This is a genomic window from Aquibacillus sediminis, from assembly GCF_005870085.1.
In the GTDB taxonomy this organism is placed as follows: Bacteria; Bacillota; Bacilli; order Bacillales; family Amphibacillaceae; genus Aquibacillus_E; species Aquibacillus_E sediminis.
This window is the reverse complement of sequence record NZ_SZNM01000008.1, coordinates 1-115,343: the sequence shown is the minus strand read 5'-3', so window position 1 is coordinate 115,343 and position 115,343 is coordinate 1. Positions and strand designations below refer to the sequence as shown.

The following is a 115,343-nucleotide window of genomic DNA, read 5'->3' as shown; positions in this document are numbered from 1 at the left end:
AACGCGCCCTTCCATATGTTCGTGGATAGGGTGCTTTTTCCAATTATTAATACAGGAAATTCGTGCACACTACTGACTAATAGCATTTATAGGAGGTGAGCTAACGATTGCTCCAACTCATACGCATCCTAATGATTTGTTTTTTGTCGTGTTTACTTTTTAGTTCACCAATTCTTGCTAATGAAGAAGAAAACGCTGACGAAAAACGATTAGATTTATACAAAAAGACAGAAGCCATCACACAAATTCCTTGGTATTATTTTGCAGCAATTGACCAATATGAAAGTAATACCCAAGAAGAAACGGCATCAGATGGGGTAATTTCCATTACCATTCCAGAAAATAAATGGTATGGATTAGCGAATCCAAGCAAACAAAATAAGCCGTTCTGGATTGCAATGTTTGACGGTTTTGGTCAAGATGGGAATGGGGATGGTTTAGCAGAACGTACGAATGATGAAGACATCCTTCACAGTTTTGCCCATTATATTGAAAAGCATGGAAAAACAAAGCAAGATATTAAGATAGCACTATGGAGCTACTACCAACGAGAATTAACCGTACAAACCATCATGAATATTGCTAAAATCTTTAAAGAATATGGAACGATTACACTTAACGAAACGGACTTTCCAATACCTAAAGGATATAACTACAGTTACAAAAATACATGGGGAGATGCAAGAGGATTTGGTGGTCGCCGGATCCATGAAGGGACAGATATTTTTGCAAATTACGGGGTTCCGGTCAAAGCAACTACGTATGGTGTAGTTGAATTGAAAGGATGGAACCGTTACGGTGGCTGGCGTATTGGTATACGTGACATTTATAGCCGCTACCATTATTTTGCACACTTAAATGGTTATCAAGACGGACTGGAAATTGGTGATATTGTAGAACCAGGTGACGTCATTGGCTCTGTCGGCGCCACAGGTTATGGACCACCAGGTACTTCTGGTAAATTCCCACCACACTTGCATTATGGAATTTATCAAGATAATGGTTCTACCGAGTGGTCATTTGACCCTTATCCACATCTTAGAAAATGGGAGAAAAAAGCACGTAGTAATTAAAAAAGGATCAGGCTATAGCCTGATCCTTTACATTATTTAGATTTTGATACCTTGACTGCGTACGTAATACTAGCAGCAAGTCCTCCCCATATTATGACGGCTCCCAAAATCGCCATTGTCATAGCACCTGCAGTCATTATTGAGCCACCTCCTTATCTGCCTCATCATCATCCACATCTGATTGTACTTCTTTCTTAGGCCATTTTTTAATGGTTATGAGTGCACCAATAAACATGGCTCCAATTGCAACAAGCCAACCATAATTAAATAAGAAGTCTGTTGGATAACCCTCATAGTTCCTCGATACTTCTGTTCTAAGATTTTGAAGCATCATATAACCAAGTACAATTGGTGTAATCAGACCGATACATACTCTCCACCATGCACCAAGTTTAATATCTGAGACACTATTAGCATGGTTCTGTAGATCTTTTAATGACTTCGCAAACCATGCAATTGCAACAACTTCAAATAAACCAGCTAATGCAACACCATATTGGTTAATAAAGTAGTCAACCGTATCTAATAGGTTTAAACCACCTTGATTTGCATAAGCTAAAGATACAAGTGCAGCAAGTCCTCCACCTAATGTCACTGCTTTTCCACGAGAAATACTAAACTTCTCTTGGACAGCTGCAATATACGTTTCCGAGATTGATATTAAGGATGACAATCCCGCAAGCACAAGAGATGCAAAGAATAAGAAACCAAATAATCCCGCCATTGGCATTTGACTGATGATTTCAGGAAATACCATGAAGGCTAACCCGACACCACCGCCTGAATAAACTTCGCTTACTACTTGACCAGTTTGAGACGCCATGAAACCAATCGTTGCGAAGACTCCAATACCTGCCAACAATTCGAAAGAAGAATTGGCAAAACCAGTAATAAAGGCGTTATTCGTAATATCAGATTTTTTCGGTAAATAAGAAGAATAAGTAATCATAATTGCAAAAGCGATTGATAAACTAAAGAAAATTTGCCCATAGGCAGCAACCCATACATCACCATTCATAATCGTTTCCCAATTTGGTTCAAAGAAAGCATTTAACCCCTCAAGCGCACCATCTAATGTAACAGCACGAATGACGATAATTAAAAATACAACGGCTAATGTTGGAATAAAGATTTTGTTAGCAACCTCAATCCCTTTTTTAACTCCACGACCTAAGAAAAATAATGCAATTGCCCAAACGGCTATAAGCGGAATTAATACATTTGGTACCATTGAACCAAATGTCCCTGCATCGGCTAAATTTAAGAAATCTCCAGTGAAAAATGCTGTGGCATTTTCTGATCCTTCCCAGCTTTGTCCGAGTGAAAAATAAGCATACATGATTGCCCAAGCAATAATAATCGGATAATAAGTGGAAATAACGAAGGAAATAAGGACTTGCCACCAGCCCATCCATTCCATTCCTTTACTCATTTTACTAAAGGCTCTTGGTGAAGAGCTTCGATATTTATGTCCAATTGTATATTCCATAATTAATAATGGAATACCTGCTGTTAGAAGCGCGAATAAATATGGTAAGAAGAATGCGCCCCCACCATTTTCATATGCTGTTGCCGGGAATCGCCAAATATTTCCTAGACCAATTGCAGAACCCATTGCTGCAAGTAGAAACCCAAGACGTGTTCCCCATTGTGAACGTGTTTCCATGTTGTCCTCCCCTTTCAATTTAATTACATTCTTAGGTTAGACGTATGCACGTCCTTTAACTAGAATGTTTTAAATTTTTACTTTTTTCAGATAATTAATAATGATTATTATAACTAGTCCTTTTCATTATGTAAAGAAAAAAGTTTAATTTTTATATAAATTGTTGAAATTTGACGAATCGGAGAATTTTTAGATCAGTTTTCCTTTAATTGTTGTTTTGTCATGGTAACGTGTACTTTATCGTTTCTTCTTTCATTATCCTTCGCTTTTTTTCTAAATCCTGCGTATTTACGCCTTTTCACGCATTATCCAGTACTTTTTATTTCATGCATTGAAGCTGGAGTCTTACTTATGATTGCATAAAAAAACCTCCCAGAAACGGGAGGTTTTTCCTTTAATTTGTTGGATTAATTTTACGTAATGCAAATACTATAATTACAACAATTCCTAATGTTACAATTAATGCTAACAGTGCTTGTCCAGTAAAACCGACAATTAAATACCCTATGATTGAAGCAATAGCTGCAATCATTGCATATGGTAATTGTGTTATGACATGGTCGATGTGATTAGAACCAGCACCAGTTGATGATAGAATCGATGTATCTGATATTGGTGAGCAATGATCACCAAATACAGAACCAGCTAATACTGCTGATAGTGCTGGTAGGATTAAACTAACATCCGTAACCGCAGCAATTTCACCTGCTATTGGTAGCATGATACCAAAGGTTCCCCATGACGTACCTGTTGCTAACGCCATAAAACTTGCAACAATAAACAATAGAACTGGTAAGAATGCTGGATTAATCGATGCATTCGCTACTTGCATAGCCAAATATTCGCCAGTTTCCAAGTTTTCGATTACAGCCCCGATCATCCAGGCTAGGATTAGAATATAAATTGCCGGAAGCATTGCTCTTGTACCTTCCCAAAACACTTTCAGAGAATTGGCCTTAGGTTGTGCCTGTGCCAAATAAAGAACAAATGCAACAATTACTGCAATCAAACTACCAGTAAATAATGATAAATTAACATCCGTATTTTCAAAAATTGGAAGAATACCAACTTGTCCTTCCGTATTTTGTGCTCCAGTTACGATCATCGCACCAATAGTTGCCACAATTAGAGTTGCTAGTGGTGCAACCAAATGGTAAATTTTGCCATTTTGATGTGATGCAAACGAATCCTTTAAATCACCAGGGATTTCCCCTTTATTGCGATCATATAATTCCCCTGTTTCAAGAGCCCTTTGTTCATGTCGCTTCATTGCTCCAAGATTAATGTTTGTAAATGCTATGACAAACACTAAAAAGATTGCAGCAAATGCATACATGTTAAATGGAATCATTTTGACAAAGGCTTCTAACGGTTGATACTGGCTCATGCCTTCATCAGCTAAAATAACCCCTAATGTACCAATGATAAATGCTCCCCAACTTGAAATGGGTGAAATAACGGTAATAGGTGCTGAGGTAGAGTCAATAAAATAAGCAAGCTTCGTTCTAGAAACTTTAAAACGGTCTGTAACAGGACGAGAAACTTGTCCCACTGCTAAACTATTGAAATAATCATCAATAAAAATAATAAGACCTGAGATTGCTGGTAATAATAAGGCACCTTTTCTAGTTTTAATTTTATGAATGGCCCAATCCCCAAATGCTTTACTACCACCTGAAGCAGCCATAAATGCAGTTGTAATTCCTAATAAAATTAAAAATCCAAATAAGTACAAGTTGCCAATACTTACTCCATCTTCTGTAATAAACACATCACGAAATACAACCCATATTTCTTGCAATGATCCAACAATATTAAAATCATGCAGTAATAATGCACCAATAATTACCCCTGCTCCTAAAGATGGCAACACTTTTCTAGTAACAAGTACTAGCACAAGCATGATTAAAGCAGGAATCAGTGAATAAATTGTTCCTTCCATTAGTATTACCTCCGAATAATATTTGGAAATGAAACAGTCAAGCTTATCTATAAGTGAGAATTTTTCATTCAATGATTTACATATGATGGAAAATGGTCACTAAAATCAAACTAACTCTATAATTCAAGGTAAGACTCTTTTGGTAACTGCTGTTGCTTTCTCAAATGTCATAGTTTATCAAAACACGGACGTAACTTTTAAATGAAATTGACTTCTTCCATTTCCTTTTGAAAGAGAGTGCTATCCGATCGCTCCGATTGAATACTACGCTGTTTGTTGTGTCCTAATTGAAGATAGTTGTAAACTAGATGTAAAATTCACATTCACTACTCTCCCAAAAATCATATGCAAAATATCAGCGGAGGAAATACACGGAGACTCCCGAGGCCCGGCAAGGGTTATGCAGGCGTTGTCCGACAAGGACGGTTTTAGCCTGTAATCCTTAAGAACCATCGGTGAGACCCCACAGCGAGGAGGCTCACCAGCCCCCCCATGGAAAGCGTAGTGTATTTCCGCAGCGATTATTTAGCACTCTTTTTAAAGGATGGCGGGAGCTACATGTTTATTGTGACGAAACAACAATCTTTGAGAAAACTGTTTTTAGGCAAAATAAAAAGCAGTGATAGAAAATAACTATCACTGCTTAAATTAAGCAAATTACGTTATCCTCCAATGCGATCAGTAGTTCATCATATAAATCTATATATGACAGTACATTCCTTATTCAGAAATATACCAGCGCAAGGAGCTTGACAGTCTCGTTACACTTCGGCAAATAATCCTTTCACAAATGGCTATGTTGTCATCCTTCCATTTGCTACTCTTATTATTCGCGCCTCTACCTCACCGATCAGATAAGGTCGATCTATTCAATTCCTATGACAGTATACCAATAGAAAGAAGAGAATGCAATAGTTTTATGGCTCTTCTATTGGTATGGAGAAATCTGGCATTTCATCACTATTACCATTATTATAATACATTGGCACATCCCCTTGATAACCAGCACCACCTAATGGAATCGTCTGCTTTATTTCTGCTGGTTCAGAGGCAAACGGAATAATTGTTTGGATTTCAACTTCAATATGCACTAATGGTCGAATATAAATATTATTAATAGATCGTTCAATAACTTCCGTTTCAATTTCGGTACTTACAATCCCAACAACTTCTAAATTAACAGGAATTTTTGGACCTAAATTAGCGAGTAACGGTATATCAAAAATTTGTCCCAAAGGTACTTCGACTAAATTTTCCTTTTCCCTTACCTCGTCAATCCCTCTATCTTGTTCTTGTTCATCAATCTCTACATCTAAAGGCGTTGTAGAATCTGGCACAACACCTTTTTCTAATTGTTTCAAGTAATTTTCTACCCGGTTGTGAATATTGTGCTGAACACGATTTTCTACTGTTCCATTTATCTTGAAACTTTCAACCTCACCATTATCGTTATACTCAAATATAATGAGGTCCTCCACCTGTAATTCTTCATTTAGACGTTTGTTAATCGCAATCCCAATCGCTTGGTTGGCATACTGCTCATTACGAGCTGTAGCAACCTCTAAGAGGACAGGCTTAATTCCTGCATTTACAATTAAGATACTAATAATTGAAAAAATAATGAAAAATACACAAGAAATGAGAAAAACTTGTTTTGCTGGAGGTGGACTAATTGGTTTGTAAGTTCGTCGTTTTCGCATAAAAAAACCCCCTCAACAAACATTATGCGCATTGCGAGGGGGATAGACATTCAATTTTAAGTTTTCTTAAAGCAAATCTTAAAGATCCGTATTGCAGCTTGTTATCACAATATCAAACTGTTCTGATAAATCAAGTTCATAAGGTTCACGTACCGGTTGATTGTTTTCTTTTAAAATTCGAATGATTGGCCGTTCATATAAGTGCGGATTTTGCTTGATTACCACACCACTTCTACCATCACTAAGTTGTAGTGTTAACCCTTGTGGATAAATGGCTATTGTTTTCTTAAATGCTTCAACAAGATTCTTATCAAAAAGTTCACCAGCACCTGCATACAATATTTCTAACCCTTCATGTGGGAGCATGGCATCACGATATACACGATCACTTGTGACAGCATCAAAAACATCGGCAACACCTAATATTTTAGCATAAGGATGCATATCTTTTTCTGTGATCCCTCTCGGATAGCCTGTACCATTCAATCGTTCATGATGTTGATAAGCACAATGAGCAGCCAAGAGTGGAATATTATTCGCTTTCCTTAGATAATTAAATCCCTCATCCGTATGTTTCTGAATAATCTTAAATTCTTCATCCGTTAGTTTCCCTGTCTTCTGTAACACTTCATCAGGTATAAACATTTTTCCAACATCATGGAGCATGGCACCTAAACCGATTTCTTCCATTCGTTTAGAAGGCATTCCCATTTCATTGGCCAGTGCTAACGAATAAATCGTGACATTAACAGAGTGGGAAAATACATAATCATCACTGATTAACACATCTGACAGAATCGAGATTACCTCTTTTCGACCTTTCATTTCACTCATAATATGACTAACCATATCTGCCATCTTTTCTCCAGCTTGTTCAACAAGGAATGAACGTTTCATATAGTCATTATTTTGAATGTCAGTAAAAGAATTTTTCACTGTTTTAACTGCTTCCATCCGTAATTCATCAGAAATTGGGGGTTCAACCATCACATCTTCTGTATGAACATCTTTTATATAAAGGTATGTAATGCCTAATTCCATTAAACGGTTTAACATCCGTTGTGTGAGCTGGATATCCCGTTGAATAAGAACTTGTCCATTATCACTATAAATGGTCTTTGCAAGTTCAGTTCCGGGTTTGATAGATTTCGTGGCTACTAGTCTCATAACTTTCTCCTAACACTTATTCTCCATACTAGTATAAATGATAACAAATAATTCGTCACATCACCACAAAAATCCCCAAATTTCTCCATAGCTCCAGTTACATATAAGATAAAAAGAAAATTTCACCCAGTTGTATTTTGCACTTCCACACTAAGTGTTAGCCTGAACCAATTGTGTAGAAGCGAAAATATACTCCCACTTAAACAAATCCGTTTCATTTCATGTTTTGAAGTGGGAGTTTTACGAACGAACGGTTGTACCGGGATTAAATGGTGGATCACCTCCATTGAAGAATGATCCACTTTATTATTACTTTTCAGCAATTGCGAGCAACGCATCTTTCGTGTTCATACCTTCGTACCATCCATATGTCTCGGCTGCTTCTTTGGTTACCTTATTTAGCGGTGCATCCAACAATTGATCGATTGTTTTCACACCAGTCGCTCGACCTGCTACAATTTTCCGATCTGCTAATTTGTCATTTAGTAGATCTACATCCAAAGCCCCGCACATCACATAACCAACTTCATTCGATATGACCATCAAATTCGTATTAGGTAATTTTACTTGTGTGGCAACAAAGGCTTCCCCATCAATAAATAAAGGTTTGCAAGTAATCATCTATAGATGCACTCCTTTCTCCATTACCAATATATGGAGAAAGAAAATATGTGTGCAGACTTGTTAAAATTTTTGATTTTCAAACATAGAAACGAGTAAATCTCTTAGAAATTCTGGCATATAAAATTGTTTATCCGTTGCTCGAGAGATTTCCGGTAATAATTTTCCAAATGTAAACATATCTGCTGTCGCAACTGAATAAGTTTTATCTGGTTGGATTGGTTCATCATTTATCCTTACCTCTCGCACCTGTTCTTCTAGCCCATTACTAGTGAGGTCAATGTCAATGCCATCATAAACCATTCTTCCAATCACTTCGCCTCTAAAACCAAACCCTTTTAATTTATATTCTTGAAATGTTTTCGTATAACTCGCTCTGATCACTTCCAACAACTCACTCCCACTTAATTGTACAACACAAGGGTTGATGGGATGTGGACAAATTCGATGAATATCCCCATAGCTCACTTTTCCAGCCGGTAAACCATCTAGTATCAATCCTGCATTTAACATCGCTACATCTGCAGTGGTCCAAGCCTTCAAAGTGGCAACGAGACGCTTCATCATTTTTGTTTCCGCAAACCAATTTGCCTTTATTGGTTGATCTATATAGGTAACGGGTTGATTTAGTTGGGATAACGATTGTTGGTAATACTCTTGCAACTGGTGCTCTGTTTGTTCATCTGTTGGTGTCACATCGACTTCGGTCGTGTATGCTTCACTATTTACTAACCGACGCTGTGCGTGGTCCCAAGTTAAAATGACTTCACCTGCGAACTTACCATGTTTACCTGCAGCGGTTAACAATGTATTTCTAATTCGCTCACCATCTCTGATTAAATGATGGGTGTGTCCTCCGATAATCACATCAATTTCTGGATAATATTGTGCAATTTGTTCATCTTCAAATATCCCTAAATGAGATAATAAGATAACAATATCTGTTTCTTCTTTTAATTCATAGATATATTGATTAAGGGATTCTAAAGGAGGGTGGACCGTCCAGCCCAATAAGTGATAAAAAGCATTAAAAGGTGCTGTTAAACCAATCACCCCTATTTTAATCCCACTTTTTGAAGTGAACTGATGGGTTGGCTTTAACCAAGTAGGATTTGCTTCTATCATACTGTCTAGGTTTGCGCAAACAACTTGAAAGTCAGCTTGATCATACAATTGGTATAGGTCAGGATAATCAAGTGTAATGCCCTCGTTATTACCTATTGTGGCAATATCGTAACCTGCAGCATTTAATAATTGCACATTCGTTTTACCCATAGAAGCTTCTGTAATCGGATGAAACCGATCAACATGATCACCATTATCTAACAACCAATAAGATTGTTTTTCTTGTTCCCTTCGTTTTATTTTCTCCTTGAAAAAGCCAACAATGTTTGGCCAATTTTCAAAGTGACTATGTAAATCATTTGTGTAGTAAAAGAATAACTTTTCTTCCATTTTTATACTCCCTTTATCCAATCCCTTGCCAGATTAATCGGATTCCAACCACTATTAATAATACACGTAAGATCCATTCGACCGTCTTACTACCTAAACGTTGATTGAGCTTTGCTCCAATCGTGCCGCCTATCCATGCGCCTGGAATAAACAAAGCTACATATTCCCACGGAACATGACCAAGACTGATGTGTGTAATAGAGCTAATTAAACTAACAAATAAAATCATAAACATGGATGTCGCTGTTGCAATGTGAATAGGAAACTGAAATAACAATACCATAGCAGGAACCATTAATGAGCCTCCTCCTATACCAAACAAACCAGAAAGTATACCAACTAGGCATGCAACAACAAATCCATACAAAATGGAGAATTTGTTCTTTTGTCGTTCACCAACTATACTTTGTTTTCGAACATCTTCTGTACTTGTTGTTACACGTTTTTTAAAGAAAAACACAAAAAACAACAGAAACATAAGCACACCAAAATAAATCGAAAACACTTCAGTATCAACAAATTGATTCAACCATGACCCTAACACACCACCTGGAATACTTGCCGTCATAAATAAAAAAGCACTTCGATAATCAATCCGTTTTTCCTTCATATAGGATAGACTTGCTGATAATGCTGTAAACACCATCACAACCAACGAAACACCTACTACTTGTTGCGGGGTTGCCCATGCAAATAGTTCATGATATTGATTCAAGATTAATAAACTTGGAACGAGGATAAGTCCCCCACCCAAGCCAACAACACTTCCAACCGTTGCCGCTAGAGTTCCAATTAATAAACACCATACAAACACCATGGCAATCCCTACCGTCTTATTATAGAATATACTTTATTTTAGCAGATATTCTACCACTATAGAAAAGAAAAAGAGCCCGACTAACAAGTTCGGACCCTTTTTTATTAATTTAATTAGTCATTATCCAATTGAACCTTCCATCTCGAACTTGATTAGACGGTTCATTTCCACAGCATATTCCATTGGTAACTCTTTTGTAAATGGCTCAATGAAGCCCATTACAATCATTTCTGTTGCTTCTTCTTCAGAGATACCACGACTCATTAGATAGAAAAGCTGTTCCTCTGATACTTTGGATACTTTTGCCTCATGCTCTAATGAAATATTATTATTATAGATCTCATTATAAGGAATTGTATCAGATGTTGATTTGTTATCCATAATTAGTGTGTCACATTCAATATTCGCTCGAGCACCATCTGCTTTACGACCAAAGTTCACAAGGCCACGATAGCTAACTTTCCCACCATGCTTCGCAATCGATTTTGAGACGATCGTTGAAGACGTATTTGGTGCTAAGTGATGCATTTTTGCCCCAGCGTCCTGCAATTGGCCTTTACCAGCTAATGCAATGGAAAGCGTGTTACCTCGGGCACCTTCACCTTTTAAGATAATGGCAGGGTATTTCATGGTTAACTTAGAACCGATATTACCATCGATCCATTCCATTGTTGCGTTTGCATCACATGTTGCACGTTTTGTAACAAGGTTATACACGTTGTTCGCCCAGTTTTGGATCGTTGTATAACGGCAATATGCATCCTTTTTAACAAAGATCTCAACAACTGCACTATGCAAGGAGTTTGTTGTGTAAGTTGGTGCTGTACAACCTTCCACATAATGGACAGAAGCACCTTCATCAACGATAATAAGCGTACGTTCGAATTGGCCCATATTTTCTGAATTAATTCGGAAATATGCTTGTAAAGGTGTTTCTGTTTTCACACCTTTTGGTACATAGATAAAGGAACCACCAGACCAAACTGCTGTATTAAGTGCAGCAAACTTATTGTCAGAAGCCGGTATTACTTTACCGAAATACTCCTTAAATATTTCTTCATTTTCTTTTAGTGCTGTATCTGTATCCTTGAAGACGATCCCTAGTTCTTGCAGATCTTCTTTCAAGTTATGATAAACAACCTCTGATTCGTACTGCGCAGAAACACCTGCTAAATACTTTTGTTCTGCTTCAGGGATACCAAGTTTATCAAACGTATTTTTGATTTCTTCTGGTACCTCATCCCAAGAACGTTCTGATCTTTCTGATGGTTTTACGTAGTACGTAATTTCATCAAAATCTAATTCTGAAAGATCTCCACCCCATTGTGGCATTGGTTTTTTATAAAATTGTTCCAATGCTTTAAGGCGGAAGTCTAGCATCCACTCAGGTTCTTCCTTCATTCTTGAAATCTCTTCCACGACTTTTTTCGTTAAACCTTTTTCAGTACGGAATATCGAAATATCTTTATCATGGAAGCCATATTTATATTCACCAACTTCAGGTGCCTTTTTCGCCATCGTTCATACCTCCTATAAGAGTGATTAACAAACACAGGTGCGCTTACTTCTCTTCATTAATCCCTTTTTCCATTGCCTTCCAGGCAAGGGTCGCACATTTTATTCTAGCAGGAAACTTAGAAACACCTTGTAATGCTTCTGCATCTCCTAACTCTAAGTCATCGCTATCCACATCTTCCCCAAGCATCATTTGGGAGAATGCCCCTGACATTTTTAATGCATCGTCAATAGGTTTCCCTTTTATTGCTTGGGTCATCATTGAAGCGGAGGACATACTAATCGAACAGCCTTCCCCTTCAAACATAGCATCTTCCACTTTACCGTCAGTTACTTGTAAATGCAACTGGATTCTATCTCCACATGTTGGGTTATTCATATCGATCATTAAGGAATCATCTTCTAATTCTCCACGGTTACGCGGATTTTTATAATGATCCATTATAACTTGTCGGTATAACGTATCGAGGTTATCAAAAGACATCTCCGAAATACTCCTTCGTTTTATTTAATCCATCAACTAGGCGATCAATATCTTCTTCCGTATTGTATAAATAAAAACTAGCACGAGCTGTTGCAGTTACATCTAACCAACGCATTAACGGTTGGGCACAGTGATGTCCAGCACGAACAGCAATACCGTCTGCATCTAATACAGTTGCTGTATCATGTGGGTGCACATCATCTAAATTAAAGGTAACCAGTCCCGCTCTTTCTTCCGGTCCAAAAATGGTTATACCATCCATCGTATGCAATTTTTCCATGGCATATGCAGCTAATCTTTCTTCATGTGCTTCTATGTTTTCTAAACCTACTTCGTTTAGAAAATCTATTGCAGCACCAAGTCCGACTGCTCCGGCTATAATTGGTGTTCCACCTTCAAATTTCCATGGAAGTTCTTTCCAAGTAGAATCATATAAGTGAACAAAATCAATCATTTCTCCACCAAATTCAACTGGCTCCATTTCCTCTAGTAAGTGTTTTTTTCCGTAAAGAACACCGATCCCTGTCGGACCACACATCTTATGCCCACTAAACGCATAGAAATCACAATCCAAATCCTTTACATCGACACGAAGATGTGGAATACCTTGCGCTCCATCGACAAGCATCACTGCTCCATGCTGGTGGGCAATGGCCGCAACCTCTTTAATTGGATTAATCGTACCTAACACATTTGATACATGCATCATTGCCACAATCTTGGTTCGATCTGTAATCGTTGCTCTTACATCATCCAAACTGATCGTACCATCTGATTGAAGTGGAATGTATTTTAATGTAGCTCCAGTTGCTTTTGCTGCCTGTTGCCATGGAATAATATTACTATGATGTTCCATATGGGTGATGACAATTTCATCCCCTTCAGTAAGATTACTGCGGCCATAGCTATATGCCACTGTATTAATCGCAGTCGTTGTACCTCTTGTAAAGATGACTTGAGAAGTGCTTTCTGCGTTAATAAAGTGTTTCACTTTTTCTCTTGCACCTTCATATTTATCAGTTGCTCGTGTACCTAATGTATGCACACCACGGTGAACATTGGAATTATCAAATTTATAATAATCTTCTAACGCCTGAATAACTGTTAATGGTTTTTGTGAAGTTGCAGCAGAATCTAAATAGACTAATGGATTACCATTTATTTGTTGATCAAGAACAGGAAATTGTTCTTTGATGGCTTTTACATCCATTAATTTACTTTCCCTTCAATAACTTGGGTTAATTGATTCTTAACAGTTTCAATCGGCATTTCGTTTACAACTGGTGCAAGGAAACCATGAATAATTAATCGTTCTGCTTCTTTCTCAGAAATTCCGCGACTCATTAGGTAATAAAGTTGAATTGGGTCGACACGTCCAACAGATGCAGCATGCCCTGCCTCTACGTCGTCTTCATCAATTAATAGGATTGGGTTCGCATCCCCACGAGCATCCTTGCTTAACATTAGCACGCGTGATTCTTGCTCTGCATTTGATTTTGATGCACCGTGTTCAATTTTACCGATCCCGTTAAATACAGATGATGCACGTTCCTTCATCACACCATGTTGTAAGATATACGCTTCAGAGTTTTTACCAAAGTGTCGGATTTGTGTTGTAAAGTTTTGTGATTGCTTTCCACGACCAACTGTTACAGTTTTCGCATTTGAATTGGAATTATCACCCATTAAGTGTGTGATATTCTCTGCTACTGAATTCCCATCATTCATTCCACCTAATGCCCAATCAATCGTTGCATCACGATATGCTACGCCACGTCGATTGGAATAGACAGTCGTTCCAGCTGCAAAATTATCAACTGCACCATAGGATACTTTCGCATTATCATGGGCAATTACTTCTGTGATGATATTAGCAACTGTTTCCTCTTCCTGATTAGCAGAAATATAATTCTCTACGTAAGTAAGTGAACTATTTTCTTCAGCTACTACAATCACATGGTTAAAGGATGCTAGTGTCGCATCTTCTTGCCAATAGATCGTTTGGATTGGATCTTCAATTACAACATTTTTAGGGACATAGACAAATGCTCCACCATTTACTAATGCCGTATGCAATGCTGTTAGACGATGCTCATCAATCGAAACCGCGTCTTTCATAAAGTATCGCTGAACTAGATCACCATGTTTTTCCAAAGCTGTTTGTAAATCAGTGAAGATTACACCTTTTTCTTCAAGCTCTGATGTCGTTGAGCGATACGCAATCGTTTGGTTCTTTTGAATGAGTAAGTTTTGCTTTGTATTTTCTAAATCAACAAAAACTTTAATTTCCTCAGGCAATTCATCCAATGATTGAATTTGCTCTACTTGTGGTAACTCATGTTTAAATTCACTAAAGTTCCACTTTGTTATATTCGTTTTATCCGGCTTTGGCATTTCAAGCGTTTCCGCTAACTCTAATCCACGTAGGCGCAATGATTTCATCCAATCCGGTTCATTTCGATTATTTGAAAATTCATTAACATAGTCTTTTTCGTATGGTAGCTTCGTATCCACAGTCATACAACCCCTCCTAACTTACGCTTTTTGCTCAACAGTTTCGTCTTCAATGCCTAGTTCGTCTTTTACCCACTCATAACCTTCTGCTTCTAGACGTTGTGCTAGTTCAGGTCCACCAGATTTCACAACTTTACCTTGCATCATAATATGAACATGGTCAGGGGTTACATAATTTAATAGGCGTTGATAGTGTGTAATAATTAAGCAACCGAAATTTTCACTACGTAGTTTGTTAATTCCTTTTGCAACAACTTTCAATGCGTCGATATCAAGACCAGAGTCAATTTCATCTAGGATACCAATTTCTGGTTTGATCATCATAAGTTGAAGAATTTCATTACGTTTTTTCTCACCGCCAGAGAAACCTTCATTTAAGTAACGTTGTGCCATGTTTTTATCCATTTCTAGATAGTCCATTGCTGCGTCCATTTCTTTAATGAATTTCATTAGCGGAATTTCATCGCCTTCTTCACGATGCGCATTGATGGAAGAACGAAGGAAATCAGATGTTGTCACACCACTAATTTCACTAGGGTATTGCATTGCCAAAAACAGACCTGCTTTTGCACGTTCATCTACTTCCATTTCTAATACGTCTTCCCCATCCATTAAAATACTGCCTTCAGTAATTTCATATTTAGGGTGACCCATGATTGCAGAAGCTAGTGTTGATTTACCAGTTCCGTTCGGTCCCATGATTGCGTGGAACTCTCCACCTTTAATTGTTAAGTTCACACCTTTTAATATCTCTTCACCTTCGATTTCAACATGAAGATTCTTAATTTCTAACGTTGATCCAGCCATATAGATACCTCCAAATACTTATTCATAATATTTTTAATGGATTGTCGTCCATTCTCAATCTATTCTCATTACAATCTTATATCATTTCGAATCTATTATCAACAATTTGACCATTGATGTAAGCGCTTTTTAAACAGATTTGTTTAAAAAGTTTATATGAACCATCCTCCCCCTCTTCTATTTTTTAATACTAGAAGTTTGTGTATTGCTATTTCGTAACAATTTAGACATTAGACTTTTTACTAATAGAATGGTGTTACATGCATATAAGTTGTATTATATGAAAAATTGCACATGACTTCCGTCCGTTCTTAATAAGGTTAGTGCTGAACGGCGCTGCGGCAATACACTACGCTTTCCTGTGGGGGGCTGGTGAGCCTCCTCGTTCGTACCTCACTGCGGGGTCTCACCGATGCCACTAGTCCCACGGGAGTCTCCGTGTATTGCCTCCGCTTATTTCCAGTACCCTGAAGTTTTATAGTGCTTTACTTAATAAAAAATATATAATATACCTTTTATGTTAATTAGCAGATGTAACAAAACCTTGCAGTAATTCTTTATTTATTAATTTATAAAGTATTACTTCTATCACTAATTAGAAAACTTAGCAGTGAAGGCAGAATACGGAGACTCCTCGAAAATAAAGACCAATTTCCTTCGTGCGATGTATCGCTGCCGAAGCCTTCCCTGTCCTATGGGAACAGCACGAGGTGAAGATCCCGCAGTGAATATAGGAACACAGGCTAAGGTCGCCACATCCTGTGGCAACGCCTGCGTGACCAACATCCTGTTGGCCCGAGGCCGTGCCCATGGAAAGCGGAGTATTCTGCCGTAGCGAAAGTATTACACTTATTTCAATCAGAATGAAAGAAGGCAAAGTTAATGCATATAATACAACTTATATGCAAATAAAAACACTAATGGGTATGGTGGAATTAAGTGTTTAGCCATCATTAAATACAAAACCCCTTACCACCGTATGGTAAAGGGTTTTATATTGAAATTCAATTATTAACGATGCGCTAAGCGTTTCATTTCATGTCCAACTTGTCGACTTTCAAAATAATTCTTTTCCCGTTCTTGCTCAACTTGTAAACGGTTGGTAAGTTTTCGACTATATTCAGCGAATGCCATTCCATGAGACTGATACATCGCTTTTTCCATTTCCGCAGTATAGTTAACATTTGAACTGATAATAAATCCATCCTTTCTATATTTACATTGAAAATTATAGCAAAGGATGGATCTTTCGACAAAAGCAATTTATTGTACTGAGAAAGGATAATTTCCAGTATGTTCTCTTCTAACAAACATACCATTGCCTTTTGGTAGAATTATTCAAATTTTCCTTCAAATTGTTAGGTTTTCTAACAACATCACTCTTATTTTATTCGACTCCACCGACAGGAACTACTGCTCCGTTGTATGTTTCACTAATGAAAGTTTGAATCTCTTCAGATTGAAGTACTTCCACTAACGTATTTAGTGCTTCATTATCTTTATCTTCCGCACGAGCTGCAACAATATTAAAGTAAACAGAGTCGTCTCCTTCATAGAACAACGCATCATTAACAGGAGTTAGGTCAGCTTCAAGTGCATAGTTTGTGTTAATCGCTACTAATGCGTCCTCTTCCTTTTCATATCCTTCAATAATAAATGCAGGATCAAAATCTGGGTGGAATGTTAGGTTTAATGGATTTTCTACAATATCATCAGTTGTCGCTGTTTGCTTGTCTACCTCTTCATCCAATTTGATTAAACCTTGTGATTCAAATAATGCAAGGATCCTACCATGGTCAGGAACATTACGACTAATTAGTACTTCTGTTCCCTCAGGAATGTCATCAATATTTTCAATATTTTGAGAGTATACTCCCATCGGTTCAATATGAATGTCACCTAAATTGACAAGATCGTATCCTTTCTCTTCCACTTCAGATTCGAAAAATGGAATATGTTGGAAATAGTTTGCATCAATTCTTTCATCCTCTAAATCTTGGTTTGGCAGGACGAACTCTTGATATGGTTCAATTGTTAAGGAAATACCTTCCTCTTCTAATAAAGGTTTTGCTTCTTCTAATACTTCAGCATGCGGTGTACTCGTTGCTCCAACTAAAATCTCAGTTAATTCCTCACCTTCTGAACTACCCTCAGTGTTTTCATCTGCTGGCGCTTCAGACTCTGAGGTGTTGTTGTTTTCGTCTGTTTCTGTCTCCTCGTTGGCAGTTCCACAAGCTGCTAGTACAACAATAAATAATGCTGCGATTAATACTAACCATTTTTTCATTTTGATTGCTCCCCTTTTTTTTATTTTTTTATATTCATTTGCCCATTTATGGTTTGTTTTATGCTGTCATAAATAAAGGCAAATTACTATCCTATTAAAAACTATCTTTTATCAAGTTTGTTAGATATCGTATCGCCAATGAATTGAAATAAAAATACAATGAGTACAATTAAAACGGTACAAACAAATACAACATCAAAATCACGACGAGTAAAACCATAAAAGTAGGCAAAGTCTCCAAGTCCTCCAGCACCGATTACACCAGCTACAGCGGTATAACCAATTAACGCAATTGCTGTGACCGTAATTCCCGAGATGAGTGCCGGCATCGATTCAGGCAATAACACTTTAAAGATAATGGTACTTGTTTTTGCCCCCATTGATTTAGCTGCCTCAATCACACCTTTGTCCACTTCCCTTAATGCAATTTCAACTAATCTACCATAAAATGGTGCTGAACCAATAATTAACGCTGGCAACGCAGCATTTGGTCCTCTAATCGTTCCGACAATGAAGTCTGTAAAAGGAAATAGTAATAATATTAAAATGATAAACGGAATTGCCCGGAATACGTTAACTATTGTAGCAACAATGAAATTAAACGTTTTGTTTTGCCAAATTCCACCACGAGCTGTTAGGTATAAAAGCAACCCTAATAAAATTCCTAATATAAAAGTACCTACTAATGAAAGTAATGTCATATAAAATGTTTCACCCGTTGCGATCCATAAGTCTTCCAGGTCAACATTAGGAAACCATTGATTTACAATTGTTTGCATGTTATCTAGCACTATCCAACACCTCCACTCTTACAGACGTTGAGGTAATATAGTCAATAGCACGTTCCATTTCTTCTGGAGTCCCATCTATATGAACAACTAATGAACCATAGGCGCCTTTTTGAGTCTGCGTGACTTTTCCTTGTAAAATACTAATTTCCATATTTAACTGTCTTGCTACTTGACTTATTAATGCTTGATTTGTCAATTCACCAACGAAATGAAGTCGTAAAATTTTCCCTGACGTATAAGTGCTTGTGATGACCTCTAACGAATCATCCTGAGTTTGATCGCCCATTACTTGTTCCACAAATTTCTTCGTCACAGCTTTTTTAGGATGTAAGAAGACATCTAACACATCGCCTTGTTCTACAACTTTTCCTTCCTCCATGACAGCTACACGGTGACAAATTTTGCGGATTACATGCATTTCATGAGTAATTAAAATAATAGTTAATCCTAATTTTTCATTAATATCGACCAACAAATCAAGAATCGAGTCCGTTGTTTCAGGGTCTAAAGCAGACGTCGCTTCATCACAAAGCAATACTTTAGGATCATTCGCAAGTGCTCGCGCAATCCCAACTCGTTGCTTTTGTCCACCACTTAACTCCGATGGATAAGCATTTTCTCTACCAGCTAAGCCAACCAATTCAATCAGCTCGTCCACTTTTTCTAACCGCTCCGCTTTTGGAATACCAGCTATTTCAAGTGGAAAAGCAATATTTTCTCTAATTGTTCGTGACCAAAGCAAGTTAAAGTGCTGGAAAATCATTCCTATTTCTTGTCGTGAGATACGGAGTTTGTTTTTATCTAACTTCGTAATGTCTTCTCCATTAATTTCAACTTGGCCAGATGTTGGGTCTTCTAATCTATTAATCAAACGGATAAAGGTACTTTTCCCAGCACCACTATAACCAATCACACCAAATATTTCGCCACTATTTATTTCAAGATCTAAGTTTTTTACCGCATGGATATCCGAAGTCTTCGTCGAAAAAACCTTTGATAGGTTTTTAATCGAAATCATTGTTGTCACTCCTTTAGTTCAAATAAAAAGCGTCTTTCTGTTCATGAGAACAGAAAGACGCTTAGGGTTATTCTTTCTTGTTCTCTCATCCATCAAAGCCATCTGTGCTTCGCAGGAATTGGCACCTTTTCAAACGTATTGTTTGACGGTTGCCGGGTTTCATCGGGCCAGTCCCTCCACCACTCTTGATAAGAGATTCAATCACGTTATTCATTTAATAATAAGAGAATTCTAGCATGGCAATAATAAGTTGTCAACTATAATCTTCGCATTTATAGTCTCATGCGTAATATGTTATGATAACTCGAGAATCATATCGAAATGGAGTGATCCGATGAAAGCACCAATGTTTTCTTTACCCTACATAAACAATAATGGTATATACCATTTACAAGATGATATTGGCAAAGTTATTGTTCTTACCTTTTGGGCGTCTTGGTGTCCAGATTGTGGCCACGACTTACCCAAAAAGGAACAATTATTTCAGTCAATGGACACAACGAAAGTTAGAATGATCACCATTAATGTCACAGGAAGAGAAAGAGATCAATCAGCAGGACCTGCTTATACAGAGAAATACTTATCTCAACCCACTCTTGCTGATCGTGGTACCGAGATTTATGAAAACTATCAATGCAAAGGGGTACCAACGACCGTTATCATTAATCAAAACGGGGATATTCATGACCAATTTGGCGATAATGCTAAATTCTTGGAAATTGTTACATCTGTAGGAACATTAGTAGGAGATTCTTAACGGTTAGGTTGAACCCCCAATTAGATCTGACAATTTACCATGTAAAAATGGAACAGATTGAAATGCATACACCATCTCAACCACTTTCCCTTGTTTTGCGATCATTAAACAAGGAACACTTGTCACTTTATAGGTTTGCATAAATTGTGGAAAATAAGGTGCGCTCAATTCGTGCACGATTTCTTTTCCACACATCACTTCTATTGTATGTAGCATTTTTCGAGCCAAATGGCATGTCCCACAAAAAGGACTATGGATGAAGATACACACTTCATCCTTATTTATTTTTTCACTTAATTCTTCATTTGTTTGGATTTCTTTCATTGTTCACCCTTACCCTCCCCAATCTGTTATCAAATTTTTCATGCCAAGAAGATTGGGTTGACATCAATATGTCTACTGATCAACGCAATAGCTAATTCAGATTCTGGGGTAGCTGCTACCTCTCTAAACGTCTTATCAATATAAATATGCTCAGCATGTGGTAATTCCATCGAAAGTTGTTTTCGTAATTTTTGGCCTGCGCTATCTTCATCCACTAAAATAAATACGTCCTTATTATCTAAATCATAATCAATCAGTAATTGATCAAGTTTCTCAATTCCTAAGGTCCCATTCGTACAAACAATTTCAATTTGTTCATTAAGCACTTTCTCGATTTGTTTCTTGTCTGTACGCCCCTCAACAATAATTACTTTTTCAAGTTCCGTCATACCGACCACCTGCTTTTAACTATAAAGTGAAACTCCAATTCAGTGGTGATTTTTATCTTTTCCTCACTGATTGTAGCTAAACCACAGTGTTAGCGTCCGTTTACTCCCTTTTAAACATTATTAGTTTTCTTTTAAAGGGAGAGGTAACAGACGGATGCACCGGGCATAAATATAATTAGCCAAGATGATTAGACAAAATGAATATAATAAGAAACCCTTGTCACTACTTTTGGTAACAAGGGATTAAATTGTACTTCTATTATATTCTATTTAATTGTTTATGTTTCATGCACAACTACTCTCAGTAATATGCTTTTCCCCTATAATTAGTCTTCTTCAAGCATAGCTTGATAGTTAGCGGCTGTCATTAATTTATCGATTTGAGAAGAATCACTTGGTTCTACCACAACCATCCAAGCTTTTTCATATGGAGATTCATTAACATATTCTGGGCTATCATCCAATTCTTCATTCACTTCGACAACTTTGCCACTGATTGGGGCATATAGTTCAGATACTGTCTTAACTGATTCTACACTACCAAATGGATCGTCTACTGCAAGTTCATCCCCTACTTCAGGAAGTTCAACAAAGACAATGTCACCTAATTCATCCTGTGCGTGATCGGTAATACCAATACGTACCTTATCACCTTCTACTTTTACCCATTCGTGTTCCTCTGAATAACGCAAGTCCTCTGGTAAATTCATTTTATGTACCTCCAATATGTATAATTATTTCACATTGCTTGTATTACTATAAAAGCATGTCGCTTTTATTTTGCCGAATTCACTTCCATGTTTGTTCAAATTCTTCTTCTTTAAATCCTACTGTAACGTGATCTCCATCTGTTACAATTGGTCTTTTTAAAAGCATTCCATCTGACGCTAACCAATCAATCTTTTGCTCATCAGTTGCTTCATTTAGTTTGTCCTTCAAGCCTAATTCTCTGTACTTTTTACCACTAGTGTTGAAGAATTTTTTAATTGGCAAACCACTTTTTTCTATAAATGTTTGTAATTGTTCTATTGTTGGTGGATTGTCGACTATATGTATTGTTTCATAAGAAATTTCTTGCTCATCCAACCATTTCTTCGCCTTTTTACATGTTCCACATTTAGGATACCAATAAAAAGCTAATGTCACAACAGACAACCTCCTTTTTACCGAATTTTATCATACTCTTATCTGTTTGTTTAATTTGACGCTCAATAAAAATAGTTCCTCATTACCTAAATGAATAAAATGATTTTCAAATGAGAATCTCTGAACATAAGCTGTATTATGTGCATTAAATGATGACCTTTTGCCATTCTTAATATTGGCAGCTGTTGAACAGCGCTACGGAAATACACCTACGCTTTCCGTGGGTGGCTGATGAGCCTCCTCGTTCGTCCCTCACTGCGGGGTCTCATCTAGGCCATTCCTCCCACAGGAGTCTCCGGTGTATTTCCTCCGCTTTTTCCAGTACTCTGAAGTTTTATAGTGTATTGCTTAATAAAAATAATATAGTGTATCTTTTTATGTTAATTGCCATGTAATAAAACTTTACAGGAAACTCATTATTTTGAATTTATAGAGTATTGCATCTAGTACTCTAATCAGAATACTTAATTTAGTGGAGGTAGAATACGGAGACTCCTCGAAAATAAAGACCAATTTTCTTCGTGCGATGTATCGCTGCCGCAGCCTTCCTTGTCCTATGGGAGCAGCACGAGCTGAAGATCCACCCGTGGACTAAGGAACGTAGGCTAAGATCGCCACGTCCTGTGGCAACGCCTGCATGACCAACATCCTGTTGGCCCGAGGCCGTGCCCATGGAAAGCGTAGTATTCTGCCGGAACGATATATTCGAACTTATTTCAATCAGAATGCTATAAAGTAAATTTAGTATAGTTACTGCACATAATACAGCTTATGTGCAGTAAAATTAATACATCTTGTTTAAAAACCTTACCGCCATTGGCCGGTAAGGTTTTGGCATTTACACTGTATACTTTTCTTCTTGGAGAATTGTCTTAGCAATTTCACGTTTTTTCGCTATCACATTAGTTGGGTCATGTCTTGTTAATTTACGCATAGCAGATAAGGTAATTCGTAGTGTGTCACCGGATTCACTAGCTATGATCGTTTCCTTTGCATCTGCTTCAATACGATTAAACGCTTCTTCTACATACACTTCTGTATATAAGATTTTCTGTTGATTTTTAGCTTCTCCTGTTTTAGCGATTGCTTTTTCCGTCCGTAAAATTGCTGATTCGATATTATATATTTCGGATACAATATCAGCAATATTTGCCAGTAACTCTTGCTCTTGTTTAAGCTTTTCCCCATATTTCTGAGCGGCTAATCCTGCTGCCAACAAACCAATCTTTTTAGCATTTTTCAATAAATATTTTTCTTGCTCTAATGTTTTCGTCCCAACTTCTTCTGGCATTAACATCATTAACTCTTCCTGTAGATTCTGTGCCTTTTGTAAAAGTGGCAATTCTCCTTTCATTGCCTTTTTCATCAATGAGCCAGGGATTAGCAAACGATTAATTTCATTTGTCCCTTCAAAAATCCGCTGAACCCTAGAATCACGGTACATGCGTTCCACTTCATATTCTTGCATAAAGCCATATCCACCATGAATTTGTACAGCTTCATCTACTACATAATCCATTAATTCGGAACCGAATACTTTCGTAATCGAGCATTCGATTTGATATTCTGCAATCGCCTTGGCCACTTCACTTCCATCGTTTAATTGTTCTTGTGTTAATTTGCCCATCCGTTGTTCAAATAAGCCAACAGTACGGTAAACGGCACTCTCATTTGCATAAGTATGTGTCGCCATCGTAGCTAATTTTTCTTGGATTAATGAAAAATTGGCAATTGGAGTGTTAAATTGTTTTCGTTCATTCGCATAGGAAGCAGATAGTTCTATGCCACGTTTTGAAGCGCCGACCCCTCCAATTGCTAATTTATACCGACCGACATTTAAAATATTGAATGCAATGATATGCCCGCGACCAACTTCACCCAGTACATTTTCAACAGGAACTTCGGTATCTTCCAAAATCAAGGTGCGTGTGGAGGAACTCTTTAATCCCATTTTCTTCTCTTCTGGTCCTGTCGAAACTCCTGGAAAATCTCGTTCTACAATAAAAGCTGTGAATTTATCCCCATCAATTTGTGCATAAACGATAAACACATCAGCAAAAGCAGAGTTAGTAATCCATTGTTTTTCTCCGTTTAAAATGTAATGAGTTCCCGCTTCATTAAGTTTTGCAGAAGTTTTCGCTCCAAGTGCATCGGAACCAGATCCCGGCTCTGTTAACGCATAGGCAGCCAGCTTCTCCCCTGTTGCTAAAGGTGGTAGATACTTTTGCTTTTGCTGTTGATTACCGAAAAAGACGATTGGTAAAGAGCCAATCCCTACATGGCCCCCATATGAAACAGAAAAACCACCCGCCAGAGCAAATTTTTCAGCTATTAGCGCAGAACTAATCTTATCTAAACCTAGTCCACCGTATTCTTCGGGGACATCAACACCAAGTAACCCTAATTCGCCTGCTTGCTTTAATAAGTCTACAGCATAGTCGAATTGTTGATTTTCCAACTGATCCATTTTTGGTAAAACTTCCCCTTCAACAAAGTCTTCTGTTGTCTTTGCGATCATTTCATGTTCATCGGTTAAATCTTCTGGTGTTATGATATCCTCAGGAAGTACGTCCTCCGTAATAAAAGAGCCACCTTTAAACACTTTTTCTTGAATATCACTCATTTTCTTCATCCTCCCCTTATAGTAGTTCAAACACACCAGCAGCACCCATGCCGCCACCGATACACATCGTTACCACACCAAATTGTTGATTCTGTCGTTTCATTTCATGGATGAGACTTAATGTTAATTTCGTTCCAGTACAACCTAACGGATGGCCTAATGCAATAGCGCCACCATTGACATTTACTTTGTCTTCATCTAATTCTAGTGCTTGAATTACTCGAATGGCTTGCGCTGCGAATGCTTCATTTAACTCGAATAAATCGATATCCCCTATTTCTAATCCCGCAAGATCTAATGCTTTTGGAATAGCTTCAACTGGGCCAACACCCATAATTTCTGGCTCAACACCTGCAACAGCGAAGGAACGGAATTTTACTAACGGGGTTAAACCTTCTGCTTTTGCTTTTTCATGTTCCATCACAAGGACAGATGCAGCTCCATCACTCATCTGTGAGGAGTTACCAGCAGTCACGGTACCTCCATTTGTAAATGCAGGTTTTAATTGGCTCAAAACCTCTTCTGTCGTCTCTGGTCTTACACCCTCATCTTTTGCGAACAGTTTTGTTGTTTCTTCCAATTTATTATCTTTTCCCACTTGTCGATCTGTCACCTTAATCGATACAATCTCATCTGAAAACTTCCCTGCTCCCAATGCTTTAGCTGCCCTTTGATGACTTCTAGCAGCAAATGCATCTTGCTCTTGTCTTGAGATGTCAAAACGAGCTGCTACTTCTTCAGCTGTATGTCCCATTGACATATAATAACCCGGAGCATGTTGAACCAACTCCAAATTCGGTTTAATCACATGGCCTCCCATTGGAATTAAACTCATTGATTCCGCGCCACCTGCAATGATCGCATCCCCTTGACCCAACATAATGCGCTCAGCTGCATAGGCAATGCTTTGTAAACCTGAGGAACAATAACGATTGATGGTAATCCCAGGAACATTGATTGGCAATCCTGCCAAACCGGCAATATTTCTCGCCATATTCATACCTTGCTCTGCTTCAGGCATCGCACAACCAATAATCACATCATCAATATTGCCTTGATAATCCCCTGCTCGCTTCAATGTTGCCTCGATCGTGCGAGCAGCTAAATCATCCGGACGAACATGTGCAAGCGACCCCTTTTTTGCTTTACCTACTGGTGTACGTGCACCAGCAACGATCACAGCTTCCTTCACATTGCTTCCCCCTCATTATCCCTGAACTTAATTACGTAAGGCTTTCCCTTTTACCAACATGTGTTGCATCCGTTCTTGTGTTTTTCGTTCCCCTATTAAACTTAGAAATGCTTCTCTTTCTAAATCTAATAAGTACTGCTCATCAACCAAAGCCCCTTCTTTCACACGACCACCTGCTAATACAAAAGCTAACTTTTCCGCTATTTTCAAATCATGTTCCGATGCATAACGGCCAATAGCTAATGACTTAGCACCAAGTAACATTGCTGCATATCCTGCTTCACCAACAACTGGAACTTTTTCGCGTTGTGGTGCTTGATAGCCAGCAGTGCTTAAGGCAATTGCTTTTTGTTTGGCATCAAACAGGAGATGATCTTGATTCACGCTTATTCCATCCTGCTTATTTAAGTAGCCATTTTCAACTGCTTCCTGCGCAGAGGTAGATACTTTCGCCATTGCAATTGTTTCAAATACAGTGTTAGTAATTTTATGGAGGTCAAGGTCTACCCCATTAGGAAGATTACGAATTTGTTTTAAGTACAACTCTTTATTGCCACCACCACCTGGGATAAGTCCAACCCCAAACTCAACTAAACCTAGATACGTTTCTTGTGCTGCTTGAATTGAACTAGCTGGTAAACTAACTTCCGCTCCTCCACCAAGGGTCATACCAAATGGTGCGACAACAACTGGCTTTTCTGAATACTTAATATTCATCATGGCTTTTTGGAATTGTTGTACGACAAGATCTATTTCAAAAAAATCACCTTCTTGTGCAGACATCAACATCATGGCAAGATTGGCACCAACACAAAAGTTTTTACCTTGGTTCCCAATGACAAGTCCACGATAGTTTTGATTTACCTCCTCTATCGATTGGTTGATCATTTGAATAATATCCATGCCGATCGCATTGCTTTTGGATTGAAATTCAAGACAGGCAATCCCATCTCCTAAATCAATTAAACTCGCACCAGTATTCTTTTTAATCACATGATTTTGTTGCTTGCGTAAAGCTAACTTGATTTCCTTTTTATTGACTTTTAGTGTTTGATAGTCACCATCATTATAAAAAGATACTACCCCATTCTCTTGTTTATAAAAGCTATCATAATCATTGGCTACCATTGATTTTATCCATGATGGAATGTTTTCTTCGTCCTTTTCCATTCGGTAAACTGCATCCTTCAATCCGATTGCATCCCACATTTCAAATGGACCTAATTCCCAGCCGAACCCCCAACGCATTGCTTGATCAATCGCTACAATATCGTCAGCAATTTCGCCAACTAATTCAGCTGAATATAGTAATACAGGTTTGATGACAGACCAAACAAAATCACTAGCCTTATCCCCTTCAACCGATAAAAGCGTTTTCATTTTTCTTTTTGACCCTTTTTCTTCCTTTGCTAGTTCAGTTGCTTTCGTTTTGAGCGATTTTCGTTCTTGGTATTCAAGTGTGACTGGATTTAATTCAGAGATGACGCTTCCTTTATTAGTCTTTTTCTTATAGTAGAAACCTTGACCTGACTTTGCGCCTAACCATTTAAGATTAAGCATTTTTTCCATAAACTTTGGTATCTCAAATACGTCTTGTTCGTTACCTTCTACTTGGTGATAGACATTATGTGCAACATGAATAAACGTATCTAATCCAACGACATCCAATGTACGAAATGTTGCACTCTTAGGTCTTCCTATTAATGGACCTGTAACAGAATCAACTTCCCCCACACTAAATCCTTGCTCAAGCATTTCTTTAACGGTCACTAATAAACCATAAGTACCAATCCGATTGGCAATAAAGTTAGGTGTATCCTTCGCTTCGACAACACCTTTACCAAGTACATCTTCGCCAATTTGTTTCATTTCTTCTACAACCTGTTGATCCGTCCATTTCGTTGGAATTATTTCTAATAATTTAAGGTATCTTGGCGGATTAAAAAAGTGTGTACCTAAAAAATGTTTACGGAAATCCTCTGAACGATGCTTTGCCATTTGTTCAATTGAAATACCCGATGTATTCGAACTAACAACACTAGCATCCTTACGATAATGATCAACGGTCGACAATACTTTCTGTTTAATTTCTAGATTTTCTACAACCACTTCGATAATCCAATCTACTGACCTTAACTCATCCACATCGTCTTCTAAGTTACCAACTTCTATTAAATCTAAACTGTTTTTACTTGTTATTGGTGATGGTTTTTGCTTTGTTAGTTGCTTTTTACTTCTTGCACTTAACCGGTTACGCACAACTTTATCTTGTAATGTTAATCCTTTTCTTTTTTCTTGATCTGTCGGCTCATCTGGCACAATATCAAGCATGATCGTCGATATGCCAACATTAGCGAGGTGAGCTGCTATTCCAGCTCCCATTACACCTGAACCAATAATCGCGGCCCGCTTTATTTGTCGCGTCATCCCATTTCCCCCAATCAGTGTTGAATGAATAATCATTCATTTTATCGACTAAAAAAAGAAAGATGTCTGATCTCACTAATTTAACTATAAAATAATTTCTGATTTTTCGCAATATTTATTATGTATTTCACTATAATTTTTCCTCCCGCCTGTTTGACTCCCTTTATGCTAGCATATGATTTATTAATTAGGGAAATGTATAAACGAATTTGAAAAAAAGGAGGAAGCTAACATGCAACAACAAAACCAACCTATGGGGCAGAATCAAGCACAGCCGATGCCACAACCACCCAATCAAGTAAGTTCCAAAGATTTATTGTATCTAACAGACATGCTTTCTTGGAATTTAAATGCAACGAAAAAAGCGCACTTCTTCGCCCAACAATGCACAATACCAGAAGTAAAAAATGCTTTGGAACAAGCTTGCCAAATGCATCAAAAACATTACAATATGATTTTGCAACATCTCAATAACAATCAACAATCACAAATGATGCAATAAGAAAGGAGTATTAGCATGCCACAACAACAAAATAATAAAATTCAGAACCCTGAAACTCAAGTTCCTAAAACGCCACAAATGAATGATCGTGATTTTGCCAATGATATGCTTACGACAGAAAAGTATATGACAGACTCCTATTCTACAGCTTTAAATGAAGCAAGTAACCAAGCAATTTACCAAGATTTAAATACCATTTTTAATGAAACACAAGAGTGTCAACGTAATCTGTATAACTTAATGTTTAAGAATGGTTGGTACTCTTTAGAAGCTGCTGATCAACAGAAATTGCAGCAAGCACATCAACAATTCAGTGGCTATACTAATCAATTTCCTTTACATTAAGATACTGAACCAGAAGTTGGTTCTTCCAATTAAACTCCGAACTAGGCTGCAAAATTCTAAAATTAGAACTTGGCTTAGTTTGGAGTTTTTACAAAAAAACAGCCATCGGAAAACCTTTACAACACAAGTTCCTCTTGTTCCATATCTCTTTAACCCTTACGTCACTATAATTGTATAAAAAGTAACCATAGCAACTTTCTTCATTACTATGCTGAAATCTCCTGCAATTTAACTCCTAGATCGTCGTGAAGTTAAATACCTATCATATATGCATTTCTAATTTCATATCATAAAACGAAATCATTCCTATTTACAAATCAGAATCATTACGATACAATGATTTTTGTTATTAAGAATGGAGTTGAAAAAAATGATAAATAGAAAATCTATTTTTCTAGCACTTTTATTGTCTAGTTTTCTTATAATCATAACTGCTTGTGGGGAAACAACAGATACCACTACTTCACAGGAGGAAGAGTCACAACTTCCGGAGACGACAGAAGATGTAACCACGATTTATACAACGATCTATCCGATTGAGTATATGGTAGAACGTATCGGTGGCGAAGAGGTACAAGTAACATCTGTCTATCCCCCTGGTGTTGATGCGCATTCCTATGAACCTACCTCTAAAATGATGACGAACATTGCAGAAGCAAATGCGTTTATTTATCTTGGTGGAAATTTGGAGGCAATAGCCGAAACAGCCGCAGATGCGTTAAATGGGGAAGAGGTTAAATTAATTGAACTAGGTACAAACGAACATTTATTTAGTGAAATAGAAATCGATCATGAAGATGTTGAGGAAGAACATAATGATCAGAGCCATGAGGAAGAGCATGACCATGAAACTGATGTGCATGATCACGAAACCGATGAGCACGGTAATGAAATTGATGAGCATGATGGACATGACCATGGAGATCATGATCCACACATTTGGTTAGATCCAATTCGTGCAATCGACATGGCACACATTATCAAAGACGAATTAATTGAATTGGTTCCCGATCAAGCAGAAATTTTTGAAGAAAACTATGCTACATTAGAATCAGATCTTCTCAAGCTTGATGAGCAATTCACTAAAACATTACGTGACAAACAACAAAATAAAATTCTTGTATCACATGCTGCTTATGGCTATTGGGAACAGCGTTATGGTATCGAACAAATTTCTGTCAATGGATTGTCTTCAAACAGTGTACCATCACAAAAAGATTTAATCAACATCATTGAACAAGCAGAACAGTATGATTTGCAATATATGATTTTTGAACAAAACGTATCCGAAACCGTATCAAAACGAATTCAAGAAGAAATCGGTGCAACAACATTGATACTCCATAATTTAGCAGTACGAACGGAAGATGACATTGAAAACAATGAAGATTTTCTTACATTAATGGAGCACAATATAGAAACAATTGATCAAGCAACAAAATAAGGGACAGGTTTGTTGTTCTTCCAAAATGGGACAACAAACCTGTCCCTCTGTCCCAATGCAGGAGGTGTTACGATGGCAGAGTCATTAGTAAAAATGGAAAATGTTAGTTATGCATATGAAAATAAACAAGTTTTAAGCCATGTTGATTTTGAGATTCAACGTGGTGCTTTTATTGGTCTAGTTGGACCCAATGGTGGTGGTAAAACAACATTAATTAAGTTGTTACTTGGTATTTTAAAACCTCAACAAGGAACGATTCAATTATTTGGGAGTCCATTGAACAAATTTAACCAATGGAACAAGATTGGTTTTGTATCCCAAAAAGCAAATACATTTAACCGAGGGTTTCCAGCAACAGTATATGAAGTTGTTTCGATGGGTCTAACTTCGAAGATTGGTTATATGAAGTTCTTTAAACATAAACATAAACAAAAGATTATGGATGCGATTAAACAAGTTGGGATGCAAGATTATATTTATGAAAATATTGGGGATTTGTCTGGTGGACAACAACAGCGTATTTTTATTGCTCGCTCGTTAGTTAGTGATCCAGAATTACTCATATTGGATGAACCAACAGTAGGCGTCGATACAGAAAACGTACAGAAGTTTTATGAGTTACTCCATCACTTAAACGAAAACCAAAACATTACATTATTATTAGTAACTCATGATACAGGAACGATGACCCACCATGCGACAGACATAGTCTGTTTAAACAAAACATTACACTTTCATGGAGATCCATCTGTTTTCACAAATTTATCGGAACACGATTTGTCACACTTTTATGGACACCCCGTAAATTTGGTGACACATAATCATTGATTGGGGAGGCGCATCATGTTTGCCAATTTTTTTGAATACGAGTTTTTACGAAACACATTTTACACAGGACTACTAATTGGCTTAATTGCTCCCTTGCTTGGTACATTCATTGTGGTTAGACGCCTATCGATCATTGCGGATGCATTATCACACGTAACACTTGCAGGAATTGCTTTCGGTTTATTAGTCGAAAAGAAATTTGGATTAGCATTTATTACTCCTTTTTATAGTGGGATGTTTTTTTCTGTAATCGGATCTGTTTTTGTCGAAAAACTCCGCTCTGTTTATAAAGCGTATCAAGAGCTAGCCATTCCGATTATATTATCGGGTGGGGTTGGTTTAAGTGTTATTTTTATTTCATTAGCAGATGGCTTTAATACAGACTTATATAATTATTTATTTGGCTCGGTTTCTGCTGTTAGTCGTGATGACTTATGGATGATCTTAATCATTGCAATCGTTGTTGTTACAATTATAATGCTTTTCTACAAAGAGTTGTTTATGCTTTCGTTTGATGAAGAACATGCGGTTGTTTCTGGTATACATGCCAAAAGAATTCACTTTCTGTTTATGATCATGACTGCTTTAGTAATTGCAGCATCGATTCGAATTGTCGGTGTATTACTTGTATCAGCATTGATGACATTACCAGTTGCTGCCAGTATTCGCATCGCGAAAGGATTTAAGCAGACTATTGTTTTTTCCATTATTTTTGGCGAAATTTCTGTTATCATAGGGTTAATAACAGGTTATTATTTTGAAATTCCACCAGGTGGAACAATTGTTGTGACATCAATCATTATTTTATTATTAGCGATTGCTTATAAGAGAATAGCATTCAATCTATCTAGAAAGAAGGCGATGGAATGAACGTTCAAGAAGCATTGAAGACCTTAAAGAAAAATGGCTACAAATATACTGATAAGCGCGAAGATATCCTTGCCTTTTTCTCTTCTGAAGATCGCTATCGAACCGCTAAAGATTTATTACAATTTATGGAACCGAACTATGATGGCATCAGTTTTGACACAATTTATCGAAACCTACATTTATTTCACGAGATTGGTATACTGGAATCAACTGAATTAAACGGAGAAAAACATTTTCGAATGAAATGTGATCACCACCATCATCATCACTTTATTTGTAAAGATTGTGGATTAACAAAGGAGATTCTTACTTGTCCAATGGATTCGATTCAATCAGAACTTCATCAATTTGAGGTTGAAGATCATAAATTTGAAATATACGGACTATGTCCACAATGTCAATAAAGAGAGTTACTATTCGTCCAATACAATGCATAGGTAATTTTTAAATGAGGTGATGCTAAGTCACTACTCCTTCATCAAAAGGATGTGGCTTGCTCCCTCATTTTTTTGATTCCGAAAACACACAACAAACAATTTGAATATGTATAGTTTAATATGTATCCTTAATTTAAATTAGTTTAAACTAACTTATACAGTTTTTTAGTTTTAAAAGTTAAAAATTACCAACAACAGTGTAAAAAGGAGCAAGCATGGCAAAAAAAGTTAAAGTACAAGTATTACAATTTGGCTTTATTGGTGTCACGAATGCCATCGTCGACATTGTATCTTTAAATATCTTGTTATTCATCTGGCCAACAACTCAATCAAATTTATTGTTTGTTTTTAATACGATTGCCTATACTTTAGCAATTGTAAATAGTTACATATGGAATAAAAAATATACCTTTAGCCATCGAGCAAATTCAGGAGCAAAAGAAATGATTTTGTTCATTATACAAGCTATCATTGCATTAGTAATCAGTAATCTTGTTTTTATTGGAATGGTACAGTTACTGACGAAACAAAGCCTCATGCAAATACCAATGTTTATTAACCAGAACATTGCCAAAGGAACTGCCATGTTTCTGTCATCATCAGCAAGTTTCTTTTTAATGAAATTTTTCGTATTTCGTAAAAGTCATCAACGAAAAAAGGAGTTTGAATAACTGGTAAGATTAACTAAATGTGCCACTTATTTGAACACAAATATCATAATGAGTTTCTCCTCCCCTGGAAATAGTAAAGATAGGATGCTTCAAGGGGGTGAATTTATGACTGTTGGTACACAAATGCAACAAGCTATTGCTAGTTGTGAAAGTACCTTAGCGAGTCTTCACAGCTTTGCTCTTGAAACACAAGATCAAGCTGCAAAACAAATGTTTCAAAACTTAGGAAACCAACAACAACAAATCCTTGATAATTTAAGAGCTCGTTTACAATATATTGAGACGCAAGAACCACAATATAAAAATCAATAAAGAAATAAGCTAAAAAGCAACGACATAGTAAAAAAGGCTGTCCCAATGTGACACTCCAATATTTGGAGAGCACTAATGGGACAGCCCTTATTACTATTTTACAATCATCACTGGACAATTTGCTCTTTTTGCTACCTTATGACTCACACTGCCTAAAACCATCTCTTGTAACGAATTTAATCCCCTACTACCGATCACACAAATGTCTACTTCATTTTCATTAATGTAATTAACAATAGTAGGCCCTGGTTCTCCATGTAATATTTCCATTTCATATTTTATATGTGCGTGTTTGATTTTTTGTTCTGTTAAGGCTAATTCTTCTCTTCGACTTCGATCGAGATCTGCTGAATTCCAGCTATGTAAAACATCGTTTTTGGATTTGTTCATATTTACAACATAAAGAATTGTAATGATTGCGTTCAAATTCTTATCGGCTAATGTAATCGCTTTTTCCGTTGCTCGCATTGCATGTTCTGATCCATCCGAAGCTAACAAGATTTTGTTAAACATATACTTGTCTCCTAACAATAGCTATTTGCTCAATTATAACAAATATTAAAGCGATTCCATAGAGGGCATTTCAATCTTCACAATCTCGCCAATTTTTTCAATCACTTCTCCTGCTAGAAGATTTTTTTCCGTCACATAAGTTGTATTATGCGCAACAAATTAAACTAGTGAAGTACAGTGATTTTCCAAACCGGAATCAAAGGAAAAAGCGCATCACGCAGGATCTTTGGAAAAAGCGCTAGATGATGTATGAAAAAGCCGTTATCACGCAGGATCTTTGGAAAAAGCGCTGGATGATGTATGAAAAAGCCGTAAATACGCAGGATCTTTGGAAAAAGCGCTGGATGATGTATGAAAAAGCCGTTATCACGCAGGATCTTGAGAAAAAGCACTGGATGATGTATGAAAAAGCCGTTATCACGCAGGATCTTTGGAAAAAGCGCTGGATGATGTATGAAAAAGCCGTAAATACGCAGGATCTTTGGAAAAAGCGCTAGATGATGTATGAAAAAGCCGTTATCACGCAGGATCTTTGGAAAAAGCGCTGGATGATGTATGAAAAAGCCGTTATCACGCAGGATCTTTGGAAAAAGCGCTGGATGATGTATGAAAAAGCCGTTATCACGCAGGATCTTTGGAAAAAGCGCTGGATGATGTATGAAAAAGCCGTTATCACGCAGGATCTTTGGAAAAAGCGCTGGATGATGTATGAAAAGTACTAAATGCTCATTATCTAAAGAAAAAGTACTCAAATAAAAAAACTATTATAAAAGTTACTGCACATAATACAGCAACTGCTACAAAGGGTCATTGGAATAACTTACCGAACAAAACATGCTTTATTTCTCTTCTACTAACAAATAATAAGGCTAACTTACGAATAGGAGGTCAAGAAATGAACCATTTCAAGACCATTGGTATTAAATTTCTCATTATTGGTACCATTGTCTTTTCAATGTTTGGAATATTTGGTGGAGCATCACTTACTGATATGTTTATCATTAGTTTACTTGTAACTGCTGTTGCATATGTCGTTGGTGATTTATTTATCCTACCTCGTTTTGGTAATTTATTTGCTACCATTGCAGATTTTGGTTTAGCCTTTTTATCATTATGGATTTTAGGCCTGTTGTTTTTTGCACCTGAATTTGGGATCGTACCAACAGCTTTGTTTACAGCCTTTTTTATCGCTTGTACAGAGGCTGTGTTTCATATTTATGTCAATAATCAAACCCCGCATGATCATGACGAGATTTATTTAGAGAATCGAAGAATGAATGCCCAAACCGAATTTGCTGAAGAGAACCCTGACAAAGATTATATTAAACGACATCATAACACAAACAAAAATAAAGAGTGAGAGCAAACCGTTTATTGCTCTCACTCTTAGTATAATGATCACCAAAGATACTCGTTTATTTCTTGTTGGAATAAGTTCGTGTCAATGTTGCACTTCTCTGACTCGATGGCATATTGCCATCCATATAATAATGAAGCATCCGGTCCTTGTGGTGCATATGATGGGGCATTTTCTTTTGTGGTTATTTCTTTCTGGGGATACGCTGTCCACACAACGGTATTCTCTTGTGCTTCTTGATTGGTTGCATTGTAGGCAGAAACTAACTCCGAACCTTCATCAAACACACCATAAAGCCCAACTTGATAGTTTGACGATTCAATTGTGTCATACCAACCTTGAATAAACTCGTGATCTACAGGGTAACTAGGTTCAATATCTGCAAACAAACCAACACCATTTGGTATACCTAACTCACTTGCCATATTTATCGCACGTTCTGCTTCTTCAATTCCTCGTTCATATCCCCTAGCATCATTAAAGTGGTTATAAATAACAAGAATACGCACGTCATTTTCATGCAATAATTCAACCTCTGCTTGATCTAAGCCTATAGATACATCTTCTTTTGTTCCTAAATAACGGCCCCAAACAGATGGTTGACCAAAGTTCTCTTTCACACATTCATACATGGACTGATCGGTATAGCTGGCTGAATCAACTCCCCATACAATTTGGTCATCTTGCTGTTGGTTTTGTTGTTGTTCCTGATTTGACTGTTGATCATCCCTTTGTTCATCCGTTCCTTGTTGATTATTTTCTCCTTCTGCTTGGCCCTGTTGTTCCTCTTGATTCTGTTGCTCTCCTGATTGTTCTTGTTCATCTTGATTGTTTGACTGATTCAAATTTTGCTCTTGGTTACTAACAGGTTGTTCTGTACTGGGAGTCTGTAGCTCATTCTGATCACTAAATAAATAGTGAATGAAAGGAATAACCACAATAGTGATAACAACAGCTATTGGAAAAATAGGTTTTCTATTCAACTCAACCCCTCCCACTAACACAACTAATGCAGTGTATTAGTGAGAAGAGCGATTGGTGTGGGCTAACAACAAGGAAAAATTAAATCAGTGAGAGTGCATTCACTCACACTGAATGTTCTTCACCAACAAACATAGTTCTTTAAAACCTTACAAACACTTTATTCAAATTTTTTAAGAATTTCTTGAGCAAGCATTAATCCGATTTCTTTATGATCATTCCAAATTTTATCGTAATTTTCTAATGGTACTGGTCTTGGTCCAACTAGCGGTGAAATTTCCGGTGTAATTGCTGGTTTTTGCATCACTTCAAGAAACCAGTCTGTATACCCGCCCCCACTTGGATTAGGACCTGGATCGACTAATTGATATCCCGTTTTGTCACTAATTTTTTGTGCGATGCTTCTCGTTTTTCTTTTTAAACTTCCTGTACTTTTATATTGCCAAAACAATTCTTCACCAGAAGAATGATACGATATCGCCATTTCAAAATCGTGTTTGAGTGTGAAACGATGAATGGCTTGTGTCTCAGGTTCACTAAGCGGATGGGGACCTTTATACATGGAGGGTTGTGGCTTTCCTGGATTATCTTGAATATCTTCCCATCCAGCTGGATATTGTCGGTTTAAATCTACCCCGGATATATTTGCCTTCCATGCACTAAAATCTTTATTTCCACCGTTAATCTGTATTACTCGTTCTGGATTTTTAGCAGTTTGATATCCTTGTTGTACTAACATCACACCATCTGGATTGACCATCGGCACAAACCAAATACAACTATTGGTAAAAATTTGTTGAGGATCATAATCACCGATAGTCGAGTTTTGCACATAGGCTTGACAATACACATCAATCATCTGCATTAGAACACTTGTTGTTAACCACTCTCTTGCATGATGAGCGCCATTCATAAAAATTTCGCGGTTCCCATTTCCTAGCTTTAACGCATAAATTGAGCGCCCATCAACTGACTTACCAATTGTTTCAACATTGATCAAACTTGGGTACCCTTGTTGTAATAGTTCGATATCTTGTTGCATTTGTGTATAAGAATATACCTGCTTTGGATTAACAATAGCTTTCATGACCATCACCTTCCCATTTCTCTACCATATATATGCGAAGTCAAAATAATTATATAACATTGTGATCCATGAAAACCTCCAATCAGTGGGTGGTTCTTTCCCTCACACTGATTGTTAGTACCGCAAGAAGAAACCTGGGCCCCCTCACTTATCTACTATGGTTTTACCTTGTAGAATGTAAGTCGGAGTCTTGCGGACGGTTACACCAGGATAAAATAAAAGCATTTCGAAGAACACGTTAAAAATTCACAATGGTTCCTTTTCTGTTCCACCTTTGATATAGTATGAAAAGTGACTGTATAACATCATGTAAGGGAAGTGTACACATGAAGCTAATTCGTGCAGGAATTCATTTCTATATCATCGGCATTCTTATTCTGTCGCTGGGAATTTCATTAACCATTATATCTCAACTAGGTGCATCTCCCTATGATGCCTTATTAGTTGGTTTACATCGGACATTTGGGCTTACAATTGGAAGTTGGGAAGTTGTTGTTGGTTTAACAATGGTATTAGGTAATGCGGTCGTATCGAAAGCAAAACCAGAATATGTTGCACTATTAACTTCTTTAATTACTGGAGTCGGTATTGATTTTTGGTTATTTGTACTAGACGGTTGGATTATCCTCCATTCTTGGGTTGGACAATCGGTTAGTTTGGGATTAGGAATTGTATTCACTGGCATTGGCATCGCAACCTATTTACAATCATCAATTGCTCCTAACCCATTAGACAGTTCGATGGTTGTTCTATCAGATTTAACTGGATGGAGTTTCACATATTCTCGAGCACTTATTAGTATTATTCTTGTGGTCATCGCATTCTTTTTTGATGGAGCAATCGGGATCGGCACATTGATTAATGGTTTAGTAACTGGTGTACTAATCAAGACATTTATACCATATATAAAATTAATTACAAACACTTTTTCAAAACAAAAAAAGCAGCTAGCATCCTAAGTAAAAAGGGATCAGATTCTTCAAATCTGATCCCTTATCTTCACACATTAAACCTCTCTATTAGTCGGTTTAACTGTTCAGCATTATCTGCAAGTTCATCCGAACTACTGGCCACTTCTTCCATTGAACTATGTGTTTGTTCAATCGATGCTGATGTTTGTTGGATTCCAGCTGCTGACTGTTCATAAACAGCTGCAATCTCTTCAATCGATTTATTGATTGAATCACTATTTTGTTCCATTTTTATTAAATAATTGGATATTGTTTGCACTCCATTTGCCATTTCCGTCATTGATAAACGTATTTTTTCAAATGTTTCACCAGTTGTTATCATTTGTTCCGTGCCTTTTTCCACTTCTTGATAACCACCTTTTAGTGAAGTACTAACAATACTTGACTCATTTTGAATACGATTGACAATTTGAGTAATGTCTGCAACCGAATCCGCAACTTGTTCTGCAAGCTTCCGAACTTCATCTGCAACAACTGCAAATCCTTTTCCATGTTCACCTGCCCGTGCAGCCTCAATCGCAGCGTTAAGCGCTAACAAATTCGTTTGATCCGCAATATCTTTAATGACAGAAACAAGCTTGGTAATTTCTTGTGATTGACGATCCAAACCGTTCACCTTTTCTACACCTTCTTGAACAATTTGGTCAATCTTTTCCATTTGTTTAACCGATTCTTTCATTAATTGGCTACCAGAATTTGTTAACTGTAAAACATCCTCAGAATATCGATAAACTCGTTCCCCAGTTTGATTTGCATCTGTTACCTTTTCACCAAAATTAGCCATGGTGTGAGCAAGTTCGCTTGTCGTATTTGCTTGTGATTCAGTACCTGATGACAACTCTTGCATAGTTGATGCGATTTGATTACTTCCCTCTGTTACTTGATTTGCTGATTGTGTTAATTCTTCACTTTTTTCTGATACAGCCTCTGAAACATCATTGATTTCGGACAACAACCTTTGCACATTTTCGTTCATTTGATTGGTTGCATACACTAACTCTCCTACTTCATCATCCCCTTTATAAGTAAGCGCTTTACTTTTCAAATCTCCTTTAGCAATTACATTCATCCGTTCTTTCACTTGTGCAATCGGCTTTGTGATCACAGAAGAAACATATAAAGCAATCACGACACCAGCAATTAAAACAAGAGTAGATAGGATAATACCAACAACAATAGAAGAGTTACTATTCGCTAACAAATCATTACCAGACTCGATAATTAAATCTTCACGATTAGAAACTAACTCTTTAAACCCTGCCTTTAATTCATCAGCAACTGGCTTAACAACTTGGGCAAGATTTCCTTCTGCTAAACCAACTCTGTCTTGGTCATATGGCTCAAACACCATTTCCTGTACATCTTTTTCCCACTCGTGACTTTTATTCACTAGTTCTTGGAGCTGAGAATCGTTACTCAATGCCAGCGCCTCTTGCTCTAGTTGTCTACTTTCGTCTGTTAATAGTTGAAATTGCTGTTTGTATTCTTCGTTCCCTTGTAATACATACCCACGAACAGCACTAATACGTTCAGAAATATTAAATCCCAACTGCTCATCTGCTAAAAGCAGTGGTATCTCCTTTTCTACGATTTCTGCTGTTTGTTGGTTAGTATGTGAGGACATAAAAAAATTGAATATCCCATAAGCTAACGTTAAAAATACAACTACTAAGAAACCAAACAAGATTTTTGTACGTAATGTTTTCACCTTAAAAAACTTACCCATCCCAACCACACTCCTATTTGTAAGGTTTAATCTGGATGGATAATAAAAATTCAAGTTTATGTATGTTGGTTTATGCTTCACAAGAATGAATCCTCATTATCCACCTTGCTTATCACAGTTATACTTTCCAGCACAAAAATGGATTTTTATATTACCTCCCAACTCCAAAAAACGATCAACCGACGCTAAGGCATTCCTTTTAAACAAATAGTACTTATGAATTAGATATTGTTAGTTTAATAGTAAAATTCTCTTACACAAAAGTCAACTATGGACAGGGCCTTATCCCACAAAAAAACTACCTTTCAAAAATGAAAGGTAGTTTTTAGTTATTGTACTTTTTCAGCCATTTCTTTTACCATTTCGGAAACGGATAGTAATCCTCCACCTGAAAGGTACCAGTAATCAGGATTTAAATAAATAATATTATCATTTTGGTAGGCTTTTGTTTTTTGAACCAATGGATTATCAAGTGCTTGTTCTGCTGAAGACTCTCCACCTACTACTGCATTACGATCGACAACAAATAAGTAATCTGGATCCTTCTCTGAAATATATTCAAACGAAATGTTTTGCCCGTGTGTGGATGCTTCAATTGTATCATCAACAGGGTTAATACCAAACTCATCATGAATAATACCAAATCTTGAACCAGGACCATATGCGTTAATACCACCATCGTTTGTTAAAATAACTAACCCATTTTTATCTTCAGCTGTTATTTGTTCATTCAACTCTTCAATGGACGCTTCTACTTCAGCTAGTTCTGCTTCTACCTCCTCTTCTTTCCCAAAAATTTGACCTAGAATTTCAGCATTTTCTTTGTATGATTCCATATACCTTGTTGTATCTATACCAGAATAAATGGTAGGTGCTAACTCACTTAATTCTTCATAAGATTCCTGTTGTCTACCTGAAATGATAATAAGATCAGGATCAATCTCACTTAATTTTTCAAAATCAGGCTCTTTTATGCCACCTGCGTTTTCATAGTTTGCATCTTCATATTTAGCAAGATAGGATGGTAAACTATCTTGTGGTACCGCAGCTATTTCAATTCCTAATTGATCTAATGAATCTAATGTACCGTAGTCAAAGACGACAACTTTTTCTGGATTTAGTGGCACTGGTGTTTCTCCTAATTCGTGTGTTACCGTAATGGTTTCTTCTGGCTCAGCTGTTGTTGCTTCCCCGCTATTATTGCCACATGCAGCGGTAAATAGGATTAATGCAAAAAGTGAAGCTATAAGTAAATATTTTTTATACATTTTGAATCACCTCGTGAATTTATTTATTTTTTTATAAACTTCAAGCAACCAGAACTTGGAATGCTCTTCAGGATACCAACATTATACCCTTTTGGATAGTTATTCTTATAAAGGGCCCACTATCCACCTGAGTTTTCATCTTGGATACCTCGAGACTTTATCACTTGAAGGTTAAAAACAACATTATGAGAAATACAAACAAATATTACATTGGTCAATCTCGTGGATTTGAATATCCATATCATATACTTGTTTTAACACATCTTTTTTAATAATCTCGTTTTTAGGTCCTTTCTTGACTACTTTTCCATCCCTTAACGCGACAATATAATCGGAATAGACAGAGGCAAAATTTATATCATGAATGACAATCACAACCGTTTTGCCTAATTCATTCACTAACCGTTTTAATACTTTCATAATTTGAACGGAATGTTTCATATCGAGATTGTTTAATGGTTCATCGAGCAAAATATACTCTGTATCTTGGGCAATCACCATCGCTATATAAGCCCGTTGACGTTGCCCACCACTTAATTGATCAAGGTATTTATTTTGAATATCTTCTAATTCCATATATGCAATTGCTTCATCGACAAATTGAATATCCTCTTTCTTTAACCTTCCTTGCGAATACGGAAAGCGACCGAAATTAACGAGTTCTCTGACGGTTAAACGAATATTAATATGATTGGATTGCTTTAAAATAGAAATCTTTTTGGCAAGCTCCTTGCTCTTCACCTTGTTTACTTCTTGCTGATCAAGTAATATTTCCCCTTCATCTTGAACAATCAACCGACTAACCATGGATAATAACGTACTTTTACCAGCACCATTTGGACCGATAAAGGAAGTGATTTGTCCTTTAGGAATTTCCACGGAAACGTTATCCACTACATTCTGATTTCCATATTGTTTGGACACTTCGTTAACAACTACCATGATTTATTCTCCTTTAACAAAAGATATATGAAATAGACGCCACCAATGAAGTTAATGATGACACTGATCGTTGTAGAGAAGGTAAATACTCGTTCAACGATGAATTGCCCACCAACCAATGCCACAACACTTATTAACACGGAACCAGTAATAAGATAGCTGTGTTTATACGTTTTTAAGAACTCATGTGCTACATTGGCCACCAATAACCCTAAGAATGTAATTGGACCAACTAATGCGGTTGCGACAGAGATTAAAATAGCAACAACAATTAAAATACGTTTTACTACATAATCGTAATCCACCCCCAGATTAATCGCTTGTTCCTTCCCTAAAGACAACACATCTAAATATTTAATAAACTTCCAAAAGTACACGGTTACGATTAAGACGACGATAAATGCAACCAGTAATAAATCGGTATTAACATTGTTGAAGCTTGCAAACATACTATTTTGAATGATCATAAATTCATTCGGATCAATTAACACTTGCATAAAGGTGGAAATACTTTCAAAAAAAGTACCTAGTATCAAACCGATTAATAATAGAAAGTATATATTTTGACTTCGTTTGAAAAGCACCTTATATAAGAGAATAGCAAATACAATCATTAACCCTACACTTATAAAAAAGTTAAAATAAATATTTAAAACCGCAAAACTACCAGATCCAAATATAAAAATGATAAATGTTTGGATTAATAGATAAAGTGAATCCAATCCTATAATACTAGGCGTTAGGATCCGGTTATTCGTAATCGTTTGAAAGATAATTGTCGAAAATGCAATAACAGCACCAGTTAAAGCAATCGATAAAATTTTCGTTACCCTTCTCGGTAATACATAATCCCAATTACTACCGAGGTCAATGAATAAAAATAGCAAAATTAGGACTGCCGCCAACAAGAATAAGATGATTAATTTTAATTTATTACTCATATGCTGTTCTCCTCATGACTAAGTACAGAAAGATTCCACTACCAATAACTCCAACTGTTACCCCGATAGCAATTTCATAAGGATAGATGATGATACGCCCTAAAATATCACAAGCAAGTACAAAAATGGCACCTAACAATGCGGTATGTGACAAACTTTTCTTTAAATTATCTCCTTGATACATGGTGACAATATTTGGAATAATTAATCCCAAAAATGGAATCATTCCCACTGTTACAATAACAATAGTAGACACTAGGGCTACAATAAACAATCCAATGTTAACGGCTTGTTTATGATTAAGTCCTAAGTTTTTTGAGAATTCCTCCCCCATCCCAGCGATGGTAAAGCGATCCGCATAAAAATAAGCAATGATCACAAGCGGAATACTTATGTACATAATTTCATATCTGCCTTGTAAAATTAAAGCAAAATTTCCCTGTAACCAGGATGACATGTTTTGAATTAAATCATTTTGATAAGCAAAAAAGGTCGTAATCGAACCTACGATATTACCAAACATCAACCCTACTAATGGAATAAAAATAGCATCTTTGAACTTAATCTTATCTAGTATTTTCATAAAAATGAATGTTCCCAGTAATGCAAACACAAAAGCAACAAGCATTTTTTGTAATGGTGTTGCAGATGAAAAGAGCATTAAAGAAACTAATATACCAAATCTTGCTGAATCCATTGTTCCTGCTGTCGTTGGGGACACAAATTTGTTTCTACTTAATTGTTGCATGATCAAACCACAAATACTTAACCCCATACCTGCGATAATAATACTTATTAAACGCGGTAATCGACTAACAAGTAGGATTTGTTTTTGATCATCGTTTAGATGGAAGATATCAAATGGTGAGACGTTGCTTACCCCTATAAAAACCGAGGTAACACTTAAAACGATTAAAATTATAACTAAGTATCTCTTTTTCATTTCAATTCCTACTCTTCTGTTTGGATTACGTTTAGATAAACCATAAATAATAATGAGATTCATTATCAATTAGCTAATTCTATACTATCATGATATTATTTTCTGTCAATAAATATTCGAAAAAATTAGTTAGTTTAAGATAGTAAACTAACTAATAATATACGTTGAGAATGTTTCCTATCAACAGTAGTTAGGTTATAATAGAATACGTTTAACCACGAAAAAAGAGGTGGAAGAAATGATTGTTGTCATAGATAACTATGATTCATTCACATATAATTTAGTCCAGTATTTTAAAATGTTAGATAATAGTGTATTCGTTTATCAAAATAATCAAGTAACAATCGAGAAACTAAATGTGCTAAAGCCATCCTTGATCGTACTATCCCCTGGACCTGGAACTCCTGCTGAATCTGGTGTATGTAAGGATGTCGTGGAACATTTTAAGGAAGACATTCCTATTTTAGGTGTATGTCTTGGACATCAACTTATCGTTACCTATTTTGGTGGCATCATTCGGAAAGGGAAACAACCCATGCACGGAAAAGTTTCAAAAGTGGTACACAATCAGCTTGGTGTTTATGAAAACATCCCCTCACCAACACAAGTAACGCGCTACCATTCATTGATTGCCGACGAAGAAAATTTGCCAAACGAACTAATTGTAAATGCACGCAGTGAAGATGGAACAATTATGGGCGTTGTGCATCAAACCTTGCCGATAACTGGCATTCAATTTCATCCTGAATCGATTTTAACGACAGATGGTTTTACAATGCTAAAAAATTGTTATACACAAGCGATTGCATGGAAAAAACAACAAAAGGATTGGGAGTTATTACATGAATCCGTACCTTCTATTTGAATTTGAAAATAATGACAAACAACCATTTCAATTCACAAACCCAATTGAAATCTTACAAGCTACTGAGATAACGGAAATAGGGTATGTTTTCCAACAAGTGGAAAAGGCACTTTCACAAGGATATTACGTTGCAGGATATGTATCCTATGAGGCTGCCCCAGCATTTAACGCAAACTACAAGGTGCACAACAACCCGAACCTTCCTCTCGTTTGGTTTGGGGTCTTTTCACAACCTACATTCGTTGAAACAATACCAGTTAATTCTACGCAAGATTATCATGTATCCGACTGGTCCCTTACTTCGACCTTTGAACACTATTACACTGGAATACAAACGATCAAACAAGCAATTGAAGATGGGAATACGTATCAAGTGAACTATACCACTCGATTAGAAGCTCAATTTAGTGGGAATGATCAAGCTTTTTATCAACAATTAACCAGAAACCAAGAAGCTTCCTATAGCGCTTATTTAAATATTGGCAACTACCGGATCCTGTCGGCTTCACCGGAATTATTTTTCAAAGTAAAAAATCAGAAGATAACGACTAAACCAATGAAAGGAACAGCTAAACGAGGACGTTTCATATCTGAAGACGAAGCCCTTAAGGAACATTTAAGCCAATCTGAAAAAGAACAAGCAGAAAATTTAATGATCGTTGACCTTCTCCGAAACGATATCGGAAAGATTGCAAAACCAGGATCTGTTCATGTAACAAAACTTTTTGAAATCGAAAGTTATCCAACGGTCCATCAAATGACATCAACAGTTGAAGCCGAGCTAGAGGACAACAAGACAGTTTTTGAGTGGTTTCAAGCATTATTTCCATGTGGATCAATTACAGGTGCTCCAAAAATACGAACAATGGATTACATCGCCGAACTCGAACAAACACCGCGGGATGTTTATTGTGGAGCAATTGGTTTTATTAGCCCTGAACGAGAAGCAATATTTAATGTGCCAATTCGTACAGTCGTTCTTGATTCTGAAACAGGAATTGCTACTTATGGCGTTGGTGGAGGGGTCACGTGGGATTCAACACTAGAAGGCGAATATGATGAATTGCATACAAAAGCGCGATTATTGACTACAAACAGACCAAGTTTTCAGTTACTTGAATCTCTAAAGTTAGATAATGGTAACTATCCGCTTTTACATTATCATATCGATCGCTTAACGAAATCAGCCAATCATTTTAATTTCAAACTTGAACCACAATGTGTTGAAGAAAGTTTACTGGGGCTTGCATCTCGTTATAGCCAAGGAGAATTTAAAGTTAGGTTATTGGTTGATAAAGATGGAAACCTATTATTGGAAGAAACACCTCTTGCCTCAATCGCAACACCTGTAACATGTAACGTAGCCAAAGATCCTGTTCATATCCATGATCCATTTTTATACCATAAAACAACGAATCGAGCTATTTACCAACAACATCAATCAAACCAGCATAAAGATGCTTTTTCTGTTTTATTATGGAATGAAGATGAAGAATTGACGGAATTCACTATCGGAAACCTCGTTGTTGAAAAAAACGGTAAGTATTTCACTCCACCTATCCAAAGTGGTTTACTTGCCGGTACGTTTAGGCAATATTTATTAGATACAAATCAAATTGAAGAAAAAGTAATTCATAAGGACGAGCTATCACTTTTTGACAACGTATGGTTTATAAATAGTGTTCGCGGGTGGTTACCAGTTGAAATTGATTAAAAGAAGGAGGCTATCGAGAAGCCTCCTTCTTTTATGATCGCTGTTGGTTTTGAATTTGTTGTTGCCCCATTCTTACCAACTCTTTCACCATATTGCCCCCCATTTGTCCGCCAACTTTTCCAGCATCTTTCGCTTGGATATTTCCATTATAGCCTTTATTTAAGGTGACACCTTGTTCTTTAGCTATTTCATATTTGGCATTATTTGGGTGGTTTGTATTGGCTATCCTTGCTTTTAATTCATCTAATCCTTGCCGAGCTTCTGGTACGAGGATTTTATTTCTTCTAGCCATGTTTTACTTGTATCCTTTTCTTGGAATATCTTCTCCATGTTTACTGTTCAATGCTCCATTTTCTTTCACATCATCAATTTTGCCATCAATGGTACCTTCCATATAATCATCAGATACTTGTTCATGAGTGATTGCCAATCCTTGATCTGTTTGATCATCGCTATTGTAATAAGACGGATCATACATTTTTTCCGCTACTTTCTCAGCATTTTGAGCTTGTTTACGTTTATCCTTTGCCATGTTGAACCCTCCTTCTTCTCTAGTTTTTGCGAATATTCCCTATTTATGAATCATAGCTTTTCCTTGATTATTGACAAGTCTTCCAGTAATTGCTGCATCTCTTCTTTTTTTAAAAGTAAAGGAATCTGATCATTTAAGGTGATGGTGTAAGTATCTTCCTGTTTCGATTGTGTTAATAAATGATTGTAAAGTTGTTGAATATTTGCTTCAGAAAGATTGGATTGTGTTTGCAAATGTTTGACACTCGTCAAATAAAAGGAATGATCCGTTTCATTAAGCTCACCTGAAAATATATTACCTTGAAACTCCTCCATCTTAAGAACTCCTTTAGCTACAGTAATCGTTTTAGTTAGTATGCTACTTATATACTAAATCATACTGAAGATAATGAGTTTAACGTAACAATTCTTGGACTATTGTGAGCATAAGTTGTATTATGCGACATAATATTACAGCTTCCTCTAAAGAAAGAGTGCTAAAAGTCGCCGCTGCGGAAATACACTACGCTTTCCTGTGGGGGACTGGTGAGCCTCCTCGTTCGTACCTCACTGCGGGGTCTCACCGATGCCACTAGTCCCACGGGAGTCTCCGTGTATTTCCTCCGCTGTTTGTAGTACTTTGAAGCTTTATAGTACATTGCTTATAACAAATCATAAAATGTGCTTTTTATGTTGGCATGTTGTAACACAATCTTGCGTTAGATCCGTTATTTGTTAATTTTATAAAGTATTTCATCTATAACTAATCAGAAAACTTATACCAGCGAAGGCAGAATACGTAGACTCCTATGGGAACAGCACGAGCCGAAGATCCACTTGGTAAAGCGCTTTTCTTTACCAAGTTAGCTGAGGCCGTGCCCATGGAAAGCGTAGTATTCTGCCGTAGCGAGAATACAACACTCGTTTCAATCAGAGCGAAAGAAAGCCACGTTATGTCACAAAATACAGCATATACGACCTAAAACCATAGCTTAGAAGAGAGCATTTTATATAATGCCTCTATGGTACTAATTCAAATCATGGATTCATCCCTTTATATCTGATAAAATCGGCATTAAGCAAGAGAAAAGGAGATGATCCATATGAATCCATATGAACAATACATGAAAGAAGTTTCACAACCAATGCGTGATGAATTAACAAATGCAGGTTTCTCCGAGCTAACAACGCCTGAAGAGGTAAATGAATTTGTTTCAACATCAAAAGGTTCTTCCTTAGTTGTTGTTAATTCTGTTTGTGGATGTGCTGCCGGATTAGCACGACCTGCAGTAAGAGAAGCTTTGGAACATGATAAAAAACCTGAGCAACTTGTAACTGTTTTTGCTGGACAAGATCGCGAAGCAACAGCACAAATGAGAGAATATTTTGAAGGAATTGAACCGTCTTCTCCTTCGATTGCGTTAATGAAAGATGGACAGGTAGTACATTTTGTCCCACGAGAAGAGATTGAAGGCCATGAGATGGAAGAGATTGTAAATAATTTAACTACTGCGTTTAATCAATATTGCTAATACAAATGCGCCTGGAGTATTTTAGATCCAGGCGCATTTTATTAGAGTATTTAGTTCGTTTCGTTACTAGTGTCTAATACTTCTTCTATGAATGCAGTTAGTTTGTGTTGAAACAGTTGAGTTGCAACGGTATAGGCTTTTGTGTGTCCTGCATCCGGCACAATCCAAAGTTGCTTATCTCCTCCTGCTGCTTCATATAGTTCATGCGCCATATCTGTTGGCACAAGTTCATCTTCTTCGCCATGAATGATGAATAATGGCCGTGTATTGTTTCTAACTTGTTCGACAGCAGATGCTTCTTTAAAAGTATAACCTGCTCGTATATTCGTAATCATACTTGTCACTTCTAATAGTGGAAAAGGCGGCAGGTTATATAAATGTTTTAGTTGATGACTTAATTCTTCATGGACGGTCGTATATCCACTATCTGCTATAATTCCTTTTACTTCAAGTGGTAAATCTTCACCACTTGCCATTAACACAAGTGCTGCCCCCATTGAATTTCCATGTAAAAAAATATGTTCCGAATCTTTTTGATTGACTAACATTTCTATCCAGTCTTGATAATCTTTTCGATCATGCCAACCGTAGCCAATATAATCTCCATCGCTTTCCCCATGGCCTCGTGCATCCGGTAGTAACACGTCAAATCCTTGATCATAATAAAATTTCACATATTCTCGCATATCTTCCTTTTGACCACGATAGCCGTGCGCTAAGATAACAACTTTCCCTGTATCTTCCTCATTTTCTAGGAAATCAGCCCGCAGCTTTAAATCATCGGAAGTCGTTCGTTCAACGCGTTCAAAAGACTGCTCGTTATACCATTGATTCGCTTGTTCAATTAACGCTTGATTCTCTTCCGTAGCAAAAACTTCTACAGCTTCATCACCACTATATAACTCAATTCTATCTCCACGCTTAATTCCTTCATTATAAAAATAATTTCCTGCAAAGACGAAGCCAAGCAATACAACTAATAAACCAATCACCACAATCCAAGCAAGTCTTTTTTTCACCCGACTCCCCTCCTTTTTTATTTAGTATCGAATAATTTCGGTAATAATGAAAAAAATAGATGTTCAGATAGCTTTTTTATATGGACTATTTACGGAAAATTAAAAGTAGATCGTAGGTGAAGCAAATGGATGCAAATTGGACCTCAATTATACCATTTTTAGTTGTCATTCCTATAGCGATGATGACAAAGCAAGTACTTCCTGGACTTATCATGGGATTGTTAGTTGGTGCTTACTTAGTTGATCCGACTATTATCGGCGGGTTACAAACAACACTCCATTATGTTGTCGAAGCACTTGTTGATGAAAACAATCTAAAAATTATTCTGTTTCTGTATGTTTTTTCTGGTCTAATCGGTATGATTAAAATGACTGGTGGAATTAAGGGATTTGTTGAAACAGCTTCAGAAAAAATCCAATCAAAAAAACAAGCATTATTTTTAACTTATGTATCTACCATTGGGACGTTCAGTTCACCGACCTTTCGATTTGTGACGATCGCACCAATTATGAAGGCATTATTGAAAAAAGTTAAAATGTCAACGAAGGAACTGGGGTTTGTAATCGAAACAACAGCAACACCAATTATTGTACTAATTCCAGTTGCAACTGCCTTTGTTGGTTACATGGTTTCTGTTATACAAGCGTCTACGAAAAATATTGGAGTCGAGACAGATCCATATAACTTATTTATTCAAAGTATCCCATTTAACTTTTTTGCTTTTGTAATTATAATTGTCGGGATTTATCTAAGCTTTTTCCACCCATCACATTCAGGTGGACCAACCCAGATGGATGATGAAGAAGAAAAGGATTGGCATGAATGCCACCCTGCAGTATCTAAAGATCTGCCTGATAAACCTTGGAATTTGATTGTTCCAATTATTTTGGTGATCTTTCTTACTTTATTTTTAACTTGGTGGGATGGGAATCAACAAGGGTTTGATTTTTTTGAAGCTTTTATCCAAGCAGATGTATTAGAAGCAATGGTAGTTGCTCTCCTATTTACAATGTTGATTTCAATGGTGTTTTTTTTATTGCAACGGTTTAAATTAAATCAATTAATTAGCAGTTTTATTACAGGTGGAAATGATTTGATGACAGTCATTGTGTTATTATCCATTGTTTGGGGGCTGTCCTCCGTCACGGATGACTTAGGATTTTCTAGTTTCGTTACGGCACATACGGGGTGGATTCCAAAAATGTTTATCGTACCGCTGTTATTTATATTTGGATCAGCCATCTCCTATTTTATTGGTTCAGCATGGGGAACGTGGGGAATTCTCATGCCACTTGGAATTTCAGTAGCAAGTGTGGCTGATGTTTCGTTGCCACTTGTAATCGGTGCTGTATTCGCTAGTGGTTCATTTGGTGCTTTTTCCTCTCCATTAAGTGATGATACCAACACACTTGCAAACATTTTAGATTTAACAACAATGGAATATGCTCGTTTTAAGTTTAAACCAGCGATCATTGCAGCATGTATAACAGCAGTGCTTTATACTGGGGTTACATTTATCATATAAGGAAAATGTCTCATGAAGGGGGGGTACCCATTATGAGACTTTTTTATTACATGGAATTCCCTTCATTTTAAAAATTTGTTATAATTTGTCAGTATTTGAAATAAAAAAGAGGGGAGCTTTTAAATTTTTTATTAACATTGAACAAGGAGGTACGACTGTGTTCCTAAAAAGAAAGTGGAATAATACTACCATCGGTGGAAAATATGGCATGATTTTCTCATTTATGGCCGTTATATTTTTTGCATCAATATTACTTACTTATTTCTTGCTTAACAAAACGAACGATACTATGGATGAGTCAATGACAACCAACGAAATTGCGATTGATTCATCAGAACTAGTTTCCTATTTTAACGAAAAATATATTCAAATCCCCGATTATTTAGTGGTGGAGAACGAAGAAAAATTGGCTTCATATATTCATTCAAGTAGGCAATTTGTCTCGACAGCAAAATCATTAAAACAAAAACTGGAAAATGAAGAGCAAGTACATTTATTTAATCAAATTATTGAAAATAATAATGAATTAGATCAGTATTTCTTTAGCACCATTGTGCCTAATGTAAAACAAATCAACACAGAACAATTTGCTGATTTGCAAGCATCCGCTAATGATCTTAAGGAACAAACTAAACAACTAGGCGAGGAGTTAAAAGTTTCCGCAACCGAATCCAATCAAGTTGCTTTGAACAATGCCCAGTCCAATATAACGAACACAATTTGGATTTTATTAATTGCCGGTATCCTTTCTATTGTCTTATCATTCCTACTACTTGTATTTGTTAGTAGAAAAATTAACAAAAGTCTCCATAATATTGTTGACACAAGTAATAAAATTGCCCACGGTGACCTACAAGTAGATAAACTAACAAATAATGGTAAGGATGAAATTGGACAACTCTCTCAATCTATTAATTATATGGGAGATAGCTTGCGAAACATGATAAATGAAATTTCAGATTTATCTAGTGAATTAGACCAGCAAAGTTATATTGTATCAAATGCAACCAATGAAGTGAAAACAGGTAGTCATCAAGTTGCATCTACAATCGAACAATTAGCGACAGGTACAAGTAATCAAGCAAATGAAGCAGCTACCATTTCCGAAAGCACAAAAGCTTTTGAACAAAAAGTAATAGAAGCTACCAAACATAGTGAAGAACTTGTTAATTTTTCCAATATTGTCGAAAACGTTACAGAAGATGGGAATAAACAAATGCAAAAATCCTTAACACAAATGAACTTAATTAGTGAGGCTGTAGAAACTTCTGTTAATAACGTAACCAACCTTACAGAAAAAACAAATTCTATTACCGAAATTGTTTCTGTCATTAAATCAATCGCTGAACAAACAAACCTACTTGCTTTAAATGCATCGATTGAAGCAGCTCGTGCCGGAGAGTCAGGAAAAGGATTTGCTGTTGTTGCCGATGAAGTGAGAAAACTAGCAGAAGAAGTTTCCAATTCGATCGAAAATATTACCGAAATTGTTTATAGTATTAAAGAAGAGACATCTACCATGTCACAAACGTTGAAAGCGGGATATGACGAAGTAACAAAGGGTGCCAATGAAATCCAATTAACGGATCAAGTCTTCGCTGACCTTAAGGCAAAAGTAGGTGACATGAGTGAACGGATTAATCAAATAGCGTCTACATTTGAATACATTAACCAATCAAGCCAAGATATCAATCAATCTGTAGAACATATTGCAGCCATCTCTGAACAATCTGCTGCAGGGACGGAAGAAATAACAGCATCGATACAAGAACAAAGTTCAGCTATAGATAACATTTCAACAAGTACACAAACAATGACTAAAATGGTTGATAATATGAATAACCTAATGAAAAAATTTCAAGTTTAAGGTAAATGAGGTGAAATGCCAATGCAATTTAACATAAGCAAGATTTTCGTTTTATCACTCGTGCTACTATTGCCTCTTGTTTTTGTTGGATGTACCAACTCATCCTCCCAACCTGACAAGGAAACAAAAACATCACAGGCAATAAAAAATACAAAACTTACAACTGGGGAAGAAAAACCTTATATTGGCTTTGTGCTAGACACACTAGAGGAAGAAAGGTGGTACAAAGACAAAGAACAATTTGAAGAAAAGGTAAATGAACTAGGTGGCAATGCAAAAACGCTAGCAGCAAATGGTAATGAAGAAATTCAATTAGCACAAGCTGAATTGTTAATTGAAGAAGGTGTTGATGTCTTAGTTGTCGTCCCATATAATGCAGACGCAGCTTCTGCTATCGTTGAAATGGCTCATGAGAATGATACTAAAGTTATCTCCTATGACCGTTTAATAACAAATGCAAACGTTGATTACTATATTTCATTTGATAATGAAAAAGTTGGGGAACTACAAGCAGCTGAAATTATTAAACATAAAGATGAAGGAAATTTCGCCTATGTTGGTGGTGCGGAAACGGATAACAATGCCGTCCTTGTTCGGAAAGGTGCCATGAATGTTCTACAGCCTTTGATTGATCAAGGAAAAATAAACCTTATTTACGACAATTTTACGGATGGATGGGATCCTCAACTAGCAGAAGACAATATCAGAAGTGTGTTAAATGAAGCTGGTGAACCAATTAATGCTGTTGTTACAGCCAATGATGGCATGGCAGGCGGTGTAATCAATGCGCTAACAGAGAGTGACTTAGCTGGAGATACACCAGTTTCAGGACAAGATGCATCATTACGTGCAATTCAAAGAGTTGTTGAAGGTACACAAACCATGACTGTATATAAACCAATAAATAAGTTAGCAAGTCGTGCAGCTGAAATCGCTATTCAAACTGCTAATCGTGAAACAGTAGCAACAGATACAACCATTGATAATGGTATGGTTGAAGTACCTACTATACTACTCGATCCAGTAACAGTAACAAGTGAAAATATTGATGACACAATCATAAAAGATAATTATTTAACAGAAGAAGAAATATACGAACAGTAACTCCTTCTTCCCCCCAAAAAAGAGGCTATTCTTCAAAAGAGTTTACCTACACAACTTGTAGGAAACTCTATCAAAGGATAGCCTCTGCTTTTATATTTTTAGTTTATTACTCGACGTACGTGATTATTAAATTTTGATTTCCAGTACCCACGAGACATGTCTGCAACCGCTAATCCCGTAGAGTTTTGTGATCCGATAAATTTGTTATCTCCTACGTATATACCGACATGACCATTTTTCTTATATGTATCAAAAAACACTAAATCCCCTGGCTTCATATCACTCACTGAAACCCGTTCACCTTGATTTTGTAAAACAGATGTGCTTGATCCAACAGAAACATCCGCTTGAGCAAATGCCCAATTTACAAAACCTGAGCAGTCAAATCCATTTGGCGTTCTTCCCGCCCAAGTATATGGTGTACCTAGATGAGGTTCTCCTGCTTCAATCACTTGTTCAATCTTTTTCGTTGTAGCATCTTTTTCTGCTTCTGCAGCATCTACTGTTGGAATGGCAAAGAAACTTAATCCGAGCATGAATGTAAATATAGCTAACCATTTTTTCCCTAACATCATCTCACCGAACCTTCCACTTTTTTACTAGATTGCAAGAATTTATGTAGTAATCTATTATGGAGTATACCATTTACCATTGAATAAACATATAATAGAAATATTACAATTGTATTTCAATTCTGTAATATAAGCATAAATCTGTCTTAAAATGTGTATAGTTGTAATTTGGACATGGTGAGAATTTTAATTATCTATTTGTTTAAATGGACAGTAAATAAAAAAATCAAGCAGTGGCATCTCCACTACTTGATAATGAATACTGGACAATTTGCTCGTTTGGCAACCTTGTGGCTGACACTTCCTAACACCATTTCTTGTAATGCATTTAATCCTCGACTACCGACTATTACAACGTCAAACTGATTTTTATTCACATACTCAACCACTGTTGGTCCTGGCTCACCGTTCAACACTTTCATTTTATAAGAAACATTTGCCTCTTTTACTTTTTTCTCTACTGTTGAGAATCTTTCTTCTAATGATGTTGTCACTTGATTCCAGTTATTTAATGTCTCTGATTTAACCTTTGTCATATCTTTTACGTAAATAATCTCAATTATGGGATTGTCACTAGTTTTAGCTAGTTGAATTGCATGATCAACCGTTCGAAGCGAATGGTCTGATCCATCTGTTGCTAACAAAATTTTATTATACATTTTTTAGTTTTCCTCCCTCGCTAATGAGAACTTAACTTGTTGCTCAGTTTTGCATTTAATTCCGAACTTGATTTATTTAAACCGACAACATAAACATTAACTTCTTGCTGTTCAAATTTTAGTACTAACTTATCCAATGCTGCCACAGCAGAATCATCCCATAGTCTGGCTTGGTTCAATTCAAAGATAACTTCTTTTGCACCTTCCACATCATAATCAAAATCATCAAGCAACTCCGTAACAGAAGCAAAGAACAATTCCCCTTTAAAGTAATAAACCATCCGATTTTCCTTCATTTCTTTTTTCACTTTTACGTTTGATATTTTGGCGACAAAAAAGATGGTACTTAAGAGAACACCAGTCAGTACACCTATTGCTAAGTTATGGGTGAATATAACGGTTAATACCGTGACGATCATGACAACATTGTCGGTAAATGGAATAATCCGTAATGTTCGAATCGATCCCCAATCAAACGTACCAATGGACACCATAATCATCACCCCTACAAGTGCGGCAACAGGAATTTGTGAAACAATATCACCCATGAATACGATAAGAAAAATTAACACTAATCCAGCCACAAATGAGGATAACCTACCTCTCCCCCCTGAACTTACATTAATAACAGATTGTCCAATCATCGCACAACCTGCCATTCCTCCAAAAAATCCAGTCACAATATTGGCAATCCCTTGGCCATTCGCTTCACGGTTTTTATTACTAGGTGTGTCTGTGTATTCATCAACAATACTTGCCGTTAGAAGCGATTCGACAAGCCCAACAATTGCTAACGCAAGCGAGTAAGGAAAAATAATCATCAACGTATCGATGCTAAATGGAACGGCAGGTATAAGAAATGGTGGAAAAGCCTTGGTAATTTGCCCCATGTCCCCAACTGTTTGAACATTTGTATTAGTGACTACAGCAACTACAGTAATTACCACAATTGCAATTAATGGGGAAGGTATTGTTTTTGTTAGAAATGGAAAAAGATATATAATCGCCAATGCACCTAATACCATGGCATACATCATCCAACCTGCCCCTGCAAAATGTTCTAATTGCGAGGTGAAAATCATAATCGCTAATGCATTCACAAAGCCAACCATTACAGATCTTGGTATGAATTTCATCAGTTTAGCTAACTTGGTAATACCAAAAACAATTTGTAAAAAACCTGTTAAAATAGTAGCAGCTAACAAATATTCTAGACCATGCTCAGCAACTAACTCAATCATAACTAATGCCATTGCCCCTGTCGCACCAGAGATCATACCAGGTCTACCACCAACAAAGGCAATCACAACAGAGATAATAAATGAAGCATATAACCCAACCATTGGGTCCACACCAGCGATGATGGAGAACGCAATAGCTTCAGGAATAAGTGCAAGTGCCACTACGATCCCTGACATTATGTCACCTTTGATATTACCAAACCATGCTTCTCTTGCTGTTAACGTATTCCGCATCGTCACTCATACTCCTTTATAAGATTCCATTCGTATTGTTACCCATATGAAGGAAAATCATGAAAGTAACTTAAAGTTCAAATGTCGAAACGGAAGTTAAATCCAATAACAAAAGGCACTCACTTATTCAAGTGAGTACCTTTCTCTGATCGATTACTACTATTTTATATCTTAAAACGATTTAATCGTATTCTTAATTCAGTTGCAAATTGAGCCGATTTTTCGATTGACGTCGTAATATCATGAATGGAAGATAACTGATCTTCTGAAGAAGCTGCAACTTCACGAATATAGTTAGATGATTCCATTGACTTCTCTAAATTATCATGAATGACGCGTTCAACATCTTTTACTTTGGTAAGAAGACTTTCAATTTCTAGGAATGTTTTATCAACTTGACTCGAAGATGCTTCCGACGTGTAATAGACAGTTTGCAAGCGCTCATTTACATCTTTTAGCCTTTCCATCCCTGAACCAAACTCGTTTGTACCCGACTCCATTTCAATTACCGCACTTGAAGTGTCCGTAAGAATCTCATTTACTAATAAAGAAATTTGTTTAGCTGAATGAGCGGATTGATTCGATAACTTTTTAACCTCATTTGCAACAACAGCGAACCCTTTGCCATGTTCACCAGACCTAGCAGCTTCAATCGATGCGTTTAATGCAAGTAAATTCGTCTGTTCGGTAATGCTTGTAATCATTTCAACAATGTTTCCAATTTCAGTTGAGCGATTACCTAATTTCTTTACCATCTCTGCTGACTGACGAACAGAAGCTTGTATCGTAGACATTTGTTTCATCAAAAGATTTAGTTCTTGATTAGCTTTCTGTACCTCTTCGTATGTATTATTTGTTTTTTCAGATACTAGCGATGAATGATCTTTAATTTCTGCTACATTTTGTGTGATTTCTTTCATCGAAGCTAAATTCTTCCTACTTCCTGTTTCTTGCTCTATCGATAACTCTGCTGAATTTTGAACATTTTTGGTAACAACATCCGATAAATGAACCATTTCATCAGCTCGTTCGGATAAGGATGAAATATTTTCAGAAACCACTTCTCCCTTTTGAAGAATACCACCTATTAAATCCTGTAGACTATCTAACAGGGAATTAAAATTGTGTGCAAGTTTTCCAACCTCATCTTTTCTGTTGATCGTTAACCTTTGTGTTAAATCTCCTTCATTATTCGCAAGTTCTTCCACTTTGTCATTTACTTCCTTAATTGGTTTTAAGGATCGATTATTGATAAGATAACTAATAATGGCACTAAGTCCTATAAAGACAATGGTGATTATAATAAAATAGCTAAATAAGGAGTTTGCATCAGCAAATGCTTCACTAGTGGGAACAGAAATCATGATACCCCAGTCCATTTCACTTGCTTTACTATAAAAAATTAAACTGTTTTCGTCATTAATGGTTGTTTCAATTGTTCCTGTTTCCCCATTCAAACTATCCTCAACTAATTGATTTAAATCGTTGTTTTCATAATCTGCAATTTTCTTTTGTAGTGTATCTTCTTGATGTTGACCAGCAACAATCGTACCGTCGTTTGTAAAAACCGTAACATAACCACTTTCCCCTAACGATATGTTTGAAATAATTTCGATAAGACTATCGATTTGATAACCACCGGAAGCAACCCCGACAACCTCTCCATCATATCCGTATACAGGTGATGAAGACAACACAATTGGCGCCCCATTTAAGCTTGGGGATTCTGAAGGAACTGGATCATATGTATTGGTACGTTCATTCATACCACCTTGATAATGTTCAAAATCTGTAACTGGAACCTTTGATCCATTCAAATATAAGAATCCATTAGCATCCATAAAACCGAATGCATCTGGGTTCTCCAGTTTCTGCGATATTCTCGTGCCTAAAGTGTCTGCTTTTTCTATATCACTTGCTTTTAATTCATCCGCTTCAGCAATATATTCCATTGTTTCTTTTTTGCCATTGACCCATATATCAATATTTGCCTTGACCGATTCGAGTTGATTGTACGCTTGATCTTCAAATCGATCATAAAGAAATTCTTTTGCTTTCATATAACCAAAAGCCGAGATGCTGATCATAGAGATGGTTATTAACACGCTTATTATGAATGTGTTCTTAACAGCTAATTTCAAGGTGTAGCGCTCCTTTTCAATGTTAATATTTCTTTACTACTAAAGGACAATCCATTTATTCTTTAAAGCTGTTAAGACAATATTTGTTCGGTCAGGGACAGCCAGCTTTTTCATAATGCCACTAATATAGTTTTTCACCGTTTTTTCAGATATAAATAGAAAATTTGCGATCTGTACATTTTTAAAACCTTTAGCTAGTAGTTCGATCACTTCCCATTCTCTCTCCGAAAATACGCCAACAGGTTTTTCAGGTTCAGTCTTGTGCGCATAATAACCTAATAGAATTTGTGATAGAGATTGGTGGATATAGGTGCCTCCATTCAATATAGACGTTATAGCACCAACTAACTCCTCTTTATCCATTCCGTTATAAAAATAACCAGCTAATCTTAACTTAAATAGAACTGGTAATTCCGGATGGTTCCTATTAGCTGTCCATAAAATAATGCTCTTTTTCTTGTTTTTATAGTAATCTACTAAAGGTCGTACATTTATTTCCGTGTCTATATCAATAATAATTACATCAGCAACATTTGGTTCGTGTAATAATTCTTCATAGTTATTCGATCCATAAGTCGTGATATTATGATTTTTATAACTTTCTTGAAGTATTCTAACGATCCCCTCTCTTAGTAGGGAGGGTTCTTTAACAACTGATATTTTCAATATTTTCCACCTCTTTTTTAAAAGAATCCACTCTATCTTTAAATCTAATCAGAAATCAGCACAGAACTACTCATATTTTCGTATGCCTCCTTAAGATTTAATAGACAATACTTTCGAAACATCTCACTACATATAAAGTGAAACTTCACTCAGTGGGGGTTTTTGCTCTTTCTCCACTGAGTGTTAGTTGAACCATTCGGGGTGTAACCGTCCGTTTCACTCCCACTTAGACATCTCCGTTTCCTATCATGTTTTGAAGTGGGAGTATTACGGACGGTTACACCGGGATAAAATCATACATAATGTCATGTTTTAACGTTGAATAGACTTTTCTAGTTTTTTATCCTCCGATGAAAATTGCAACTTTTCTATAGAAATATAGTTTGCAATTTCTCTTTCAAAATATTCAACAGTACCAAATAACACAGTCAAATTTTTCTCACTTGAATTTAAATAGAATTTGATGTAAATGTCATTTTCACTTGAAGTTTCTGTCATTCAGTAGTATTTCTAGAGATCTTTTTCTATTAACTCTATTTCTACGGCATTTGGAACAATTCATAAAAATATTCCCTTTTTCATAGAAATCACTAATACTCTTTCGTTCATTACATTTATAACAAACTTGTTCTTTAATAATAGCCATTACTAAATCACAACCTCACATTTGTATTACAATTAACACTCTCTATTATTCAAATTTTTCTTTCCATAAAAAATAGCCCACCTAAAGAAATAGTGGACTTTACTTAATGGTTACCAGATTAGTATGAATCGTATACACAATATGTTTGGTAACCGGCTATCATAATCCTAATACTAAGACTTTAGACCCGTGGCTTTGCGTCCTTATTTTTCAATAAGTTTGCCCTTATCAGTTATTTAATAAAATTGTAAAACCATTGTAATATAGAGTGAAGTGAAATTCTATCACCATTTATTCCCTATTTTTAGTAGGAGTCTGTTCCTATAAAGTGAAACTTCATTCAGTGAGGTTATTGCTCTTCCATCACTGAGTGTTAGTTAAACCAATCGTATGAAAGAAAAAAGTTAACTCCCACTTAAACATCCCCTTTTCCTATTTGAAGTGGGAGTTTTACGTCGGTTGCGTGAGGGATAAAGTTTAAACTTCCATAAGTAGGGTACTCCATCCCCATGTTAAAGCAGTCATCTAATTTAATTATTGATAATTTATGATTAACCTCTCCTATGTGGAATCATAGTTTATTGCTTATACTTCTTGTTTTTCAAGGTTACTTGGTTCAATCATATAAGTAGGGTATTCAGTCAAATCGATTTCTTGATCATTTGCTATCATTTTTACCACAGGTCTATGTAAGTGTTTATTTAATTGCGTAACAATTGCAGGATATTTATCAATCAACACTTTTGTTCCTGGGGGATAGGTAGCAACCGACAAACTAAAAGCATTCACAACTCTGTGCGAGTATGTTCGGTCTGAAGTTGCCATAATAGCTTCCATTGCTTCATGTGGTGGAAGATTTTGCTTAGTAATGAAATTATCGTATTTATTTGCTGCCCCACAAATTTGCGCGAATTCCAGAAACTCATTGTTTTTAATTTGTCTTGGAACCCCCTCCCCATTTATTGTTTCGTGGTGTTGATACGCAATATGAGCAGATACAAGACTAAATTGATGAATCTCACGCAGGAAGTTAAAACCTACTTCAGAATGTTTATCTTGATCATCTGTTAACGCTTTACCAATATCATGCAATAATGAACCAATAGCCAACTCTTTCATATTAAAATCGTTGTACCCTAATCTTTTGCCCGTTAATAAAGATAGGAGTGTAACGTTAACTGCATGCGCAAAGGGCTGTAACTCGTTTGTGACCGTTCCAGACGGGATAAGCACTAATGTTGGACGAAACTTAACCTCATCCAGTAGTCTAGTTGCAATTTGAAAAATACTTCTTACATCTAGTTTACCTTTAGTTTTAACTTGTTCATAGAATGACTTCATTACATCAATTGTATCTTTCCATGTTGGCATGTCCAACATATCTTCAATACTAATCCCTTTTGATACCTCATCTTCAATAAACAAATATTTTATCCCCATCGCTTCCAACTTTGGGGTAATTTTTGGATCAATCGTTCTGCCAGCTGCAAGTAAGATACGCTTTTTGGAATCATAGATCGGTTTTACTAATGTCATACTTTTATAATCATATTCTGATATCTCAATTAATCTCATATATCCTGCCCCTTTTTATAGGATAGTTTGTATACAAACATTTCCAAATGACCGATCAAAATAAAGTCGGACACTGCTGTAACAAACATGTTTATTAGATTAGCAAATGTGTTCTTTTTAATGAAAGGTTCCTACTAAATATAAACATAAGCTAATATAAATTCCTATCACCTTTCACTCCTATTTTTTGTTGGACAAAATTAATAATGTCTTTGTTTAAATTTGGATAAAATATGTTAATATCCTATAATCGTTCTATATACATAAAACATGATGACAAAAACAGTAAAGGAGAAAATGAAGATGACAACTAAAAATGAGTTATCACCTGAACAACGCGAAGAACTACTCGGAGTTTTGAAATCCAGATTTGAGAAAAATATGCACCGCCATGAAGCAATTGAATGGTCTAACGTACAAGCAAAGCTGGAAGGTCATGCTGAAAAACTGTGGTCACTAAATGAAATGGAAACGACTGGCGGTGAACCAGATGTTGTGGAATATGATGAAACGACAGACGAATACATTTTTTATGATTGTTCAGCGGAAAGTCCTAAAGGGCGTAGAAGTGTTTGCTACGATCGTGAAGGACTAGAGTCAAGAAAAAAACATAAACCAGAAAATAATGCCCTTGATATGGCTAATGACATGGGGATTGAACTTTTAACGGAAGAACAATATCGTAAGTTACAGAAACTCGAAACAGTTGATAAAAAAACGTCTAGTTGGATACAAACACCCGCTGATATTAGAGAACTCGGCGGTGCTCTTTTTTGTGATTATCGCTACGGGCATGTCTTCGTTTATCACAATGGTGCGTCCTCTTATTATGGAGTTAGGGGGTTCCGTGGCTCGCTAAAAGTTTAACATTGAATAAAATGAAGGGCTATCTCAAGTTGCAGTAGAGCACACACATTGAGATATGCCCTATTTTTATAGACATCATCCACTATTCACTAACGACGAGTGAAATTCATTATCTCCAATGTTTTTGAACTATGAATCCCCCCCTAATTCCTCTATGAAGTGTTTACACCCTTTTATTTTCACAAATTAAAAAACCGACATTTTCAAAAAACACAGCCTAAACACACTGTATCTCTTAAAAATGTCGGTTTACCATCAACTACCTAGACGTTTTTTATTGATCTCCCTATGTGATTAACTTTTTAATTGTTTCTCATAGTTATTTTGCAGGCGAAAGATCATTACACGTTCACCATTATTTGTGCTTATATCAGTATGAAAGTTTTTTACTTCCTGATTTGTAAGATCGAAAATAATTTCCTTTAGTTTATCTATACCTGATTCTACTAAGTCTGACCTCGTTCTTTTTACTGTTAGCATACCGTCTTTTGTTTCACAAAGTGCATACTCGGCAGGCGTGAGGACACCCCGTAATGTTACGACAATCATATCTCGTACTATATCAGTCTTAACATTCACCGATCCACGTCCAAGAAAATCTTTTTCCCATTGTGTTAATGCTTTGCTTATTTCTGATTCTAATAATCCTTTTGATTTTTGCATTACTTCTCCCCCTTTACATACTGAGACCCATTCCTAGCTCCCCTTTTCATCATCTATTCTTAATGCTTAATGATGATAAACCTTAATTAATAAAAAAAATCAGTATACCTCCCACTAGTACCATTCTAGTCAAGAAATATACCGATTTATCCCGGTGCAACTTGTCCGTAAGACTCCAACTTCAAACATCAAATAAGACGGAGATGTTTAAGTGGGAGTTAACTTTCTTTTTCACCCCAATTGGATCAAAGGCCTGCGGGTCTCTCCTTGTGGTACTAACACTGAGTGATGACAGAACAACCAACGACTCAGTGAAGTTTCACTTCTTCTCACTAAATGAACTTTTTCATATAGTCAATCATTTCATTATTAACTATATGTTAAAGTACCGTTAAATGAGAATTAGAATAAACATTTATCGGTTATTTAGTTCCAACATTCAATTTACCTTTAAACTTTCAAAAAGTCAAGCAAACAATGACTTCCTTCCGACTATCTGGTGATGTTGTATATAACTCAATCTTTTGCAACTACAACTCAATAAAAACTTTATCATCATAAAACGAAGATAAAGTTAGAAAACAGATGTAAGGCCTTTAGAAAGTTCTGTTAATTTGGAATTTTACGTATTATTTGTACAAAAATGATGAAATTTGTCGTTTGAGTAATACCTAAAAAAAGATATAGAATGTAACATAGTTTATTATTATTTTTTATTAGTTTAGCCAAAATAAAATAGAGTTTTAAGACAACTAAGGAAATTGCTACTGAAAAAAATAGTAGCAAAACAAAACTTAAGGAGTGTTATACAACATGTTTAACTTTAAATGGAAGAAATTATGGGTAATAACTGGTTTATCTTTATCTCTTGTAGTAGCTGGTTGTGGACAAGAGGACCCTAACGATGCAAATGCAAGTGAAGATGATGGACAGACGGAAACCACTACAACAAATGTTAGTGAAAAAATGGAATATACAATTACAGGTATAGATCCTGGTGCTGGACAAACAGAGACGAATGAGAAGGCTTTAGCTGAGTATGAAAGTCTTGCTGGTTGGGAACAAGAAGTTTCTTCATCTGGTGCCATGTTAACTGCTTTAGATGGTGCTATTAATAACGAGGATCCGATTATTGTTGCAGCATGGTCCCCCCACTATATGTTTGCGAAATGGGATATAAAGTATTTAGAAGATCCTAAAGGTGTCTTTGGTGAGGAGGAAAAAATTAAAACAGTCGTAAGAAATGGCTTAAAGGACGACATGCCTAATGCGTATACGATTCTTGATCGATTATACTGGGAACTATCAGTATTGGAAGAAGCATTGCTTACAGCTCAAGAAGAGAATGACATTGAACAAGTAGCCCAACAGTGGGTGGATGAAAATTCAGAAACAGTTGCAGAATGGACAGAAGGGGTAGAATCTGTTGAAGGTACTTCAATAGAAATCATTTTAACTCCTTGGGAAGCAGAAACTTTTACAACCAATGTAGCTAAAATTGTATTGGAGCAACAAGGTTTCAATGTTACGCTTACACCAGTTGATCCGTCTGTTATGTTTGAGTCAATAGCTACAGGTGATGCCGATGCTTCTCTATCCCCATGGATACCCGCAACACATGGTGCTTTATATGAAGAGTATGAAGGTCAATTTGAAGATTTAGGAGCGAACTTAGAAGGGGCCAAGATTGGGTTAGCTGTACCATCCTATATGGACATTGATTCCATTGAAGATCTTGAACCTGCAGAATAAGTTGATATAATAATGAAACAATATGCTCCCCATTCAGTATTTAGATACTTGATGGGGAGCGTTTATTATATCTAAGAAATCGATAAATTTTTAGCAATAGTTAATCAAGCAGATGAATTTCATCGTTTACATGAATATCACCTGTTTTAATCACAGAAGCATAAACACCAAAGTTATTTTTTCTTTCTTTTATTACCGTTTTATGTAAACTTTTGTCTCGCTGTGCATTATCAGGATCAACGGTAATAATCATACAACGTTTACAATGGCCGACTAATTCAATTTCTACTTCATTTCCTATTTTTAATCGTTTGCCAATCCAATCTTCTTCGATAAACGGTATTTTTTCTTTTAATGAAATAATGAAATTAGGTCGAAATCGCCTAGAATTAACCTCATTTTCTTCCCACAATTCTTCCAATTTAGCTAATGAAGCATCCGTTACAAGTAGAATATGTTCGACTGCAATTGGCCCGATAGGTACGTGGGATGGGGAGTATTCAATTGTTGAAATTTTCCTTTCTGATTTGTCTTCCAACTCTTTAATTAATGCCTCATCCTCCCAATCAAAAACCTTTCCCTCAGGTGTTATAACTTCCACGTTTGGATACTTCTCCATCGATTCTTCTCCAACAAACTTTGCTTTGTATCGAACCATTTCTTGAAATTGAGTGATCTGCAGGAATTTTCCTTCTCTTGTTTCATCAACATACGCATGACTACGATCGCCATATAAACCATAATCCATGATTTTAGATTGTGGGACACTTTCACCAGTAAGGGATTTTACTGGATGACGAACAATCTCCTTCATATGACCAACTAACATTACATTCCCTCCTATAAAAATTTCACCTACTATAAGCTTAACAAAATGTGGGACATGGGGACAGGTTCATTGTCCAGTAGTGACGCTTAATATCAAACTTGTCCCTTTGTCCTAGTTCAAATACTCCGGATATAGCGAGCGTTATTTTATCATAATAAGATTGTGAAAAAATAAAGGAGGATTTGTATGCAACAAGATAAACAAACGAAAGACAACTCTATAATGAAACCAGCATTTGCTGGAACGAATCCACAAAAGGTGAAAAAAGAAATTCAAAAAGATGTTAGCGAAGGACAAGGTGCAATGACTTCCCGTGAAGCAGGGGCAATGAACGATTGAAATGGTAAATTAAAACCAGGGCATGGAGCATTGTCCCAGCATATAGTATAGTGGGACAGTGTCCTGTCCCACTATTTGTATACCAATTCAAACCTTTCACAGACAACTGGAATTTTAGAATCAAAAATTTTGTTGATCGTTTCAAATTCTTTTTTAAAGAATGATTCATGAACCGCCCGCCAATAATTTAATGTACGGTCACCTTCTCCTTCCAAATACGCGTGTTCTGCTGTCACTTCATCGAAAGAAACGATTTCTACTGAGGTTGTCACTGCAATTGCAACAGCTCCTCCGTCCCCATCGAGAATAATATTATGAAGACCAACGTACGGTAATTCCTCATTTTCCAATTCATATATTGTATAATTTGAGGATGTCGCTGTTTTCGTTCCCTCTAATACTAACTTTGCAAGCTCATCAGCCATTTCTTTTGAATCACCAAATGCCCATGCTTCATATTGTTGCGGTGCATTTGGATGAAATTTTCGATATTCCTCCCACATTTTGGTGACGGAATCATTTTTCATTTAAATCAACCTACTTTCATTTTATTGTTCTGACTGATCAAAACCTTAAGCTTTTATCCAATTGGTAATGGGTTTGGATAGTTTACAGTCCTTAACCTACTCCTACTTTGATTTCTTTTTAAATAGTGGGGGAATATCTGATTCGAATCGTAGTAATTTTCCAGTTATCGGATGATAAAATGCTAACACACTAGCATGCAAGCCAAGTCTTCTAATTGTGTTAACCTTTGAACCGTATTTTTTATCACCAACAATTGGATGACCGATATCTGTCATATGTACGCGAATTTGTTTTTTTCTGCCCGTCTCTAGATGAACTTGTAATAAAGAAAACTGGTTGTTCGATTGCATCACGTTATAGTGGGTAACGGCCCGCTGTCCGTCATTCGGCTTTGGACTAGAATACATTTTAAAGGTCTTGCTTTCTTTTAACCATGAGGTAATTGTACCTTCAGACTTTTTCACGACCCCTTCAACCAGTGCTACATAAGTCCGCTCCGCCACCATGTCCTTCCACGCCTGTTGTAATTTTTGCTTTACCTTCTCATTTTTTGCAAACATCATGACACCCGATGTATCTCGGTCTAACCGATGGACAATAAAGATTCTGTTGTTTGGGTTCACTTTTCGAACATAAGCCATTAATTGTTTGTAAGCTGTTCGGGATCTCTCTTTTGGGGAAGCCATCGATAACAGACCTGCATCCTTTTCGACTACTATAACCGCATCATCTTCATACAATAGTTTCATTCCATCAAACGATGCTGCTTTTGCTACTTTGTTTTTTAAAATGGAAACAGTATCATTAGGCTGAAGCTGAAAGTTGTGCTGTGTTATTTCCCTGTCATTAACATTTACTTGTCCTCGAGCAAGAATCGATTTAACTGTATTGCGGCTGCGGTTGGACATCTTCTCTATTAAAAAAGGTAACAGTTGAACTGGTTGCTTGACTTCATATTGTTCAACATTCTTATTTTTTTGTTTCATCTGTAACCGTAACCTCCGTTTCTTAAGATGGTTGTTCCTCATTTTTCTTCATTAATTATAGCATTACTTACTTAGCATCCATTATTACGCTTGGTTTTAGTTTTCCCTATTACGGCTTATCCCGTCTAATTCAAGATACACCACACACTTTCCAATCACAACATATTAGTATGGAGTGGTAATTTTTTACAGAAAAGATAATACAAAGGAAGTGTTACGTAGGAATTTCTACAATATATAAACTGCTAAAATTAAAAAAAATATTATATAATTAACTTAGGTCAATTGGGAAAGGGGACGAAAAATTTGAACAATTACGAAGCTGCATATGTTGCTGGGATAATTGATGGAGAAGGGTCTATCACATTGACAAGGATGCATGAGGGGGAATACAGAAGACCGTGCATAAGCATAGCATCAACTGATAAAGAACTACTTGTTTATCTCCAAAGTATTGTAGGAGGCACCTTAAATAATAAAAAGAACTATAAACCTGATCAACATAAAGATTCATATACATTATCCATTAAACGTAAACATGAAGTTTTTTATGTACTAAAAATGGTATCTCCATTTTTACGAATTGAAAAGAAAAAAAGACGAGCTATGTTTATATTGGACAATTACAATGTTGTAACCCCAAGAAATGGCAAGTACAATCAGGAACAACTTGAAAACAAGTTATCTTTTGAAGAAAAGTTTTTCCTTATTTAGGTAAAGAAAGTAAAAAAGACAATAAAAAAACCACCAACATATGTATTGGTGGAGACGGTGGGACGTGCTATTCCATGCTTTCGACATGGCACTGACTATATCTTGAACCTTGTAGTAATATCAGGTCCTTCGGCGTATTATGCGAAATGTAGTTTTTACCCTTTGGGTAGGATTTCGCATCCTAGTACTTCCAATTATTTGGAAGCCTATAAGTCGATACACAGCTGTTGGATTACTCCACATACTGCTCGGTATTGCCATATCACATTTATGTGACTTAGGTTTCACCGATCAAGCCGAATGTTCACTTATGTGTTACCACATAAGGCGACTAATTACTAATCGAACCCACGTCCAGAGGTATCGGCACTCAAGCGTCTACGAGCGTAGTTGGTATATTTGCGGATTCGCTATCTTTTCTGCCTACCAACTGGCGTCCAAGTAGCTAGCCTGATTAATCTCTTCTGTCGTTCCCCAGGCGGAGGAAGACAGCGTAGCCCACTTCATTTGAGACCCTTCGATCTACCACATGGGCGATGGTAGGAAGGATCGCTTTAGGCTACTTACGCAGCTGCTAAAGCAGGTTGATTGTTTTCGTTGCCAGTTATTATTGGCGTGTAACGTTTTACGAGACGTAACCTCGACCCGCAACTTGAGCTCGACCTACCCCTGTCGAATCCGTAACGTCCCCATGATATAAGGGCACAACACGGAAAAACAAGAGTAAAGCACTCTTGAATATTTAGTTGTTGTGTTTCGCTGACAAATACAATTATAACAAATACAACATTAATTTCAAGTCATAACGACTGGTAATGTTTACCGCATATTTTCTTTTATCGCACGATCCATATCACGTTTCGCTTGCTTGCGTTTTAAGTCTTCACGCTTATCGTGTTTCTTCTTCCCTTTACCTAAGCCAATCAAAATTTTTGCCACGCCATTCTTAATGTACATTTTTAATGGCACTAAAGCATAACCTTTTTGTTGTGTTTCACCAATCAATTTATCAATTTCTTTACGATGAAGCAATAATTTTCTTGGTCGCGTTGGCTCATGATTAAATCGATTCCCTTGTTCATATGGCGAGATGTGCATGTTATATAAAAATGCTTCTCCCCTCTCAAGCTTAGCAAAACTATCTTTCATATTCACACGGCCTGCACGAATGGATTTGATTTCTGTCCCTTTTAAAACAAGGCCAGCTTCGAATGTTTCTTCAATTGTAAAGTCATGACTTGCTTTACGATTTTGTGCAATAGCATTCCCTTTACCCTTTGGCATATTCGCTTCCTCCTATTGTTCCGTGAGATTTATTTTATCAAATTTATAGCTTGATTCCAATCGAAAGCTAAAAGAATCTACCTTTTTACGGAAGACGTCGGTTTGCATATGACAAAACAGACTAATTCACAATTTTTTTGCTATCAAATGTGTAAAAATAGACATGTATATATCGATTATGAGAAGATACGACCGAATGAAATCGAAAGGGGCAATCAAACGTGAGCCAAGAATTACTACAAATGCGACAACTTACGATGAATGATTTAGATAGTGTTCAAGCAATGCAAACCAATATAGAAGATGATTACATATTGCGTATTTTTTCTAAACTCGTCCAGTCAAAAACAAATATATTATATGGTCTATTTAACGAGAACCATATAGTAGCAATGGCTGGTTATACATTATACCCAGGTGGTTATGCGATGTTGGGAAGGTTAAGGAGTGACATGCGCTATCACTCAAAAGGCCATGCTACCGAAATTTTGTCATACGTAAAAAATAAATTAGAACAAGATCCATCAATAAAATGGATTGGTGCTAATACGAATTTCAATAATAAACCAGCTCGTCGAGTTTTAGAGAAAATTGGTTTCACACAACTAACGAAGCTTCATAGCATTCCAGTAAAAAACAAACCACTTCTATCAGGTACACCTGGTGAAGTTTGGACAAAAGTAACTACAATTCAAGAAAAACGACAATGGCTTGAAACGATAAAAGAAAATGCACTAGGTAATGTGTATCCATTTGAATGCTTTTACCCATTTCCTTTTACACAATCATTACTACCCGATCAACATTTACATGAATCAGCCTTTTATCAAAATCCTACAAACGATCGCTTTCTAATAATTAGAAATGACCAAAAAGGTGATTGGTTTGCCCAAGTGAAATACTTTTGGAATGATCACTTTAAACAACCAGGTTTTTGGGAAACGGTTTACCAGTATATCGAGGAAGACCCTATTGAAGACTTAACACCTTGGCTCGACTTTTCTGAACAGGGCTATGCCAATATCCCTAATATCGAGGCGTTTGATGATCAAGATGCATGGGTGTTATATGGGAAGTGGACGGAGCACGAATAGCGGAAACACGATCCGGTTCATCCTTTAAAGCGGGCTCTTATTCCGCTTTTCTCATTCACTTATAACCTCAGTACACATACGTTCCGTAACAAGCCATTACATAAATCAAAAGCTACCACCCAGGAAGCTCCACAACAGTAAAGGTCAGTCCCAACTCTAGCGTAAGGACTGACCTATTTGGTTATTTTTTCTTCTTTTTCTTCCCTTTTTTCTTTTTATCTTTATCTTTTCCTTTTCCTTTAATGCTTGATTTAGATTTTTTCTCACCATTAGTGCTGCTATTCGCACGTTTTGCCTTGATTACTTTAGGACGACTTGCTGTACCTTTAGGTTTTCTTGGTTTCATTCCGACAATCTCGAAGTCAACGACGCGTTCATCTAGATTGACATTGGTTACTTTCACCGTTATTTCGTCACCAATACGGAAAATATTACCTGTTCGCTCGCCTATCATCGCATAGGCACGTTCATCAAAATGGTAGTAGTCATCGGTTAAATAACTTACGTGCACAAGCCCCTCGACTGTATTAGGCAATTCGACAAACAATCCAAAATTGGTTACAGAGCTGATGACACCATCATATTCCTCACCTATTTTATCTTGCATGTATTCCGCTTTTTTCAAATCATCTGTTTCACGTTCAGCATCAACTGCTGCGCGCTCTTTTTCAGATGAGTGCTTGGCAATCTCTGGTAATTTATCTTTCCAATGTCTTCGCGTCTGTTCATCAAGCTGATTATTGATTAAGTACGTTCGAATCAAGCGATGGACAATTAAGTCAGGATACCTTCTGATTGGCGATGTGAAATGCGTATAGAATTCAGTTGCCAATCCGAAGTGGCCAATGCTTTGCGGATCATATTTTGCTTGCTTCATGGAGCGTAGCATCAGCTTTGAAATAATCATTTCCTCTTGCTCGCCCTGTACTTCATCTAATACTTTTTGCAATGCTTGCGGGTGGATTTCGTTACTTGTCCCTTTTACAACATAACCAAGTGTAGCGATGAACTCGAAAAATGTTTGAAGTTTATCTTCACTCGGATCCTCGTGAATACGGTGAATAAATGGAACATCCATCCAGTGGAAATGTTCTGCTACCGTTTCATTGGCAGCAAGCATAAATTCTTCGATTAAACGTTCTGCAACAGAACGCTCACGAAGAACAACATCAACCGCTGCACCTTCATTATCCACTAATACTTGTGCTTCTTTAAAATCAAAGTCAATTGCACCGCGACCAAAACGTTTTTTACGCAAAACCGCAGCTAACTCTTCCATATCTTGAAACATTGGTACATGTTCTTTATAACGTTCCATTAATGCTTCATCTTTATCAACTAGGATTTTGTTCACATCATGATACGTCATACGCTCATTTGTGTTAATAACGCTTTGGAAAATTTCATGATTCACGACTTCCCCTTGCGCGTTAATTTCCATTTCACAACCAAGCGTCAGGCGATCAACTTGTGGATTTAAGGAACAAATCCCATTTGACAGGCGGTGAGGAATCATTGGAATCACTCGATCGACTAAATAAACACTGGTTCCTCGATCAAATGCCTCTTTATCAATTGGAGAATTTTCTTCGACATAGTAGGTTACATCGGCAATGTACACACCTAATTTGTAATTGCCATTGTCCAATTTTTTCACTGTTACCGCATCATCTAAGTCCTTAGCATCAGCACCATCAATCGTCACAATTGTTTCATCACGTAAGTCACGACGATTGGTAATTTCATCTTCATGAATTTTGTCAGGTGCTTCGGCTGCATGTTGAAGTACTTCTTCAGGAAAATCGACTGCAATGCCATGCTTGTAAATAATCGAAATAATATCCATCCCTGGATCATTTTTGTGCCCAAGAATTTGTACGACTTCCCCTTCCGCACTCATCCGTTGTTCAGGATATTTCGTAATTTTAACGATTACTTTATGTCCATCCACCGCACCATTGGCTGCGTTTTTAGGGATAAAGATATCATTTGGAATACGTTTATCATCAGCAATGACAAAACCGAATGCACCATTATCATCATACGTTCCGATAATTTCTGACACAGCACGTTCGAGAATGCGGATCACAACCCCTTCAGGACGTTTCCCTTGTGCATCTCGCCCTTCAATTCGAACCAGTACCTTGTCATTGTTCATGGCTGACTGTAGGTCTGCATGGTTAATATAGACATCATCTTGCCCTTCATCATCTGGAATTAAAAAGGCAAACCCTTTCGCATGCATTTGGATTTTTCCTCGAACTAAATTCATACGTTCTGGTGGACCATAGCGATTTTTTCGAGTTCGGACCAATTCACCGGCATCTTCTAGTTCATTTAATAATTTCATAAGTATTTTAAATTGGTCAGAATCTTGTAGATCCAAAATTTCTTCTATTTCTTGCACAGATAACGGCCTTGAAGCATTATCTCTAAAATAGTCAAGTATCGTTTGCTTCATTTCTTGATCGTTCAAATGCTCACCTTCTTTCTTTTAAATAAGAGTATGTGACCAGCCAGTAGTAACCCTTTAGATTTAACGGAGAACCGAAAGTGATTAACTGTCTGCAATATCCGATTCATTTACTTACCATTATTCAGAAGGATGCCCTCTCTTATTAATGGAAAGTTTCCGTTTTTTATCAGTATGGTCATAAAATTCTATTCCTATTATGGCTTAAGACCAATCTAATGATTCCAAGAAATTGTAAATATCTTCATGTAATTGATCTTTTTGTTTGTCAAAGGTAATTAAATGTCCTGATTCTTCATACCATTTAATATCCTTTTGGTCTGCTTCCACATTGTCGTATATATATGTAGCGCTGTCTGTATTAATCATTTGGTCTTTTCGTGCTTGAACAACAAATGTTGGTGCATAAATGTGATCAACGTGTTCCTTCACATCAGTGATTAAGCCACCTAGCCGTTGGAAAAGCGGTTTAGATTCTTCTAACAATTGATTCACTTCAGTTTCAATCGTTGCTTCATCTTTTTTCTCTAATTGTTTATATTCTTTAGCAAATGCTTTAAATCCTTTTGTTAATTGGGTTTCGTTATCAAAAAACATCGGTGCACACATTGGGATCGCTGCTTTGATCGGTTCAGAGTATGCTAATTTTAAGGATAACACTCCACCTAATGATAAACCAGCAACAGCAATTTCTTTGTGCCCAATACTTCTAAGATGCTGCAGCCCTTCTTGAACATCTTCCCACCACTGCTCTGGAGTAGCTTGTACCAATTCTTCTGGCGGTTTTCCATGTCCTCGGTAAATAGGTGCGTGACAGGTATACCCTTGTTTTTGTAAATATCGTCCTAACATGCGTACATCTGCCGAATGCCCAGTAAACCCATGTAATAATAAAACTGCGCGTTTTCCCCCTTCAAATGTGAAGGGTTCTGGTTGTTTCACTTTCATGATGAATTTTCATCCCCTTTTATATACTTTCTAAGCATTATCTTTATCCATCCTATCAAAGTTATCCACTACTTACACAAACATTAGCTTGCCTAATGTAAAAAAAGAGACTGTTACCAAAAATGCCACGCTTGGTACAGCCTCTCTTTATTGTTTATTCATTTTGATTTATTCTTAAATGACATAGCCAACTAAAAAGGTTAAAACGAAAAGCAGTACACCTGTTACAACGGTTGCACGATGTAGAACGGCATCGATACCACGTGCTTTTTGTTTACCGAATAGTTGTTCAGCCCCACCAGAAATCGCTCCAGATAAACCTGCGCTTTTCCCTGACTGTAATAATACTAAAACAATTAGAGCAATTGCATCAATAACTAATAACGTAATCGCAACTCCATACATGTTGCGTACACCTCCTAAAAACGCACGAATACATATTCATAATTTAGCACATTTAGACTTGATTTAGCAAGTACAAATTGGCAAGCGTTTACCTTTTATCCTGCATGTAACAGGCAGTCCCCGCTGATTGAAGTTTTTAGTTTATGCTAACATATAAGAAAGTCAGCGACGAGGAGGAATGAATAATGGAAAAAACATCACAGTGGCTATCGGTGGAGGATGGTCACCAAATATTTCTACAAAGATGGCGTAACCCATCCACCACTCCGACATGTGTGGTTCAAATAGCACATGGAATGGCTGAACATATTGACCGTTACGATGCTTTTGCACGTTTTTTAGTGAACAATGGCATGGTCGTCTATGGTCATGACCATCGCGGACACGGAAAAACTGGTGAACATCATGGGGTGATGGGCTATTTCTCCGACCATTCCGGGTTCGAACAAGTTACAAAGGATGTCCAATCTGTTACCACACAAATAAGAAATCACTATTCTAATACCCCGATCGTGCTCTTCGGTCACAGTATGGGATCGTTTTTGGTTAGAAGAGCGATTCAACTTCCTGATACTCAAATTGATGGTGTTATCCTATCAGGGACAGGTTACTACTCTCGTTTGGTCACAAAAGTTGCAAAACTTGTTGCAAAACTTGAAATCTACTCCAAAGGAAAAACGTCTCCTTCTCCATTTTTACATAGCTTATCGTTTGGTTCTTTCAATAAACAATTCAAAAACGCCGTGACTGATTATGATTGGTTATCCCGCGATGCACGAATCGTTAACGAATATGTCGATGATCCATATACTGGATTTATCCCAACAACGTCCTTTTTCTATGATTTATTCACGGGATTAGATACGATCCATCGAAACAAAGAAATGGCCACTATTCCTAAACAATTACCATTGCTTGTTATTAGTGGCGACAAGGACCCTGTTGGCAATGGTACCCGTGGAGTAAAAAAAGTCATCGACCAATACTACAACAATAATGTGACAAACATAGATGTTCAGTTTTATAAGGATGCTAGACATGAACTGCTTCAAGAAACAAATAAAAAGGAGGTATTCAACGACATACTTGAATGGATTCAAAAAGTGGCAGATGAACACTTGTCTCAGATAAAGTGAAATCTTCACTTATAGGGGTCGAGGAGGGGCTTCTCTCCAGAGAGTGTTAGTACCACTAGGAGAGACCCGCTGGCCCTTAAACCCAATTGAAGGAAAGTGAAAGGATACTTCCACTTAAACATCTCTGTTTTCTTTCATGTTTGAAGGCTGGAGTCTTATGGGCAGTTGTACCGGACATAGCGGAGGATATTGCACCGTACACTTATGTATTTAGTTGATTTATTCATGGGGCAAGTGGGACAACAAACCTGTCCCCTTGTCCCATTTTTTGATTGTTTTTGAAAGTATATGATTAATTTTGAACGATTTTTGTTGAAATGTATCGAATTTCGTTTTATTATTTATTAGTATTAACTTACCGTACTCACATAATTTTCTTTCATCTACTTATTGATAGCGTTTCATTAGAATGAAGTAAGTAGTCATTTCTAATGAAATGACATTTTTAGGACATACCTATAAAAAACAAAATATGTTGCGTTCAACTAAGAAAGGTTGTGAACATGATGATTTATACTTGCACATTAAATCCATCGATCGACTACATTATCCATGTATCGGACTTTGAAGCAGGAGCCTTAAATCGAGGAGAGAAAACTTCTTACTACCCTGGTGGAAAAGGAATTAATGTTTCTCGAGTACTACGTCGACTTGATATAGAAAATACAGCGTTAGGTTTTCTAGGTGGATTCACTGGTAAGTTTATTAAAGAAGCACTTGCCAACGAAAACATTCAAGATAAATTTATAGAAGTAGATGGTGTAACAAGAATTAATATGAAATTAAAGTCCGGTGATGAAACAGAAATCAATGGACCTGGTCCTGACATTACAAACGAAGCGCTTGAACAACTATACAATCAGATTCGACCCTTAAAACAAGGGGATTATCTTGTTGCCTCAGGTAGTATCCCTAAAACAGTACCAGTAGATTTCTATACGAAACTTGCATCCATTTGTAAAGAGCGCCATGTCGAATTAATCATCGACACATCAAGTAAAGCGCTTGAAGAAGTCATTGGCAATGAACTCTTCTTGATCAAACCAAATCATCATGAACTAGGAGAATTATTTCATACAACAATTGATTCTATTGATGATGCCGTTCATTACGGGAAGAAGCTGAATGAACAAGGAGCAAAGCACGTGATTGTTTCTATGGGTGGTGATGGAGCCGTTTATGTAAGTGATTCAATTAGCCTACAGGCAACAGTACCAAAAGGTGAGGTTAGAAACACTGTTGGGGCAGGTGATTCGATGGTGTCTGGATTTCTATCTGCTTACATACAAACACACGACCCAAAACAAGCATTTGCATATGCGGTAGCTACTGGGAGTGCAACAGCATTTAGTGACGACCTTTGTACAAAAGAAGATGTTGAAAAATTGTTAACAACGATTGAAGTAAATCCGATAAATAAGGAGGTATAATTGATATGAACATCACAGAACTATTAAAGAAAGACACCATTATTTTGCAGCTTAAGGCTACTACTAAATCTTCTGTAATTGATGAATTAGTTGATAAATTAGCTGATGCTGGTCGCTTAAATGATAAAGAAGCATTTAAGCAAGGAATATTGAACCGTGAATCTCAAAGTACAACAGGAATTGGGGATGGGATCGCCATACCTCACGCTAAATCAGAAGCAGTCAAACAACCTTCCATTGTTTTTGGTCGTTCAACAGAGGGGGTTGACTACGAAGCATTGGACGGACAGCCATCACATCTATTTTTTATGATTGCTGCACCTGAAGGCGCGAATCAAACACACCTTGATGCCTTATCACGTCTCTCTGGCTTTTTAATGGATAGTAACTTCCGAGACAAAATCGAAAATGCAACAAATGAAGATGAAGTCATTTCCATTATTAACCAAAAGGAAAAAGAAGAATCAGAACCTGAAGAAGAAGACACAATAGCAGATACAAGCAACCTTTTAGCTGTAACAGGTTGTCCAACAGGGATTGCCCACACCTACATGGCTGCGGATAAATTGAAAGAAACTGCTAGAGAAATGGGTGTCAACATAAAAGTTGAAACAAATGGCTCTGGTGGTGTCAAAAACCGTTTAACCCCTGAAGAGATCGAAAAGGCTGATGCGATTATTATTGCAGCAGACACCAAAATTGAAACAGACCGTTTCAAAGGCAAACACGTGATTCAAGTGCCTGTTGCCAAAGGTATCCATGAGCCGAAAAACTTAATTGAGCGAGCGATCAAAAAAGATGCACCTGTTTTCCAAGGTGATGATTCTTCTGATCAGGAAGCAAATGATAAAGAAGAACGTACAGGTTTCTATAAACACCTGATGAATGGTGTATCCAACATGCTACCATTTGTTGTTGGTGGCGGGATTTTAATTGCTATTTCCTTCTTATTTGGGATTAATTCGGCGGATCCGGATAGTGAACAATATAATCGATTCGCCGAAATGCTTAATACCATAGGTGGTGGCAATGCATTCTTCTTAATGGTTCCAGTCCTTGCAGGTTTCATTGCATCTAGTATTGCCGATCGTCCAGGTTTTGCACCAGGTATGACTGCCGGTTTAATTGCAATCACTTCAGGTGTAGCAGGTGCTGATGGTGGTTCAGGCTTTTTAGGTGGTCTAATCGCTGGTTTCTTAGCTGGTTATATCACACTACTCGTTAAGAAGGCATTAGAAGTACTACCGGCCATGTTTGATGGATTAAAAACAGTTTTGCTATATCCTGTCTTTAGTATTGGGATCACCGGGTTAATCATGTTACTTATTAACCCACCGCTTACAACTCTTTACACCGGTTTATCCAATTGGTTAGAAGGTTTGGGTGATGCAAACTTACTTCTATTAGGATTAATTCTTGGTGGAATGATGGCAATTGATATGGGAGGCCCAATCAATAAAGCAGCCTATACGTTTGGTATTGCTATGTTGGATGCAGATAACTTTAGTTTTATTGCTGCCATTATGGCAGGTGGTATGGTTCCACCGCTAGCAACAGCTTTTGCTACAACATTCTTTAAGAATAAATTCACGAAACAAGAACGTGATGCAGGTAAATCCAATTATGCATTAGGAGCTTTCTTTATCACGGAAGGGGCGATTCCATTTGCTGCGGCTGATCCTGGACGTGTCATACCTTCCATTGTGGTTGGTTCTGCAATCGCAGGTGGATTAACGATGTTGTTTGACATTGGACTTAGAGCCCCTCATGGTGGTGTCGTTGTTGCAGGTTTAGTTGATGGAAATCCACTATTATATCTAGTAGCAATACTAATTGGATCAATTATTAGTGCAATTCTGTTAGGATTCTTGAAAAAGGACCTAGAAAAAGGGTAAAATAGGAAATAGAGTTTTATTCTACAAAATTCGATATAATTTTTAGGAGGTTTTTTATTATGGCAGTAGAAAAAACAGTAACAATTACAGACGAAACAGGGGTACACGCACGTCCAGCAACAGTATTAGTAAACAAAGCGGGTAGCTTTTCTTCAGATATTACAGTTGACTATAATGGCAAATCTGTAAACCTTAAATCAATCATGGGTGTGATGTCACTAGGTATCCCTAAGGACGCTGAGATTACGATTAAAGCAGAGGGTGACGATGAACAAGAAGCTCTTGACGCACTAGTTGATGTTATTAAATCAGAAGGACTAGGAGAGTAATTTCACATGAGTATTAAAGGAATTGCAGCATCAAGCGGGATTGCCATTGCCAAAGTATACAAATTGGCAACTCCCGACCTTTCTTTTGACAAAAAGAAAGTGGAAAACACAGAAGCTGAAGTAGAACGTCTAAATAAAGCTCTTGAAATTTCTAAAAAAGAGCTAGAACAAATTAAAGAGCATGCACGAAAGTCACTTGGTGATGAGCATGCAGAAATCTTTTCTGCGCACTTGTTAATTTTAGGTGATCCTGAATTGATTAACCCAATTCAAGACAACATTAAAAACAATAATATAAATGCAGAAGCTGCTTTAGAAGAGACTACAAACATGTTCATCGATATGTTTAAAGCAATGGATAATGAATACATGCGTGAGCGTGCTGCAGACATACAAGACGTTACCAAGCGTGTTATGGCACATTTACTTAATGTTGATTTCCCTAACCCTGCTTTAATTAACGAAGAAGTTGTTGTCGTGGCGGAGGATCTTACACCTTCTGATACAGCACAATTAAACAAACAATTCGTTAAAGGGTTTACCACCAATATCGGTGGACGTACATCACACTCCGCAATTATGGCAAGATCTTTAGAAATCCCAGCAGTTGTTGGGACCAAAACAATTGTGGAAGATGCGAAGAAAGATGATCTAATCATTGTGGACGGGATTGACGGCGAAGTGATCGTAAATCCTAGCGATGATCAAGTAGAGACTTACAAACAAAAACAAGCTGATTTTGAAAAACAAAAAGAAGTTTGGGCACAGTTAAAAGATGAACCAACCGTTTCTGCAGACGACCAACACGTTGAGTTAGTGGCAAACATCGGAACTCCTGATGATGTTGCAGGTGTGGTAAACAATGGTGGTGAAGGTGTTGGCCTTTATCGTACCGAGTTCTTATACATGGGTAAAACTGAACTACCATCTGAAGATGAACAGTTCGAAGCTTACAAATCCGTGTTAGAACAAATGGGCGACAAACCCGTTGTTGTGCGCACACTCGATATCGGTGGTGACAAGGAGTTAAATTACCTTGATTTACCAGACGAGATGAATCCATTCTTAGGATTCCGTGCGATTCGTTTATGCCTAGAGCGTGATGATATTTTCCGTGTACAATTACGTGCATTACTACGTGCAAGTGTCTATGGAAACTTAAAAATCATGTTCCCAATGATTGCAACGTTAGATGAGTTCCGTCAAGCTAAAGCATTGTTACTTGAAGAAAAAGATAACCTTACAAGCGAAGGTGTTGACGTTTCCGATAACATTGAAGTTGGAATCATGGTAGAAATTCCTTCTACAGCGGTTATTGCTCGTCAATTCGCTAAGGAAGTTGATTTCTTCAGTATCGGAACCAATGACCTAATCCAGTACACAATGGCTGCAGACCGTATGAATGAACGTGTTTCATACTTATATCAACCGTACCACCCAGCCATTTTAAACCTTGTCAACAACGTAATTGAAGCTGCACATGCAGAAGGAAAATGGGCTGGTATGTGTGGAGAAATGGCCGGCGACTCCATTGCGATTCCAATCCTACTTGGACTTGGACTTGACGAGTTTAGTATGAGTGCTACTTCCATTTTACCAGCACGTACACAAATAAAAGACCTGTCTAAACAGGATATGGCTTCATTTAAAGAACAACTGTTATCCATGGATACAGCTGATGAAGTGGAACAGTTTATTCGCGAAAAGACAAATCAATAATACGATTTGTAAAAATACGAATATCCTCTAAGGGATAGACCTGATGAAATAGGTCTATCCCTTTTTGTATATTTACAGCCTTTTAAAGCAAATTAATAGTGTAAGTCTTTGTCTAGGAGGGATCTTGTGGAAAAAGGGAATAACCTATCAAGTTACCATGACCAAACACAGGTAACACAAGCACAACAATCAATTAAGCATCTTCAAAATGCCATTAACCAAGCACAGAGCAATCCAAATCAAGAAGTCATACAAAATATCGAAAATGCTCTAGAACGTGCTGAGCGGTCTTTATCTCAAGCTGCACATACAACTGATAACCAAGGTGCAATAGATTTGGCACAGCGTGAACTTGAGTATCAGAAACAAGCTTTTCAGCAACTAAAGTCATAATGAAGATTGGGGGATGTTTTCTGCTCCCCCCTTTTAACAATACGCTGAGTCATAGAAGAAACCCGAACGGTCGTTTTAGTTCGGGTTTTTTGCGTGGATTAATGATTTTGGGGACAACTGAATGGTATACCTTGTTTTATAAAGTGAAACTTCACTTAGTGAGTTTTCTGCTCTTCCCCCACTAAGTGTTAGTACCACAAGGAGAGACCCGCAGGCCCTTGAACCATTCGGGGCGAAAGCGAAAGGTTACTCCCACTTAAACATTTCCGTTTCATTTCATGTTTTGAAGTGGGAGTCACACGGACGGTTGCACCGGGATAAAAGATACCGATAGAGGTCTTATCTCGGCTGATTCGCCGCGCTGGTTTTATTTGAATCTAAACGTGAGAGGGCACTTTCTCGACAGTTTCAGCTGAGTTTGAGGCGCGGAACTGTCGTGACTGACCTTCTCTCGACTGTTTCACCATACTTCGGGGCGCGGAACTGTCGTGACTGACCTTCTCTCGGCAGTTTCACCATACTTCGGGGCGCGGAACTGTCGTGACTGACCTTCTCTCGACTGTTTCAGCTTACTTTGGGGCGCGGAACTGTCGTGAGAGACACTATCCCGGCTGATTATCGTTCCCCGTTCATAATAAAAAAGCTCTTTTAGTAAAGTTTGTTGCTTTTTGTTTCGTAGTTGATCGAAACTTCGACGTAGAACAAGATGAAAACTCAATAAACGTGTACATCTAGCTTAAAAATAGATCCTAATGTGCACGAAAACTCAATAAACGTGCACATCTAGCTTAAAAATAGATTCTAATATACACGAAAACTCAAGAAACGTGCACATCTAGCTTAAATATAGATCCTAATGTGCACGAAAACTCAAGAAACGTGCACATCTAGATTAAAAATAGATTCTAATATACACGAAAACTCAAGAAACGTGCACATTTAGCTTAAAAATAGATCCTAATGTGCACGAAAACTCAAGAAACATGTACATCTAGCTTAAAAATAGATCCTAATGTACACGAAAACTCAATAAACATGCACATCTAGCTTAAATATAGATCCTAATGTGCACGAAAACTCAAGAAACGTGCACATCTAGCTAAAATATAGATCCTAATGTGCACGAAAACTCAATAAACATGCACATCTAGCTTAAAAATAGATTCTAATATACACGAAAACTCAATAAACGTGTACATCTAGATTAAAAATAGATCCTAATGTGCACGAAAACCCAAGAAACGTGCGCATCTAGATTAAAAATAGATCCTAATGTGCACGAAAACCCAAGAAACGTGCGCATCTAGCTTAAATATAGATCCTAATATACACGAAAACTCAATAAACGTGCACATTAGGGAGGGATATCACCTTAAATATAGATGAAGACAAAATAAACGTGCACATTCGGAAGAAATTTTGCCTCGAATATATATAGGGGGACACTAGTTAATTGTACACATCTAGCTTAGATTTTCGGTGAATAGGAGTAATTATCTTTGTGTTACGCCGGAGTTTATAGTTATTTTGACAAAACAACAATCTTTTAGAAATTAGCCTAAAAAAAACAGCTATTAGAGGTTTCACACCTCTAATAGCTGTTTTTTCATGATCATCCTATTACTTGTTCAAGTTATAGAATGCATTTAGGCCAAGGTATTGACCAGTTCCAACTAGTTCATCTTCAATGCGAAGAAGTTGGTTGTATTTTGCAACACGGTCTGTACGTGTTGGTGCACCTGTTTTGATTTGACCAGCGTTAGTTGCAACAGAAATATCAGAGATTGTTGCATCTTCTGTTTCACCAGAACGGTGAGAGATTACTGCAGTGTAACCAGCTTGCTTAGCCATTTCAATTGCATCAAATGTTTCTGTAAGTGTACCGATTTGGTTTACTTTAATTAGGATAGAGTTTCCTACACCATTTTCAATACCTTGCTTCAAGCGTACTGTGTTTGTAACGAATAGGTCGTCACCAACTAGTTGTACACGGTCACCGATACGTTCTGTAAGCATTTTGTGACCATCCCAGTCGTTTTCATCAAGACCATCTTCAATGGATACGATTGGGTACTTGTTAATCATTTCTTCGTACCATGAAACCATTTCTTCAGAAGTACGAACAACACCTTCACCTTTTAGGTTATATTTTCCATCTTCATAGAACTCAGAAGATGCTACGTCCATTGCAAGTTGAACTTCTTCTCCTGGCTTGTAACCAGCAGCTTCAATTGCTTCAATGATTGTAGAAAGTGCTTCTTCGTTTGATTTAAGGTTTGGAGCGAAACCACCTTCATCACCAACACCTGTGTTGTAGCCTTTTGAGCTAAGTACTTTTTTCAGGTTGTGAAGTACTTCTGCACCCATACGTAGTGCTTCACGGAATGTTGGAGCACCTACAGGCATAATCATGAATTCTTGAATATCAACGTTGTTGTCAGCGTGCTCTCCACCATTAAGGATGTTCATCATTGGTGTTGGAAGAGTCTTCGCGTTGAAACCACCTAAGTAACTGTATAATGGTAGACCAAGGTAATCAGCAGCAGCGCGAGCAACAGCCATGGATACACCAAGGATAGCATTTGCACCTAGTTTTCCTTTGTTTTCTGTACCATCAAGTTCGATTAGTAGTTGGTCAATCACTACTTGACGAGTTGCATCCATTCCTAATAGTTCTGGTGCAATGATTTCATTAACGTTTTCTACAGCTTTAAGAACACCTTTTCCAAGGTAGCGTTCTTTGTCACCATCACGTAATTCAACTGCTTCGTGTTCACCTGTTGAGGCACCACTTGGTACAAGTGCAGAACCGAAAGCTCCTGACTCAGTAAAAATTTCAACTTCAACTGTTGGATTACCACGGGAATCTAATACTTCTCTAGCATAAACATCTGTAATGTATGGCATTTATATTCTCTCCTTTTTATCTTCATTCGTTTTTAGTTTTGCTTATCAGCAAAAAACTATTTATTTTTTAATTAAAGAAGTTCCAGTCATTTCTTTAGGTACTTCTACATCTAATAGGTCCAACAATGTTGGGGATAGGTCACCTAGGATTCCGCCATCACGTAGTTGAACACCTTCTTTTGTCACAATGACTGGTACAGGATTTGTTGTATGTGCAGTCATTGGTTTACCATCAAGCGATACCACTTCATCCGAATTACCGTGATCAGCAGTAATAATCGCGTGGCCGCCTTTTTCATGGATTTTATCTATAATTTTACCTAGACACTCGTCTACTGTTTCAATTGCTTTAATCGTTGGTTCAAGCATTCCGGAATGCCCAACCATATCTGGATTTGCAAAGTTAAGCAAAATCGCATTTTGATTGCCTTCATCAAGTTCTTTTAGTAACGCGTCCGTTACTTCATAAGCACTCATTTCAGGTTGAAGGTCATACGTTGCAACTTTTGGTGAATCAATTAAAATACGTTTCTCACCAGGGAATTCTTGTTCACGACCACCACTCATAAAGAAGGTGACGTGTGGATATTTTTCTGTTTCAGCAATTCGTAGCTGGTTTAGGTTATTTTGAGATAATACTTCACCGACTGTATTATCTAAGTTAACTGGTTCATAAGCAACAAAACCATCTACTGTTTCGCTAAAGTTTGTTAATCCGACAAAGTGAATGTTCTTCGGTGCTTTTTCGCCACGATCAAAATCACGGAAATCATCATTCGCAAAGGTGCGTGAAATTTGGATCGCACGGTCTGGTCGGAAGTTATAGAAAATAACAGAGTCCTCATCTTCAATCGTTGCTTTAGGTTGTCCATTTTCATCTGTGATGACAGATGGCAATACGAATTCATCATAGATTTCGTTTGCATAAGAGTCATTCACAACTTCGATTGGATCTGTATATTTTTCTCCTTCTCCATAAACCATGGCGTCATATGCCTTTTTCACACGGTCCCAACGCTTGTCACGGTCCATTGAGTAGTAACGTCCAGAAAGTGTTGCTATTTCTCCAACACCATATTCTTTCATCACACCTTGGACAGCTTCAATATATTTCTTAGCTGATTTTTGACCAACATCACGACCATCAAGAAAGCCATGTACGTAAACTTTTTTCAAGTCGTGATTTGCAGCTAATTTCAATACCGCATATAAGTGTTCAATATGACTGTGAACACCGCCATCAGATAATAAACCAAACACATGTAATGCTTTGTTGTTGTCTTTTGCATGTTTAACTGCATTGACTAACACTTCATTATCGAAAAAATCGCCTTCGCGAATAGAGAGATTTACTCTTGTTAAACTTTGATAAACAACTCGGCCTGCCCCAATATTTAAGTGACCAACCTCAGAGTTACCCATTTGTCCATCTGGAAGACCAACCGCTTCCCCACTAGCCTGTAACTGATTGTGTGGGAATTGGTTCCAATAACGGTCAAAGTTTGGGGTATTGGCTTGCTTTACAGCGTTCCCCATTTCTTCATCGCGACAAGCATATCCATCTAGGATAATGAGTGCAGCTAGTTTATCCTGACTCATTTTGCACCAGCCTCCACTAACTTCAAGAAGGAATCAGCTTCAAGACTTGCGCCACCAACTAGTGCACCATCAATGTCCGACTGGGATAGTAACTCATCAACGTTTGCTGGTTTCACACTACCACCATATTGGATACGTACAGCTTGAGCAGCATCAGCAGAAACAGCTTTTTCTACAACGCCACGGATATGTGTACAGACTTCATTTGCTTGTTCAGATGTAGCTGTTTTGCCTGTTCCAATTGCCCAAATTGGTTCGTATGCAATAATTGTTTGTTTTACTTGGTCTTCTGTTAAGCCTTCTAACGCCTTTTTTACTTGGCTTTCTACAAGTGTCATGGTTTCGTTCGCTTCACGTTGTTCTAATGTTTCCCCAACACAAACGATTGGTGTAATACCATGGTTAAATGCAGCATGAGTCTTTTTGTTCACAGTTTCATCTGTTTCAGCAAAATATTCACGACGCTCAGAGTGTCCTAGAACAACGTAGGTTACACCAATGTCTTTTAACATGACTGGGCTAACTTCGCCAGTGAACGCACCGTTATCTTCAAAGTGCATGTTTTGTGCCGCGATTTCTACATCCGTTCCTGCTGCCTTCTCAACTAGAGAAGCTAAGTATGGAAATGGTGCACAAACAACTGATTCTACTTGGTCACTTGCTGGTACATTCGTTTTTGTATCATTGATAAATTGTTCAGCTTCTGCACGTACTTTGTTCATTTTCCAGTTACCTGCGATGACTTTTTTACGCATATGCTAACAACTCCTTTATTATTTATCACTTAATGCATGAACGCCTGGTAGTACTTTGCCTTCCATAAATTCTAAGGAAGCTCCTCCACCAGTAGAAATATGATCCATTTGATCCGCATAATCAAACTTCTCAACAGCTGCAGCAGAATCTCCACCACCGATTACAGTATAACCGTCTGTTTTAGAAAGCGCATCTGCTACTGCTTTCGTTCCATTTGCGAATACTTCTAGTTCAAATACACCCATTGGTCCATTCCAAATGATAAGTTTTGAATCTGCAACAATTTCAGCATACTTTTCACGTGTTTTTGGTCCAATATCAAGTGCTTCAAGATCTGCTGGAATACTGTCAATGGCTACTTCTTGTGTATTAGCATCATTTGAAAAATCGTCGGCAACAATAACATCCATTGGCAATAGCATGTTCACGCCTTTATCTTTTGCTTTTTGCATGAATTCTTTAGCTAACTCGATTTTATCTTCTTCAAGTAGAGACTTACCGATTTCATAGCCTTGAGCTTTAATGAATGTGTAAGCTAGACCACCACCGATGATCAAATTATCTACTTTGTCTAATAGATTATCAATCACACCGATTTTATCCTTAACTTTAGCTCCACCAATAATCGCAGTGAATGGACGGTCAGGATCGGATAATGCTTTTCCTAGTACGTCTAGTTCTTTTTGCATTAAGAAACCTGCTGCAGATGGTAAATGTTCCGCAATACCTGCTGTGGAAGCATGCGCACGGTGTGCAGCACCAAATGCATCGTTTACATAGAAATCAGCTAGGTTAGCAAATTGTTTCGCTAATTCTGGATCATTTTTCTCTTCCCCAGCTTCGAAACGAACGTTTTCAATTAGTAGAACATCGCCATTGTCTAATTCATTAACAGCTTGATCTACTTCAGCACCATACACTTCATCTGTTTTGGTCACTTCTTGGCCAAGTAAATCACTTAGTCGTTTTGCTACTGGATCTAGACGTAATTCATCAACTGCTTCGCCTTTAGGTCTACCTAGGTGACTAGCAAGAATAACACGAGCACCTTGCTCTACTAAGTGTTGAATCGTAGGTAGTGCTGCTTTAATTCTTGTATCATCGGTTACTTCTCCGTCTTTCATAGGTACGTTAAAGTCAACACGACAAAAAACTTTCTTACCCTTTACATCTATATCATGGATTGTTTTCTTGTTCACGTCGATACCCTCCTCAAATTTTACTTGCTATGTATATCTTCTTAGTAGAGTCAATACAATGGTAAAAAGGAACGAATTGTTATAATTCAAAATGGGAGGAGGATAAACCCCCTCCCTAATTAGAATTGCTTCTAATATTTATTTCTATTCAAACTTATAGTCCTTGTTTTTTAAGGTATACAGCTAAATCTACACAACGAGTAGAATAACCCATTTCGTTATCGTACCAAGAAACAACTTTCACCATGTTTCCTTCCATTACAAGTGTAGACTGAGCATCAATTGTAGAAGAATGTGGGTCACCAACATAGTCAGCAGATACTAATGGTTCATCAGAGTATCCAAGAACACCTTTAAGGTTTCCTTCTGCTTCTTCTTTAAATGCAGCATTTACTTCTTCAGCAGTAACATCTTTGTCTAGTTCTGCTACAAGGTCAACTAAAGAGCCGTCTGGAGTTGGTACACGCATTGCCATACCATTTAGTTTACCTTCTAGTTCTGGAAGTACTAAAGCAACCGCTTTTGCAGCACCAGTAGTTGTTGGAATGATGTTTTCAGCTGCTGCACGCGCACGACGGTAATCTTTGTGTGGTAAATCAAGGATTTGTTGGTCGTTTGTATAAGAGTGAACAGTTGTCATCATACCGCGCTTAAGTCCGAATTTATCGTTAAGCACTTTAGCAAATGGTGCTAAGCAGTTTGTTGTACAAGATGCATTTGAGATAACATGGTGGCTTGCTGCATCATATTTATCTTCGTTAACACCCATAACAACAGTAATATCTTCGTCTTTCGCAGGTGCTGAAATAACAACTTTCTTCGCACCAGCATCAAGGTGTTTACTTGCATCGTCACGTTGTGTGAAACGACCAGTTGATTCAATTACAACTTCAACACCAAGATCTCCCCAACCAAGGTTAGCTGGATCTCTTTCAGATAGTACTTTAACTTCTTTTCCACCTACCACTAGGTTAGAACCGTTAACAGTTACTTCTTCTTCAAGTTTCCCATGCACAGAGTCATATTGTAATAAATGAGCTAGCATATCAGCATCAGTTAAATCATTTACTGCTACTACTTCTACCTCATCATTTTTCAATGCTTGACGGAATACGTTACGGCCGATACGACCAAAACCATTAATACCAACTTTTACTGTCATGTTACTTCCTCCTTGTGTTATCAAAAAATTTATTTAAAGGGAAAATTCCCTTAATAACTCATTTGCGGCACCTTCATCAGTAATTAGCACGTTACTTTTTCCTTGTTTAAAATAAGACATGATTGCTTTTGCTTTTGACTTCCCACCAGCAATCGAAATCACATAATCCGTGTCATTCAAATCTTCTAATTGCATGCCAACTGTTCGCACTTTATGAACGACTTCACCAGCATCATCAAGATAATAACCAAATGCTTCACTGACTGCTTTTCCTCTAATTAGCTTATCTAAAACATTTTCCGAGGTTTTTCGACGATTTGCCATCGTAATTGCATCACCAATGCCATGAATAACAACATCTGCATCACGTATTAGTTCTAATACTTCTCGTACAGATGGTTCGCCAATAATGGAATGATACGTTTCTTCACTTAATGGATCAGGTACATAGAGTAAACGATATTTGCCATTAGCTTTTTTTGCCATTTGAGCACAAATGGTATTGGCTTGATTTTCAACTTGTTCGCCTAATCCACCTCTAGCTGGAACAAATATACAATTTTTTGCATTTGGAAAAGGTGCCATTTCATTTGCAACAGCAGCAATCGATGTTCCACCAGTAACAGCAATGGTTTGGTTTGATTGTAGGATGAAGCTTAAATAATTCACACAAGCTTCCCCTAACTCTTGTTTTACCCAATCTTGTTCATCACTATTACCTGAGATCACAATTACATGGTCAAGTTGTAATTTTTCCTTAAGATGTTGTTCTAGCACATTAAATCGTGAGACATCTTTCATAAATGCTGCTAACTCATGTAAAATAGTTTGTCCCGCATTGGTTAGATGCATTCCTTTTGACGTTACAGCAATAAAACCGTGTTGATTTAAAAAATCAATTTCACTGCGAACAAGTCGCTCAGCCATTGCTATGTTCTCTGATAGGCTTCTACGACCAATCGGTCCCATTAGCTGTATGTAGTGTAAGATTTTGTACCTTCGCTGCATGACATCGAGCAGATCAGGGAATAATTTCTTTTGTAAATCAATGAGTGATCTCATACATTAACTCCTTTTAAAAATCTACCGGGTTAATATCGTCCCTGCCAGTCGTATTATGTCCCACAAGCAACAAAAAAAACCTCTTACAAGTAATATTGTATCAGATGGGGGATTTTACCACAACATATTTTTCTTTGTTTATGGGAATAATGTCGTTATTTGTAAAAAGTTGACACAATTCACTAGTCAGCAATCACATGCCAAATTTTATCCAGGTCAATCTGTCCATAGTCAATATCCTTTCCGCCCATATGTACGACTGGAATCATTAACTGATACTTCTCTAGTAATGCGTCATCTTGATATATGTCCACCTCTTGTAATTCAAAGGAAGCATGCTGTTGAATAATCATTAACAATTGTTTCGCATCTTCACATAACGGGCAATTTGGCTTTGTATATAAGATCACTTGCTTCATCCCTATCGTCTCCTCTACAGACATGATCTATTCTATTAGGACATCATAGTATAGGTGAGAGTTGGGAGTTGAAAGACATTTTTATTCTGCGGCGTGAACCTAAGTCCTTTCATACTAACGAATGCCATATTCACTCCCATACACTCACATAACAACTTTATACTATTCTTCTTTTATCGCTTCAAGCGCTTTGCCTGTCATTTCTTTTAATAATGCTGCCGACTCTCGCAATTGTTGTTGCTCGGTATTGGTTAGCTGAAGCTCCACAATTTGACGTACACCATACTCATTTACAATTGTTGGCACACCTATGTATACATCATCCAGCCCATATTCACCTTGTACTAACGTGGAGATGGTAACAATCGAGTTTTCATTGTGCAGAATCGCTCTTGTTAGTCGAGCCAGCCCCATGCCAATTCCGTAATAGGTTGCCCCTTTTTGTTCAATAATGTGATAAGCGGCATCTCGTACATTTTCAAAAAGATTTGTCATATCTTTATTAATCGTTTCATCCATTAAATTAGTATAACGATCTAAAGGAACACCACCGATTTGAACATGACTCCAAACTGGTAGCTCTGAATCTCCATGTTCCCCCATAATATAACCATGGACATTGCGGGAATCCACTTGAAAGTACTCACTAAGCAGATAACGAAAACGCGCAGTATCTAAAATCGTTCCCGAACCAATTACTCTCTCCTTTGGCAAACCAGAAACTTCTAAAGTTACATGAGATAATATATCAACTGGGTTGGTAGCAACGACAAAGATCCCATTAAACCCTACTTCCATGATATTGTTAACAATCCCTTTAAAGATCTTAGCGTTTTTGTTTACTAGATCTAATCGGGATTCGCCAGGTGCTTGGTTGGCACCAGCAGTAATTACGACTAAATCGGCATCACGGCATTCTTCATAATCACCTGCTCGTATTTTCATTGGCGAACCAAATGGCATACCATGATTCAGATCACGTGCCTCCCCTTCTGCTTTATCCCTATTAAGATCAATTAATACAAGTTCATTCGTTATACCTTGATTTAATAATGCAAAGGCATAACTTGAGCCAACAAACCCTGTACCAATGACAACAACTTTTCTAGTTTTGGAAAAATTAACCATACTCTACCCCTTTTTAATGTTTTTTTACGATGCTGTTTATATGTAACTATATCATATAGTCTGTTTAGTTTTAAAATTGTCGAACTAAATAAAATCAGTGGGAAGTTTTCTTTCATCTCCCACTGTTTGTACATTAAACAGAATCGGACATTTACTGGCAATCCGCCACTCTATTCTTCTTTTGTTTTACCTCGTAAATTGTAGCGGGCTCTTACTGGCGATTACATGCGGGATAAGCTTAGATTGTCCATTTTTATTTTATTTAAAACAATTCTCTTTTTTGAGCGGAAGCTGGAACAAGTGTCCGCTCTATGGTTTCGTGCGGATATTTGTTCTACCAAAAAAACGAATGGTCGATTTATGCGCTTTGCTCGGACATCTGTTCCGCTAATTGAGCAAAATTAAAGAAAAACTGGGTGATTTATCTAAAATAAGGGAATAAATGTCCGCTTCTCTCTTTAGGTGAGTTGTCATTTTAGAAAGCGCCAATCGTCCGTGAAAATCCTTCAATTCCCTAAATTCTCGATGCACAAAAAAAGCTAACCATTGGGAAACACCCCAATTGGTTAGCCTTTTTTACTTCAAACGCGCCCGGAGGGATTCGAACCCCCGACTCATGGTACCGGAAACCATTGCTCTATCCCCTGAGCTACGGGCGCATATTTTTACTAATAAAATTGCACAAGGAATATTATAACGGATGAACAATTATTTTTCAATCTCTAAATTACTACTTATAATTCTGTCTTTACTATAATATACTTAAACAAAGCCAATGGTGATGATTAATGGCTGTTTTTTTAATATTGATGTTGTTGCTACTTGGTACATCCACACCGACGTAACTTTATGCTCCCTGACAAAGCTATATAAAAATGAGTGCTAAAAATACCGCTGCAGAAATACACTACGCTTTCCACGGGCGGCTGATGAGCCTCCTCGCTCGTACCTCGCTGCGGGGTCTCACCTAGGCCTTTCCCCCGCAGGAGTCTCCGTGTATTTCTTTCGCTCATTCATGTGTTCTAATGTTTTCTAGATAATTTTATATTATTGACATTTTAATATTTAATTGGACGTATTCTAGAAAAATAATCTAACTAAATTAAATTAAAGTGTATCTCTACCACTAGTAAGATAACATATTCTAGCGTAGGCAGAATACGGAGACTCCTGCGGGAAAAGCACGAGTCTGAAGACCCCGCAGCGTGAGCTTCGCGAGGAGGCTGAGGCCGTGCCCGCGGAAAGCGTAGTATTCTGCCGAAGCGTTCGTACAACACTCATTTTATTAAGTATAGATGAAAGAATAATAAACTTGCATCGGTGTAACGATCAACAACAAAAGAAACAATAGATATTATTAGAAAAAGTGCTAAGGAATTAGCATTTTATACTAGACAAGTTAGTTTATTTATTTAAAAATGGGGAATGATGAAGTTAGTATGCTTTGGGTCAAGTGGTAGATTATACATATTTGTAACAACATCAATCTTTTCGTTTGACCTTATCTGACCATTTAGGTAAGATAAAAGTAGTTACTTCATATGATACATAATTATGTTAAAGGAGGAGATTCCGAATGAATTTAATACCTACAGTTATTGAACAAACGAACCGCGGAGAACGTGCATATGATATTTACTCTAGACTTTTGAAAGACAGAATTATTATGTTAGGTAGTGGCATTGATGACAATGTTGCCAACAGTATTGTTTCTCAGTTACTTTTCCTAGCTGCAGAAGATCCTGATAAAGATATTTCTCTATACATCAACTCTCCAGGCGGATCGATTACAGCTGGTATGGCGATCTATGATACGATGCAGTTCATTAAGCCAAATGTTTCTACTATTTGTATTGGTATGGCAGCATCAATGGGTGCATTCTTACTTGCAGCTGGTGAACCAGGAAAACGCTATGCACTTCCTAACAGTGAAGTTATGATTCACCAACCGCTTGGTGGTACACAAGGTCAAGCTACAGATATCCAAATTCATGCAAAACGTATTATTGAAATGCGTAGTAAGTTGAACAAAATTTTATCTGAACGTACTGGCCAACCATTAGAAGTAATCGAACGTGATACTGAGCGTGATAACTTCATGGAAGCACCAAAAGCAAAAGAATACGGACTTATTGATAAAGTAATGGAAAATAAATAAGTTCCAATAAAAATAGCCCTTTCTTAAAGGAAGGGCTATTTTTTATCTGATATAAAGGCTATTAATTCATCGACTGCAGTCTGGTCATCCGAGCCATCTGCAATTAACTCGATTTGATCTCCACTTGCAATCGCTAAACTCATCAAACCCATAATACTTTTTGCATTAATTCTTTTCGTATCTTTTTCAATAAATAGTTCTGCTGCATACTGGTTTGCCTTTTTTACAAAGTCAGCAGCTGGCCTAGCTTGCAGACCTGATTCTAATTCTACAACAACAGATTTTCTCACCAATGTTTTTACCCCTTTCTCCGCCCTACAGAAAGCGCTGTCAATCTATTGTAAAAAATACTCTCTTATTTACTAAGAGAGCTTAAGCAATTATAGCACGATAAAATGGGAAAGTAAATTAACCTAATAAGTTATTTTCTTTAATTTTGTATCGTTTCCCCACTTCTGATTTTTTCTGCGAATTCATCAATTTTCCGCAATCTGTGATTAATACCTGACTTACTTATTTTCCCTGTTGAGACGAGTTCCCCTAGTTCTTTTAGTGATACATCTTGGTGCTGAACTCGCAACCGGGCAATCTCCTGTAATTTGTCTGGCAGACTTTCTAAGCCGACTGTTTTTTCAATGAAACGGATATTCTCGACTTGACGAAAAGCGGCACCAATCGTCTTATTTAAGTTAGCTGTCTCACAGTTCACTAAGCGATTAACAGAATTACGCATATCCCTTACAATTCGTACATCTTCAAATTTTAATAGTGCTTGATGTGCACCAATATAATTAAGAAACTCGGTAATTTTTTCTGCCTCTTTAATATACGTTATAAACCCCTTTTTCCGTTCAAGGATTTTGGCGTGCAAACCAAATGAATTCATTAACTCACACAATGAATCATTATGCTCTTGATAAAGGTTAAAGATTTCTAAATGATAAGAAGATGTCTCTGGATTATTGACAGAACCACCTGCTAAAAAGGCACCTCTTAAATAGGCAGCGCGGCAACAATCTTTTGTCGTATACTTATCCGAAATTTCTCGAACTAACGTAAAAGGCTCTTCTAAAATTTCTAACTGTGATAACAATTCACGTACACTATCTTTCATACGCACAATATACACATTGTTTTTTTTCAATTTCATTTTTTTACGAACGAGTAGCTCAACTGGAAAGTCATAGAGAGATTTAATTAAAACATAGATCCTTCTTGCAATCGCAGCATTTTCTGTTTGTACATCTAACATATATCCCTGTCTTGACAAAGAAACAGCGCCATTCATTCGGATCAATGCTGCCATTTCTGCATGCGAACAACACGTATCATTTTCTATTTTGGTTAATTCTTTTTTTATATCTGAAGCAAATGACAACTATCTCACCTCCCTGTGACTGTGATTCCACTAGCGTTTTTATAGTAATGAATACAATAATTTCGCAACCTTTGATGTATTATGGCGTAACATTTTTTTATTATAGTCTATGATATCAGCTTCAATGATTTCTAACCCCATTTGAATCAACCGATCTGTGTCATAAATAACAGGTTCCGCATTTTCTTTGGCATATAGTTTTCGTACATCGCCTTCAATCGGTTTGTTATGAACAACCACTGAATGAATACATCCATCCCCAACATGATCGGTAATAGCTTGCACATGATCTGCTGCTGAATAACCATTTGTTTCGCCTTCCTGCGTCATCACATTGCACACATAGACCACTTTTCCTTTAGTATGTCGTAATGCATCCCCTATCTGCGGAACAATCATATTAGGTAATGTACTTGTATAAAGACTTCCTGGGGCAATGACGACTAAATCAGCTTCTTCCACTGCTTGAATCGCTTCTGGTAATGGAAGCACTGGTTCCGGCTTAAGGAACACTCGTTTAATTGGTTTGTTTGCGAGTGGTATATTGGATTCACCTGTTACAATTTCACCATCTTCCATTTCGGCATGTAGAAACATATTTTGATTTGCAATTGGGTAAATTTTTCCTTTCACATTTAACACACGTGAAATTTCCTTAATACCGTGGTAAAAATCGCCAGTTACAGACGTCATTGCTGCCAACAGTAAATTACCCATCGAGTGACCAGAAAGGCCATTACCATGTTTAAAACGATGCTGAAAAAGTTCCATTAACATCGGTTCCACATCAGACAATGCAGCAAGTACATTTCGAATGTCTCCTGGTGCAGGTATAGCAAGTTCAGACCGTAAAATCCCTGTACTCCCACCATCATCGGCAACCGTAACGATGGCAGATAAATCGATTGGATAATCTTTTAACCCTCTTAAGAGTACTGGCATTCCTGTTCCGCCACCAAGTACTACTACGTGTGGCTGCTTATTCTGTGTCATCGATTAATGTCCCTTTCTTTTATCAATATCACGGTGTGATACATGTGTAATATAATTAGATGCAAATTGTTTCGCTAGATACTCAGCGATCGCTACCGAACGATGTTGTCCACCAGTACAACCAATCGCAATCACCAGCTGACTTTTTCCTTCTTTCTTATATTGGGGCAACATAAATTCAAGCAGGTCGGTAACCTTTTGAAGAAAAATTTGCGTATCTGTCCATTTAAATACATAAGAAGAAACATCAGAATTCAACCCTGTTAGTGGACGCATATGATCAATATAATGGGGGTTTGGTAGAAAACGCACATCAAAGACTAAATCTGCATCAATTGGAAGGCCATATTTAAAGCCGAAAGAAACCGTATTGACAGAGAAAATTTCCTGTTCTTCTTCTCCGTATCGCTTGACGATTTTTTCTCTTAATTGTTTTGGTTTTAAATCAGTTGTGTCGATAATATTGTGGGCGCGTCCTCGCAGTTCATCCAATATTTTCCGTTCTTGATTAATTCCTTCCAAAGGCAGTCCGTTATTTGCAAGAGGGTGAGAACGTCTTGTTTCCTTGTAACGAGACACTAACGATTGATCTTTTGCATCAAGAAATAGGATATGTTCTTCTAACCAATCTTGGTTTCCTATTTGGTCCAATGCATCGAATAACGTATCAAAGAATTCTCTACCGCGTAAATCCATCACAACCGCTACTTGTTGAATGTTATTACTGGCATCTTTCATTAACTCAAGAAATTTAGGTAGTAATGTTGGGGGTAAATTATCCACACAGTAATACCCTAAATCCTCAAAGCTTTGAATGGCTACAGTCTTACCTGCTCCAGACATTCCTGTAATAATGACTAATTTTGTATCATTTTCTGTCACACCCATGCCGATCTCCCCCTTTTATGAATTCGCACGATCAAGGCTATAGTCGATTAATTGATAGTCCGATGTATACGTGAATTTTCCATACATCATATGTTTATCTGTAAGGACATGGGAATAAATATGACGGTCGCCTTCAGCCATTGGCTTCGTCAATACTTCATTCATATGTACCCATTCCAATTCTCCTTCATCACATTCTTCCACAAGTGAGCCTTCTGTATGGTGACACATAAAAGTAAACATCATCCACTCTTGAATCAATTCATCCTGTTCCTTGATTAAAAAGGTAAATGCTCCCATTAATTTAGGATCAACAAGCTCTAATCCTGTTTCTTCCCAATACTCGCGAACGACTGATTCCTTAATGGTTTCGCCCTGCTCCATTTTTCCTCCTGGCATGGCATACCATCCTCGTCTAGGTTTTTTCAACATTAAAATCTGATCATTTTGTTTGACTATACAATTTGTGACTCTACGCAACTACATCACTCTTTTCTTTCTCTATATCAAGTAGATGTGAGTTATATTCACATCTATTACAAAGTAAATCATAGTAAATAGTATTTTGAATACAATACTACTACTATTATACAATGAATGATTCCAATCCCACAACTCTATGTGATTTATTAAATTTCTCCAATTCTTTCAAGAAACAGTACACAAATTGATCTAGCAGTTTATTTTTTTAGTACGCATTAGCTGTATTATACGACATAACACTTGCAACTTCTTCTAAAGAAAGAGTGCTAAAAAGTCGCTGCGGAAATACACTACGCTTTCCTGTGGGGGGGCTGGTGAGCCTCCTCATTCGTACCTCATTGCGGGGTCTCACCGATGGATTATAAGGATTACAGGCTAAAACCGTCCTTGTCGGACAACGCCTGCATAACCCTTGCCGGGCCCCGGGAGTCTCCGTGTATTTCCTCCGCTTTTTGTAGTACTCTGAAGATTTTAAGTGCTAAAACTAACAAAACCATATGTTAATTGGCATGTTATACACAACATAACAGTAAATTCTTTATTGTTGAATTTGTAAAGTATTACATCTATCACTAATCAGAAAACTTATACCAGCGAAGGCAGAATACGGAGACTCCTATGGGAACAGCACGAGCTGAAGATCCACTTGGTAAAGTGCTTTTCTTTACCAAGTTAGCTGAGGCCGTGCCCATGGAAAGCGTAGTATTCTGCCGTAGCGATGCTATATCACATATTTCATTCAGAATAGTAACGAGCACAATTACGAAGGTTGTGTCGTATAATACAGCTTATGCGCACTCCAATTTTTTATAAATCAACAAAAAAATACACAGGTGTATGATACACCTGTGCGTTAACATTTATTTATTAAAAGGGGGTCAATTAGTTAACCCCATTATAACCAATAAATGTTTCATCCGTGTTACAACAGAATTAATTTATATTAATGTTGTATTACACATTCGTAAAGAATTACTTAACTGAATTAAATGCTTCAGATAAATTTTCGATATAGGCTTGAGCTGCTTGCGCGGCAATACTTCCATCGCCTGTTGCCGTTACAATTTGTCTTAACTCTTTATCACGGATATCTCCTGCAGCATAGATGCCTGGTACACTTGTTTCCATGTTTTCATTGGTTGGAATGTACCCTTCTTCATTCGTGATTCCTAACGATTTGAATGGTTCACTTAATGGAATCATCCCAATATAAATGAACGCACCATCTGTTGGGTGATCAGATGTTTCGCCTGTTTTTGTATTTTCAAGGGTAACACTTCCAACTTTTCCGTCTTGATCATTGATTGATTTAACAACAGTGTCCCAAATAAAATCAATCTTTTCATTATCAAACGCACGTTGTTGGAGGATCTTTTGGGCACGTAGTTCATCACGACGGTGTATAATCGTTACTTTATTGGCAAAGCGCGTAAGGTAAACACCTTCTTCAACAGCAGAGTCTCCTCCACCTACAACTACTAGGTCTTTCCCTTTGAAGAATGCTCCATCACAGACTGCACAATATGAAACACCACGTCCACCTAATTCTTCTTCACCTGGTACACCCAATTTTTTATATTGAGCACCTGTTGTAATGATGACAGTGCGTGCTTTGTACTCTTTTTTTCCTGCTACAACTGTTTTATATTCTTTTCCATCTTTAATTTCTTTAATATCACCGTACGCATATTCAGCACCAAATTTCTTCGAGTGCTCAAACATTTTATTCGATAAATCCGGTCCCAAAATATGATCAAAGCCCGGGTAGTTTTCTACATCTTCTGTATTCGCCATCTGGCCACCTGGGATCCCGCGTTCAATCATAAGTGTGTCTAAATCAGCACGCGATGTATAAACAGCGGCTGTCAAACCCGCTGGTCCAGCACCAGCAATGATAACGTCATAAATACGTTCTTCGGACATCTTTTTCGCCCCTTCCTAATAGCTATGTTTCACACATATTATGATACGAAACACTTCTTAGGTCTACTATTCTGCTCATATCCCCCATGGTATTAGTATGGTTTTACTATTGTAACCATGGATGTACTTCTTTTTTTAAAAATTGATGTTTTTGTTTTCCTTCTTCCCAAAGTGATGTCGCTTCATCCTGATTCCCAACTTGAAAAGCAGCCACACTAAACCATTTATAATAAGAGACATGGCCGGTTAATTTCGCTTTAGGTAAGATTTTAAAACGATCATATGCTTCATGATAATGACCTGTCCGAGCTAGTGTCGTTGCAATTTTTAATTTCTGCTGTTCATGTATAGGATACACATTTTTTAGAGATTCTATGTGAACAAGCGCTTGTTCAGGTCTATTTTGTTCATGGTAAAACACAGCTAAATTGGACTGACAAAACAGTGACTGAGGATCTTCTTTTAACCACTGTAATTCATATTGAATTGCCTCATCCTGTTTACCTGAGAAAAATAAAGCGAAACTGTACTCATGTTTTGACTGCGGATGGTCTGGGAACATGACTCTCATTTCTTCTAATAAAGCAATAGCCTTGTCCCATTCTTGTCGCTCAAGATGGAAAAACACTGTCTCTTGATAGATTAGTAGTTCATCCTCTTCATCAAGCATCCAGTCATCACCGAGATCGTCGTCTTGGTCGTTTTCAATATCAATAACAGATAATAACTCATTAGCTTCCTCAACAAAGTCGCCATCAGGAGCTTTTTGTAAGTAAAGTTTTATTTTTTTCTTGGCATCTGTTAATAAACCAAGATGGGCATAATTGTTCGCAATTAAATAATAACAATCCACGTAATGATCCCCATGCGCTTCTAAAACTTCTGTCAAAATTTGATTAGCCATATGATAGGAACCAATTTCTGTATATATAATCGATAGTTGACATTGGTATAAAGGTTCATTTGGTGATGATTCAATCGCTTTTTTCAACCATTTTACCGCAACCTGGAATTTGCGTTTTTGAAATGCTTCCACACCTTTTGTAAAGTAAAAATCACCGTCAGGAATGAAGGGGATAACATTATTTAATTTATCTTGTCTTTGATGTTCAACAGTTGTCAGCATTCGTCTCCCCCACTCATAATCTATTTCTATCGTTTTGAAGTATAACACATTTTTTGAATTTAATATAGAAACGTTTTTTTAATGGAGACAATAAATCCCAGCACCTCTAAATAGTCAAACTATTTTGTGTTTTCTTCTTAGTCGAATACAATATAGGTAAGGCAAACTAGGAGGTATTTATTATGAAAATTGTCATTTTGGGTGCAGGAGCACTTGGAGCTTATTTTGGAGCTAGATGGGAACAAGTAGGTCAGCCCGTCACTTTTTTAGTCAGACCAAAGCGTGCACAGCAACTTCGTACAAATGGACTATCCATACATAGTGTAAAAGGAAACTATACACTTAAACAGCCAACCGTCGTTGATCGTGTTGATGCTATTGATCAAGTCGATCTCGTACTTCTTGCCGTGAAAGGCTATCATTTACCTAATACAATCGAACAGTTAAAGGTCTTAGTTTCTAAAGGTGCCAAAGTACTTCCCATTTTAAATGGAATCGAACATATTATGACACTACAAAGCGAATTAGGGGAAGAAGCTGTACTTGGTGGAACAGCAAGCCTCATTTCCACATTAGATGAAGACGGCAATGTGGTCCATTCAAGTTCATCCCATGCAATTAAATTTGGACCTCTCCAACCATCACAAACAGCCATTTGCGATCAACTTGCAAGTCTATCAGAACAGGCAAATATGGATGCGCTGTTAAGCACAGATATTTCATTCACCATGTGGAGCAAGTATGTGTTTATCTCTGCTTTCTCAGGTATTACGACCGCAACCAATTTAGCTATTGGAGAGGTAAGAAAATATCCACAAACACTACAAATTGCTGAACGTGTATTAGAAGAAATGAAACAACTAGCCAATGCATATGGGATCAACATTACAACTGAACAGGTCGAAAGAGGCGTCAAGCAGTTACATAATTTTGATCCAAAAGCAACGTCATCCATGCATCAAGATCGCCGTAAAGGGCTCCCGCTTGAAGTAGAACATCTGCAAGGTGGAGCACTACGCTTAGCTAAAGACGCTGGCTTACAGCTTCCTTATACGGAAACAATTTATGGGATGATCAAGCCATTTGAAAGAGGATAGAGTTGGGAGATAAGTTTATAGAGCCTATACAAGAGCAACTGAAAAATGCAAGGACCGGCATATATTGAATGTGAAATCATAGAGGGTGAGCCACTACCACGTGAACTACAGGATAAGAAACCTAAGCAGAAAGAGTGGTTCCTAGTTCCGCTAATCCCCTAAAAAATGGTAAAAATCATGACGAGGTGGTTCGAGATTCCGTTAATGAAGCCTATTTAGGTAAAATAATACTTAAAACAGGCAAATAAGGGAACTATAAACCGCTCAACCACTAAAAAGAGTGTAAAATAAGAAAATAGCGGAATGAAGAACCGCCCCATGTCTTGATCCGGTCCCACATTCCGCTAGATGCCCTAGTTACACGATTAAGATCAACATGAATGACAATCCAGTTGATCGCCTTACGAACGTTCAAACTTCTCATCTTATATTACGCTTCATTCAACTGGATGAACCGCTTCGTCGATCACTTCTTCTAATTCTCGCAAGTAAAATTTTTTCTGTTCTTTACTCCATTTAAACACTTGATCCATATAATTTGCTACCGCATCTTTGTAACGCTTTACCCATTCAATATCAAAAAATAATGCACTTGTTCGACGAATGAAAAAGTCAACAGGTTGATAGACACATTCATAATCAATCGCGTATCGCAATTCTGCAAATACTAATCGATCGATTCCTGCTTCTAATGCTTGATTGTGAAGTGTTTCGTAGTAATCCCATACCACTTGAACATTAGATCCATACCTGTCCACACAACGTAAGGCCGTTTCTTCCTCTATCCCTAATTGATTAGCAAGTTCCATTTGTTCTTGTTTGAATGTCTCAAAACCTTTCGAACCTCCAACATCCCCGCCTGAAATTGGCAAATCCTTAGTGACTGATTCCGAATATAAAATGTGATAGTCTCGCTTAAATTGTTTTACGACTTGGTCGATTACTTGTTCTGCCATTTTACGATAACCTGTTAATTTGCCACCAGCAATCGAAAGTAATCCTGAATCAGCTTCCATTATTTCATCTTTTCTCGATACTTCACTTGGATCTTTTCCCTCTTCTGCAATTAACGGACGAATACCTGCCCAGCTTGATTCCACATCATCAAGGGTCACTTGAACAGTTGGAAACATCTGTTTAATTGCATCGATTATATAATCACAATCCTCATGCGTTACAACAGGGTGAGCAATTTCTGATTGATAAGTCGTATCTGTTGTTCCGACATAGTTTTTTTCCCCACGAGGAATTGCAAAGATCATTCTGCCATCAACATGATCAAAATAAACCGCTTGCCTTAATGGAAATACAGATTGATCAAAAACGAGATGAACACCTTTAGTTAGATGTAATGTCTTTCCTTGTTTTGAACCATCTAAGTCTCTTATATGATCGACCCATGGCCCAGTTGCATTAATTATTTTTTTTGCCATGACTTGGAATTGTTGACCGGTAATTTGATCTTCTATCACAACACCTTTGATCTTTTTGGCTCGGTCATAAATAAAGTCAACAACTTTGGCATAGTTATTAACCATTGCACCGTTTTTTACAGCTTGTTTCATTACTTCTATTGTTAATCGAGCATCATCTGTTTTATATTCAACATAGAAGCCCGCACCTTTTAGGTTTTCTTTTTTTAATAATGGCTCTTTTTCTAATGCTTGTTTATCCGACAGCATCGTTCGTCGCTCGTCTTTTTTCACTTTTGCCAAAAAATCATATAGGCGTAAGCCCGCATTGGTCTTCAAAGGACCTAAATTACCATCCTTATAAAAAGGGAGAAGCATCCATTCTGGTTTGGTTACATGGGGACCATTTTCATAAACAATTGCCCTTTCTTTGCCAACTTCTGAAACCATCGCGAACTCTTTCTGTTCTAAATAACGAAGCCCACCATGAATCAACTTAGTCGAGCGACTGGAAGTACCTGCAGCAAAATCTTGCATTTCAACAAGTCCTGTTTTCAATCCACGTGTGACAGCATCTAAGGCGATCCCAGCCCCAGTAATTCCACCACCAATAACAAAAATATCTAATTCCTGCTCGGTTAATCGTTGGTAGGTTTGGGCACGATTTAAATTGGAAAACTTAGTCATTGTCTCACTCCTTCAACCTGCATAACCTCTGTTCGAACGTACGATATAAAAAAGAGACCATACATATTTCAATCAACTGTATATGGTGGTCTCGATGTGTTTGCATGTGCTGTTATGTTGTATATCTTTTAGGTTGCTTTTATTTTTAAAAGTTGCGTCTTTACGTGATCAATAGGCATTCTGCCGCAGTGATTACTAGTTAACAGGGTCGCATAGTAGTTTAACTGTTATTCTTACGTGGTTGAGCTCTTTTTTTCTGAGATTGGTATACTTAGCTAATTTTCTTATATGGTTGATCGCTTTTTGCTCATAAAAAGCTATAGCTTAAATGTTCGCGTCGATTCAACTGCTTTTTGCCATCCGCGATATAATGTTTCTCTATCCTCTGGATCCATATCGGCAGTAAATGTCCGATCTACTTTCCTTTGCTCCATGAGTTGTTGCTTGTTTTCCCAGAAACCAATTGCTAACCCTGCTAAATAGGCAGCACCAAGTGCGGTTGTTTCATTAATCACCGGGCGTTCCACTGCTGTTCCTAACATATCACTTTGAAACTGCATTAAAAAATTATTTTTGACCGCTCCACCATCAACTTGCAAAACTTGCAGATCGATCCCAGCATCTTTCACCATCACATCGGCTACATCCTTGGTTTGATAGGCTAGTGATTCTAATGTGGCTCGGATGATATGATCTTTTGAAGTTGCTCTTGTTAAACCAAACAACGCCCCTCTGGCATCACTATCCCAATAAGGGGTACCTAGCCCAACAAATGCAGGAACCATATAGACACCATCGTTGCTAGATAACCTCGAGGCAAACAGCTCAGATTGTGGGGCAGATTCAATCAACTGTAATCCATCTCGTAACCACTGGACCGCAGAACCTGCAACAAAAATACTTCCTTCTAATGCGTACTCAATCTGTCCATCCAGTCCCCATGCAATCGTAGTTAACAACCCATGATTCGATTCGACTGCATGTTTTCCTGTATTCATTAACATAAAACAACCCGTACCATACGTGTTTTTTGCCATACCTTCTTCAAAGCATGTTTGTCCAAACAACGCTGCATGTTGATCCCCTGCTGCTCCTGCAATTGGAACTTCGTAACCAAAGAAGTGATAATCCATTGTTTTCGCATAAACTTCAGAAGATGAGCGTACTTCTGGTAACATACTTTTCGGAATTGTTAACAGGTCTAATAACTCCTGATCCCACTCTAATTCATGAATATTAAACAGTAGTGTTCGAGAAGCATTGGAATAATCAGTGACATGGACATGGCCGCCTGATAGTTTATAAATTAACCAGGTATCGATCGTGCCAAACATCAAGTCCCCTTGTTCTGCTTTTTGTCTAGCGCCATCAACATGATCCAATATCCATTTCACTTTGGTGCCAGAAAAGTATGGGTCAAGCAGTAAGCCTGTTTTTTTATGAAACGTATCTTGATATCCTTTAGCAATTAAGTCCTCACAAATATCCGCTGTTTGTCTTGATTGCCAGACAATTGCTTTGTATATAGGCTTGCCTGTCTGTTTATCCCATACCACCGTCGTTTCGCGTTGGTTCGTAATTCCAATTGCTTCAACTTGTTTTGGGGCGACATCTGCTTTTCGTAAAACATCCGCCATACAAGAGGTAATCGATGTCCATATTTCATTCGCATCTTGCTCCACCCAACCAGAATATGGAAAGAACTGTTGAAACTCACGCGAAGCAGATTCGACTAACTCCCCTTTGTGATTAAATAAAATGGCTCGAGAACTCGTCGTCCCTTGATCTAATGCCATGATATACTTTTCCACCAAAAACCCCTCCCTTTGATCTTAGCTTTAGGCTCTTTTTGAATGGGTTGTTGCTTTTTATGTCATAGTTGAGAGAAAATCTGACGTAACTCTGATGAAATTGCTTGATGTCACTGAATTTTGATTGACTGTTATACCATCGCTTCAGCAGATTACTCCGCTTTCCGCGGGCACGGCCTCAGCCTCCTCGTGAAGACCACACTGCGGGGTCTTCGGACTCGTGCTGTTCCCGCAGGAGTCTCCGTATTCTGCCTACGCTGATGAATGTTTTCTGAATAATGATACGTGTGTAATCATTCAGAGATAAAAAAGAGCCATTATTATTTATATGAAACATCTAACTCTACATAATTCAATGTACACAATCAGCGTAGTGTATTTCTGCAGCGGTATTTCAGCTCTCATTTTTATAAAGATTTATCAGGGAGCATAATAAAGTTACGTCGGAGTTTATATTTATTGTGACAAAACAACAATCTTTTAGAAAACAGCCTTTTCTATATTTATCAACTGGCCATATGAGTCTATTGATGTAAAAACATATCCTGCTGCGTCCGTTTTTCCATTTCTTCTTTACTATAGATGATTTCCATTGGATTGCCACCTACAAATGCACCTGCTGGAACATCTTTATGTACTAGCGTTCCTGCTGAGACAATTGCACCTTCCCCAATCGTGACGCCTGGAAGAATCGTACTATTTGCGCCGATCATGACGTTTTCTCCAATCACAACGTTACCTAATCTATATTCCTTGATTAAATATTCATGTGCCAAAATCGTAGTATTGTAGCCAATTACTGTATTTTTGCCAACTGAAATTTTTTCAGGGAACATGATATCTAGCATGACCATTAAGGCAAAAGCCGTTTTGTCCCCTACTTCCATTCGTAAAAAGGTGCGGTACAGCCAATTTTTCACCGCTAAAAATGGCGTATAACGTGCTGTTTGAATCACAATAAAGTTCTTCATGACTTTCCAAAATGGAACCGTCTTATAAATATGCCACAGCGAATTTGCTTCATTGACTTTATACCGCTTCGTCTTTCGCATCCTTCACACTCCTAAGATCTTTAACAGGTCACTCATTTCTTCTAACATATAATCTGGTTTCCGTTCTTCAAGCACTTCTCTTCCTTTAATCGTCCAAGCAACACCAGCGGTTTTTGTTCCCGCATTTTTGCCTGCATCGATGTCGTGATAATTATCCCCAACCATTAAGGTAGTGGCAGCATCCGCATTTAATCTTGTTAATGCTTTTTCAATTGGTTCAGGGTGTGGTTTCGTATTGGTGACATCATCAAGGCCGATTAAAATTTCAAAGATGTTTTCTAAACCTGTTACTCGTAATCCTTTTTCAGCTGTATCATTCATTTTTGTTGTCACAATCCCCAGTTGGTAACCAGCTTCCTTCAGCTTGTTCATCGTCTCCACCACGGTTGGATAGGCAACCACGTAATCATCATGATTTGTTAAGTTATGTTCCCGATAAGTGGCAACCATGTCATCTACTCGATCAGGATTCACCTGCTCGAAGCTTGCCCATAACGGTGGACCAATAAAATCTAAAATATGCTCTCTTGTATAATCTGTTTTTCCATACTGTTGTAATGTATGGGTGAATGAGGCAATAATTAATTCATTTGTATCAATCAATGTTCCATCTAAATCAAATAGTATCGTACGAATGTTCATGGATAGTCTCCCTTCTCTTTGCATCACTTCTATTCCATACATAAGCAATAGCTGCTGTTAACACAATGGCTGTTATTACTCGAATAACGAGTAGCGGCCACACCGGTATTCCTAAAGGAATAAACACGAGTGTATCTTCTACGACGGCGTGACACGATACGAGAAAAATTAATGCAAGTGTCATGTCCTTTTTCGATACTCCATCTTCTTTGACTGCTTGAATCATTAACCCTGCACCATAAGCAAGCCCGATCGTTAAGCCAGCCGCTAATGTCATCGAAGCATTTTTTTCCATCCCAAGCATTTTGGTAAATGGAGCTAACCAATTGGACGTTTTTTCCATCCAACCAAGTTCACGGAAAAATTGCATCACAATCATCAATGGAATGACAATTAACGCTAGTTGTAGCACACCCATCAATGCCGTTTGTACCCCTTCTAGCGCAATTTCCATCCAGTTTGCCGGTACTTGTTCTCCTTTGCTGATAAGTCCATAATTGGCTAGTTCATTCCCACCTTTCCAAAAAAGATTAATAATAAAGGCAGAGAATAGTGCCAACGCGACCCTCACACCGACAACGATCCACCATTTAACCCCTACTTTGGTCGCAATCGTTGACTCAATAATCAGATTATGAGAAAACGACAACATGATCGCCATAATAAATACTTCTTTAACAGTAAAATCAAACGAAACAATCGCACCAATTCCCGCATATAAATTTAACAAATTACCAATCACAAGTGGAACTGCTGCTTCCCCTGATAAACCAAGCCACTTCATAAATGGGGTTATCAAATCAATTAACCACGGTAATATTGGTGTATAGCGAAGAATGGTGACAAGCAATGTTACAGGAAAAATTACTTTTCCTAATGTCCAAGTTAAATTTAACCCTTGTTTAAATCCACGCTGTAAAGTACCGATCACAAAATTCTCCCCCCATTGATTGCATGCGGCCTTTTCTAAGACCGCGTATGATCTCTAGTTGTGTAACGTTATTATTTCTAGTTTTCGCGTATGCATTTGCAGCTTTTCTTACGTTATCTGGTGCTCTTGACTTGAGTTAACGTATATTTTGCAACTTATTTTACGTTATGAAGTTTCACTTTATTTCTTCTTCCCTATCTTTTTCCCATTATAAAAGCGATTCGCTTGATTTGTTTTGCGGCGATAGATAATTAAAACAATTGCCACAATAATTAAAACGATTGAAATAAACTGTGCAGTTCTGAGTGAACCAACAATGTATAGACTATCTGTACGCATTCCTTCGATAAAGAAGCGGCCAATGGAATAATAAATCACATAACTTAAGAATACTTCTCCGCGTCTTGGATTAAAACGACGGCGTAAAATAAGCAATAGAATGACACCAATAATGTTCCAAACAGATTCATATAAAAAAGTTGGATGGTACATAACTCCATCAATAATCATTTGATTATTAATAAAATCAGGTAAGTATTGTAAAAAGTTGTTATATGCTTCTTCGCTAACAGGGCCGCCGTGGGCTTCTTGGTTCATAAAGTTACCCCAACGTCCGATTGCCTGCCCTAACAAAATACTAGGAGCAGCAATATCTGCTAGTTGCCAAAACGAGACTTTTTTTACTCGTGCAAAAATAACAGCAGTGATGACAGCCCCGATTAATGCGCCGTGAATGGCAATACCGCCTTCCCATATGGCAAAAATTTCCCACCACGGGCCTCCAGCATATCGCTCCCATTCAAAAGCAACGTAATAAATCCGTGCGGAAATAATTGCGATAGGAATCGCAAATACTAATAAATCAACGAATAAATCTTTTTTTAACCCTAAGCGGTCTGATTCCCTAGTAGCTAACCATAAACCCAAAAATGCTCCAGTAGCTATAATCACCCCGTACCAATAAATGGTAAAGGGACCTAAATCTAAAAACACCCTGTCTAATGGTGGTGCCGTTCTAGTCAACATGAACTCCCCCTAAGCTAGTTATTCGATATCATCATCTAGATCTAACCCTGTTTTCTCATGTTCGATCATGGTAGTAAGTCGTTCTGAGAATTCTTCCGCTGCATTGACGCCCATCCGTTTCAGACGGAAATTCATAGCTGCGACTTCAATAATGACAGCCAAGTTCCGACCTGGTCGTACAGGAATATTTGCCTTTGGCACTTCTACATCAATAATTTTCATGGTATCTTCTTCTAATCCCAATCTGTCATATTCTTTGCTTTGATCCCATGTTTCTAAATTAATAATAAATGAGATTTTTTTATAATTTCTCACAGACCCCGCACCAAATAAGGTCATCACATTAATGATCCCTAGCCCACGAATCTCTAGTAAATGTTCAATCAATGGTGGTGACGTACCAATTAAACGATCATAGTCTTCTTGTCTTATTTCAACACTATCATCGGCAACTAGACGGTGACCGCGTTTGACTAGTTCTAATGCTGTTTCACTTTTACCAACGCCACTTTGACCGGTAATTAATACACCTATCCCATAAATATCAACAAGTACCCCATGCATGGCTGTAAATGGTGCAAATTTTGCCTCCAAGTAATTGGTTAAACGACTTGTAACTCGTGTCGTCTTATATGGTGATCGTAACAGTGGTACACCTGATTGGTTACAAGCATCAACAAGTGCATCAGGAATCGTCATCCCTCTTGAAATCACAATTCCTGGCGTGATATCTGTACATAACCTTGTCGCTCGGTCTTTTTGCTCTTCAATCGTGAGGTTCTTAAAATAAGAGAGCTCTGTTTTCCCTAATAATTGCAGTCGATCTTTCGGGTAATAACGAAAGTATCCCGTCAGTTCTATTCCAGGACGCGAAATATCACTAACAAAAATTTCTCGGTGGATACCATCTTTCCCCGCTACAAGTTCTAATTTAAATTGTTCTAGTAAATCTTGTGTGCGAACTTTAGCCAATATAATCCCTCCAAAAATACCATCTATGTATTCAAAAAAGAAAATACAGTAAAACTTCCAACAAACGGAATCTACGTCACACTGTTGGTTAGTCGAAAGAATCGGACCTATCTTGCTTCATTACTTGTATTCACTCTTTGAACATTCGCTAGTTTATTCATTAACCTATTGTAGCATTTTTTTTCACGTACGACACTTTATGTTTCCTTAAATATAACCTCTTTCATAAAGAAAAGGCATTGTTATTTATTTAAGGCGAAGTTTGTCAGGCCTGAAGTGGATTTCATTTCTTATTTAGTCACAAGCTCTCTCTCGGTTGATTCGATCTCTTTTTTCCGCTGAATCTACCGTGACATGGGCCCCATAAAGCAAAATCACTCATTACAAAAAGCTCTTTTTGAAGGTTTGTTGCATTTTAATGTCGTAGTTGATAGAAACTCCGACGTAACTAATTTTTGTGAAATTACTTTTCCTGATTTTAATTGAGTGCTAAACGATCGCTTCAGTAGAATACTCCGCTTTCCATGGGCACGGCCTCAGCTAACTTGGTAAAGAACCCCATTTTACCAAGTGGATCTTCGGCTCGCGCTGTTCCCATAGGACAAGGAAGGCTTCGGCAGCGTTACATCGCACGAAGAAAATTGGGCTTTATTTTCGAGGATCTCCGTATTCTACCTACGCTGTAGTGGTGTTCTGATTTGTTACTCACGAAAAAATTGATTCTGTGTCATAAAATCAAGCAAAAAGCTATAAAATTACGATACACACACCAAAGCGTAGTGTATTTCAGCAGCGGCAATAACACCACTCATTTTATTAAGAATGGAAGGAATCATGAAAAAGTTACGTCGTAGTTTATAGTTATTATGACAAAACAACAATCTTATAGATAACAGCCTTACAAAAACAAAGAGCGCATGGTTTCACACCATACACTCTCTTAGCATTCACAGTTATTTATCTTTAATAAGTCGATTAATAATGACTTGCATGGCTGCTAATAAAATGGCCGCAACGATCGCTACTGGAAAGCCATCAATGACAAAAGATGGGCCAATAATCGCTTGTGTGAAATATAACGTAATCGCATTAATAATAAGTAAAAACAACCCTAGAGTTAGAATCGTGATTGGTAAAGTAAGCACAACTAAAATTGGCTTTACGATGACATTAAGAATCGATAGGACAAAACTTGCTAACAATGCTGTCGTAAACCCTTCTAAATAAAAGCGATCAAATACTTGAGCGATGAGTAACAATGCAAGGGCATGTAAAATTAATGATAAAATCCATTTCCTCATTATTTCAACTCCCGATCCTCAGGCATTATGAAAATGGCTACAATATAGACAATGAGTAACGGAAAAATGGATGTGAATAGTAAGGCGATCACAAAAATCAAACGTAGAAGAGTGGAATCAATGTTAAAATAGTTCGCTACTCCGCCAATCACACCATAGAACATTCGATCCATACTAGAACGCGTTAACTTCTTCAATTCCACACACTCCTCAATCTCCAGGTAATACCCAAATCGAACCTGTTTTCGTTTCTGCTTCAAGGTGGAGCAACTGTTCTTTTGCTTGGTTCGCTTCAAAGTGTAGGGCTTTTTTGATCAATTCCTTTGTCTCCTCAATGACTCGGTAGCCTGGTAAATCACAATGGATATTTCCCATATTGGTTACTAAACTACCGTCAATCCGTTTGTCACTAGGTAGTGATAGCCGCACACTGCCTGTCGTTGTTTTAAAAAAGCCTACCTTTCCATTTTGCTCAACCCAATCACAGTGAATACTTCCATTCACCGCTTGTGCATCGACTTTTTCAAATGCTCCATTAATCCGAATCGAACCATTAATTGTTTCTGCTTCCATCTCTTCTAGTTCGGCTTCTTCTACTTTAACCGTTCCGTTGGCCGTCTCAAGATCAGCTAGTTTCCCAGTAATTTTCCCTATTTCAATCGAGCCATTCGTTGTTTTGGCTTTTATTTGTTTACTTGATACTGTTTTCGCATAAATTGACCCGTTAAACAATCGCAATGCTATCTTTTGATAAAGTTGGCTAGGTACATATAGTTGAACATCTGTTTTTATTTGTTTGGAAGGAATGAGCAAATGCAGTACCTCATCGGTAATATCATATTCCGCTTCATCTAAAAAGCGCTGACGTGCTTGGTCTTGATGGTTGACTTGATAGACTTTCGCTTCACACTCGACACGAACATCTGACTCTTCCCATGGTTCAACTTTTATACTCCCATTGGAAATATCCATATCTATTTTCGACAGGTCCGCATCTTGAGTTTGAAAAATATGGGAGACTGTTTCATAAGGGCCAAAATTAAAATCTAAATCTACATTTTTAATTTTGGTGACTGCTTCTTCTAACAAATTGAAAAAATTCGATTTCATAGAAGATTTATGCTTACGTTGCTTGGAGTGATAATGCTCCCCTTGTTCCCAATTGACACGAGTGGAAATCGTATGATCAGAGTCCTGCGCTTGTTTCGCCTGCTCTGCTTTTTCTAGTGAATCGAACAACTCTGATGCTTCTTCAGAACTGATCACACCATCTTCCACCATTTTCAAAATCTTTTTTTGTTCTTGATTCATCCTCGATGCTCCCTTCCAACAGCGGTCTTAATCAAACTGCCAAATATAGAACTGTTCAACCCCTAACCGCTCTTTTGCAATTTCTTCGATGTCATCTAATTCGTCATTCATATTCCCTAACACACCTTGTGCTTGCGATCGATGTGCCTTAATTGTCTCCATTTTTTTCTTGAAGAATGGGGTGATATCATTGACGATACTTGGTTGCCCCAACTCAGCTTCATAATTATTGCTAATCGCTTGTGCCCATACAGTCGGACGCTTGCTTGGTTCGATTTGGCGAACGGCCTCCACTGCAGCTGCCCCCATCGCATTGTGATCAGGGTGGACAGCATAATCTGGATAATGTGTAATTACAAGACTTGGTTGAATGTCATCTAAAAATGTTTTTAGGTGGTTGGCAACTTGTTCTCGTGATTCAAATTCTAATGTTTTATCCCGATACCCTAACATATGTAAGTCAATATCCAATACATTACATGCATCGATTAATTCTTTTTTTCTAATTTCAGGCAATGTTTCCCGATTGGCAAAAGTAGGGTTCCCCATATTGCGGCCCATTTCTCCAAGTGTGCCACAAAGATAAGTGACCGGAACACCTTGCTCACGAAATTTCGTAATGGTACCTGAAGCTCCAAACGCCTCATCATCAGGATGGGGTAAAATAACTACGACATGTTTTTCCACAACTCTCACTTCTCCTATCTCTAATAATTAAACGGTGTTTCACTAATTTCTAATGCCACCATTAGACGACCTTCTCGATCATGGCCTGCCATTAGTAATCCATCATGCTCATCTACTTCCCAATCGGAAAGTCCTTCCGCATAAACCCAACCGATTTCCGTCTTTAACCCAACACGATAGACATTTCCTGCACCGACAATTTTGGCATGAGTATAAGTTAATTGTGCGTTGCGAATAAATGCACCAACATTATAGGCCTTTTCATTAAAATGACTTGCATACGCACCGTTTGTTGTCTCGAGGTGCACATATACCGGTTTATTCGTAAAACGATCTAATTGTGTCTGTACTTTTTCGATATCAATTGTTTCCATTCTGATAACCCTTCTTTCCTCCGTATCTATGTTTAAGCCTACCCAAATGGTAGACACGCGTCAAAGCAAAAGCTTGTCGCATAGGGATACTCTTGTACTTTCCATTTGTGCACTTTAGCTAGATAGCTGAATCGCATGATCAATGTCCATATGAACGTTCGTTACGGACATCCTTTCCGCTATTTTATTAAAATACTGCCTGTTTTAGGATGGAGCGGACATTTTGGACCTCTGTCAAGAAAGTGGACACCAAAATAACGAAAAGTTGTTTAATATTGGTCGTGCAGAGACTTTTCTTAACTTTTTAAGATCATAGATGATGCCGTGGAAGCGTCAAGCCCAGCCCGCTTG

Annotated in this window: 109 protein-coding genes, 1 tRNA gene, 1 other RNA gene, 1 pseudogene and 3 riboswitches; of the genes and pseudogenes, 33 read left to right on the top strand and 79 right to left on the bottom strand. The window is 37.4% G+C overall.

Annotated elements, in window-relative coordinates:
- Nucleotides 1–131: 131 nt before the first annotated feature.
- On the top strand, nt 132–1,073 hold the full coding sequence (locus tag FCI53_RS10400) for a M23 family metallopeptidase (protein ID WP_138418589.1): 942 nt from the start codon (nt 132–134) through the stop codon (nt 1,071–1,073).
- Nucleotides 1,074–1,105: 32 nt separating this feature from the next.
- On the opposite strand, the gene FCI53_RS10395 is transcribed toward FCI53_RS10400, so the two are convergent.
- From FCI53_RS10395 to FCI53_RS10320, 17 genes are all read right to left on the bottom strand, one after another.
- Nucleotides 1,106–1,210 carry a MetS family NSS transporter small subunit gene (locus FCI53_RS10395; protein WP_138418541.1) on the bottom strand — a complete coding sequence of 35 codons (105 nt, stop codon included), beginning with the start codon at nt 1,208–1,210 and terminating at the stop codon, nt 1,106–1,108.
- Complete coding sequence (locus FCI53_RS10390; RefSeq protein ID WP_138418538.1) at nt 1,210–2,739, bottom strand: sodium-dependent transporter; 1,530 nt, start codon at nt 2,737–2,739, stop codon at nt 1,210–1,212. The genes FCI53_RS10395 and FCI53_RS10390 overlap by 1 nt, the downstream gene beginning before the upstream one ends.
- Nucleotides 2,740–3,133: 394 nt before the next feature.
- Entirely contained in the window at nt 3,134–4,681 is a 1,548-nt protein-coding gene (locus tag FCI53_RS10385; protein ID WP_138418536.1) for a Na+/H+ antiporter NhaC family protein, read from the bottom strand.
- A gap of 674 nt (nt 4,682–5,355) precedes the next feature.
- Nucleotides 5,356–5,530, bottom strand: a riboswitch (Lysine riboswitch).
- Nucleotides 5,531–5,598: 68 nt separating this feature from the next.
- Nucleotides 5,599–6,381: a sporulation protein YunB gene (gene yunB / locus FCI53_RS10380; RefSeq protein WP_138418534.1), complete on the bottom strand. Its 783-nt coding sequence runs from the start codon at nt 6,379–6,381 to the stop codon at nt 5,599–5,601.
- A gap of 78 nt (nt 6,382–6,459) precedes the next feature.
- Complete coding sequence (locus FCI53_RS10375; RefSeq protein ID WP_138418532.1) at nt 6,460–7,548, bottom strand: HD-GYP domain-containing protein; 1,089 nt, start codon at nt 7,546–7,548, stop codon at nt 6,460–6,462.
- Nucleotides 7,549–7,857: 309 nt separating this feature from the next.
- Entirely contained in the window at nt 7,858–8,169 is a 312-nt protein-coding gene (locus FCI53_RS10370) for a YunC family protein (RefSeq protein WP_138418530.1), read from the bottom strand.
- 63 nt (nt 8,170–8,232) lie between these two features.
- Complete coding sequence (locus FCI53_RS10365; RefSeq protein WP_138418528.1) at nt 8,233–9,624, bottom strand: bifunctional metallophosphatase/5'-nucleotidase; 1,392 nt, start codon at nt 9,622–9,624, stop codon at nt 8,233–8,235.
- 13 nt (nt 9,625–9,637) lie between these two features.
- Nucleotides 9,638–10,441 carry a sulfite exporter TauE/SafE family protein gene (locus FCI53_RS10360; protein WP_138418526.1) on the bottom strand — a complete coding sequence of 268 codons (804 nt, stop codon included), beginning with the start codon at nt 10,439–10,441 and terminating at the stop codon, nt 9,638–9,640.
- Nucleotides 10,442–10,561: 120 nt separating this feature from the next.
- A complete protein-coding gene (gene sufB, locus FCI53_RS10355; protein WP_138418523.1) occupies nt 10,562–11,959 on the bottom strand; it encodes a Fe-S cluster assembly protein SufB in 1,398 nt (465 codons plus the stop codon).
- A gap of 43 nt (nt 11,960–12,002) precedes the next feature.
- Complete coding sequence (gene sufU, locus FCI53_RS10350) at nt 12,003–12,440, bottom strand: Fe-S cluster assembly sulfur transfer protein SufU (protein WP_138418521.1); 438 nt, start codon at nt 12,438–12,440, stop codon at nt 12,003–12,005.
- A complete protein-coding gene (locus FCI53_RS10345) occupies nt 12,430–13,650 on the bottom strand; it encodes a cysteine desulfurase (protein ID WP_138418519.1) in 1,221 nt (406 codons plus the stop codon). Before FCI53_RS10345 ends, sufU begins: the two co-directional genes overlap by 11 nt.
- Nucleotides 13,650–14,960 (bottom strand): Fe-S cluster assembly protein SufD, encoded by a 1,311-nt coding sequence (gene sufD, locus FCI53_RS10340; protein WP_138418516.1) that lies wholly within the window; start codon nt 14,958–14,960, stop codon nt 13,650–13,652. Before sufD ends, FCI53_RS10345 begins: the two co-directional genes overlap by 1 nt.
- A 15-nt stretch (nt 14,961–14,975) precedes the next feature.
- Complete coding sequence (gene sufC, locus FCI53_RS10335; protein ID WP_138418514.1) at nt 14,976–15,761, bottom strand: Fe-S cluster assembly ATPase SufC; 786 nt, start codon at nt 15,759–15,761, stop codon at nt 14,976–14,978.
- A 1,011-nt stretch (nt 15,762–16,772) separates the two neighbouring features.
- Nucleotides 16,773–16,913 carry a YuzK family famiily protein gene (locus FCI53_RS21435; protein WP_171038132.1) on the bottom strand — a complete coding sequence of 47 codons (141 nt, stop codon included), beginning with the start codon at nt 16,911–16,913 and terminating at the stop codon, nt 16,773–16,775.
- Nucleotides 16,914–17,148: 235 nt separating this feature from the next.
- Complete coding sequence (locus tag FCI53_RS10330) at nt 17,149–18,048, bottom strand: MetQ/NlpA family ABC transporter substrate-binding protein (RefSeq protein WP_138418512.1); 900 nt, start codon at nt 18,046–18,048, stop codon at nt 17,149–17,151.
- Between the two features lie 101 nt (nt 18,049–18,149).
- Nucleotides 18,150–18,818, bottom strand: a complete 669-nt coding sequence (locus tag FCI53_RS10325; RefSeq protein WP_138418587.1) for a methionine ABC transporter permease — start codon at nt 18,816–18,818, stop codon at nt 18,150–18,152.
- Between the two features lie 10 nt (nt 18,819–18,828).
- Complete coding sequence (locus FCI53_RS10320) at nt 18,829–19,857, bottom strand: methionine ABC transporter ATP-binding protein (RefSeq protein WP_138418510.1); 1,029 nt, start codon at nt 19,855–19,857, stop codon at nt 18,829–18,831.
- An 82-nt stretch (nt 19,858–19,939) separates the two neighbouring features.
- Nucleotides 19,940–20,052, bottom strand: a riboswitch (SAM riboswitch).
- Between the two features lie 139 nt (nt 20,053–20,191).
- Here FCI53_RS10320 and FCI53_RS10315 point away from each other — a divergent pair.
- Complete coding sequence (locus FCI53_RS10315; RefSeq protein WP_138418508.1) at nt 20,192–20,614, top strand: TlpA disulfide reductase family protein; 423 nt, start codon at nt 20,192–20,194, stop codon at nt 20,612–20,614.
- Nucleotides 20,615–20,617: 3 nt separating this feature from the next.
- Here the strand turns inward: FCI53_RS10315 and FCI53_RS10310 are convergent, their stop codons facing one another.
- The 7 genes from FCI53_RS10310 to FCI53_RS10275 all read right to left on the bottom strand — a co-directional run bounded on the left by FCI53_RS10310 (nt 20,618) and on the right by FCI53_RS10275 (nt 28,715).
- Complete coding sequence (locus tag FCI53_RS10310; protein ID WP_138418506.1) at nt 20,618–20,938, bottom strand: thioredoxin family protein; 321 nt, start codon at nt 20,936–20,938, stop codon at nt 20,618–20,620.
- Between the two features lie 38 nt (nt 20,939–20,976).
- Nucleotides 20,977–21,327 carry a toprim domain-containing protein gene (locus FCI53_RS10305; RefSeq protein WP_138418504.1) on the bottom strand — a complete coding sequence of 117 codons (351 nt, stop codon included), beginning with the start codon at nt 21,325–21,327 and terminating at the stop codon, nt 20,977–20,979.
- Between the two features lie 326 nt (nt 21,328–21,653).
- Complete coding sequence (gcvH, locus tag FCI53_RS10300) at nt 21,654–22,037, bottom strand: glycine cleavage system protein GcvH (protein WP_138418503.1); 384 nt, start codon at nt 22,035–22,037, stop codon at nt 21,654–21,656.
- A gap of 79 nt (nt 22,038–22,116) precedes the next feature.
- A complete protein-coding gene (locus FCI53_RS10295) occupies nt 22,117–22,473 on the bottom strand; it encodes an arsenate reductase family protein (RefSeq protein ID WP_138418501.1) in 357 nt (118 codons plus the stop codon).
- Nucleotides 22,474–23,311: 838 nt separating this feature from the next.
- Nucleotides 23,312–25,096 carry an acyl-CoA dehydrogenase family protein gene (locus FCI53_RS10285; protein WP_138418497.1) on the bottom strand — a complete coding sequence of 595 codons (1,785 nt, stop codon included), beginning with the start codon at nt 25,094–25,096 and terminating at the stop codon, nt 23,312–23,314.
- A gap of 16 nt (nt 25,097–25,112) precedes the next feature.
- The gene (locus FCI53_RS10280; RefSeq protein WP_138418495.1) at nt 25,113–26,288 is read right to left on the bottom strand and encodes an acetyl-CoA C-acetyltransferase; all 1,176 of its coding nucleotides are present in this window, start codon (nt 26,286–26,288) and stop codon (nt 25,113–25,115) included.
- Between the two features lie 27 nt (nt 26,289–26,315).
- Entirely contained in the window at nt 26,316–28,715 is a 2,400-nt protein-coding gene (locus FCI53_RS10275; protein WP_138418493.1) for a 3-hydroxyacyl-CoA dehydrogenase/enoyl-CoA hydratase family protein, read from the bottom strand.
- Between the two features lie 232 nt (nt 28,716–28,947).
- Between FCI53_RS10275 and FCI53_RS10270 the strand changes: the two genes are divergently transcribed.
- The 8 genes from FCI53_RS10270 (at nt 28,948) to FCI53_RS10235 (ending at nt 34,124) form a co-directional block, all read left to right on the top strand.
- Nucleotides 28,948–29,217 carry a hypothetical protein gene (locus FCI53_RS10270; protein WP_138418491.1) on the top strand — a complete coding sequence of 90 codons (270 nt, stop codon included), beginning with the start codon at nt 28,948–28,950 and terminating at the stop codon, nt 29,215–29,217.
- A gap of 15 nt (nt 29,218–29,232) precedes the next feature.
- Nucleotides 29,233–29,562: a spore coat protein gene (locus FCI53_RS10265; protein ID WP_138418490.1), complete on the top strand. Its 330-nt coding sequence runs from the start codon at nt 29,233–29,235 to the stop codon at nt 29,560–29,562.
- Nucleotides 29,563–29,932: 370 nt separating this feature from the next.
- Complete coding sequence (locus FCI53_RS10260; RefSeq protein ID WP_138418488.1) at nt 29,933–31,006, top strand: metal ABC transporter solute-binding protein, Zn/Mn family; 1,074 nt, start codon at nt 29,933–29,935, stop codon at nt 31,004–31,006.
- Between the two features lie 72 nt (nt 31,007–31,078).
- Nucleotides 31,079–31,834: a metal ABC transporter ATP-binding protein gene (locus tag FCI53_RS10255; protein WP_138418486.1), complete on the top strand. Its 756-nt coding sequence runs from the start codon at nt 31,079–31,081 to the stop codon at nt 31,832–31,834.
- A 15-nt stretch (nt 31,835–31,849) separates the two neighbouring features.
- Nucleotides 31,850–32,704, top strand: coding sequence for a metal ABC transporter permease (locus FCI53_RS10250; RefSeq protein WP_138418484.1), 855 nt, complete (start codon nt 31,850–31,852; stop codon nt 32,702–32,704).
- Nucleotides 32,701–33,108, top strand: coding sequence for a Fur family transcriptional regulator (locus tag FCI53_RS10245; protein ID WP_138418482.1), 408 nt, complete (start codon nt 32,701–32,703; stop codon nt 33,106–33,108). The genes FCI53_RS10250 and FCI53_RS10245 overlap by 4 nt, the downstream gene beginning before the upstream one ends.
- A 248-nt stretch (nt 33,109–33,356) precedes the next feature.
- Nucleotides 33,357–33,812, top strand: coding sequence for a GtrA family protein (locus FCI53_RS10240; RefSeq protein ID WP_138418480.1), 456 nt, complete (start codon nt 33,357–33,359; stop codon nt 33,810–33,812).
- A gap of 105 nt (nt 33,813–33,917) precedes the next feature.
- Nucleotides 33,918–34,124: a DUF1657 domain-containing protein gene (locus FCI53_RS10235; protein ID WP_138418478.1), complete on the top strand. Its 207-nt coding sequence runs from the start codon at nt 33,918–33,920 to the stop codon at nt 34,122–34,124.
- Nucleotides 34,125–34,217: 93 nt separating this feature from the next.
- Here FCI53_RS10235 and FCI53_RS10230 read toward each other — a convergent pair whose 3' ends face one another.
- A complete protein-coding gene (locus tag FCI53_RS10230; RefSeq protein ID WP_138418476.1) occupies nt 34,218–34,637 on the bottom strand; it encodes a universal stress protein in 420 nt (139 codons plus the stop codon).
- Between the two features lie 242 nt (nt 34,638–34,879).
- Between FCI53_RS10230 and FCI53_RS10225 the strand changes: the two genes are divergently transcribed.
- The 3 genes from FCI53_RS10225 (at nt 34,880) to FCI53_RS10215 (ending at nt 35,997) form a co-directional block, all read left to right on the top strand.
- Complete coding sequence (locus FCI53_RS10225; protein WP_138418474.1) at nt 34,880–35,134, top strand: hypothetical protein; 255 nt, start codon at nt 34,880–34,882, stop codon at nt 35,132–35,134.
- Nucleotides 35,135–35,359, top strand: a complete 225-nt coding sequence (locus tag FCI53_RS10220) for a hypothetical protein (RefSeq protein ID WP_138418472.1) — start codon at nt 35,135–35,137, stop codon at nt 35,357–35,359.
- 173 nt (nt 35,360–35,532) lie between these two features.
- The gene (locus FCI53_RS10215) at nt 35,533–35,997 is read left to right on the top strand and encodes a YndM family protein (RefSeq protein WP_138418469.1); all 465 of its coding nucleotides are present in this window, start codon (nt 35,533–35,535) and stop codon (nt 35,995–35,997) included.
- A gap of 38 nt (nt 35,998–36,035) precedes the next feature.
- Here the strand turns inward: FCI53_RS10215 and FCI53_RS21855 are convergent, their stop codons facing one another.
- Complete coding sequence (locus tag FCI53_RS21855) at nt 36,036–36,977, bottom strand: glycoside hydrolase domain-containing protein (RefSeq protein WP_246050077.1); 942 nt, start codon at nt 36,975–36,977, stop codon at nt 36,036–36,038.
- 158 nt (nt 36,978–37,135) lie between these two features.
- Nucleotides 37,136–38,062: a M14 family metallopeptidase gene (locus tag FCI53_RS10205; RefSeq protein WP_171038135.1), complete on the bottom strand. Its 927-nt coding sequence runs from the start codon at nt 38,060–38,062 to the stop codon at nt 37,136–37,138.
- A 326-nt stretch (nt 38,063–38,388) separates the two neighbouring features.
- Here FCI53_RS10205 and FCI53_RS10200 point away from each other — a divergent pair, with 326 nt between their 5' ends.
- Nucleotides 38,389–39,021, top strand: a complete 633-nt coding sequence (locus FCI53_RS10200; protein WP_138418465.1) for a YczE/YyaS/YitT family protein — start codon at nt 38,389–38,391, stop codon at nt 39,019–39,021.
- A 40-nt stretch (nt 39,022–39,061) separates the two neighbouring features.
- Here the strand turns inward: FCI53_RS10200 and FCI53_RS10195 are convergent, their stop codons facing one another.
- The 5 genes from FCI53_RS10195 to FCI53_RS10175 all read right to left on the bottom strand — a co-directional run bounded on the left by FCI53_RS10195 (nt 39,062) and on the right by FCI53_RS10175 (nt 44,853).
- Nucleotides 39,062–40,759 (bottom strand): methyl-accepting chemotaxis protein, encoded by a 1,698-nt coding sequence (locus FCI53_RS10195; protein ID WP_138418463.1) that lies wholly within the window; start codon nt 40,757–40,759, stop codon nt 39,062–39,064.
- Nucleotides 40,760–41,088: 329 nt separating this feature from the next.
- Complete coding sequence (locus FCI53_RS10190) at nt 41,089–42,027, bottom strand: siderophore ABC transporter substrate-binding protein (protein WP_138418461.1); 939 nt, start codon at nt 42,025–42,027, stop codon at nt 41,089–41,091.
- Between the two features lie 183 nt (nt 42,028–42,210).
- Nucleotides 42,211–42,969, bottom strand: coding sequence for an iron ABC transporter ATP-binding protein (locus tag FCI53_RS10185; RefSeq protein ID WP_138418459.1), 759 nt, complete (start codon nt 42,967–42,969; stop codon nt 42,211–42,213).
- A complete protein-coding gene (locus FCI53_RS10180) occupies nt 42,963–43,910 on the bottom strand; it encodes an iron chelate uptake ABC transporter family permease subunit (protein WP_138418457.1) in 948 nt (315 codons plus the stop codon). The genes FCI53_RS10185 and FCI53_RS10180 overlap by 7 nt, the downstream gene beginning before the upstream one ends.
- Nucleotides 43,903–44,853: an ABC transporter permease gene (locus tag FCI53_RS10175; protein WP_138418455.1), complete on the bottom strand. Its 951-nt coding sequence runs from the start codon at nt 44,851–44,853 to the stop codon at nt 43,903–43,905. Before FCI53_RS10175 ends, FCI53_RS10180 begins: the two co-directional genes overlap by 8 nt.
- A 238-nt stretch (nt 44,854–45,091) precedes the next feature.
- On the opposite strand from FCI53_RS10175, the gene FCI53_RS10170 reads away from it, so the two are divergent.
- Both FCI53_RS10170 and pabB read left to right on the top strand, forming a co-directional pair.
- Entirely contained in the window at nt 45,092–45,718 is a 627-nt protein-coding gene (locus FCI53_RS10170) for an anthranilate synthase component II (protein ID WP_138418452.1), read from the top strand.
- On the top strand, nt 45,696–47,432 hold the full coding sequence (pabB, locus tag FCI53_RS10165) for an aminodeoxychorismate synthase component I (protein WP_138418450.1): 1,737 nt from the start codon (nt 45,696–45,698) through the stop codon (nt 47,430–47,432). Before FCI53_RS10170 ends, pabB begins: the two co-directional genes overlap by 23 nt.
- A 31-nt stretch (nt 47,433–47,463) precedes the next feature.
- Here pabB and FCI53_RS10160 read toward each other — a convergent pair whose 3' ends face one another.
- From FCI53_RS10160 to FCI53_RS10150, 3 genes are read right to left on the bottom strand one after another with little or no spacing between them, the layout of a single operon-like run.
- The gene (locus FCI53_RS10160; protein WP_138418448.1) at nt 47,464–47,724 is read right to left on the bottom strand and encodes an alpha/beta-type small acid-soluble spore protein; all 261 of its coding nucleotides are present in this window, start codon (nt 47,722–47,724) and stop codon (nt 47,464–47,466) included.
- A 3-nt stretch (nt 47,725–47,727) separates the two neighbouring features.
- A complete protein-coding gene (locus tag FCI53_RS10155) occupies nt 47,728–47,964 on the bottom strand; it encodes a YozQ family protein (RefSeq protein ID WP_138418446.1) in 237 nt (78 codons plus the stop codon).
- A gap of 50 nt (nt 47,965–48,014) precedes the next feature.
- Nucleotides 48,015–48,278, bottom strand: a complete 264-nt coding sequence (locus FCI53_RS10150; RefSeq protein WP_138418444.1) for a hypothetical protein — start codon at nt 48,276–48,278, stop codon at nt 48,015–48,017.
- 767 nt (nt 48,279–49,045) lie between these two features.
- On the opposite strand from FCI53_RS10150, the gene FCI53_RS10145 reads away from it, so the two are divergent.
- Nucleotides 49,046–49,474, top strand: a complete 429-nt coding sequence (locus FCI53_RS10145) for a BrxA/BrxB family bacilliredoxin (protein ID WP_138418442.1) — start codon at nt 49,046–49,048, stop codon at nt 49,472–49,474.
- 50 nt (nt 49,475–49,524) lie between these two features.
- Here the strand turns inward: FCI53_RS10145 and FCI53_RS10140 are convergent, their stop codons facing one another.
- A complete protein-coding gene (locus FCI53_RS10140) occupies nt 49,525–50,493 on the bottom strand; it encodes an alpha/beta hydrolase (protein ID WP_138418440.1) in 969 nt (322 codons plus the stop codon).
- A 125-nt stretch (nt 50,494–50,618) separates the two neighbouring features.
- Between FCI53_RS10140 and FCI53_RS10135 the strand changes: the two genes are divergently transcribed.
- The 3 genes from FCI53_RS10135 (at nt 50,619) to FCI53_RS10125 (ending at nt 54,990) form a co-directional block, all read left to right on the top strand.
- On the top strand, nt 50,619–52,019 hold the full coding sequence (locus FCI53_RS10135; RefSeq protein ID WP_138418438.1) for a Na+/H+ antiporter NhaC family protein: 1,401 nt from the start codon (nt 50,619–50,621) through the stop codon (nt 52,017–52,019).
- A 157-nt stretch (nt 52,020–52,176) separates the two neighbouring features.
- The gene (locus FCI53_RS10130) at nt 52,177–53,886 is read left to right on the top strand and encodes a methyl-accepting chemotaxis protein (protein ID WP_246050076.1); all 1,710 of its coding nucleotides are present in this window, start codon (nt 52,177–52,179) and stop codon (nt 53,884–53,886) included.
- Between the two features lie 21 nt (nt 53,887–53,907).
- Nucleotides 53,908–54,990 (top strand): sugar ABC transporter substrate-binding protein, encoded by a 1,083-nt coding sequence (locus FCI53_RS10125; RefSeq protein ID WP_138418436.1) that lies wholly within the window; start codon nt 53,908–53,910, stop codon nt 54,988–54,990.
- A gap of 98 nt (nt 54,991–55,088) precedes the next feature.
- On the opposite strand, the pseudogene FCI53_RS10120 reads toward FCI53_RS10125, so the two are convergent.
- The 6 genes and pseudogenes from FCI53_RS10120 to FCI53_RS10095 all read right to left on the bottom strand — a co-directional run.
- Nucleotides 55,089–55,439: pseudogene (locus tag FCI53_RS10120) on the bottom strand (C40 family peptidase); the annotation flags it as partial.
- Nucleotides 55,440–55,807: 368 nt separating this feature from the next.
- On the bottom strand, nt 55,808–56,221 hold the full coding sequence (locus tag FCI53_RS10115; protein WP_138418432.1) for a universal stress protein: 414 nt from the start codon (nt 56,219–56,221) through the stop codon (nt 55,808–55,810).
- A gap of 20 nt (nt 56,222–56,241) precedes the next feature.
- On the bottom strand, nt 56,242–57,696 hold the full coding sequence (locus FCI53_RS10110; protein ID WP_138418430.1) for a SulP family inorganic anion transporter: 1,455 nt from the start codon (nt 57,694–57,696) through the stop codon (nt 56,242–56,244).
- 164 nt (nt 57,697–57,860) lie between these two features.
- Nucleotides 57,861–59,837, bottom strand: a complete 1,977-nt coding sequence (locus tag FCI53_RS10105) for a methyl-accepting chemotaxis protein (protein ID WP_138418428.1) — start codon at nt 59,835–59,837, stop codon at nt 57,861–57,863.
- A 39-nt stretch (nt 59,838–59,876) separates the two neighbouring features.
- Nucleotides 59,877–60,503: a response regulator transcription factor gene (locus FCI53_RS10100; RefSeq protein ID WP_138418426.1), complete on the bottom strand. Its 627-nt coding sequence runs from the start codon at nt 60,501–60,503 to the stop codon at nt 59,877–59,879.
- A gap of 790 nt (nt 60,504–61,293) precedes the next feature.
- Nucleotides 61,294–61,383, bottom strand: a riboswitch (cyclic di-GMP riboswitch).
- A 351-nt stretch (nt 61,384–61,734) separates the two neighbouring features.
- Nucleotides 61,735–62,724 (bottom strand): HD-GYP domain-containing protein, encoded by a 990-nt coding sequence (locus FCI53_RS10095; RefSeq protein ID WP_138418424.1) that lies wholly within the window; start codon nt 62,722–62,724, stop codon nt 61,735–61,737.
- A gap of 297 nt (nt 62,725–63,021) precedes the next feature.
- Between FCI53_RS10095 and FCI53_RS10090 the strand changes: the two genes are divergently transcribed.
- Nucleotides 63,022–63,591 carry a DUF4256 domain-containing protein gene (locus FCI53_RS10090; RefSeq protein ID WP_425457170.1) on the top strand — a complete coding sequence of 190 codons (570 nt, stop codon included), beginning with the start codon at nt 63,022–63,024 and terminating at the stop codon, nt 63,589–63,591.
- 294 nt (nt 63,592–63,885) lie between these two features.
- On the opposite strand, the gene FCI53_RS10085 is transcribed toward FCI53_RS10090, so the two are convergent.
- The gene (locus tag FCI53_RS10085; RefSeq protein WP_138418420.1) at nt 63,886–64,254 is read right to left on the bottom strand and encodes a Na-translocating system protein MpsC family protein; all 369 of its coding nucleotides are present in this window, start codon (nt 64,252–64,254) and stop codon (nt 63,886–63,888) included.
- A gap of 813 nt (nt 64,255–65,067) precedes the next feature.
- Here FCI53_RS10085 and FCI53_RS10080 point away from each other — a divergent pair.
- Complete coding sequence (locus tag FCI53_RS10080) at nt 65,068–66,006, top strand: glycine betaine ABC transporter substrate-binding protein (RefSeq protein WP_138418418.1); 939 nt, start codon at nt 65,068–65,070, stop codon at nt 66,004–66,006.
- A gap of 100 nt (nt 66,007–66,106) precedes the next feature.
- Here FCI53_RS10080 and FCI53_RS10075 read toward each other — a convergent pair whose 3' ends face one another.
- Nucleotides 66,107–66,835 carry an MOSC domain-containing protein gene (locus FCI53_RS10075; protein WP_138418416.1) on the bottom strand — a complete coding sequence of 243 codons (729 nt, stop codon included), beginning with the start codon at nt 66,833–66,835 and terminating at the stop codon, nt 66,107–66,109.
- Nucleotides 66,836–67,021: 186 nt separating this feature from the next.
- On the opposite strand from FCI53_RS10075, the gene FCI53_RS21430 reads away from it, so the two are divergent.
- Nucleotides 67,022–67,174 carry a hypothetical protein gene (locus FCI53_RS21430; protein WP_171038134.1) on the top strand — a complete coding sequence of 51 codons (153 nt, stop codon included), beginning with the start codon at nt 67,022–67,024 and terminating at the stop codon, nt 67,172–67,174.
- A gap of 71 nt (nt 67,175–67,245) precedes the next feature.
- Here the strand turns inward: FCI53_RS21430 and FCI53_RS10070 are convergent, their stop codons facing one another.
- Both FCI53_RS10070 and FCI53_RS10065 read right to left on the bottom strand, forming a co-directional pair.
- Nucleotides 67,246–67,701, bottom strand: coding sequence for an ASCH domain-containing protein (locus FCI53_RS10070; RefSeq protein WP_138418414.1), 456 nt, complete (start codon nt 67,699–67,701; stop codon nt 67,246–67,248).
- Between the two features lie 102 nt (nt 67,702–67,803).
- Complete coding sequence (locus FCI53_RS10065) at nt 67,804–68,688, bottom strand: RluA family pseudouridine synthase (RefSeq protein ID WP_246050075.1); 885 nt, start codon at nt 68,686–68,688, stop codon at nt 67,804–67,806.
- Nucleotides 68,689–68,994: 306 nt separating this feature from the next.
- Here FCI53_RS10065 and FCI53_RS10060 point away from each other — a divergent pair, with 306 nt between their 5' ends.
- The gene (locus FCI53_RS10060; protein ID WP_138418410.1) at nt 68,995–69,402 is read left to right on the top strand and encodes an LAGLIDADG family homing endonuclease; all 408 of its coding nucleotides are present in this window, start codon (nt 68,995–68,997) and stop codon (nt 69,400–69,402) included.
- 339 nt (nt 69,403–69,741) lie between these two features.
- Here the strand turns inward: FCI53_RS10060 and ssrA are convergent.
- Both ssrA and smpB read right to left on the bottom strand, forming a co-directional pair.
- Nucleotides 69,742–70,085, bottom strand: a transfer-messenger RNA (tmRNA) gene (gene ssrA / locus FCI53_RS10055).
- Nucleotides 70,086–70,221: 136 nt separating this feature from the next.
- A complete protein-coding gene (gene smpB, locus FCI53_RS10050; RefSeq protein ID WP_138418408.1) occupies nt 70,222–70,686 on the bottom strand; it encodes an SsrA-binding protein SmpB in 465 nt (154 codons plus the stop codon).
- 221 nt (nt 70,687–70,907) lie between these two features.
- On the opposite strand from smpB, the gene FCI53_RS10045 reads away from it, so the two are divergent.
- A complete protein-coding gene (locus tag FCI53_RS10045) occupies nt 70,908–71,780 on the top strand; it encodes a GNAT family N-acetyltransferase (protein ID WP_138418406.1) in 873 nt (290 codons plus the stop codon).
- 181 nt (nt 71,781–71,961) lie between these two features.
- Here the strand turns inward: FCI53_RS10045 and rnr are convergent, their stop codons facing one another.
- The 3 genes from rnr to secG form a co-directional block, all read right to left on the bottom strand.
- Nucleotides 71,962–74,241 (bottom strand): ribonuclease R, encoded by a 2,280-nt coding sequence (gene rnr, locus FCI53_RS10040; RefSeq protein WP_138418581.1) that lies wholly within the window; start codon nt 74,239–74,241, stop codon nt 71,962–71,964.
- 216 nt (nt 74,242–74,457) lie between these two features.
- Complete coding sequence (locus FCI53_RS10035) at nt 74,458–75,201, bottom strand: alpha/beta hydrolase (protein ID WP_138418404.1); 744 nt, start codon at nt 75,199–75,201, stop codon at nt 74,458–74,460.
- Nucleotides 75,202–75,375: 174 nt separating this feature from the next.
- Entirely contained in the window at nt 75,376–75,606 is a 231-nt protein-coding gene (gene secG / locus FCI53_RS10030; RefSeq protein ID WP_138418401.1) for a preprotein translocase subunit SecG, read from the bottom strand.
- Between the two features lie 185 nt (nt 75,607–75,791).
- Between secG and FCI53_RS10025 the strand changes: the two genes are divergently transcribed.
- From FCI53_RS10025 to FCI53_RS10000, 6 genes are all read left to right on the top strand, one after another.
- Complete coding sequence (locus tag FCI53_RS10025) at nt 75,792–76,742, top strand: alpha/beta fold hydrolase (RefSeq protein ID WP_138418399.1); 951 nt, start codon at nt 75,792–75,794, stop codon at nt 76,740–76,742.
- A gap of 506 nt (nt 76,743–77,248) precedes the next feature.
- A complete protein-coding gene (gene pfkB, locus FCI53_RS10020; protein WP_138418397.1) occupies nt 77,249–78,172 on the top strand; it encodes a 1-phosphofructokinase in 924 nt (307 codons plus the stop codon).
- Between the two features lie 5 nt (nt 78,173–78,177).
- The gene (locus tag FCI53_RS10015; protein WP_138418395.1) at nt 78,178–80,067 is read left to right on the top strand and encodes a PTS fructose transporter subunit IIABC; all 1,890 of its coding nucleotides are present in this window, start codon (nt 78,178–78,180) and stop codon (nt 80,065–80,067) included.
- A 59-nt stretch (nt 80,068–80,126) separates the two neighbouring features.
- Nucleotides 80,127–80,396 (top strand): phosphocarrier protein HPr, encoded by a 270-nt coding sequence (locus FCI53_RS10010; protein WP_138418392.1) that lies wholly within the window; start codon nt 80,127–80,129, stop codon nt 80,394–80,396.
- A gap of 6 nt (nt 80,397–80,402) precedes the next feature.
- Nucleotides 80,403–82,115, top strand: a complete 1,713-nt coding sequence (gene ptsP, locus FCI53_RS10005; RefSeq protein ID WP_138418390.1) for a phosphoenolpyruvate--protein phosphotransferase — start codon at nt 80,403–80,405, stop codon at nt 82,113–82,115.
- 126 nt (nt 82,116–82,241) lie between these two features.
- Nucleotides 82,242–82,508, top strand: coding sequence for a hypothetical protein (locus FCI53_RS10000; protein WP_138418388.1), 267 nt, complete (start codon nt 82,242–82,244; stop codon nt 82,506–82,508).
- A gap of 1,620 nt (nt 82,509–84,128) precedes the next feature.
- On the opposite strand, the gene eno is transcribed toward FCI53_RS10000, so the two are convergent.
- The 9 genes from eno to FCI53_RS09955 all read right to left on the bottom strand — a co-directional run bounded on the left by eno (nt 84,129) and on the right by FCI53_RS09955 (nt 93,399).
- Nucleotides 84,129–85,415, bottom strand: a complete 1,287-nt coding sequence (gene eno / locus FCI53_RS09995; protein ID WP_138418386.1) for a phosphopyruvate hydratase — start codon at nt 85,413–85,415, stop codon at nt 84,129–84,131.
- 60 nt (nt 85,416–85,475) lie between these two features.
- Nucleotides 85,476–87,014: a 2,3-bisphosphoglycerate-independent phosphoglycerate mutase gene (gpmI, locus tag FCI53_RS09990; RefSeq protein WP_138418385.1), complete on the bottom strand. Its 1,539-nt coding sequence runs from the start codon at nt 87,012–87,014 to the stop codon at nt 85,476–85,478.
- Nucleotides 87,011–87,769 carry a triose-phosphate isomerase gene (tpiA, locus tag FCI53_RS09985; RefSeq protein WP_138418383.1) on the bottom strand — a complete coding sequence of 253 codons (759 nt, stop codon included), beginning with the start codon at nt 87,767–87,769 and terminating at the stop codon, nt 87,011–87,013. Before tpiA ends, gpmI begins: the two co-directional genes overlap by 4 nt.
- A gap of 18 nt (nt 87,770–87,787) precedes the next feature.
- Entirely contained in the window at nt 87,788–88,969 is a 1,182-nt protein-coding gene (locus FCI53_RS09980) for a phosphoglycerate kinase (protein ID WP_138418381.1), read from the bottom strand.
- Between the two features lie 154 nt (nt 88,970–89,123).
- Complete coding sequence (gap, locus tag FCI53_RS09975) at nt 89,124–90,131, bottom strand: type I glyceraldehyde-3-phosphate dehydrogenase (RefSeq protein WP_138418380.1); 1,008 nt, start codon at nt 90,129–90,131, stop codon at nt 89,124–89,126.
- 33 nt (nt 90,132–90,164) lie between these two features.
- Nucleotides 90,165–91,193, bottom strand: coding sequence for a sugar-binding transcriptional regulator (locus tag FCI53_RS09970; RefSeq protein WP_138418378.1), 1,029 nt, complete (start codon nt 91,191–91,193; stop codon nt 90,165–90,167).
- A gap of 182 nt (nt 91,194–91,375) precedes the next feature.
- Complete coding sequence (locus FCI53_RS09965; protein WP_138418376.1) at nt 91,376–91,612, bottom strand: glutaredoxin family protein; 237 nt, start codon at nt 91,610–91,612, stop codon at nt 91,376–91,378.
- Between the two features lie 162 nt (nt 91,613–91,774).
- Nucleotides 91,775–92,740, bottom strand: a complete 966-nt coding sequence (locus FCI53_RS09960) for an L-lactate dehydrogenase (protein ID WP_138418374.1) — start codon at nt 92,738–92,740, stop codon at nt 91,775–91,777.
- Nucleotides 92,741–93,326: 586 nt separating this feature from the next.
- Nucleotides 93,327–93,399, bottom strand: a tRNA-Arg gene (locus FCI53_RS09955).
- Nucleotides 93,400–94,316: 917 nt separating this feature from the next.
- Between FCI53_RS09955 and clpP the strand changes: the two genes are divergently transcribed.
- Entirely contained in the window at nt 94,317–94,898 is a 582-nt protein-coding gene (clpP, locus tag FCI53_RS09950) for an ATP-dependent Clp endopeptidase proteolytic subunit ClpP (protein WP_138418372.1), read from the top strand.
- Nucleotides 94,899–94,933: 35 nt separating this feature from the next.
- Here clpP and FCI53_RS09945 read toward each other — a convergent pair whose 3' ends face one another.
- From FCI53_RS09945 to FCI53_RS09915, 7 genes are all read right to left on the bottom strand, one after another.
- Nucleotides 94,934–95,191 (bottom strand): HPr family phosphocarrier protein, encoded by a 258-nt coding sequence (locus FCI53_RS09945; protein ID WP_138418370.1) that lies wholly within the window; start codon nt 95,189–95,191, stop codon nt 94,934–94,936.
- A gap of 137 nt (nt 95,192–95,328) precedes the next feature.
- A complete protein-coding gene (gene whiA / locus FCI53_RS09940; protein ID WP_138418368.1) occupies nt 95,329–96,276 on the bottom strand; it encodes a DNA-binding protein WhiA in 948 nt (315 codons plus the stop codon).
- 39 nt (nt 96,277–96,315) lie between these two features.
- Nucleotides 96,316–97,269, bottom strand: coding sequence for a gluconeogenesis factor YvcK family protein (locus FCI53_RS09935; protein ID WP_138418366.1), 954 nt, complete (start codon nt 97,267–97,269; stop codon nt 96,316–96,318).
- Between the two features lie 3 nt (nt 97,270–97,272).
- Entirely contained in the window at nt 97,273–98,157 is an 885-nt protein-coding gene (gene rapZ, locus FCI53_RS09930) for an RNase adapter RapZ (RefSeq protein WP_138418364.1), read from the bottom strand.
- Between the two features lie 15 nt (nt 98,158–98,172).
- Nucleotides 98,173–98,637 (bottom strand): NUDIX hydrolase, encoded by a 465-nt coding sequence (locus tag FCI53_RS09925; protein ID WP_138418362.1) that lies wholly within the window; start codon nt 98,635–98,637, stop codon nt 98,173–98,175.
- 975 nt (nt 98,638–99,612) lie between these two features.
- The gene (gene trxB, locus FCI53_RS09920) at nt 99,613–100,563 is read right to left on the bottom strand and encodes a thioredoxin-disulfide reductase (protein WP_138418360.1); all 951 of its coding nucleotides are present in this window, start codon (nt 100,561–100,563) and stop codon (nt 99,613–99,615) included.
- A 106-nt stretch (nt 100,564–100,669) separates the two neighbouring features.
- Nucleotides 100,670–101,689, bottom strand: coding sequence for a tetratricopeptide repeat protein (locus FCI53_RS09915; protein WP_138418358.1), 1,020 nt, complete (start codon nt 101,687–101,689; stop codon nt 100,670–100,672).
- Between the two features lie 182 nt (nt 101,690–101,871).
- Between FCI53_RS09915 and FCI53_RS09910 the strand changes: the two genes are divergently transcribed.
- Nucleotides 101,872–102,786 carry a ketopantoate reductase family protein gene (locus tag FCI53_RS09910; RefSeq protein ID WP_138418356.1) on the top strand — a complete coding sequence of 305 codons (915 nt, stop codon included), beginning with the start codon at nt 101,872–101,874 and terminating at the stop codon, nt 102,784–102,786.
- Nucleotides 102,787–103,223: 437 nt separating this feature from the next.
- On the opposite strand, the gene FCI53_RS09905 is transcribed toward FCI53_RS09910, so the two are convergent.
- The 12 genes from FCI53_RS09905 to FCI53_RS09850 form a co-directional block, all read right to left on the bottom strand.
- The gene (locus FCI53_RS09905) at nt 103,224–104,885 is read right to left on the bottom strand and encodes a glycerol-3-phosphate dehydrogenase/oxidase (protein WP_138418354.1); all 1,662 of its coding nucleotides are present in this window, start codon (nt 104,883–104,885) and stop codon (nt 103,224–103,226) included.
- Nucleotides 104,886–105,202: 317 nt separating this feature from the next.
- Entirely contained in the window at nt 105,203–106,699 is a 1,497-nt protein-coding gene (glpK, locus tag FCI53_RS09900) for a glycerol kinase GlpK (protein WP_138418352.1), read from the bottom strand.
- Nucleotides 106,700–107,220: 521 nt separating this feature from the next.
- A complete protein-coding gene (locus tag FCI53_RS09895; RefSeq protein WP_138418350.1) occupies nt 107,221–107,748 on the bottom strand; it encodes an acyltransferase in 528 nt (175 codons plus the stop codon).
- Between the two features lie 3 nt (nt 107,749–107,751).
- On the bottom strand, nt 107,752–108,390 hold the full coding sequence (gene ppaX / locus FCI53_RS09890) for a pyrophosphatase PpaX (protein WP_138418349.1): 639 nt from the start codon (nt 108,388–108,390) through the stop codon (nt 107,752–107,754).
- Nucleotides 108,365–109,321 (bottom strand): nucleoside recognition domain-containing protein, encoded by a 957-nt coding sequence (locus FCI53_RS09885; RefSeq protein ID WP_138418347.1) that lies wholly within the window; start codon nt 109,319–109,321, stop codon nt 108,365–108,367. Before FCI53_RS09885 ends, ppaX begins: the two co-directional genes overlap by 26 nt.
- 180 nt (nt 109,322–109,501) lie before the next feature.
- Nucleotides 109,502–110,347, bottom strand: a complete 846-nt coding sequence (lgt, locus tag FCI53_RS09880; protein WP_138418345.1) for a prolipoprotein diacylglyceryl transferase — start codon at nt 110,345–110,347, stop codon at nt 109,502–109,504.
- An 18-nt stretch (nt 110,348–110,365) separates the two neighbouring features.
- Nucleotides 110,366–111,319: an HPr(Ser) kinase/phosphatase gene (gene hprK / locus FCI53_RS09875; RefSeq protein ID WP_171038133.1), complete on the bottom strand. Its 954-nt coding sequence runs from the start codon at nt 111,317–111,319 to the stop codon at nt 110,366–110,368.
- Nucleotides 111,320–112,272: 953 nt separating this feature from the next.
- Nucleotides 112,273–112,623, bottom strand: a complete 351-nt coding sequence (locus FCI53_RS09870; RefSeq protein WP_138418341.1) for a phage holin family protein — start codon at nt 112,621–112,623, stop codon at nt 112,273–112,275.
- Entirely contained in the window at nt 112,620–112,817 is a 198-nt protein-coding gene (locus FCI53_RS09865; protein ID WP_138418339.1) for a PspC domain-containing protein, read from the bottom strand. The genes FCI53_RS09870 and FCI53_RS09865 overlap by 4 nt, the downstream gene beginning before the upstream one ends.
- 13 nt (nt 112,818–112,830) lie before the next feature.
- A complete protein-coding gene (locus FCI53_RS09860; RefSeq protein ID WP_138418337.1) occupies nt 112,831–113,931 on the bottom strand; it encodes a DUF4097 family beta strand repeat-containing protein in 1,101 nt (366 codons plus the stop codon).
- Between the two features lie 27 nt (nt 113,932–113,958).
- Nucleotides 113,959–114,618 carry a bacillithiol biosynthesis deacetylase BshB2 gene (gene bshB2, locus FCI53_RS09855; protein WP_138418335.1) on the bottom strand — a complete coding sequence of 220 codons (660 nt, stop codon included), beginning with the start codon at nt 114,616–114,618 and terminating at the stop codon, nt 113,959–113,961.
- A gap of 20 nt (nt 114,619–114,638) precedes the next feature.
- Entirely contained in the window at nt 114,639–114,992 is a 354-nt protein-coding gene (locus FCI53_RS09850; protein WP_138418333.1) for a YojF family protein, read from the bottom strand.
- Between the last annotated feature and the right edge of the window lie 351 nt (nt 114,993–115,343).

Excerpts from the sequence above, each read along its gene's own strand:
- FCI53_RS10115 (WP_138418432.1), bottom strand. The coding sequence starts at position 56,221 with ATGTATAATAAAATTTTGTTAGCAACAGATGGATCAGACCATTCGCTT.
- FCI53_RS10315 (WP_138418508.1), top strand. The coding sequence starts at position 20,192 with ATGAAAGCACCAATGTTTTCTTTACCCTACATAAACAATAATGGTATA.
- pfkB (WP_138418397.1), top strand. The coding sequence starts at position 77,249 with ATGATTTATACTTGCACATTAAATCCATCGATCGACTACATTATCCAT.
- FCI53_RS10310 (WP_138418506.1), bottom strand. The coding sequence starts at position 20,938 with ATGAAAGAAATCCAAACAAATGAAGAATTAAGTGAAAAAATAAATAAG.
- FCI53_RS10320 (WP_138418510.1), bottom strand. The coding sequence starts at position 19,857 with ATGATTTCGATTAAAAACCTATCAAAGGTTTTTTCGACGAAGACTTCG.
- FCI53_RS10200 (WP_138418465.1), top strand. The coding sequence starts at position 38,389 with ATGAAGCTAATTCGTGCAGGAATTCATTTCTATATCATCGGCATTCTT.
- FCI53_RS09915 (WP_138418358.1), bottom strand. The coding sequence starts at position 101,689 with ATGCTGACAACTGTTGAACATCAAAGACAAGATAAATTAAATAATGTT.
- pabB (WP_138418450.1), top strand. The coding sequence starts at position 45,696 with ATGAATCCGTACCTTCTATTTGAATTTGAAAATAATGACAAACAACCA.
- gcvH (WP_138418503.1), bottom strand. The coding sequence starts at position 22,037 with ATGAATTTACCAGAGGACTTGCGTTATTCAGAGGAACACGAATGGGTA.
- FCI53_RS10070 (WP_138418414.1), bottom strand. The coding sequence starts at position 67,701 with ATGAAAAATGATTCCGTCACCAAAATGTGGGAGGAATATCGAAAATTT.
- FCI53_RS10205 (WP_171038135.1), bottom strand. The coding sequence starts at position 38,062 with ATGAAAGCTATTGTTAATCCAAAGCAGGTATATTCTTATACACAAATG.
- FCI53_RS10010 (WP_138418392.1), top strand. The coding sequence starts at position 80,127 with ATGGCAGTAGAAAAAACAGTAACAATTACAGACGAAACAGGGGTACAC.
- FCI53_RS09960 (WP_138418374.1), bottom strand. The coding sequence starts at position 92,740 with ATGGTTAATTTTTCCAAAACTAGAAAAGTTGTTGTCATTGGTACAGGG.
- FCI53_RS10180 (WP_138418457.1), bottom strand. The coding sequence starts at position 43,910 with ATGAGTAATAAATTAAAATTAATCATCTTATTCTTGTTGGCGGCAGTC.
- ppaX (WP_138418349.1), bottom strand. The coding sequence starts at position 108,390 with ATGAACATTCGTACGATACTATTTGATTTAGATGGAACATTGATTGAT.
- FCI53_RS10390 (WP_138418538.1), bottom strand. The coding sequence starts at position 2,739 with ATGGAAACACGTTCACAATGGGGAACACGTCTTGGGTTTCTACTTGCA.
- sufU (WP_138418521.1), bottom strand. The coding sequence starts at position 12,440 with ATGTCTTTTGATAACCTCGATACGTTATACCGACAAGTTATAATGGAT.
- FCI53_RS10085 (WP_138418420.1), bottom strand. The coding sequence starts at position 64,254 with ATGCAAAAATCAAAAGGATTATTAGAATCAGAAATAAGCAAAGCATTA.
- FCI53_RS09970 (WP_138418378.1), bottom strand. The coding sequence starts at position 91,193 with ATGAGATCACTCATTGATTTACAAAAGAAATTATTCCCTGATCTGCTC.
- FCI53_RS10285 (WP_138418497.1), bottom strand. The coding sequence starts at position 25,096 with ATGAGTGATATTCAAGAAAAAGTGTTTAAAGGTGGCTCTTTTATTACG.
- FCI53_RS10150 (WP_138418444.1), bottom strand. The coding sequence starts at position 48,278 with ATGGAGGAGTTTCAAGGTAATATATTTTCAGGTGAGCTTAATGAAACG.
- tpiA (WP_138418383.1), bottom strand. The coding sequence starts at position 87,769 with ATGCGTAAAAAAGTCATCGCAGGTAACTGGAAAATGAACAAAGTACGT.
- eno (WP_138418386.1), bottom strand. The coding sequence starts at position 85,415 with ATGCCATACATTACAGATGTTTATGCTAGAGAAGTATTAGATTCCCGT.
- FCI53_RS10230 (WP_138418476.1), bottom strand. The coding sequence starts at position 34,637 with ATGTTTAACAAAATCTTGTTAGCTTCGGATGGATCAGAACATGCAATG.
- clpP (WP_138418372.1), top strand. The coding sequence starts at position 94,317 with ATGAATTTAATACCTACAGTTATTGAACAAACGAACCGCGGAGAACGT.
- FCI53_RS09905 (WP_138418354.1), bottom strand. The coding sequence starts at position 104,885 with ATGACTAAGTTTTCCAATTTAAATCGTGCCCAAACCTACCAACGATTA.
- FCI53_RS10270 (WP_138418491.1), top strand. The coding sequence starts at position 28,948 with ATGCAACAACAAAACCAACCTATGGGGCAGAATCAAGCACAGCCGATG.
- FCI53_RS10155 (WP_138418446.1), bottom strand. The coding sequence starts at position 47,964 with ATGGCAAAGGATAAACGTAAACAAGCTCAAAATGCTGAGAAAGTAGCG.
- sufD (WP_138418516.1), bottom strand. The coding sequence starts at position 14,960 with ATGACTGTGGATACGAAGCTACCATACGAAAAAGACTATGTTAATGAA.
- FCI53_RS10025 (WP_138418399.1), top strand. The coding sequence starts at position 75,792 with ATGGAAAAAACATCACAGTGGCTATCGGTGGAGGATGGTCACCAAATA.
- yunB (WP_138418534.1), bottom strand. The coding sequence starts at position 6,381 with ATGCGAAAACGACGAACTTACAAACCAATTAGTCCACCTCCAGCAAAA.
- rapZ (WP_138418364.1), bottom strand. The coding sequence starts at position 98,157 with ATGGGTGTGACAGAAAATGATACAAAATTAGTCATTATTACAGGAATG.
- FCI53_RS10090 (WP_425457170.1), top strand. The coding sequence starts at position 63,022 with ATGAAGATGACAACTAAAAATGAGTTATCACCTGAACAACGCGAAGAA.
- sufB (WP_138418523.1), bottom strand. The coding sequence starts at position 11,959 with ATGGCGAAAAAGGCACCTGAAGTTGGTGAATATAAATATGGCTTCCAT.
- FCI53_RS10135 (WP_138418438.1), top strand. The coding sequence starts at position 50,619 with ATGGATGCAAATTGGACCTCAATTATACCATTTTTAGTTGTCATTCCT.
- FCI53_RS10125 (WP_138418436.1), top strand. The coding sequence starts at position 53,908 with ATGCAATTTAACATAAGCAAGATTTTCGTTTTATCACTCGTGCTACTA.
- FCI53_RS10160 (WP_138418448.1), bottom strand. The coding sequence starts at position 47,724 with ATGGCTAGAAGAAATAAAATCCTCGTACCAGAAGCTCGGCAAGGATTA.
- FCI53_RS10365 (WP_138418528.1), bottom strand. The coding sequence starts at position 9,624 with ATGGAAGAAAAGTTATTCTTTTACTACACAAATGATTTACATAGTCAC.
- lgt (WP_138418345.1), bottom strand. The coding sequence starts at position 110,347 with ATGTTGACTAGAACGGCACCACCATTAGACAGGGTGTTTTTAGATTTA.
- FCI53_RS10145 (WP_138418442.1), top strand. The coding sequence starts at position 49,046 with ATGAATCCATATGAACAATACATGAAAGAAGTTTCACAACCAATGCGT.
- FCI53_RS10265 (WP_138418490.1), top strand. The coding sequence starts at position 29,233 with ATGCCACAACAACAAAATAATAAAATTCAGAACCCTGAAACTCAAGTT.
- FCI53_RS10235 (WP_138418478.1), top strand. The coding sequence starts at position 33,918 with ATGACTGTTGGTACACAAATGCAACAAGCTATTGCTAGTTGTGAAAGT.
- FCI53_RS10375 (WP_138418532.1), bottom strand. The coding sequence starts at position 7,548 with ATGAGACTAGTAGCCACGAAATCTATCAAACCCGGAACTGAACTTGCA.
- FCI53_RS10260 (WP_138418488.1), top strand. The coding sequence starts at position 29,933 with ATGATAAATAGAAAATCTATTTTTCTAGCACTTTTATTGTCTAGTTTT.
- FCI53_RS10275 (WP_138418493.1), bottom strand. The coding sequence starts at position 28,715 with ATGACGCGACAAATAAAGCGGGCCGCGATTATTGGTTCAGGTGTAATG.
- FCI53_RS10305 (WP_138418504.1), bottom strand. The coding sequence starts at position 21,327 with ATGACGGAACTTGAAAAAGTAATTATTGTTGAGGGGCGTACAGACAAG.
- ptsP (WP_138418390.1), top strand. The coding sequence starts at position 80,403 with ATGAGTATTAAAGGAATTGCAGCATCAAGCGGGATTGCCATTGCCAAA.
- FCI53_RS10245 (WP_138418482.1), top strand. The coding sequence starts at position 32,701 with ATGAACGTTCAAGAAGCATTGAAGACCTTAAAGAAAAATGGCTACAAA.
- FCI53_RS09860 (WP_138418337.1), bottom strand. The coding sequence starts at position 113,931 with ATGAATCAAGAACAAAAAAAGATTTTGAAAATGGTGGAAGATGGTGTG.
- FCI53_RS10385 (WP_138418536.1), bottom strand. The coding sequence starts at position 4,681 with ATGGAAGGAACAATTTATTCACTGATTCCTGCTTTAATCATGCTTGTG.
- FCI53_RS10065 (WP_246050075.1), bottom strand. The coding sequence starts at position 68,688 with ATGAAACAAAAAAATAAGAATGTTGAACAATATGAAGTCAAGCAACCA.
- FCI53_RS10370 (WP_138418530.1), bottom strand. The coding sequence starts at position 8,169 with ATGATTACTTGCAAACCTTTATTTATTGATGGGGAAGCCTTTGTTGCC.
- FCI53_RS10345 (WP_138418519.1), bottom strand. The coding sequence starts at position 13,650 with ATGGATGTAAAAGCCATCAAAGAACAATTTCCTGTTCTTGATCAACAA.
- FCI53_RS10185 (WP_138418459.1), bottom strand. The coding sequence starts at position 42,969 with ATGGTAGTTGTTAACGAAGTGTCCAAACAATATGGAAATCAGAATGTA.
- secG (WP_138418401.1), bottom strand. The coding sequence starts at position 75,606 with ATGTATGGAGTTGCGATTACGTTATTAGTTATTGATGCAATTGCTCTA.
- FCI53_RS21435 (WP_171038132.1), bottom strand. The coding sequence starts at position 16,913 with ATGTATCAGTCTCATGGAATGGCATTCGCTGAATATAGTCGAAAACTT.
- FCI53_RS10195 (WP_138418463.1), bottom strand. The coding sequence starts at position 40,759 with ATGGGTAAGTTTTTTAAGGTGAAAACATTACGTACAAAAATCTTGTTT.
- gap (WP_138418380.1), bottom strand. The coding sequence starts at position 90,131 with ATGACAGTAAAAGTTGGTATTAATGGTTTTGGTCGTATCGGCCGTAAC.
- FCI53_RS10220 (WP_138418472.1), top strand. The coding sequence starts at position 35,135 with ATGATGTATGAAAAAGCCGTTATCACGCAGGATCTTTGGAAAAAGCGC.
- FCI53_RS09965 (WP_138418376.1), bottom strand. The coding sequence starts at position 91,612 with ATGAAGCAAGTGATCTTATATACAAAGCCAAATTGCCCGTTATGTGAA.
- trxB (WP_138418360.1), bottom strand. The coding sequence starts at position 100,563 with ATGTCCGAAGAACGTATTTATGACGTTATCATTGCTGGTGCTGGACCA.
- gpmI (WP_138418385.1), bottom strand. The coding sequence starts at position 87,014 with ATGAGTCAGGATAAACTAGCTGCACTCATTATCCTAGATGGATATGCT.
- FCI53_RS09895 (WP_138418350.1), bottom strand. The coding sequence starts at position 107,748 with ATGCGAAAGACGAAGCGGTATAAAGTCAATGAAGCAAATTCGCTGTGG.
- FCI53_RS21430 (WP_171038134.1), top strand. The coding sequence starts at position 67,022 with ATGCAACAAGATAAACAAACGAAAGACAACTCTATAATGAAACCAGCA.
- FCI53_RS09910 (WP_138418356.1), top strand. The coding sequence starts at position 101,872 with ATGAAAATTGTCATTTTGGGTGCAGGAGCACTTGGAGCTTATTTTGGA.
- FCI53_RS10400 (WP_138418589.1), top strand. The coding sequence starts at position 132 with ATGATTTGTTTTTTGTCGTGTTTACTTTTTAGTTCACCAATTCTTGCT.
- FCI53_RS10035 (WP_138418404.1), bottom strand. The coding sequence starts at position 75,201 with ATGAAAGTGAAACAACCAGAACCCTTCACATTTGAAGGGGGAAAACGC.
- FCI53_RS10395 (WP_138418541.1), bottom strand. The coding sequence starts at position 1,210 with ATGACTGCAGGTGCTATGACAATGGCGATTTTGGGAGCCGTCATAATA.
- FCI53_RS10330 (WP_138418512.1), bottom strand. The coding sequence starts at position 18,048 with ATGAAAAAATGGTTAGTATTAATCGCAGCATTATTTATTGTTGTACTA.
- FCI53_RS10255 (WP_138418486.1), top strand. The coding sequence starts at position 31,079 with ATGGCAGAGTCATTAGTAAAAATGGAAAATGTTAGTTATGCATATGAA.
- FCI53_RS10175 (WP_138418455.1), bottom strand. The coding sequence starts at position 44,853 with ATGAAAAAGAGATACTTAGTTATAATTTTAATCGTTTTAAGTGTTACC.
- FCI53_RS10080 (WP_138418418.1), top strand. The coding sequence starts at position 65,068 with ATGTTTAACTTTAAATGGAAGAAATTATGGGTAATAACTGGTTTATCT.
- FCI53_RS09935 (WP_138418366.1), bottom strand. The coding sequence starts at position 97,269 with ATGACACAGAATAAGCAGCCACACGTAGTAGTACTTGGTGGCGGAACA.
- FCI53_RS10215 (WP_138418469.1), top strand. The coding sequence starts at position 35,533 with ATGAACCATTTCAAGACCATTGGTATTAAATTTCTCATTATTGGTACC.
- FCI53_RS10170 (WP_138418452.1), top strand. The coding sequence starts at position 45,092 with ATGATTGTTGTCATAGATAACTATGATTCATTCACATATAATTTAGTC.
- FCI53_RS10015 (WP_138418395.1), top strand. The coding sequence starts at position 78,178 with ATGAACATCACAGAACTATTAAAGAAAGACACCATTATTTTGCAGCTT.
- smpB (WP_138418408.1), bottom strand. The coding sequence starts at position 70,686 with ATGCCAAAGGGTAAAGGGAATGCTATTGCACAAAATCGTAAAGCAAGT.
- FCI53_RS10240 (WP_138418480.1), top strand. The coding sequence starts at position 33,357 with ATGGCAAAAAAAGTTAAAGTACAAGTATTACAATTTGGCTTTATTGGT.
- FCI53_RS10250 (WP_138418484.1), top strand. The coding sequence starts at position 31,850 with ATGTTTGCCAATTTTTTTGAATACGAGTTTTTACGAAACACATTTTAC.
- sufC (WP_138418514.1), bottom strand. The coding sequence starts at position 15,761 with ATGGCTGGATCAACGTTAGAAATTAAGAATCTTCATGTTGAAATCGAA.
- FCI53_RS10225 (WP_138418474.1), top strand. The coding sequence starts at position 34,880 with ATGATGTATGAAAAAGCCGTTATCACGCAGGATCTTTGGAAAAAGCGC.
- FCI53_RS10360 (WP_138418526.1), bottom strand. The coding sequence starts at position 10,441 with ATGGTGTTTGTATGGTGTTTATTAATTGGAACTCTAGCGGCAACGGTT.
- FCI53_RS09850 (WP_138418333.1), bottom strand. The coding sequence starts at position 114,992 with ATGGAAACAATTGATATCGAAAAAGTACAGACACAATTAGATCGTTTT.
- FCI53_RS10110 (WP_138418430.1), bottom strand. The coding sequence starts at position 57,696 with ATGCGGAATACGTTAACAGCAAGAGAAGCATGGTTTGGTAATATCAAA.
- rnr (WP_138418581.1), bottom strand. The coding sequence starts at position 74,241 with ATGAAGCAAACGATACTTGACTATTTTAGAGATAATGCTTCAAGGCCG.
- FCI53_RS10190 (WP_138418461.1), bottom strand. The coding sequence starts at position 42,027 with ATGTATAAAAAATATTTACTTATAGCTTCACTTTTTGCATTAATCCTA.
- FCI53_RS10075 (WP_138418416.1), bottom strand. The coding sequence starts at position 66,835 with ATGTTAGTTGGTCATATGAAGGAGATTGTTCGTCATCCAGTAAAATCC.
- FCI53_RS10095 (WP_138418424.1), bottom strand. The coding sequence starts at position 62,724 with ATGAGATTAATTGAGATATCAGAATATGATTATAAAAGTATGACATTA.